This window comes from Staphylococcus sp. HMSC13A10 (assembly GCF_001808005.1).
Lineage (GTDB): Bacteria > Bacillota > Bacilli > Staphylococcales > Staphylococcaceae > Staphylococcus > Staphylococcus pasteuri.
In genome coordinates, this window is sequence record NZ_KV791856.1 from 164,611 (window position 1) to 278,610 (window position 114,000).

General features: G+C 31.7%; 141 protein-coding genes, 1 tRNA gene, 1 other RNA gene and 2 pseudogenes (1 of these 145 only partly in view). 37 read left to right on the forward strand and 108 right to left on the reverse strand.

Annotated elements, in window-relative coordinates; genetic code table 11:
- Window positions 1–275: 275 nt before the first annotated feature.
- Both gcvH and HMPREF3125_RS05245 read right to left on the reverse strand, forming a co-directional pair.
- Entirely contained in the window at window positions 276–656 is a 381-nt protein-coding gene (gene gcvH, locus HMPREF3125_RS05240) for a glycine cleavage system protein GcvH (RefSeq protein ID WP_017637479.1), read from the reverse strand.
- Window positions 657–830: 174 nt separating this feature from the next.
- Window positions 831–1,184: an arsenate reductase family protein gene (locus HMPREF3125_RS05245; RefSeq protein WP_070452383.1), complete on the reverse strand. Its 354-nt coding sequence runs from the start codon at window positions 1,182–1,184 to the stop codon at window positions 831–833.
- Between the two features lie 141 nt (window positions 1,185–1,325).
- On the opposite strand from HMPREF3125_RS05245, the gene HMPREF3125_RS05250 reads away from it, so the two are divergent.
- The gene (locus tag HMPREF3125_RS05250; protein ID WP_017637481.1) at window positions 1,326–1,649 is read left to right on the forward strand and encodes a thioredoxin family protein; all 324 of its coding nucleotides are present in this window, start codon (window positions 1,326–1,328) and stop codon (window positions 1,647–1,649) included.
- Between the two features lie 108 nt (window positions 1,650–1,757).
- Here HMPREF3125_RS05250 and HMPREF3125_RS05255 read toward each other — a convergent pair whose 3' ends face one another.
- Window positions 1,758–2,297 carry a nitroreductase family protein gene (locus HMPREF3125_RS05255; RefSeq protein ID WP_017637482.1) on the reverse strand — a complete coding sequence of 180 codons (540 nt, stop codon included), beginning with the start codon at window positions 2,295–2,297 and terminating at the stop codon, window positions 1,758–1,760.
- 78 nt (window positions 2,298–2,375) lie between these two features.
- Window positions 2,376–3,092 carry a type I 3-dehydroquinate dehydratase gene (aroD, locus tag HMPREF3125_RS05260; RefSeq protein WP_070452386.1) on the reverse strand — a complete coding sequence of 239 codons (717 nt, stop codon included), beginning with the start codon at window positions 3,090–3,092 and terminating at the stop codon, window positions 2,376–2,378.
- Window positions 3,093–3,275: 183 nt separating this feature from the next.
- Here aroD and HMPREF3125_RS05265 point away from each other — a divergent pair, with 183 nt between their 5' ends.
- Together HMPREF3125_RS05265 and HMPREF3125_RS05270 are read left to right on the forward strand one after the other, a co-directional pair.
- Complete coding sequence (locus HMPREF3125_RS05265) at window positions 3,276–3,698, forward strand: organic hydroperoxide resistance protein (RefSeq protein ID WP_017637484.1); 423 nt, start codon at window positions 3,276–3,278, stop codon at window positions 3,696–3,698.
- A 283-nt stretch (window positions 3,699–3,981) separates the two neighbouring features.
- Complete coding sequence (locus HMPREF3125_RS05270; RefSeq protein ID WP_017637485.1) at window positions 3,982–4,473, forward strand: GNAT family N-acetyltransferase; 492 nt, start codon at window positions 3,982–3,984, stop codon at window positions 4,471–4,473.
- A gap of 158 nt (window positions 4,474–4,631) precedes the next feature.
- Here HMPREF3125_RS05270 and HMPREF3125_RS05275 read toward each other — a convergent pair whose 3' ends face one another.
- Entirely contained in the window at window positions 4,632–5,219 is a 588-nt protein-coding gene (locus tag HMPREF3125_RS05275) for a histidine phosphatase family protein (protein WP_017637486.1), read from the reverse strand.
- A 171-nt stretch (window positions 5,220–5,390) separates the two neighbouring features.
- Here HMPREF3125_RS05275 and HMPREF3125_RS05280 point away from each other — a divergent pair, with 171 nt between their 5' ends.
- Entirely contained in the window at window positions 5,391–5,615 is a 225-nt protein-coding gene (locus HMPREF3125_RS05280) for a hypothetical protein (RefSeq protein WP_017637487.1), read from the forward strand.
- Here the strand turns inward: HMPREF3125_RS05280 and HMPREF3125_RS05285 are convergent, their stop codons facing one another.
- Window positions 5,616–5,819 (reverse strand): sterile alpha motif-like domain-containing protein, encoded by a 204-nt coding sequence (locus HMPREF3125_RS05285; RefSeq protein ID WP_029055617.1) that lies wholly within the window; start codon window positions 5,817–5,819, stop codon window positions 5,616–5,618. It lies immediately after the preceding gene.
- A gap of 298 nt (window positions 5,820–6,117) precedes the next feature.
- On the opposite strand from HMPREF3125_RS05285, the gene tsaA reads away from it, so the two are divergent.
- The 3 genes from tsaA (at window position 6,118) to lnsA (ending at window position 7,257) form a co-directional block, all read left to right on the forward strand.
- A complete protein-coding gene (tsaA, locus tag HMPREF3125_RS13005; protein ID WP_072291797.1) occupies window positions 6,118–6,375 on the forward strand; it encodes a type II toxin-antitoxin system antitoxin TsaA in 258 nt (85 codons plus the stop codon).
- A gap of 18 nt (window positions 6,376–6,393) precedes the next feature.
- Window positions 6,394–6,579: a type II toxin-antitoxin system toxin TsaT gene (tsaT, locus tag HMPREF3125_RS05290; protein WP_029055618.1), complete on the forward strand. Its 186-nt coding sequence runs from the start codon at window positions 6,394–6,396 to the stop codon at window positions 6,577–6,579.
- Between the two features lie 105 nt (window positions 6,580–6,684).
- Window positions 6,685–7,257: a lipoprotein N-acylation protein LnsA gene (gene lnsA / locus HMPREF3125_RS05295; protein WP_371106438.1), complete on the forward strand. Its 573-nt coding sequence runs from the start codon at window positions 6,685–6,687 to the stop codon at window positions 7,255–7,257.
- A gap of 59 nt (window positions 7,258–7,316) precedes the next feature.
- Here the strand turns inward: lnsA and HMPREF3125_RS05300 are convergent, their stop codons facing one another.
- The gene (locus tag HMPREF3125_RS05300; protein ID WP_070452389.1) at window positions 7,317–7,550 is read right to left on the reverse strand and encodes a hypothetical protein; all 234 of its coding nucleotides are present in this window, start codon (window positions 7,548–7,550) and stop codon (window positions 7,317–7,319) included.
- A 237-nt stretch (window positions 7,551–7,787) separates the two neighbouring features.
- Here HMPREF3125_RS05300 and HMPREF3125_RS05305 point away from each other — a divergent pair, with 237 nt between their 5' ends.
- From HMPREF3125_RS05305 to HMPREF3125_RS05320, 5 genes and pseudogenes are all read left to right on the forward strand, one after another.
- The gene (locus tag HMPREF3125_RS05305; protein ID WP_070452392.1) at window positions 7,788–8,537 is read left to right on the forward strand and encodes a poly-gamma-glutamate hydrolase family protein; all 750 of its coding nucleotides are present in this window, start codon (window positions 7,788–7,790) and stop codon (window positions 8,535–8,537) included.
- Window positions 8,538–8,625: 88 nt separating this feature from the next.
- Entirely contained in the window at window positions 8,626–8,910 is a 285-nt protein-coding gene (locus HMPREF3125_RS05310) for a hypothetical protein (protein WP_070452395.1), read from the forward strand.
- A 76-nt stretch (window positions 8,911–8,986) separates the two neighbouring features.
- Window positions 8,987–9,201 (forward strand): annotated as a pseudogene (locus HMPREF3125_RS13010) (hypothetical protein).
- Between the two features lie 483 nt (window positions 9,202–9,684).
- Window positions 9,685–9,918 carry a hypothetical protein gene (locus HMPREF3125_RS05315; protein WP_017637830.1) on the forward strand — a complete coding sequence of 78 codons (234 nt, stop codon included), beginning with the start codon at window positions 9,685–9,687 and terminating at the stop codon, window positions 9,916–9,918.
- Between the two features lie 224 nt (window positions 9,919–10,142).
- Window positions 10,143–10,376 carry a hypothetical protein gene (locus HMPREF3125_RS05320; RefSeq protein ID WP_029056555.1) on the forward strand — a complete coding sequence of 78 codons (234 nt, stop codon included), beginning with the start codon at window positions 10,143–10,145 and terminating at the stop codon, window positions 10,374–10,376.
- Window positions 10,377–10,594: 218 nt separating this feature from the next.
- Here HMPREF3125_RS05320 and HMPREF3125_RS05325 read toward each other — a convergent pair whose 3' ends face one another.
- The 4 genes from HMPREF3125_RS05325 to HMPREF3125_RS05340 form a co-directional block, all read right to left on the reverse strand.
- Window positions 10,595–10,795: a cold-shock protein gene (locus tag HMPREF3125_RS05325; protein ID WP_002450876.1), complete on the reverse strand. Its 201-nt coding sequence runs from the start codon at window positions 10,793–10,795 to the stop codon at window positions 10,595–10,597.
- 271 nt (window positions 10,796–11,066) lie between these two features.
- The gene (locus HMPREF3125_RS05330; protein ID WP_070452398.1) at window positions 11,067–11,819 is read right to left on the reverse strand and encodes an amidohydrolase family protein; all 753 of its coding nucleotides are present in this window, start codon (window positions 11,817–11,819) and stop codon (window positions 11,067–11,069) included.
- A 118-nt stretch (window positions 11,820–11,937) separates the two neighbouring features.
- Window positions 11,938–13,302, reverse strand: a complete 1,365-nt coding sequence (locus HMPREF3125_RS05335) for an MFS transporter (RefSeq protein ID WP_070452402.1) — start codon at window positions 13,300–13,302, stop codon at window positions 11,938–11,940.
- A gap of 20 nt (window positions 13,303–13,322) precedes the next feature.
- Window positions 13,323–13,880, reverse strand: a complete 558-nt coding sequence (locus HMPREF3125_RS05340) for a cysteine hydrolase family protein (protein WP_017637834.1) — start codon at window positions 13,878–13,880, stop codon at window positions 13,323–13,325.
- 341 nt (window positions 13,881–14,221) lie between these two features.
- Here HMPREF3125_RS05340 and HMPREF3125_RS05345 point away from each other — a divergent pair, with 341 nt between their 5' ends.
- The 4 genes from HMPREF3125_RS05345 to HMPREF3125_RS05360 all read left to right on the forward strand — a co-directional run bounded on the left by HMPREF3125_RS05345 (window position 14,222) and on the right by HMPREF3125_RS05360 (window position 17,483).
- Window positions 14,222–15,262, forward strand: coding sequence for a DUF4352 domain-containing protein (locus tag HMPREF3125_RS05345; protein WP_070452405.1), 1,041 nt, complete (start codon window positions 14,222–14,224; stop codon window positions 15,260–15,262).
- 46 nt (window positions 15,263–15,308) lie between these two features.
- The gene (locus HMPREF3125_RS05350) at window positions 15,309–15,914 is read left to right on the forward strand and encodes a hypothetical protein (RefSeq protein ID WP_017637836.1); all 606 of its coding nucleotides are present in this window, start codon (window positions 15,309–15,311) and stop codon (window positions 15,912–15,914) included.
- Window positions 15,915–16,222: 308 nt separating this feature from the next.
- Window positions 16,223–16,678, forward strand: coding sequence for a DUF6978 family protein (locus HMPREF3125_RS05355; protein WP_046466479.1), 456 nt, complete (start codon window positions 16,223–16,225; stop codon window positions 16,676–16,678).
- A 13-nt stretch (window positions 16,679–16,691) separates the two neighbouring features.
- Window positions 16,692–17,483 (forward strand): DUF1829 domain-containing protein, encoded by a 792-nt coding sequence (locus HMPREF3125_RS05360; RefSeq protein WP_070452408.1) that lies wholly within the window; start codon window positions 16,692–16,694, stop codon window positions 17,481–17,483.
- 41 nt (window positions 17,484–17,524) lie between these two features.
- Here the strand turns inward: HMPREF3125_RS05360 and HMPREF3125_RS05365 are convergent, their stop codons facing one another.
- Together HMPREF3125_RS05365 and HMPREF3125_RS13015 are read right to left on the reverse strand one after the other, a co-directional pair.
- Window positions 17,525–18,547: a Fic family protein gene (locus HMPREF3125_RS05365; RefSeq protein ID WP_256278070.1), complete on the reverse strand. Its 1,023-nt coding sequence runs from the start codon at window positions 18,545–18,547 to the stop codon at window positions 17,525–17,527.
- A 69-nt stretch (window positions 18,548–18,616) separates the two neighbouring features.
- Window positions 18,617–18,754 carry a hypothetical protein gene (locus HMPREF3125_RS13015; protein WP_256278071.1) on the reverse strand — a complete coding sequence of 46 codons (138 nt, stop codon included), beginning with the start codon at window positions 18,752–18,754 and terminating at the stop codon, window positions 18,617–18,619.
- 350 nt (window positions 18,755–19,104) lie between these two features.
- On the opposite strand from HMPREF3125_RS13015, the gene HMPREF3125_RS05370 reads away from it, so the two are divergent.
- Window positions 19,105–19,944 carry a DegV family protein gene (locus HMPREF3125_RS05370; RefSeq protein WP_070452411.1) on the forward strand — a complete coding sequence of 280 codons (840 nt, stop codon included), beginning with the start codon at window positions 19,105–19,107 and terminating at the stop codon, window positions 19,942–19,944.
- A 341-nt stretch (window positions 19,945–20,285) separates the two neighbouring features.
- Here HMPREF3125_RS05370 and HMPREF3125_RS05375 read toward each other — a convergent pair whose 3' ends face one another.
- Window positions 20,286–20,723, reverse strand: a complete 438-nt coding sequence (locus HMPREF3125_RS05375; protein WP_070452414.1) for a GNAT family N-acetyltransferase — start codon at window positions 20,721–20,723, stop codon at window positions 20,286–20,288.
- A 19-nt stretch (window positions 20,724–20,742) separates the two neighbouring features.
- Window positions 20,743–20,913, reverse strand: coding sequence for a VraH family peptide resistance protein (locus tag HMPREF3125_RS12665; protein WP_046466475.1), 171 nt, complete (start codon window positions 20,911–20,913; stop codon window positions 20,743–20,745).
- Between the two features lie 446 nt (window positions 20,914–21,359).
- Between HMPREF3125_RS12665 and HMPREF3125_RS05385 the strand changes: the two genes are divergently transcribed.
- Window positions 21,360–21,959, forward strand: a complete 600-nt coding sequence (locus tag HMPREF3125_RS05385) for a hypothetical protein (protein ID WP_046466473.1) — start codon at window positions 21,360–21,362, stop codon at window positions 21,957–21,959.
- 260 nt (window positions 21,960–22,219) lie between these two features.
- On the opposite strand, the gene ssrA is transcribed toward HMPREF3125_RS05385, so the two are convergent.
- From ssrA to HMPREF3125_RS05445, 12 genes are all read right to left on the reverse strand, one after another.
- Window positions 22,220–22,581: a transfer-messenger RNA gene (gene ssrA / locus HMPREF3125_RS05390) on the reverse strand.
- 177 nt (window positions 22,582–22,758) lie between these two features.
- Window positions 22,759–23,223: an SsrA-binding protein SmpB gene (gene smpB, locus HMPREF3125_RS05395; protein WP_017636860.1), complete on the reverse strand. Its 465-nt coding sequence runs from the start codon at window positions 23,221–23,223 to the stop codon at window positions 22,759–22,761.
- A gap of 21 nt (window positions 23,224–23,244) precedes the next feature.
- Window positions 23,245–25,620, reverse strand: coding sequence for a ribonuclease R (gene rnr / locus HMPREF3125_RS05400; protein WP_070452417.1), 2,376 nt, complete (start codon window positions 25,618–25,620; stop codon window positions 23,245–23,247).
- 34 nt (window positions 25,621–25,654) lie between these two features.
- Window positions 25,655–26,395, reverse strand: a complete 741-nt coding sequence (locus HMPREF3125_RS05405) for an alpha/beta hydrolase (RefSeq protein ID WP_017636862.1) — start codon at window positions 26,393–26,395, stop codon at window positions 25,655–25,657.
- Window positions 26,396–26,568: 173 nt separating this feature from the next.
- On the reverse strand, window positions 26,569–26,802 hold the full coding sequence (gene secG, locus HMPREF3125_RS05410; RefSeq protein WP_017636863.1) for a preprotein translocase subunit SecG: 234 nt from the start codon (window positions 26,800–26,802) through the stop codon (window positions 26,569–26,571).
- A gap of 68 nt (window positions 26,803–26,870) precedes the next feature.
- Window positions 26,871–27,329: a hypothetical protein gene (locus tag HMPREF3125_RS05415; protein WP_029056544.1), complete on the reverse strand. Its 459-nt coding sequence runs from the start codon at window positions 27,327–27,329 to the stop codon at window positions 26,871–26,873.
- 217 nt (window positions 27,330–27,546) lie between these two features.
- On the reverse strand, window positions 27,547–28,851 hold the full coding sequence (eno, locus tag HMPREF3125_RS05420; protein ID WP_017636865.1) for a surface-displayed alpha-enolase: 1,305 nt from the start codon (window positions 28,849–28,851) through the stop codon (window positions 27,547–27,549).
- 140 nt (window positions 28,852–28,991) lie between these two features.
- Complete coding sequence (gene gpmI, locus HMPREF3125_RS05425; protein WP_070452420.1) at window positions 28,992–30,509, reverse strand: 2,3-bisphosphoglycerate-independent phosphoglycerate mutase; 1,518 nt, start codon at window positions 30,507–30,509, stop codon at window positions 28,992–28,994.
- Between the two features lie 2 nt (window positions 30,510–30,511).
- Window positions 30,512–31,273, reverse strand: a complete 762-nt coding sequence (gene tpiA / locus HMPREF3125_RS05430; protein WP_017636867.1) for a triose-phosphate isomerase — start codon at window positions 31,271–31,273, stop codon at window positions 30,512–30,514.
- A gap of 104 nt (window positions 31,274–31,377) precedes the next feature.
- On the reverse strand, window positions 31,378–32,568 hold the full coding sequence (gene pgk, locus HMPREF3125_RS05435; RefSeq protein WP_029056542.1) for a phosphoglycerate kinase: 1,191 nt from the start codon (window positions 32,566–32,568) through the stop codon (window positions 31,378–31,380).
- A 134-nt stretch (window positions 32,569–32,702) separates the two neighbouring features.
- Entirely contained in the window at window positions 32,703–33,710 is a 1,008-nt protein-coding gene (gap, locus tag HMPREF3125_RS05440; RefSeq protein WP_070452423.1) for a type I glyceraldehyde-3-phosphate dehydrogenase, read from the reverse strand.
- Between the two features lie 51 nt (window positions 33,711–33,761).
- The gene (locus HMPREF3125_RS05445) at window positions 33,762–34,775 is read right to left on the reverse strand and encodes a sugar-binding transcriptional regulator (RefSeq protein WP_029056541.1); all 1,014 of its coding nucleotides are present in this window, start codon (window positions 34,773–34,775) and stop codon (window positions 33,762–33,764) included.
- Window positions 34,776–35,206: 431 nt separating this feature from the next.
- Here HMPREF3125_RS05445 and HMPREF3125_RS05450 point away from each other — a divergent pair, with 431 nt between their 5' ends.
- Window positions 35,207–35,428 carry a hypothetical protein gene (locus HMPREF3125_RS05450; RefSeq protein ID WP_017636871.1) on the forward strand — a complete coding sequence of 74 codons (222 nt, stop codon included), beginning with the start codon at window positions 35,207–35,209 and terminating at the stop codon, window positions 35,426–35,428.
- A 107-nt stretch (window positions 35,429–35,535) separates the two neighbouring features.
- Here HMPREF3125_RS05450 and HMPREF3125_RS05455 read toward each other — a convergent pair whose 3' ends face one another.
- Entirely contained in the window at window positions 35,536–36,222 is a 687-nt protein-coding gene (locus HMPREF3125_RS05455) for a DUF4887 domain-containing protein (RefSeq protein WP_017636872.1), read from the reverse strand.
- Window positions 36,223–36,998: 776 nt separating this feature from the next.
- Between HMPREF3125_RS05455 and HMPREF3125_RS05465 the strand changes: the two genes are divergently transcribed.
- Complete coding sequence (locus tag HMPREF3125_RS05465) at window positions 36,999–37,898, forward strand: TIGR01777 family oxidoreductase (protein ID WP_070452429.1); 900 nt, start codon at window positions 36,999–37,001, stop codon at window positions 37,896–37,898.
- 16 nt (window positions 37,899–37,914) lie between these two features.
- Window positions 37,915–38,133, forward strand: a complete 219-nt coding sequence (locus tag HMPREF3125_RS05470; protein WP_017636875.1) for a hypothetical protein — start codon at window positions 37,915–37,917, stop codon at window positions 38,131–38,133.
- A 125-nt stretch (window positions 38,134–38,258) separates the two neighbouring features.
- Here the strand turns inward: HMPREF3125_RS05470 and clpP are convergent, their stop codons facing one another.
- The gene (gene clpP / locus HMPREF3125_RS05475; RefSeq protein ID WP_017636876.1) at window positions 38,259–38,849 is read right to left on the reverse strand and encodes an ATP-dependent Clp endopeptidase proteolytic subunit ClpP; all 591 of its coding nucleotides are present in this window, start codon (window positions 38,847–38,849) and stop codon (window positions 38,259–38,261) included.
- A gap of 189 nt (window positions 38,850–39,038) precedes the next feature.
- On the opposite strand from clpP, the gene HMPREF3125_RS05480 reads away from it, so the two are divergent.
- A tRNA-Arg gene (locus HMPREF3125_RS05480) sits at window positions 39,039–39,110 on the forward strand.
- 1,173 nt (window positions 39,111–40,283) lie between these two features.
- On the opposite strand, the gene HMPREF3125_RS05485 is transcribed toward HMPREF3125_RS05480, so the two are convergent.
- The 47 genes and pseudogenes from HMPREF3125_RS05485 to HMPREF3125_RS05680 form a co-directional block, all read right to left on the reverse strand.
- Window positions 40,284–40,481, reverse strand: a complete 198-nt coding sequence (locus HMPREF3125_RS05485; RefSeq protein ID WP_017636877.1) for a hypothetical protein — start codon at window positions 40,479–40,481, stop codon at window positions 40,284–40,286.
- A gap of 189 nt (window positions 40,482–40,670) precedes the next feature.
- Complete coding sequence (locus HMPREF3125_RS13020; protein WP_017636879.1) at window positions 40,671–40,802, reverse strand: hypothetical protein; 132 nt, start codon at window positions 40,800–40,802, stop codon at window positions 40,671–40,673.
- A 219-nt stretch (window positions 40,803–41,021) separates the two neighbouring features.
- Entirely contained in the window at window positions 41,022–42,434 is a 1,413-nt protein-coding gene (locus tag HMPREF3125_RS05490; protein WP_017636880.1) for an N-acetylmuramoyl-L-alanine amidase, read from the reverse strand.
- Window positions 42,435–42,445: 11 nt separating this feature from the next.
- Window positions 42,446–42,697, reverse strand: a complete 252-nt coding sequence (locus HMPREF3125_RS05495; protein WP_017636881.1) for a phage holin — start codon at window positions 42,695–42,697, stop codon at window positions 42,446–42,448.
- Between the two features lie 51 nt (window positions 42,698–42,748).
- Window positions 42,749–43,150: a hypothetical protein gene (locus HMPREF3125_RS05500; RefSeq protein WP_017636882.1), complete on the reverse strand. Its 402-nt coding sequence runs from the start codon at window positions 43,148–43,150 to the stop codon at window positions 42,749–42,751.
- Window positions 43,137–43,553, reverse strand: a complete 417-nt coding sequence (locus tag HMPREF3125_RS05505) for a hypothetical protein (RefSeq protein ID WP_017636883.1) — start codon at window positions 43,551–43,553, stop codon at window positions 43,137–43,139. Before HMPREF3125_RS05505 ends, HMPREF3125_RS05500 begins: the two co-directional genes overlap by 14 nt.
- A gap of 38 nt (window positions 43,554–43,591) precedes the next feature.
- Window positions 43,592–43,879, reverse strand: a complete 288-nt coding sequence (locus HMPREF3125_RS05510; RefSeq protein ID WP_017636884.1) for a hypothetical protein — start codon at window positions 43,877–43,879, stop codon at window positions 43,592–43,594.
- A 43-nt stretch (window positions 43,880–43,922) separates the two neighbouring features.
- Entirely contained in the window at window positions 43,923–44,069 is a 147-nt protein-coding gene (locus tag HMPREF3125_RS12805; RefSeq protein WP_017636885.1) for a hypothetical protein, read from the reverse strand.
- Complete coding sequence (locus HMPREF3125_RS05515; RefSeq protein WP_017636886.1) at window positions 44,059–47,589, reverse strand: phage tail spike protein; 3,531 nt, start codon at window positions 47,587–47,589, stop codon at window positions 44,059–44,061. The genes HMPREF3125_RS12805 and HMPREF3125_RS05515 overlap by 11 nt, the downstream gene beginning before the upstream one ends.
- A 12-nt stretch (window positions 47,590–47,601) precedes the next feature.
- On the reverse strand, window positions 47,602–49,092 hold the full coding sequence (locus tag HMPREF3125_RS05520) for a phage distal tail protein (protein WP_070452434.1): 1,491 nt from the start codon (window positions 49,090–49,092) through the stop codon (window positions 47,602–47,604).
- Complete coding sequence (locus tag HMPREF3125_RS05525) at window positions 49,092–50,642, reverse strand: peptidoglycan DD-metalloendopeptidase family protein (protein WP_070452437.1); 1,551 nt, start codon at window positions 50,640–50,642, stop codon at window positions 49,092–49,094. The genes HMPREF3125_RS05520 and HMPREF3125_RS05525 overlap by 1 nt, the downstream gene beginning before the upstream one ends.
- On the reverse strand, window positions 50,611–55,617 hold the full coding sequence (locus HMPREF3125_RS05530; protein ID WP_070452440.1) for a phage tail tape measure protein: 5,007 nt from the start codon (window positions 55,615–55,617) through the stop codon (window positions 50,611–50,613). Before HMPREF3125_RS05530 ends, HMPREF3125_RS05525 begins: the two co-directional genes overlap by 32 nt.
- Window positions 55,618–55,677: 60 nt before the next feature.
- Window positions 55,678–55,845 (reverse strand): phage tail assembly chaperone GT, encoded by a 168-nt coding sequence (gene gpGT / locus HMPREF3125_RS12810; protein WP_017636889.1) that lies wholly within the window; start codon window positions 55,843–55,845, stop codon window positions 55,678–55,680.
- A gap of 35 nt (window positions 55,846–55,880) precedes the next feature.
- Window positions 55,881–56,240, reverse strand: a complete 360-nt coding sequence (gene gpG / locus HMPREF3125_RS05535) for a phage tail assembly chaperone G (protein WP_017636890.1) — start codon at window positions 56,238–56,240, stop codon at window positions 55,881–55,883.
- A gap of 13 nt (window positions 56,241–56,253) precedes the next feature.
- Window positions 56,254–56,421: a hypothetical protein gene (locus tag HMPREF3125_RS12815; RefSeq protein WP_017636891.1), complete on the reverse strand. Its 168-nt coding sequence runs from the start codon at window positions 56,419–56,421 to the stop codon at window positions 56,254–56,256.
- 73 nt (window positions 56,422–56,494) lie between these two features.
- On the reverse strand, window positions 56,495–57,109 hold the full coding sequence (locus HMPREF3125_RS05540; protein WP_051009442.1) for a major tail protein: 615 nt from the start codon (window positions 57,107–57,109) through the stop codon (window positions 56,495–56,497).
- Window positions 57,109–57,516 (reverse strand): hypothetical protein, encoded by a 408-nt coding sequence (locus HMPREF3125_RS05545; RefSeq protein WP_070452443.1) that lies wholly within the window; start codon window positions 57,514–57,516, stop codon window positions 57,109–57,111. The genes HMPREF3125_RS05540 and HMPREF3125_RS05545 overlap by 1 nt, the downstream gene beginning before the upstream one ends.
- Window positions 57,513–57,914, reverse strand: coding sequence for a hypothetical protein (locus tag HMPREF3125_RS05550; RefSeq protein ID WP_017636894.1), 402 nt, complete (start codon window positions 57,912–57,914; stop codon window positions 57,513–57,515). Before HMPREF3125_RS05550 ends, HMPREF3125_RS05545 begins: the two co-directional genes overlap by 4 nt.
- Window positions 57,911–58,276, reverse strand: coding sequence for a hypothetical protein (locus tag HMPREF3125_RS05555; protein WP_017636895.1), 366 nt, complete (start codon window positions 58,274–58,276; stop codon window positions 57,911–57,913). Before HMPREF3125_RS05555 ends, HMPREF3125_RS05550 begins: the two co-directional genes overlap by 4 nt.
- On the reverse strand, window positions 58,260–58,556 hold the full coding sequence (locus HMPREF3125_RS05560; protein ID WP_017636896.1) for a hypothetical protein: 297 nt from the start codon (window positions 58,554–58,556) through the stop codon (window positions 58,260–58,262). Before HMPREF3125_RS05560 ends, HMPREF3125_RS05555 begins: the two co-directional genes overlap by 17 nt.
- A gap of 17 nt (window positions 58,557–58,573) precedes the next feature.
- The gene (locus HMPREF3125_RS05565; RefSeq protein ID WP_083279975.1) at window positions 58,574–59,764 is read right to left on the reverse strand and encodes a phage major capsid protein; all 1,191 of its coding nucleotides are present in this window, start codon (window positions 59,762–59,764) and stop codon (window positions 58,574–58,576) included.
- A 63-nt stretch (window positions 59,765–59,827) separates the two neighbouring features.
- Window positions 59,828–60,697, reverse strand: a complete 870-nt coding sequence (locus HMPREF3125_RS05570) for a head maturation protease, ClpP-related (protein WP_017636898.1) — start codon at window positions 60,695–60,697, stop codon at window positions 59,828–59,830.
- A complete protein-coding gene (locus HMPREF3125_RS05575; protein ID WP_070452448.1) occupies window positions 60,678–61,844 on the reverse strand; it encodes a phage portal protein in 1,167 nt (388 codons plus the stop codon). The genes HMPREF3125_RS05570 and HMPREF3125_RS05575 overlap by 20 nt, the downstream gene beginning before the upstream one ends.
- A 20-nt stretch (window positions 61,845–61,864) precedes the next feature.
- A pseudogene (locus HMPREF3125_RS05580) lies at window positions 61,865–63,527 on the reverse strand (terminase TerL endonuclease subunit).
- On the reverse strand, window positions 63,524–63,883 hold the full coding sequence (locus HMPREF3125_RS05585) for a hypothetical protein (protein WP_017636900.1): 360 nt from the start codon (window positions 63,881–63,883) through the stop codon (window positions 63,524–63,526). Before HMPREF3125_RS05585 ends, HMPREF3125_RS05580 begins: the two are co-directional and overlap by 4 nt.
- 199 nt (window positions 63,884–64,082) lie before the next feature.
- Window positions 64,083–64,406 (reverse strand): HNH endonuclease, encoded by a 324-nt coding sequence (locus tag HMPREF3125_RS05590; RefSeq protein WP_017636901.1) that lies wholly within the window; start codon window positions 64,404–64,406, stop codon window positions 64,083–64,085.
- Window positions 64,407–64,535: 129 nt separating this feature from the next.
- Window positions 64,536–64,967 (reverse strand): hypothetical protein, encoded by a 432-nt coding sequence (locus tag HMPREF3125_RS05595; protein WP_017636902.1) that lies wholly within the window; start codon window positions 64,965–64,967, stop codon window positions 64,536–64,538.
- Window positions 64,968–65,075: 108 nt separating this feature from the next.
- Window positions 65,076–65,450, reverse strand: coding sequence for an SA1788 family PVL leukocidin-associated protein (locus HMPREF3125_RS05600; RefSeq protein ID WP_017636903.1), 375 nt, complete (start codon window positions 65,448–65,450; stop codon window positions 65,076–65,078).
- An 85-nt stretch (window positions 65,451–65,535) separates the two neighbouring features.
- Window positions 65,536–65,739, reverse strand: a complete 204-nt coding sequence (locus HMPREF3125_RS05605) for a DUF1514 family protein (protein WP_017636904.1) — start codon at window positions 65,737–65,739, stop codon at window positions 65,536–65,538.
- Window positions 65,739–65,912, reverse strand: a complete 174-nt coding sequence (rinB, locus tag HMPREF3125_RS12670) for a transcriptional activator RinB (RefSeq protein ID WP_017636905.1) — start codon at window positions 65,910–65,912, stop codon at window positions 65,739–65,741. The genes HMPREF3125_RS05605 and rinB overlap by 1 nt, the downstream gene beginning before the upstream one ends.
- Window positions 65,905–66,057 carry a DUF1381 domain-containing protein gene (locus tag HMPREF3125_RS12490; RefSeq protein WP_017636906.1) on the reverse strand — a complete coding sequence of 51 codons (153 nt, stop codon included), beginning with the start codon at window positions 66,055–66,057 and terminating at the stop codon, window positions 65,905–65,907. The genes rinB and HMPREF3125_RS12490 overlap by 8 nt, the downstream gene beginning before the upstream one ends.
- Window positions 66,057–66,263 (reverse strand): DUF7448 domain-containing protein, encoded by a 207-nt coding sequence (locus tag HMPREF3125_RS12890; protein WP_017636907.1) that lies wholly within the window; start codon window positions 66,261–66,263, stop codon window positions 66,057–66,059. Before HMPREF3125_RS12890 ends, HMPREF3125_RS12490 begins: the two co-directional genes overlap by 1 nt.
- Window positions 66,264–66,464: 201 nt before the next feature.
- A complete protein-coding gene (locus HMPREF3125_RS05615) occupies window positions 66,465–66,722 on the reverse strand; it encodes a hypothetical protein (protein ID WP_017636908.1) in 258 nt (85 codons plus the stop codon).
- Window positions 66,723–66,758: 36 nt separating this feature from the next.
- Window positions 66,759–67,079 (reverse strand): MazG-like family protein, encoded by a 321-nt coding sequence (locus tag HMPREF3125_RS05620; protein WP_017636909.1) that lies wholly within the window; start codon window positions 67,077–67,079, stop codon window positions 66,759–66,761.
- A gap of 21 nt (window positions 67,080–67,100) precedes the next feature.
- Window positions 67,101–67,457, reverse strand: a complete 357-nt coding sequence (locus HMPREF3125_RS05625; protein ID WP_017636910.1) for a thermonuclease family protein — start codon at window positions 67,455–67,457, stop codon at window positions 67,101–67,103.
- A complete protein-coding gene (locus tag HMPREF3125_RS05630; protein ID WP_017636911.1) occupies window positions 67,454–67,654 on the reverse strand; it encodes a hypothetical protein in 201 nt (66 codons plus the stop codon). Before HMPREF3125_RS05630 ends, HMPREF3125_RS05625 begins: the two co-directional genes overlap by 4 nt.
- The gene (locus tag HMPREF3125_RS05635; protein WP_029056515.1) at window positions 67,651–68,331 is read right to left on the reverse strand and encodes a hypothetical protein; all 681 of its coding nucleotides are present in this window, start codon (window positions 68,329–68,331) and stop codon (window positions 67,651–67,653) included. The genes HMPREF3125_RS05630 and HMPREF3125_RS05635 overlap by 4 nt, the downstream gene beginning before the upstream one ends.
- Window positions 68,332–68,337: 6 nt before the next feature.
- Entirely contained in the window at window positions 68,338–68,772 is a 435-nt protein-coding gene (locus HMPREF3125_RS05640; RefSeq protein WP_017636913.1) for a DUF3310 domain-containing protein, read from the reverse strand.
- 4 nt (window positions 68,773–68,776) lie between these two features.
- On the reverse strand, window positions 68,777–69,034 hold the full coding sequence (locus tag HMPREF3125_RS05645) for a hypothetical protein (protein ID WP_017636914.1): 258 nt from the start codon (window positions 69,032–69,034) through the stop codon (window positions 68,777–68,779).
- Window position 69,035: 1 nt separating this feature from the next.
- Window positions 69,036–69,386 carry a helix-turn-helix domain-containing protein gene (locus tag HMPREF3125_RS05650; protein WP_017636915.1) on the reverse strand — a complete coding sequence of 117 codons (351 nt, stop codon included), beginning with the start codon at window positions 69,384–69,386 and terminating at the stop codon, window positions 69,036–69,038.
- Between the two features lie 11 nt (window positions 69,387–69,397).
- Complete coding sequence (locus tag HMPREF3125_RS12820) at window positions 69,398–69,556, reverse strand: hypothetical protein (protein WP_017636916.1); 159 nt, start codon at window positions 69,554–69,556, stop codon at window positions 69,398–69,400.
- Complete coding sequence (locus HMPREF3125_RS05655; RefSeq protein WP_017636917.1) at window positions 69,557–69,964, reverse strand: RusA family crossover junction endodeoxyribonuclease; 408 nt, start codon at window positions 69,962–69,964, stop codon at window positions 69,557–69,559.
- A 9-nt stretch (window positions 69,965–69,973) separates the two neighbouring features.
- Window positions 69,974–70,201, reverse strand: coding sequence for a DUF3269 family protein (locus HMPREF3125_RS05660; protein WP_017636918.1), 228 nt, complete (start codon window positions 70,199–70,201; stop codon window positions 69,974–69,976).
- A complete protein-coding gene (locus HMPREF3125_RS05665; protein ID WP_017636919.1) occupies window positions 70,170–70,400 on the reverse strand; it encodes a hypothetical protein in 231 nt (76 codons plus the stop codon). Before HMPREF3125_RS05665 ends, HMPREF3125_RS05660 begins: the two co-directional genes overlap by 32 nt.
- On the reverse strand, window positions 70,397–71,644 hold the full coding sequence (locus HMPREF3125_RS05670) for a DnaB helicase C-terminal domain-containing protein (protein WP_017636920.1): 1,248 nt from the start codon (window positions 71,642–71,644) through the stop codon (window positions 70,397–70,399). Before HMPREF3125_RS05670 ends, HMPREF3125_RS05665 begins: the two co-directional genes overlap by 4 nt.
- Window positions 71,634–71,987, reverse strand: coding sequence for a hypothetical protein (locus tag HMPREF3125_RS05675; RefSeq protein WP_017636921.1), 354 nt, complete (start codon window positions 71,985–71,987; stop codon window positions 71,634–71,636). Before HMPREF3125_RS05675 ends, HMPREF3125_RS05670 begins: the two co-directional genes overlap by 11 nt.
- Window positions 71,988–71,992: 5 nt before the next feature.
- Complete coding sequence (locus tag HMPREF3125_RS05680; RefSeq protein WP_026083463.1) at window positions 71,993–72,739, reverse strand: DnaD domain protein; 747 nt, start codon at window positions 72,737–72,739, stop codon at window positions 71,993–71,995.
- A 44-nt stretch (window positions 72,740–72,783) separates the two neighbouring features.
- On the opposite strand from HMPREF3125_RS05680, the gene HMPREF3125_RS05685 reads away from it, so the two are divergent.
- Window positions 72,784–73,266, forward strand: a complete 483-nt coding sequence (locus HMPREF3125_RS05685) for a hypothetical protein (protein ID WP_017636923.1) — start codon at window positions 72,784–72,786, stop codon at window positions 73,264–73,266.
- A gap of 23 nt (window positions 73,267–73,289) precedes the next feature.
- Here the strand turns inward: HMPREF3125_RS05685 and HMPREF3125_RS05690 are convergent, their stop codons facing one another.
- The 6 genes from HMPREF3125_RS05690 to HMPREF3125_RS12825 form a co-directional block, all read right to left on the reverse strand.
- Complete coding sequence (locus HMPREF3125_RS05690) at window positions 73,290–73,955, reverse strand: putative HNHc nuclease (RefSeq protein WP_070452451.1); 666 nt, start codon at window positions 73,953–73,955, stop codon at window positions 73,290–73,292.
- A gap of 13 nt (window positions 73,956–73,968) precedes the next feature.
- Complete coding sequence (locus tag HMPREF3125_RS05695) at window positions 73,969–74,382, reverse strand: single-stranded DNA-binding protein (RefSeq protein ID WP_017636925.1); 414 nt, start codon at window positions 74,380–74,382, stop codon at window positions 73,969–73,971.
- Window positions 74,382–75,005, reverse strand: a complete 624-nt coding sequence (locus HMPREF3125_RS05700; RefSeq protein WP_017636926.1) for a Sak single strand annealing protein — start codon at window positions 75,003–75,005, stop codon at window positions 74,382–74,384. Before HMPREF3125_RS05700 ends, HMPREF3125_RS05695 begins: the two co-directional genes overlap by 1 nt.
- The gene (locus tag HMPREF3125_RS05705; RefSeq protein WP_017636927.1) at window positions 74,998–75,225 is read right to left on the reverse strand and encodes a DUF2483 family protein; all 228 of its coding nucleotides are present in this window, start codon (window positions 75,223–75,225) and stop codon (window positions 74,998–75,000) included. The genes HMPREF3125_RS05700 and HMPREF3125_RS05705 overlap by 8 nt, the downstream gene beginning before the upstream one ends.
- Window positions 75,197–75,415, reverse strand: a complete 219-nt coding sequence (locus tag HMPREF3125_RS05710) for a hypothetical protein (RefSeq protein WP_017636928.1) — start codon at window positions 75,413–75,415, stop codon at window positions 75,197–75,199. Before HMPREF3125_RS05710 ends, HMPREF3125_RS05705 begins: the two co-directional genes overlap by 29 nt.
- 75 nt (window positions 75,416–75,490) lie before the next feature.
- Complete coding sequence (locus tag HMPREF3125_RS12825; protein ID WP_017636929.1) at window positions 75,491–75,664, reverse strand: hypothetical protein; 174 nt, start codon at window positions 75,662–75,664, stop codon at window positions 75,491–75,493.
- 110 nt (window positions 75,665–75,774) lie between these two features.
- Between HMPREF3125_RS12825 and HMPREF3125_RS05715 the strand changes: the two genes are divergently transcribed.
- Window positions 75,775–76,089, forward strand: coding sequence for a hypothetical protein (locus HMPREF3125_RS05715; protein ID WP_017636930.1), 315 nt, complete (start codon window positions 75,775–75,777; stop codon window positions 76,087–76,089).
- A gap of 126 nt (window positions 76,090–76,215) precedes the next feature.
- Here HMPREF3125_RS05715 and HMPREF3125_RS05720 read toward each other — a convergent pair whose 3' ends face one another.
- Complete coding sequence (locus HMPREF3125_RS05720; RefSeq protein WP_017636932.1) at window positions 76,216–76,533, reverse strand: DUF771 domain-containing protein; 318 nt, start codon at window positions 76,531–76,533, stop codon at window positions 76,216–76,218.
- 58 nt (window positions 76,534–76,591) lie between these two features.
- On the opposite strand from HMPREF3125_RS05720, the gene HMPREF3125_RS13025 reads away from it, so the two are divergent.
- Window positions 76,592–76,714, forward strand: a complete 123-nt coding sequence (locus HMPREF3125_RS13025; protein ID WP_017636933.1) for a hypothetical protein — start codon at window positions 76,592–76,594, stop codon at window positions 76,712–76,714.
- On the opposite strand, the gene HMPREF3125_RS05725 is transcribed toward HMPREF3125_RS13025, so the two are convergent.
- From HMPREF3125_RS05725 to HMPREF3125_RS05740, 4 genes are all read right to left on the reverse strand, one after another.
- Entirely contained in the window at window positions 76,704–76,937 is a 234-nt protein-coding gene (locus HMPREF3125_RS05725; RefSeq protein WP_017636934.1) for a hypothetical protein, read from the reverse strand. The two genes, HMPREF3125_RS13025 and HMPREF3125_RS05725, sit on opposite strands and share 11 nt — an antisense overlap.
- Window positions 76,938–77,226: 289 nt before the next feature.
- Window positions 77,227–77,445, reverse strand: coding sequence for a type II toxin-antitoxin system antitoxin TscA (gene tscA, locus HMPREF3125_RS05730; RefSeq protein ID WP_017636936.1), 219 nt, complete (start codon window positions 77,443–77,445; stop codon window positions 77,227–77,229).
- Window positions 77,446–77,456: 11 nt separating this feature from the next.
- Window positions 77,457–78,248, reverse strand: coding sequence for an antA/AntB antirepressor family protein (locus tag HMPREF3125_RS05735; protein WP_070452454.1), 792 nt, complete (start codon window positions 78,246–78,248; stop codon window positions 77,457–77,459).
- Entirely contained in the window at window positions 78,248–78,442 is a 195-nt protein-coding gene (locus HMPREF3125_RS05740; RefSeq protein ID WP_009382133.1) for a helix-turn-helix domain-containing protein, read from the reverse strand. The genes HMPREF3125_RS05735 and HMPREF3125_RS05740 overlap by 1 nt, the downstream gene beginning before the upstream one ends.
- A 263-nt stretch (window positions 78,443–78,705) precedes the next feature.
- On the opposite strand from HMPREF3125_RS05740, the gene HMPREF3125_RS05745 reads away from it, so the two are divergent.
- The 7 genes from HMPREF3125_RS05745 (at window position 78,706) to HMPREF3125_RS05775 (ending at window position 83,885) form a co-directional block, all read left to right on the forward strand.
- Window positions 78,706–79,044, forward strand: coding sequence for a helix-turn-helix domain-containing protein (locus HMPREF3125_RS05745; RefSeq protein ID WP_017636938.1), 339 nt, complete (start codon window positions 78,706–78,708; stop codon window positions 79,042–79,044).
- 13 nt (window positions 79,045–79,057) lie between these two features.
- Entirely contained in the window at window positions 79,058–79,729 is a 672-nt protein-coding gene (locus HMPREF3125_RS05750) for an ImmA/IrrE family metallo-endopeptidase (RefSeq protein WP_017636939.1), read from the forward strand.
- A gap of 760 nt (window positions 79,730–80,489) precedes the next feature.
- Entirely contained in the window at window positions 80,490–80,891 is a 402-nt protein-coding gene (locus HMPREF3125_RS05760; RefSeq protein WP_017636942.1) for a sporulation protein, read from the forward strand.
- On the forward strand, window positions 80,866–81,138 hold the full coding sequence (locus HMPREF3125_RS13215; protein ID WP_371106433.1) for a hypothetical protein: 273 nt from the start codon (window positions 80,866–80,868) through the stop codon (window positions 81,136–81,138). The genes HMPREF3125_RS05760 and HMPREF3125_RS13215 overlap by 26 nt, the downstream gene beginning before the upstream one ends.
- Window positions 81,139–81,200: 62 nt before the next feature.
- Entirely contained in the window at window positions 81,201–81,350 is a 150-nt protein-coding gene (locus HMPREF3125_RS13220; protein WP_371106434.1) for a hypothetical protein, read from the forward strand.
- A 173-nt stretch (window positions 81,351–81,523) separates the two neighbouring features.
- Window positions 81,524–81,784, forward strand: a complete 261-nt coding sequence (locus HMPREF3125_RS05770; RefSeq protein ID WP_017636944.1) for a transcriptional regulator — start codon at window positions 81,524–81,526, stop codon at window positions 81,782–81,784.
- 1,063 nt (window positions 81,785–82,847) lie between these two features.
- Window positions 82,848–83,885, forward strand: coding sequence for a tyrosine-type recombinase/integrase (locus tag HMPREF3125_RS05775; protein ID WP_017636947.1), 1,038 nt, complete (start codon window positions 82,848–82,850; stop codon window positions 83,883–83,885).
- Window positions 83,886–84,019: 134 nt separating this feature from the next.
- On the opposite strand, the gene whiA is transcribed toward HMPREF3125_RS05775, so the two are convergent.
- The 19 genes from whiA to fakB1 form a co-directional block, all read right to left on the reverse strand.
- A complete protein-coding gene (gene whiA, locus HMPREF3125_RS05780; RefSeq protein WP_017636948.1) occupies window positions 84,020–84,964 on the reverse strand; it encodes a DNA-binding protein WhiA in 945 nt (314 codons plus the stop codon).
- A gap of 152 nt (window positions 84,965–85,116) precedes the next feature.
- Entirely contained in the window at window positions 85,117–86,112 is a 996-nt protein-coding gene (gene yvcK, locus HMPREF3125_RS05785; protein ID WP_070452457.1) for a gluconeogenesis factor YvcK family protein, read from the reverse strand.
- Entirely contained in the window at window positions 86,109–87,020 is a 912-nt protein-coding gene (rapZ, locus tag HMPREF3125_RS05790) for an RNase adapter RapZ (protein ID WP_017636950.1), read from the reverse strand. The genes yvcK and rapZ overlap by 4 nt, the downstream gene beginning before the upstream one ends.
- Window positions 87,021–87,195: 175 nt before the next feature.
- The gene (trxB, locus tag HMPREF3125_RS05795; RefSeq protein ID WP_029056494.1) at window positions 87,196–88,137 is read right to left on the reverse strand and encodes a thioredoxin-disulfide reductase; all 942 of its coding nucleotides are present in this window, start codon (window positions 88,135–88,137) and stop codon (window positions 87,196–87,198) included.
- A 64-nt stretch (window positions 88,138–88,201) separates the two neighbouring features.
- Complete coding sequence (locus tag HMPREF3125_RS05800; RefSeq protein WP_070452460.1) at window positions 88,202–89,641, reverse strand: tetratricopeptide repeat protein; 1,440 nt, start codon at window positions 89,639–89,641, stop codon at window positions 88,202–88,204.
- Between the two features lie 18 nt (window positions 89,642–89,659).
- A complete protein-coding gene (locus HMPREF3125_RS05805; RefSeq protein ID WP_017638170.1) occupies window positions 89,660–90,142 on the reverse strand; it encodes an acyltransferase in 483 nt (160 codons plus the stop codon).
- A gap of 7 nt (window positions 90,143–90,149) precedes the next feature.
- Entirely contained in the window at window positions 90,150–90,986 is an 837-nt protein-coding gene (lgt, locus tag HMPREF3125_RS05810; protein WP_070452463.1) for a prolipoprotein diacylglyceryl transferase, read from the reverse strand.
- A 7-nt stretch (window positions 90,987–90,993) separates the two neighbouring features.
- The gene (hprK, locus tag HMPREF3125_RS05815) at window positions 90,994–91,926 is read right to left on the reverse strand and encodes an HPr(Ser) kinase/phosphatase (RefSeq protein WP_070452466.1); all 933 of its coding nucleotides are present in this window, start codon (window positions 91,924–91,926) and stop codon (window positions 90,994–90,996) included.
- 272 nt (window positions 91,927–92,198) lie between these two features.
- Window positions 92,199–95,039, reverse strand: a complete 2,841-nt coding sequence (gene uvrA, locus HMPREF3125_RS05820) for an excinuclease ABC subunit UvrA (RefSeq protein ID WP_070452469.1) — start codon at window positions 95,037–95,039, stop codon at window positions 92,199–92,201.
- A 7-nt stretch (window positions 95,040–95,046) separates the two neighbouring features.
- Window positions 95,047–97,032, reverse strand: coding sequence for an excinuclease ABC subunit UvrB (uvrB, locus tag HMPREF3125_RS05825; protein ID WP_029056489.1), 1,986 nt, complete (start codon window positions 97,030–97,032; stop codon window positions 95,047–95,049).
- A 339-nt stretch (window positions 97,033–97,371) separates the two neighbouring features.
- A complete protein-coding gene (locus HMPREF3125_RS05830; RefSeq protein WP_017638175.1) occupies window positions 97,372–97,599 on the reverse strand; it encodes a CsbA family protein in 228 nt (75 codons plus the stop codon).
- Between the two features lie 5 nt (window positions 97,600–97,604).
- Entirely contained in the window at window positions 97,605–98,246 is a 642-nt protein-coding gene (locus tag HMPREF3125_RS05835; RefSeq protein WP_017638176.1) for a YfbR-like 5'-deoxynucleotidase, read from the reverse strand.
- A gap of 202 nt (window positions 98,247–98,448) precedes the next feature.
- On the reverse strand, window positions 98,449–99,246 hold the full coding sequence (locus HMPREF3125_RS05840; RefSeq protein ID WP_070452471.1) for a COG3942 and LysM peptidoglycan-binding domain-containing protein: 798 nt from the start codon (window positions 99,244–99,246) through the stop codon (window positions 98,449–98,451).
- Window positions 99,247–99,648: 402 nt separating this feature from the next.
- A protein-coding gene (gene prfB, locus HMPREF3125_RS05845) for a peptide chain release factor 2 (RefSeq protein WP_141738047.1) occupies window positions 99,649–100,756 on the reverse strand; the annotation gives its coding sequence in 2 pieces (ribosomal slippage) (window positions 99,649–100,683 and window positions 100,685–100,756; 1,107 coding nt in all).
- 286 nt (window positions 100,757–101,042) lie between these two features.
- Window positions 101,043–103,577, reverse strand: a complete 2,535-nt coding sequence (secA, locus tag HMPREF3125_RS05850) for a preprotein translocase subunit SecA (RefSeq protein ID WP_029056486.1) — start codon at window positions 103,575–103,577, stop codon at window positions 101,043–101,045.
- A gap of 571 nt (window positions 103,578–104,148) precedes the next feature.
- The gene (hpf, locus tag HMPREF3125_RS05855; RefSeq protein ID WP_017638181.1) at window positions 104,149–104,724 is read right to left on the reverse strand and encodes a ribosome hibernation-promoting factor, HPF/YfiA family; all 576 of its coding nucleotides are present in this window, start codon (window positions 104,722–104,724) and stop codon (window positions 104,149–104,151) included.
- A 62-nt stretch (window positions 104,725–104,786) separates the two neighbouring features.
- Window positions 104,787–105,461 (reverse strand): ComF family protein, encoded by a 675-nt coding sequence (locus HMPREF3125_RS05860; RefSeq protein WP_070452474.1) that lies wholly within the window; start codon window positions 105,459–105,461, stop codon window positions 104,787–104,789.
- The gene (locus tag HMPREF3125_RS05865; RefSeq protein WP_256278072.1) at window positions 105,462–106,766 is read right to left on the reverse strand and encodes a DEAD/DEAH box helicase family protein; all 1,305 of its coding nucleotides are present in this window, start codon (window positions 106,764–106,766) and stop codon (window positions 105,462–105,464) included.
- 55 nt (window positions 106,767–106,821) lie between these two features.
- On the reverse strand, window positions 106,822–107,688 hold the full coding sequence (gene fakB1, locus HMPREF3125_RS05870) for a fatty acid kinase binding subunit FakB1 (protein ID WP_017638184.1): 867 nt from the start codon (window positions 107,686–107,688) through the stop codon (window positions 106,822–106,824).
- 138 nt (window positions 107,689–107,826) lie between these two features.
- On the opposite strand from fakB1, the gene HMPREF3125_RS05875 reads away from it, so the two are divergent.
- Window positions 107,827–108,468 (forward strand): YigZ family protein, encoded by a 642-nt coding sequence (locus tag HMPREF3125_RS05875; protein WP_017638185.1) that lies wholly within the window; start codon window positions 107,827–107,829, stop codon window positions 108,466–108,468.
- Between the two features lie 77 nt (window positions 108,469–108,545).
- Here the strand turns inward: HMPREF3125_RS05875 and HMPREF3125_RS05880 are convergent, their stop codons facing one another.
- Window positions 108,546–109,625, reverse strand: coding sequence for a glycosyltransferase family 4 protein (locus HMPREF3125_RS05880; RefSeq protein WP_017638186.1), 1,080 nt, complete (start codon window positions 109,623–109,625; stop codon window positions 108,546–108,548).
- Between the two features lie 454 nt (window positions 109,626–110,079).
- On the opposite strand from HMPREF3125_RS05880, the gene HMPREF3125_RS05885 reads away from it, so the two are divergent.
- From HMPREF3125_RS05885 to pepT, 4 genes are all read left to right on the forward strand, one after another.
- The gene (locus tag HMPREF3125_RS05885; protein WP_029056481.1) at window positions 110,080–111,150 is read left to right on the forward strand and encodes a GGDEF domain-containing protein GdpS; all 1,071 of its coding nucleotides are present in this window, start codon (window positions 110,080–110,082) and stop codon (window positions 111,148–111,150) included.
- Between the two features lie 226 nt (window positions 111,151–111,376).
- Window positions 111,377–112,138, forward strand: coding sequence for a threonine/serine exporter family protein (locus HMPREF3125_RS05890; RefSeq protein ID WP_017636809.1), 762 nt, complete (start codon window positions 111,377–111,379; stop codon window positions 112,136–112,138).
- Between the two features lie 15 nt (window positions 112,139–112,153).
- Entirely contained in the window at window positions 112,154–112,648 is a 495-nt protein-coding gene (locus HMPREF3125_RS05895; RefSeq protein ID WP_017636808.1) for a threonine/serine exporter family protein, read from the forward strand.
- A 13-nt stretch (window positions 112,649–112,661) separates the two neighbouring features.
- Window positions 112,662–113,891: a peptidase T gene (gene pepT / locus HMPREF3125_RS05900; RefSeq protein ID WP_017636807.1), complete on the forward strand. Its 1,230-nt coding sequence runs from the start codon at window positions 112,662–112,664 to the stop codon at window positions 113,889–113,891.
- 68 nt (window positions 113,892–113,959) lie between these two features.
- On the opposite strand, the gene HMPREF3125_RS05905 is transcribed toward pepT, so the two are convergent.
- Window positions 113,960–114,000, reverse strand: partial view of a glycerate kinase gene (locus tag HMPREF3125_RS05905; protein WP_070452476.1) — the final stretch only. 1,084 nt of this gene lie beyond the right edge of the window; 41 of the gene's 1,125 nt are visible here — the last part of the coding sequence; its start codon lies beyond the right edge, outside the window; the stop codon is at window positions 113,960–113,962.

Here is a 114,000-nt window from a genome sequence, read left to right on the forward strand (position 1 = left end):
AGTGCATAAGTGCTTCTAAAATCTAAAGATTTTTCTTTTTTCGGTTCGCACTAGCTTTTGCTAGTGCATAAGTTCCACTAATCTAATTGAAAATTAGAAGTGGATTGCGGATCGCCCTAGCTTTCACTAGTGCATAAGTTCCACTAATCTAATTGAAAATTAGAAGTGGATTGCGGATCGCCCTAGCTTTCACTAGTGCATAAGTGCTTCTAAAATCTAAAGATTTAAGAAGCACTAAAAAACTCCTTGATACGAGATCGAGGAGTTCATTGTTATTATTCACCAATCATTTCTGAGTATTGGTCTGCTGATAATAATTCATCAAGTTGACTTTCGTCGCTGATTTCAACTTTAACCATCCATGCTTTTTCGTATGGTGATTCATTTACAAATTCAGGACTGTCTTCTAATTCTTCATTTACTTCTAATACTTTACCATTAATTGGAGCGTATAATTCAGATACAGTTTTTACAGATTCAACACTACCGAAAGTGTCGCCTTCATTTAATTCATCATCAGTTTCAGGTAATTCAACGAATACGATATCGCCTAATTCGTTTTGTGCATATTCAGTAATACCGATTGTTGCAACGTTTCCTTCAACTTTAACCCATTCATGTTCTTTAGAGTATTTAAATTCGTTTGGTACTGCCACGATAAATCCCCTCCTAATTTTTAAGTACATTTTAATGATGCCATACCCACTATTATCAATCAACTATTATATAAAAATTTTAAACCTTTTAAAATTCGGCTTTAAATATGTAATTAATATTTTTTAGTCTTTGATAATTATGAATGTTCACTTTCTATAAACTTCAAAAAAGTGTTACAACCAAGTGTTTTTATATTCTTCTTCTTTAAAACCTAATGTGATTTTATTTCCAGATATAGCTAATGGACGTTTAACTAACATACCGTCTGATGAAAGTAATTCAAAACGTTCATCATCTGTTAGGTCGTCTAATTTATTTTTTAAATCTAATTCACGGTATTTAGCACCATGTGTATTAAATAATTTTTTAGTATCAACACCTGTTTTTTCAACAATTTCTTTAAACTCGTTTTTTGTAGGTGTATGTTGAACGATATCGATTGGTTCATAACTAACACCATACTCATCTAAGAATTTTGTTGCTTTTTTACAAGTAGTACAATTTGCATATTGATAAAATTTAATCATAGAGTTTTGCCTCCTTTGTCTCTTATCACAAATATATCATGTTATTTTATAAAACGCTCTACTTTTTAAGCTTATTTTTTTATTTAAGAAATTTCATCCGTTATAATAAATTTACTAATTAAATGAAAAGGGGCTTTTGTAATGGAAAGTATTAATACTACAGAACAATTTAATAACACAGTTCAAAATGACAAACCTGTCATCGTTAAATTCGAAGCTGGTTGGTGTCCAGATTGTAAAGCTATGGATATGTGGATTGACCCAATCGTCGAAAAATATAAAGATTATGATTGGTATACAGTTAACCGTGATGAATTAGAAGACGTTACTGCTGAAAATGACGTAATGGGAATTCCAAGTATTTTAGTATTTAAAAATGGTGATAAATTAGCACATTTACATTCAGCTAATGCTAAATCACCAGAACAAGTTGAATCATTTTTAGACGAAACATTTAGCAAATAATATTAAAAGGTCGAGATACAAGTAAAGAAATTTGAGTACCATTCAATGGCTTATTTCTTATTTGTTACCTCGACCTTATTTAATATCTTTCATTTTGTGATTAATTATTTAGTATTCTGAGATAAGATGTCTATTCTTACGTTTGGCTTTTGTCATTGGCTCTTCTAAATCAGTTAAATATAAGAAACCTGCTAAAATTTCATCATCTTCAATGTTTAAAGCTTTTCGTATTTTAGGTTCAAAAATATATGCTGGAGATTTCCAACATGAACCTATACCTGCTTCATATAATAACAACATTAAATTTTGCGCGAATGCGCCAAATGCAAAGTAATTTTCTCTATTTTGACGTTGTCTTGGATCAGCTTTTAAAACTAATACTAACATGCCACCTAGTTTAGTAACTTTATCATAATGATCTGCTCGCTTTTCAGGACTATCTGGAAAAGCAAATCGTGTAATATCTTCGCTCATATTTCCTAATCTATCTTTAGCAACATGGACAACTCTCCATGGTTCTCTCATGCCATGGTTAGGAGCATCTGTAGCTTTTTCAATAGCTTCATATAAAGCTTTATCATCAATTGTCATATCGTGCTTAAACTTTTTAACACTTCTTCTATTCGAGATTGCTTCTTGTAGTTCCAATCCTATCGCTCCCTTTATTATTCGTTGATAATCTTTATCAATTATAAGACACAATCTACTATTGTTCAAACCTTCTAATCATTTCTCATAAAAGTCAATTTGCTTTTTTAATTCTTCGACATGAATTTGACCAGGTGCTTGGGGTTCACCTAAACATCCATAAGATACTACACCACCAAAAACACCTTGTGCCGTGCGACTAATGACCCCTATTTTAGACATCGAAATTCCAATCACTTTTTGATTTAATGAATTAGCTGATTCATTCATTGCTTCTAATAAATGCAATACATCTTTTATATCATGGGGCATAACTGCTAGCTTTATATAATTCGAGTTAAATTGACTCATTTTATAATAAGTGAATTTCATTTCTTCAAACGTAGGTGTTTCATCAAAATTGTGATGTGATAATACTACTTCTAATCCTTTTTGTTGAGCTAAATTGATTAAATTTAAATAATCATCTTTATTCTTTTGCTCATCCCATTCAATATCTAACATATTATATCCGTCTGTATTAATTAGATGTTCTATCACATTCAGATATTCGGATTCATTCACATTACGTTTACCACCTTGAGAAGCAGATCGAAATGTAATTAAAATTTTAAAATCAAACGTTAACTGATTTAATTCTTCAATGACTTGATTGAGCCTATCTAATTTATCCCACTGATCTACTCTAAGCTCTATAATATCAATACTATCTTGATAGAACTCTATGTCTTTAAATAAATCATCTGCTATCGTGTTTTCAGGTGCAATCGTAACAGCTATATTTACATTTGACATACTATCCCTCTTTCCTGTCTCTTTTTGAACTATATACGTGTATATTTTCTTTTATTTTAAACTAAAATATACATTACTACCAATCGCCTTTATTGAATCAATAGCCAAAAAATTATTATGAATGATTGAACTAAAAATTTACGGGTACACTTTATATATATGATTAATTAGGAGGTAATAATTATGGCAGTTCAATATGAAACTAAAGCGACAAACGTAGGTGGACGTAAAGGACACGTTCAAACTGACGATAAAGCAATCAATGTAGATGTATTACCACCACAACAAGCGGACGGAAATGCTACTAATCCTGAACAATTATTCGCAGCAGGATATGCTTCATGTTTTAATGGTGCATTTGATTTAATTTTAAAACAAAACAAAGTTAGAGATGCTGAACCAGAAGTAACTTTAACAGTACGTCTTGAAGATGATCCAGACGCTGAAAGTCCAAAATTAAGCGTAGATATCGATGCTAAAGTGAAAAATGTATTATCTCAAGAAGACGCTGAAAAATATTTACAAGATGCACATGACTTCTGTCCATACTCTAAAGCAACTAGAGGAAACATTGATGTTAAATTAAATGTTGAAGTTGTTGACTAAGTTATAAATACAATATTATATATTTATATGACCCATTCTCTATTGAATGGGTCTCTTTTTTTGTTCACATAATTACCTCATATTTCCGACCTTTAAAATCGAGTTTCTGTTATAATGTATATGAAGAGTTATTATATACATACAATTAAATATATATTTTAACTATTTTTTCAAAAACGTTTTTGCTTATTATTAAATAATCATTGATTATTTTTATTAAATATTTTAATATGTATTTACCCAGCAACGACACACAATTAATGATTTGAATTAGGAGGTCACTATGAACAACATCCGTTTATTAACTCTAGATGATTTAGAAATTTACAAATCACTATTATCAGGGGAACATCATACTTATTCGTGGGATCGTTATTATTTAGACCACGTTTCTGATGACATTTTGACAAAACTTTTATCTTCCGAATTCCCTTTCATCAATGTATATGGTGCCTTTGAAAATGACGTTCTAGTAGCTACTGCAACCTTAAGTCAAATGAGACAAGTAGGTAAACAACATAAAGCTGTCATCAACAATAACTTTGTTAAAGATAATGATGAAGTGATAAATCGTGAATTAATCAATTATATTATTGAAATTGCTAGCCAGAAAGATTTAGAAACCATTCTCACTTCTGTCACTTCAAATAATATTAGTGCAAAAGTATTCTTCACTTCTCTAGGTTTTGAAAATCTAGGTTTCGAGAAAAATGCTACTAAAATCGGTGAAGATTATTTTGATGAACATTGGTTAACTTATAATTTAAAAAATTAAGTTATTATCATATTTAAGTTAGAAAAAAATGGATTAAGATTACATCCAAAGTAATTTTATATATTTCATTAACATCTGACCTCTAATTCAATTTAACGATAAAGCTAATATAATGATAAAAGCTCAACCTTGTATTTATAGCAAGGTTGAGCTTTCTTTTACATAGGGTCAATTAATTCTATGAAAGTAAATTTCCCTTTGTCGTAACTAAATTTTAGTATATTACAATTTCCAATATTAAATGTACTACCCTCTTCATAGCCTAAGCAGTATCTAATAAATAAACCAATTGTACTTCCATGGCTTACAGCTAGTGTTGTATGACGACTATAATTTTCCATAATATCAGTTAATGTTTCTACCATTCTATTTTCTACATCTTCACGTGATTCTCCCCCAAAAGGTACAACATAATCACCGTAAAGCGTTTTAGGTTGTTTAATTTGTTTAAGTAATTCAATACTTTCGCCTTCAAACAAACCAAAACGCCACTCTTTTAATCCTTTTGAGCGAATATATCTATTTTGATGGTTTGGTACTGCATTTTCTAGAGTATCACACGCTCTTTCTTGAGAAGAAGAAAACAAACTATCAAATTCAATTTGATTATGTTCAAAATATCGAGCTGCAGCTTTTGCTTGTTCTACACCTAATAATGTTAAAGGCGAATCACTAGCGCCCTGAATTTTGCCTTTTAAATTAAAAACTGTTTGTCCGTGTCTCATTAAATATAAAGTTTTTGCCATATTTCCACCTCTATTACTTATATAAAGCTCATAACTAACATTAAATCATTAGACATAGTAATAGTAAATCAACAAATCAATGAAAAATAATATAAACAGATGATTAATATATTGTCTTAGTGGGTATAACTTAACACTAAGTTTACATTTGTTAAAGGAGTGTTAATCAATATGGAATCTCATGATCACAGTTATGTGAATCCGAATAATGTAACACTTGAATGGGAATGCTTTGTTGTAAGTAAAAGCGATATGTTATTAGATGGCGTACCAAATGAGTTAATCAATACTTGGTTAGACAAAGATATTATAAAGCCATTTAGTGTTAAAAATAATGATATTAATTTTAGAACAAAAGATGTATGGTATGCGTTGAATCAACAAAATTGGTACTAACTAAGTTAGTTGATATAAACTAATGGCTCTATTGGCACTTTCAATGAGTTGAGAATCATCATAATTCGATAAAACATAAGTACGAATTACAAACTTATTCTTTTCATTTTTTGGGAATTTATGATCTTTATTGATGTAATTAGCTAAATTTCCAAACGGTGTATCGTCATTTATAAAACCTATTATAAAATCATAAAATGTCATCACAATATTCCCCTTATATTTTATCTTTATTTAAGTTGTAATTAATCTTATCAGAAAACTCGAGATTGTAAATGTGCAAAGTGTAAATTTTGCACATTTTTATTGTATTTTTTTAAATTTATTCACAATTTTATTTACTTATTCAAAAAAATGGGATGTTCGCTTAAAATGTCGTTTCTTTTTATTCACAATTTATAGCTATATACTTCTATTTAATTATTTACCAAGTGATAATAAATGATATGATATACATAAGGATTTTTTTACTAAAGAAGCATTTTCCAGAGGTGAATCACCTATGAAATTATATTTTCTACACGTAATTAATATTTTATTAACGATATTGTTTGTAATTTTTAATATCGTCATTACAAATAACACCAACCTAGATGACACCTTATGGTTAGTGCCCGGATTAATAGTATGTGGTTTGATTATTATTATAAGCTTATTTATAGCTATTTCTAATAAGGATTTATTAAGTGAAATTCTCTTTTTTATTAATATCATTCTTACCCTATATTACATTTATCCAATTTTTTACGATTTTCTTTAAAAGATGGGAGGTTAAAAAATGAGCTTACATTTCACTATTCTTTTTTGGTTATCAATTATATTTTTAATTGCAGGTACAATCGTTCTTGTTACTATGCTTAAAACTAAAAAAGAATCTAAAAAAGAATCTTATCTTGGCTTCACAATTGTATTCTTTATATTTGGTTTAGCCATGTTAATTTATACATTAATATTCGGTTTGTAACACATCACAAATACGTTCAGTTGCTTTAGTAGCTGAACGTTTTATTTTAATACTTATATTTATGCTTCTTACATTATTTAAAGGAGTTTTTGATAATTGCGTAAAATTTTATTATACATATTAATAACTATTATGTTCTTTATGATAAGTACTTGTATATTCCCTCCCAACCATTTAAACGCAGAGTCACAGGAACATACATATTCAGCATCTAATAAAGATTTCCAATTACAACCTGGAGATATCATTATTACGAAAGGACCAGTTTTATATGGTTTTTTTGGTCATTCTAGTATTGCCATTGATCATAATACTGTTTTACAAATTGAAGGACCTGGTGATAAACCAATCACAGAATCATTTGAATCATTCAAATCACGATTTGGAGAAGGCCAAGATGACTGGATTAAAATTTATCGCTGCGTAAAACCAGGAGCTGGTAAAAAGGCCGCACAGTGGACAAAAGAAAACTATGAAAATACAGACAATAGATATTTAGTGACTTTAAACTTAAAAAGTAAACGATTTACATACTGTACTAAAATTATCTACCAAGCATATAAGGAAGGCGTAAGCAAAAATGCTATAAGCGACCATGGATTATATATTATTTCACCTTATGCATTGAAAGATAATTTCACAAATGAATACCGTTTAAAACTTGTCAAAACTTATTAAACGCCCTACTTCATATAAGTCATATTTATTATGAATAGTAAGGCGTTTTTTAAATTTAATTATACTTCTTTAAAATAATTGATGTACTGATCGTTCTTATCTAATAGATCAAGGTAACTAATCGCATTAAACGGAATGATTCTTGTGCTATTTTTCATAGGATAAATAATAACTTCGTGTTCATAATCAACATGGATATCACTTTCTAAAATAATACGTTTATTCCCATAAATTACCCCTACTGCTTTAAAACCATCGTCATTTAAATATTTTCTTAATAATTCTTTATCCATATCATCACATCCCTTTAATTACATTTTACCAAAGTAATATTAAGGAATTATTAATTTGTAATATTTAAAGTGATTTTCTACTTTTTTATTTATACTCACCTTTTCAATCTAACCAAAACTTTTCATTTATTACTTATAATATTTTAAATTAATATACTAAATAAAAGGAAAATGCTTGTTGATAGTATTAATAAATTGATATGATTTATAGATAAAAAACACCTTTTAGGAGAATATATGAAAAAGCATGCAAGTCTGTATACAAAATTATATTATTTTTCAATTCTATTAATTGTTATTGCCATCATCATTGTGGCTTTAATTTTTTATAATACAAGAAAAAATATGAACCAATCAAATGACCGATATAATAATTTTCAAGAACTTAAAACAAATACTAAAGAAAATAAAGATTGGCGTGTTATTACAAAAAATCGCAATCACCATGATATTTTAGTAACAGCAATTCATGGCGGAGGTATTGAACCTGGTACGACTGAACTTGCTCGTCGTATTTCAAATATTGGAAAATATGATTTTTACACTTTTGAAGGTTTACGCTCTAAAAATAATGACCAACTTCACATTACATCTACCAATTACGACGAACCTAAGTTACGTAATATGCTTAAAACAACGAAAAAAACTATATCAATTCATGGTTTTTCAGGTGATGATCCTATTGTCTTTGTCGGAGGTAAAGATAAAAAAATGTCAAAATCAATTGCTAAATCGCTACGTCGAAAAGGCTTTTCCGTTAAAGAAAGCCCAACAGAAATTGATGCTAAATCATCAAAAAACTTTGTTAATGATAACGAAAGCGACTCATGGGTGCAGTTGGAACTAACTACGCGATTGAGAAAACAATTTTTTAAAGGACGCCAATTTAATCAAAAAATCCGCTCAAATCCAGATAATTATACGAAAATGTTCTATAAATTTGCTAAAGCTGTACAAGAAGGTGTGAAAAATACTCAAAAGTCATAGTTTTGTCAGTAATTACTCTAATAAATTGTTTTGCAATTTAAAAATAAAGGGTAATACATATGTAATGTGAATTAGGGAGGAAAGTAAGATGGACGAATTAACTAAAGAACAAAAATATACCGTTGCTAAATTTTACAAATTATATATTGAAAGATCTAACGAAGGTCAATCAGAACAAGAAGCGAATGATTTCAAAGATTCTGTTACTACACAAGATGACTATTTTTGTGATCGTGAGTACGATGACTTTTTAGAAAATTTGAAAGTACTGATTAATAATGATTATATTAACGGTGATATTGAAGATGACAAAGTTAATCATATTAAATTAACTACTAAAGCATTTACAGAAATTGAAAAAAGCTTTGGTTAGAAATGATGAGCAATACCTTAAAACATTCCCCTTATATAGGAATGAATGTATTTAGCGCTTGGGAGGATTATTAATTATGGAAGATTGGAAAATCAATAATCATTCAAACGTCACTTTGCTATACAACGTAATGCTAATGAAATTTCAATAGTTGAACCACAAAACAATGGAAGTTTTAAAATACTAAGTGAACTAGACATTCAAAATAATAAGTCAGAGGTATACGATGATGATTTATATATTTCATTTGATGCAAATAATAAAGAATTAAATATCTTTGATAGATTATAACTTTTCAAAACCTTATGCTACTAGAGATTGTCATTTAAAATACTTGATATAGCGGATTATAAAGTATTTCAGCATTAAATGTTTTAAACTACTATATTTTTCATAACCAAAATTCTTGTTTATTTATTTTTCTTTCAACTATAAAAATAATTTAACTTAAACTTTAATTTTCATTTGCTAATTATCAATATAATAAAGTGGTAAAAAACTTAACTTTGTGGTACTCTGAATTTGTTAAACTTTGTGAGTGTTTAACATTACTTCTTGTTAGCGTCAACTTAACTTTAATTTTCGTCATTATTAAAGTTAATGTTGGCGCTTTTTTAATATCCCCCTCTTTTTACTTTTAACTACTTTTCTTTTTAAATTACTTTTACTTATTAATATTAATAAAAATATTCACAATTTTTAAAAAGAAATAGATGTAAAATAACATTTATATGTAGTAAACTTAAGATAATGACATATCTTAGGAGAGATAGAATGAAAAAAGTATTTTGGTTGATCTTATCTAGCTTTTTAGTTTTAGGTGCTTGTAGTCATAGTAGTGACGATTCAAAACAAAATGACAGTAAATCAACGCAAAAAGATTCTAAGAGTAATGACAATAAAACTGTCAAAAAAGTAAAAAATAGTGCTAAAAAGAAAGACAATCCTAAGTCACAAGATGACAAAGGAAATAAAGAACGTGTTGACGGCGACAAAGCCAATAAGTAATAAATAATGATTAACAGCTTAGATGTTTCTTACATTTAAGCTGTTTTTTCAAACAGTTAAGCAATATTCAACAAAATTTCGCTCAATTATATTAAACTCTATTTAATATCAAATTTACAAACTGATAGATAGACAATTGATATTTTGCGTTAACCATGTTGCAACATCTTTTTGATAACATTTTTATTTTTTATATACATATCAAATGAAAGGATGTGTGAAACATGAAAAACACAAAATTTAATGAAGAAGAATTAGAAACAATCAAACAATTTTATAATTCAAGAAGACGTTCTGTTTGTTGTTCAAACCCAAAACTAACATTCTTAGAAGATATCGTTCATATTCCAACAGCTGGAAATGAAACAAACGATCTTGAAGGTTTTGCTACTGTTTGTGAGAACTGTGGTCAAACTAAAGTGTTTAATTTAAATGTAATGCAAAACGCAAAATTTTAGTATCAATGTCTATTAGACAGTATTAATTTTTGATAGATTTATGTTTTATATACTATATATTATATTGATATTGCACATACGGATTCATATTGAATCTGTATGTGCTTTTTTTATGTATAAAATATTTAGAAATCTATTCCTTATCTATCTCATTTATCAAAATAAACTAAATTTAAGCATAAAAAAAAGCAACCATTAAGGTTGCTTTGAAAATGTTATTACATTTTTACGACATTAGCTGCTTGTTCTCCACGATCGCCTTCAACGATGTCGAATTCAACTTTTTGTCCTTCTTCTAATGATTTGTATCCTTCTTCAGCGATTGCTGAGAAATGTACGAATACGTCGCTTCCATCTTCTCTTTCGATGAAACCAAAACCTTTTTCTGAATTAAACCATTTAACTGTACCGTTATTCATATCGAATACCTCCGCGTGCTTTTGCACATAATATTTGTAACAAATCCATAAATCAAAGGGAGAATATTCTTAATAATAACTCGCAATTAACTTCACGTACTTGTTTACTTAAATACTACTATACGCTATATTTGAGAAAAGTAAACCCTTTTAGCCAAATTCTTTCAAATTTATTATAATTAACAAAATAAAATTTTCAACTTTTATTGAAATCACCTTTAAAATATCTATTAAATGTAATTATCATAAAAATATACATTATAAATATAGATTAATTGTCTTGAATCCTATACCAATTCATAGCATTTTTATAAAATATCTTTTCACATTCTGTCTCATCAAAATGTTGTTCTATTATTTTAATATCGTCTTTAGTAAATCTTTGAGGCGCTCTTGTAGATGGTAAGTCAGTACCAAACATCAAAGCATTAGGATTTAGTTGATATATTTCTTTCAATGTTTTTGCAATATCTAAATTGCCTCTACTAAACCCTGTAGCTTTAACTCGAACATTTCTATCTACTAATTCTAATAAACCAGATAATCCTTCTTGCGATAAACCTAAATGATCAATAGATACTGCAGGTAATTTTTTAATTGTAGTTGAGATTTCAGGTAAATTTTTCGAATCTATATATAATTCAGTATGCCATCCAACTACTTCATATACTCTTTTAGCCAAATATTCTAGTTTAGATAAATCTTCAGAACCACCACGTTTTACATTGAACCTTAAACCTCTGACACCGCAGTTATTCAACCTAATTAATTCATCATCTTTTACAGTATAAGGAAGTTGTGTAACACCTACAAACTTACCATCTAATTTGTCTAGAGCATCAATTAAATAGTTTTGATCATATCCTTGAAATGATCCGGACACAATGGCACCACCTAATACATCTAATTCTTTTACTTCTTTTTGATAATCCTCAATACCGTATGATGGTGGTAAGTAACCATTATTTTCTTTTATTTCAAAATCATAGTTGATAATATGCAAATGCGAATCAAACATTTTCATATCAATGTCCCCTTTGTTTAATGATTATTGTTATAAATATTTTCAAATTCATTTTAACTTTTTCTAATGTTAATACCAATATGCAATAGATATAATGTTTTTTTAACATAACTATTGGTTACTTTTCTGATAAAGTTTTACCACCTGTCATTGTTAGCAATAAAATAACAATAGCTATAATTGTTGCTGCAAAACCAAGTTCATGCACTGCTGTAGTTAAATCAGAACCTTTAAATAATATTCCAATCAGTGTTGAAGAAACAATTGCACCTAAATATCCTGCAGTTCTTAATAAACCAGAAGACATTCCTATCATTGATTTTGGAGTTTGATGATATAGCGCATTTTGATTTGCAAGATTCAATAATCCTTGTGGCAATCCAAATATGGCTGATAAGACGATTAAATAATAAATTGATGTGTCACTTGAAATCATTTGAAATCCTATCATTGTGATTAAGGCACCAATTGTTCCAATATATAACTTAGTTCTTATATTTAATCGTGGTCCCATTAACTGCGCAGAAAAGATACCCACAATAAACTGTGGTAACATTATCATTCCTGCATGCATGGGTGATAAACCTTTCACCTCTTCTAACCACTGCACATAACCATATAGCACACTGTAAGAAATAAGCATTGATAAAAAAGTACGTAGATACGTATTATTCATCGATATATTATGACTCAAAATTTTCAAATCTATAAATGGTTTAGCAGATTTTAATTCATATAAAATAAATGTGATTAAACTTATAAGCCCAATTAAAAATAAATACCAATATGATGGTTTGGCTTCTATAAAGAAAATCATCCAAGAACTTAAACTTATCGAAAATAATATAATTCCTACAAAATCAACTCGTTTTTTTAATAACTGTAATTTATATTTAGTGGCTGTCTTAGGAAAATATAAATAACCAAAGATAAATGCCAAGATAGACATTGGTAAATTAACTATAAAAATGGATTGCCAACCACCATTAGCGACTAAAATTCCACCTAAAGTCGGCCCAATAACTGCAATAACTTGATTGCTAATAGATAGAATTGTCAATATTTTACTCGGACTATCTTCACCTGTACGTTCAGCTTCATAATTAATTAAATACATTGCCGAAGGGTATCCGGCACATGTTCCAATACCTATTAAAAATCTGGCTAAAATTAATCCATAAAACGACGGTGTCACTAACGCAATCATACTCGCTAATCCAACTAAACTCGTGGCAAATAAAAATAAACCTCTTGGACCAAAAATATCAATTAACTTTCCTATTACCGGTTGACCAATACTTGTAGCCAAATATAAAGACGACACAAGCCAAGCAGTTTGATAAAAAGGCACACCAAATGCCTGAGCAATTGGGACAAGCGCTACAGCCAACATTGAAGAATTAATTGGATTTAAAATCGAACCTAAAATCATAGGTGTATATAATTTTTTATTAAAAGTATTGCTAATAGCTTTTTTCGACATAAATGTCACCCTTGACTATTCTATTGTTTTTGCCAGTCTGCAACTGTTAATACATCTCCATATCTAGTTAAAATATGATTTGTTAAAAATTCGTGCGTCTCAGAGGATCTATCAGCCATTGCATCTTGTAAAAATGTTAATTTAAAATCTTTATCAAAAGCTTCTACTCCTGTTGATAGGACAACGCCACTTGTGGCTATCCCCGTTAAAACTAAGTGATCAATTTGTAAACTTCTTAACAATACTTCTAAATTACTCCCAGTAAATGCGCTAATTCGTTGTTTAGTAACTAATAAGTCATCATCATCCATATGAAGCTCATCTATAATTTGAGTCGATTTATCCTTAACTGTCATTGGTTGTCCACTTTCTTTGATTCTACTAAACATCTTGTTATTAGATGAAATTTCCATAAAATTTTTCGAAAAAGCAACTCTTACAAAGATAATGGGTAGTTCCATTTGTCTAGCTGTAGTAATTGCTTCATTTGTTTTATCAATTAAATCTTTTGTATCAGATAATGAGCTAATAATCCCATTTTGCATATCCATTACTAATAACGCTTTATTATCATTCATATTTATACCTACTTCCAATTTAGTTTTTTACATTCAAAAATCGTACCACATCAAGGTTCTTATTCATAATGATTGGTTTATCAATACTTCATTGGATAAAATTTACAATTTTTATTTAATGATCTTTTATTTAATAATCTTTAACCGCAAGAATAAAGTTAAAATCATGCTAAACTATATTTTATTTTGAATTTTTAGTTGTATGACAATTTGTTTTTAAAATAACTTTTATAAATTTCATTTTAATTATCATTATTGATAACATAATATGATTACTCATTAGCCTGGCACCACAGTATTATTAATATATATGTAAATTACATTTAAAGGAGATATGTTTAATGGAAGAAAACTTTAATGAGGAACAACAAAGGAAACAATGGGAGCAATTTCAAGAATTTCAAAGACAACAAGCCAAACAAGAACAAGCAAAATCTAATCAATCTAATACTAAGAAATGGTGGCTTTGGGGCTGTAGCAGCTGTTTAGTGTTTTTTATCTTATTTATTATTGGCATTATAGCCCTATCCATGATTTTTAATGGTGGTATCAAAGATAATTTCAAAAGTCATTCTAATGGTACTAAAAACTATAAAATCGGAGATACGATCAAAAATGGAGATTTAGAAGTAAAAGTTAAATCTGTTGAAAATACAACATCAGTTGGCCCGTCTATCGCACCTACAAATGCTAAAGACACTTATGTCGTAGCAGACGTTTCTGTAAAAAATAAAGGCAACAAATCATTAACTATCGACACCCAAATGTTTAAACTTAAATCTGGTAATAAATCATTTGATGCCGATGCTACTGGATCTCTATCTGCTAACCAAAGTGATGATGGCAGTGTTACAAACTCATTCTTTTTAGAACAAATTAATCCCGATAGTACTGCAGAAGGAAAAATTGTATTCGATGTTTCTGAAAAAGTAGCAAATACTAAAGATAAAAAATTAGAAATTACATCAAGCTTGTTTAGCGTAAAAAGTATTACTGTAGATTTATCTGATGCTAAAACTTCTGATAAAGATGATGACGAATCAGATAGTGATGATAGTGAATCCTCTACTGACACAAGTTCAAGTGGTTCAACAACACCATCTAATAATGAAAGTACATCTTCTTCAAGTTCAAATGCATCAAATAATTCGAGCCATAGTACTAATAGTAATGGTAATAGTAGTTCAAGTAACAATTTTAGCAATGATTCACAAGCTGAAAAAGCAGACAAATCACCAACTACTACACCAAAAGAAAGTGAACCACAAGAAACGAAGCTAGAAGTAACTAACAATGATAATGCCGCTAAACCAGCTGAAAGTACATCATCAAGTAGCACATCTTCAAATTCATCAAGTGATAGCAGTAATGCAGAAAAATAGAAATTAGATATATATATAATTAATAATTATACGGGAGTTTATACAAATGAAAATCAAATTATTAGGAACAATTTTATTATCATCTGCTCTAATATTAACAGCGTGTGGGCAAAATGATGATAATTCTAAAAAGACAGACGATAAAAAGTCAGAAAGTAAATCTGACAAAAAATCCAATGATTCTAAAAAAGATAAAAAATCAGAAGATAAGAAGAAAAAAGAAAAAGAAAATAACAAACAATCTAACGAAGATAATCAACAAACTGCACAAAATAATGGACAAAATACTAATACACAACAAAGTACAGAACAACAAAATCAGCAGAATATAAATAATCAAAAACAAGAAAAGCCTGGAACTGATGCTGGTTTGATTAACCCTAAAGATGTTAGTGACGAATCTCAATCTAATGATGATCAATCAACAACAAAAGATGTTAATTCAGAAATTAATGCTGCACAAACGGAAGATGAATACTATAATGCATTACGCAAAAAATATCATGGCGGTCTTTCATCAGCCGAATTACAAACTAAAACTGCAATCGAAAAAGGGTATTACGATGGCAATAATGCGGATCAAGTTTATCAAAAGATTCAAAATGAAGAACAAAAAATCCAAAACGGCGAGTATGACCAATATAAAAATTAATTAAGTATTATTTCTTAACAACAACTGCATTATTATTTTAATTGCTACTAAATCTATTTTGTTTTCATTTTAGATTTAGTAGTTTTTTTATCCACTTAAGATCCTAACCCTCCCTCTAAATGCACTTTATTTATATTATAACTAGATTTTTCCGCCATACATTTCGAGATTTATAGTTAAAAAAATAATTTTAATTCACCATTCTAAAAGTGTAACTTATACATAAAAATGTATAATATAATTTATATATCTTTTATTAATAGAAATAATTTATAGAAGAAATAAATTTTATAATAAGGAGAACAATATTGAACAAATTTGATTTAAACGATTTGGATGACGGACAAGTTAAAGAACTAATAAATGAATTAAAATATACAGACTCTTATATAAATGAAAGTGAATTAAAGACATTAATTGCTACAAAAATTAAACAAAGACAAAAAGTAATAAGTTTTAAATTAGGGGTAAAATACATTGTTATTATAAATAGAGGTAATGTAGAAATTGATAGGTTTTCTATTTCTATAATTTTTGAAGAAACCTACCATACTTTAGTTAGAATTGATATTAGAGGTGGCATTCATTTTAATCCAGATGGATCATCAGCTCCAAATAGCCATATTCATATTTATAATAATGCATATGAGAAAAAAGATAGATTTGCTTATGAAATCAATTTAAAAGATTTTCCAATTCTTAATGATATATACAGTGTTTATAAATCATTTTTAGCTTATAATAATATTAGTGAAACAAAATAAAGGAGGGATAAGTATGACTATATTAGACGCAGAGAAGTTAAAAAATGAATATTTAGATTGGTATAAACAAGAATTAACCTTTTCTAATCTCAGTAAGAATATAGTAAGAATAGACTTTCCCTTTAAAGATAGTTCGTTAGATAATTTAATTATATACGCATTATATAATCAAATTGATGACATTATTACTCTAACTGATGATGGATATACAATATTTGGTCTAGAAAATAATGGCATCTTTATAAATCAATCAAAAAAACGTAAGAATATGTTTGAAGAACACCTTGCTGCATATGGTATTAAATACAATGATAAAACAGGTGAAATTTATATAAAAACTAATTTCGCAAATTTTAATAAATCCAAACATAATCTATTGCAATGTTTAATTTTCATCAATGATATGTATGTTCTTTCAAAACCAAAAGTCCAAAATATATTTTCTGATGATGTAGCTACCAAACTAGATGAACATAATATTTCATATGGTAGAGATTTACCTATTGTGGGTTCAAGCGGTGTAGTTCATAATTTTGATTTTTTTATTAGTGCTAAAAAAAATCAAAAAGAAAAGTTTATTAATGCCATATCAAACCCTAACAATGCGATGATTATAAAATCTAAATTAACAGATGTTATACAAGCTAAAAAAATTAAAAGACAGCGTCCTAATGAATTTATATTCATTTTAAATGATAGAAACAAAGAGATTAATATTCAAAATAAAACTTTTCTTCAAGAAAATGATATTAATACGATTGAATATAGTAACATAGAAAATCGAATAGAGTTACTAACTTTATAAAAATAAGGGTAGATTAATACCCTTATTTTTATTTAGATTAGTTATCCCCTCATCAAATCACTAATGAATTCATCTTTAACTTCATATACTGTTGGTCTTTGCTTAATTTTATGTAATTTATCTTCATGTTTCTTGATAATACTATCTAATTTTTTTCGTCCAAAAGGCAAGAATTCAACTAATTCTCGAAGACTAATTCTTGTATATTCATTACCAAATACTTTATCTTGGAGCAATATAAACAACACATTTTTTTCATGCTCTTTCAAGTTTAAATTCTCTAGTCTTCCATACAACGTTTCAATCATCGCAATATTTTCTTTAAATTGTTCAATTGCAGTTTTTTGACCCTCAATGATTAAATCCAACATGACATCTATAAAGTAAGTCATTTCTCCTTTATTAAGAAAATGAGAAGTACTAGCAAATGCTTTATCGTATTTATTTTTATTTCTATTCACAGCATAAGAAAAAGTTAATGCAGTAACATGTTCTAAATTATCTTTCAAAAGTTTTGCTATAATATAACGTCCTAATCTTCCATTACCATCATAAAAAGGATGTAAATACTCAAACATAAAATGACTAGCTAATATTTTCAGAAGTATTGGTGCTTCATAGTGACTAATAAAATTTAACATTTTATTTAAAAAATCAACAATTTCATATTCAGAATACTCATTTCTATGTACCCATTTTTCTTTAGAAGTATCACGAACGCCTACACCTTGTTTTCTAAACATTAACCCATCTGGTAAATCTTCATCTGCTATTTCGTTAGATAACAATAAATCATAAGCCTTTCTAAAATCAGATATTTCATTTAATGTAAAATCTTCATCACTAAGTAATAAACTATATTGATAAACTAATCCTCTAAATCTTTTATTACTTTTTAAATTATTATTATTTAACGCATCTGCTAATTCTTTTTTAGTACTCCTTACATTTTCTTTTTCATTTGTACTTTGCATTTCGTTAATTAGTAACTTTTTTAGATATGAAGTTGTAGCGACTATTGGTTGGCTGTTAATCAATTTATTAATTTCACTTGAATTGATCAATATCTTTTCCGCTTTAATAATTATGGTTTTAGTTGGACAAAAAAATAAAGGGAACATCATACTTTTAATTTATGTCTGCTTTCTAATTGGATTTATTTCAATATCTGTGACATAAGTAGTGAAATTATTTAATCGTTGTTGGTACTCTTTTTCAAAGTTTTGTTCATCACTCATGTGAAAAATTGTTTTTAACGTTTTATAAGTCATCTATGAAATCACCTCTTATTATCCTTTTCTTCCATTTTGGCGTTTAATCATATTTAATGTGTATTATTATACTATAAAATTATTAAATTAAGAAATTAAAAATAAACTTTATATTTTAGTGTTAATGCTTCTTCTTATTACATAATTCAAAATATCTAGTGATACTATATCTTTGATGTGACGCAAAAATGTTTCATTGAATGTATTAGTGACATAGTGATACAAATAATTTATAGTTTATTTTAAATAATGACCATTGCGTTTTGCTTAATTTAATTGACTATAATATAACTTTTAGGGTACATAGTATAATAATTAAATAAATTTTGCATTTTTAAGGGGGAGATCATTTGAATAAAATTGCATTTATTACTGATAGTTCATCTGGTATCGGTTTACATGAGTATTCAGATGTCTACGTAGTACCTATGGGAACAAGAATTAATAATAAAGATTATACAGATATGGTTGATATCAGCTCACAAGAATTTTTTGAATTATTAAAGCAATATGAAAATGGCGCAACTACATTTCAACCTACACCACAATCATTTATAGATACTTATCAAAAAGTCATCGATGATGGTTATACTCACGTTATAGCTATTCATGCAACGAGTGCATTAACTGGTGCGTGTGAACAATCAAAATCTGTAAGCCGTTATTTTGATATTGAATCAACTATTATAGATTCTATGACTGGAGATTACCCGCTCCGAAGAATGGTTGAAGAAGGTATCAAAGCCAAAAATAATAATGAAAGTTATCAAGCCATTATTGATAAAGTGAACGATTTACAAAACGCTTCCACTTTAATTTTTTATCCTAAAAATTTAAATCAGGTTAAAAATAGTGGCCGTTTAAGTCGTTCAAAAGCACTTATTGCGGGAATTCTCAACATACAAATTATTATTGAATTTCAAAAAGGAAAAATTGTATTAGCTGATAAATTACGTACTAAAAAGAAAGCCTTTAATTATTTAATTAATAAACTAAAAGATGAAATTACAAGAGATAATCCATCAAAAGTTGGTGTTTCATACACAGGAGAACACGAAACTGCTGATTCAATTATTAAGTTTTTAAAAGAGAAATTTCCAAATAAAATTATTGAAAAAAATCCACTTATAAATGTTGGAGCAGTTCATACAGGATATGGCACAGTTGCAATAGGATGGATTAATGTATAAATTTTAAAGACACTCTAATAAAGGGTGTCTTTTTATGTTTTGAGGCATATCTGTGATAACAATAACGAAAAGCCCACAACCAAATGAGTTGCAGGCTTACAAAGCAGAAAATAGAATTCCAATAAAATATTTATGATTATCTTTTACAATAACTGTTATAACAAAACGTATATACTGTATTGCATAATGTATCCAATTAGATGTTAATTATCGTTCTTTTTCTTAAATAATTTCTTAACATCATCAAATAATGAACTACTACCTAACCAATTTGAAACAGTTTCCATTGTGAAATTTATGATCTTACCTAATAATTCCATATGTTCGTCCTCCATACATATTTAATTAGATAACTTAAGATGTAAAATAGGATAGTCTCTTCCTTGTCCATCCTGTTCAGATTCATCGTATTTTATAAATCCATTCTTCTTATAAAATTGAATAGCATTTTCATTGTCTTTGTTAACATCAACGTATTGTATTTTCTTGTCTTTAATAAGGGTCTGTACAATTTGTGTACCATAACCTTTATTAAAATATTGAGGGTCTATAAATAACATTTCTAAATTTTGATCATTTGTTCCCGAAAAACCTATCACTTCAATGTCATTCCACCATAAATATCCTTCTACATATTTAAAGTAAGTTGGAATTTCATGTTTTAACGCTATTCTATCTTCATCTTTAAGAAAATCGTGTGTTTCTATTACAGATCTTTCCCAAATTTTTAAAGCTTTATCATAATCTTTTTCATTTAATTTAGTTTTCTTTAATATCATAATATTCTCCTAAGTTAACTCAATCAAAATCATCAGCCATTAAAAATAAATATGCAATAACACCGATAGGAACTCCTAATATGGGTGTAGTAAATATACTTCCTAAAAATATGAATAAAGCTAAAAATATTATATCTTCAATATTCCACTTTTTGTTTAATAAATAGTTCCATATTTGTTTTAAGCTCATATAATATAGTCCTTTCAAAAAATTCTATTACAGAATAACAAAAGCTATAACTAATAAAATGATAGAGATAATTAACGTTATAGTTCCTATAGGTGAATACTTATTAACCATTTTTTCGTATTCATGATCAGCCGCATTTCTTTTCTTTAGATTTCTAATTTTAATCAAAAGATAAAATGTTTCAAATAGCGAAATAATCAGTAATATAGATAGTAAAATAATCATATAATTCTCCTTTTTTACCTACTATACGTATATCATATTTTAATGTTTTGTAAACATAGCAACTAAGTGTAAAAGCAATCATTTTTAAATATACTTTTAATTATAGATATATTTTTTACAATAACAAAACATTATAGCTATCAATAAACTATAGTTAATATTAATAATTAAAATTTAAATGTATTATTAAATTAAATTGTATATTAAGGAGCCAAATCGAAATGAAATTCAAATTATTAGGAACGGCAATATTATCATCAGCGTTAGTTTTAACTGCATGTGGTCAAAGTGAAGACCATTCTAAAAAGGACGATGACAAAAAATCTGAAAGTAAATCAGATAAGAAATCAAACGATCCAAAGAAAAATAAAGATAAAAAGTCAGAGGAGAATAAAAAGAAAGACAATAACAAGGACAAACAACAATCAAGTAAAGATAATCAGCAAAATGAACAGTCTAATGAACAAAATAACGAACAACAAACACAACAAAACAATACACAGAATAATTCAAATCAGAACAATCAACAAGCTCAACAGCCTCAACAACAAACTGCTCAAAACCAACAAGCAAATACTCAGCAAAACAATGGCGCCTTAAATCAAGAACAAATGGAAGCTAATGCCAAAGTTGCTAAACAAAATGGTTATACAGGCATACCAAATGGTGATGTTGGTGGTGTTCCTAGTTCAAATAAACCTTTGAGCGAGCAAGAAATACAAAGTGAAATAGATAAAAAAGCCAACACTGAAGAAGGAGCAGAAGTAATTAGACGTTTAGGAGAACAAGGAATTAAAGTTGAGCCTCCAGGTGCTGAATAGTTAATCAAGAGGAAGTTTATAATAGTTATTAATACAAAAAATGTTATCCTTGGTATCATTACATGAACATTTACTAGATTAACCATATAGTGACAAAGTATATAAACGATGAGTACAATTGTACTCTAGTACTAAAAAAGAAATAATTGAATATTTATAAGTCACTACCTACTTAAATTGGTAGTGTCTTTTTTTTGTGTTGTGGCACATCTGTGGCAACATAAACAAAAAACCCACAACCACATGGGTTGCAGGCTTGATAATGGAGACGGCGGGATTTGAACCCGCGTCCAGAGGTCCTGATACAAATTTTTCTACGTGTGTAGTTTATCATTGAGTTTCGCATAATGAGAGGTGATAAACAACCAACATTATGCTAGTTTGATTAAGTTTCATCTAAACAGACTTCAAACGGCAGTGTTTAGCATATCCTATTAAGGTTGAATCGCGTTAACAGCACATAGGAAATGCTGTTAGGCGATGCAGAGTGCTATTACGCAGCTACTGCGAAATTATTGTTTGATTTGCCAGTTATTATAAACTGAGTGTGTTAGTGACGGAGACAACCCTCCGACACGCTTAATAAGCTCTGGGGACCCCTGTCGAATCCATAAACGTCCCCGTAATAAAAGTGTACTTTGTAGAATTTAAACACATCCTTCAGTCCATAACATCTCGACCTCAAACAACATCAAGTCATTCAAGTCGCGAACCAATTTTATGAACTAAAATCAATGCGCTTTTCTAACAAAGCACTTATTAATATATCAAATGTAGCCCGTGTAAGCAATAGTATTGCTTAATAACGGGCTTTTACAGCTCGATCCATATCACGTTTAACTGCTTTTTCTTTTAAAGCTTGTCGTTTATCATATTTTTTCTTACCGCGAGCAATGCCTAGTAATACTTTACATTGACCATGCTTCAAATATAATTTTAACGGAATGATAGAATAACCAATTTCACGTGTACGGTCACCTAATTTTAAAATTTCACGTTTATGCAATAGCAACTTACGAGAACGTAATGGATCATGATTGAAACGGTTACCTTCTTCATAAGGTGCAATATGCATATTATTTAAATAGATTTCGCCACGTTTAACTTGAGCATAGCTATCTTTTAAATTGGCACTACCTCTACGTATAGATTTAATTTCTGTACCTTGTAACACAATACCCGCTTCAATCGTATCTTCAATATTATAATCATGTCTTGCTTTGCGATTTTCAGCTAGTGTGCCCGGTGATTTTTTCTTAGCCATTCTGTCTCACCTCTTTGCTGCTTATTTTTTCTTTTTACGTGATTTTTTCTTTACACTTTTGTCTTTGTAAAATGGTTTATGCTTTGTATTTCCTTTTTTATCTTGTTGACGCGCATTTTTACCTTTACGTTGTTTACGTTTATTCTTACCGTTACCTTTATCATCAGTTTTTGATTTATCTAATGATTTACCACGTGTCTTCGCTTGGATTGTTTTACCACGTGCTGGTCTTTGACTTCTATCATTTTTAGGTAATGGCATACCAACGATTTGGAAATCAATCATGCGTTCATCTACATCAACATGAGTGACTTTTACTTTAACAGCATCACCAATACGGAATACTTTAGCTTGACGTTCACCAATTAAAGCCATTTGTCGTTCATCAAAACGATAATAATCATCTGTCATATTAGACATATGAACCATACCTTCAATCGTGTTTGGTAATTCTACAAACATGCCGAAGTTAGCTACTGAACTAATGATACCCTCAAATTCTTCACCAATATGTTGTACCATGTATTCAGATTTTTTCAGATCATCTGTATCACGTTCTGCTTCGATAGCACGACGTTCACGTTGAGACGTATGCTCTGCAAGTTCTGGAAGTTTATCTTCCCATTTGCGTTGTTCTTTCTTATCCATTGAATGTTCAATTAGATACTTACGAATTAAACGGTGAACAGTTAAATCCGGATAACGACGAATTGGTGATGTAAAATGAGTATAGTACTCTGCTGATAAACCAAAGTGACCTAAGTTCACATCATCATAATGTGCTTGTTGCATAGAACGAAGCATCATTGTAGAAATAACCATTTGTTCTGGACGACCTTCAACTTCTTCTTGAATACTTTGAAGCGTTGTTGGATGGATGTCTTCTCCAGTACCTTTAATCATAATGCCAAAGTTCGTAATAAAGTCAAAGAACTGTCTTAATCGGTCTGATTTAGGTTGTTCATGGACACGATATATAAATGGTACTTCCAACTTGTTAAAGTGCTCAGCAACTGTTTCATTAGCTGCTAACATGAATGATTCTATTAGTCGTTCACCTTCACCACGTTCACGAATTTGAACGTCAGTTGGAATACCTTCATTATTAACTAAAACTTTGGCTTCGCTAATATCAAAGTCTATTTCTCCACGACGTCTACGCATATTTACTAAACGGTTAGATAAATCTTGAGCTAAATCTAACATTTCAGTAATTTCACTGTACTGACGACGTACATCTGGATTTTGATCAGTGATGATTTGATTGACCGCATCATAAGTCATTCTGTAATTAGAATGGATAACACTGTCGAAAATTTCATGATTGACTACTTCACCACGAGCGTTGATTTCCATACGACAACTTAGCGTTAAACGATCAACTTCTGGATTTAAAGAACAAATACCGTTACTTAATCTATGCGGTATCATTGGAATGACTCTGTCTACTAAGTACACACTTGTTGCTCTGTCATATGCTTCTTTATCTAATGCAGAATCTTCCGTCACATAATAACTGACATCTGCAATACTTACAGTAAGTTCAGTATTACCGTTTTTTAACTTTTTAACACTGATAGCATCATCTAAATCTTTAGCATCTGCACCATCAATTGTAATTGTTAATTCATCTCTTAAATCATGTCGGCCTTCTATTTCTGAAGGCTTAATTTCTTCGGGAACATTTTCAGCTTCTTTAAGTACGTTGTCAGGAAATTCTATTTCTATACCATGTTGATAGATGATTGATAGAATATCTACGCCTGGATCATTTTTATGACCTAAGATAGCTGAAATATGTCCTTCTGGATTATCTGAACCATCTGCATATTTTGTAATTTGGACTAATACTTTATGCCCATCAACTGCACCTAAACTTTGACCTTTAGGAATAAAAATATCTTGCATGATACGTTTATCATCTGGAATCACAAAACCAAAATGTTTCGCTTCACTATAAGTTCCTACGACTTGAGTGACAGAATGTTTTTCAATAGATTTTACTTCACCTTCTGTTTTACCTTTAAAGTCGCCTCTACCTTTATGAACTTCTACGATAACTGTATCGCCATCTAATGCTCTATTAATTTTTGTTGGTGGAATAAAGATGTCATCTACACCTTCTTCTTCCGGTCTAAGAAAAGCAAATCCTTTTTTATTCTGGCTTAATGTTCCTCTTACCAATTTTGAATTTGTTTTATTAGATTGCTTTCTTTGATATCTATCTGTCTTAGTACGTTCTATTAAACCAGTTTGCTCTAGTTCAACAAGCACCTTTATTAAATCTCTGAATGAGTCGGCACTATTTAAACCTAATGCATCTTGAAAATCTGATACTGACATGGGTTCATAATCAGGTTGTTTAATCATTTCTTCGATGGATTGTTTTAAATTCATTATGCCCCTCCTTTCTATCTATCTTGTTTATTTTTTATTCTGACCAATCTAATGATTCTAAAAAATCGTATATATCTTCAAAGACTTGTTCTTTTTCTTTATCAATCGTAATCACATGTCCTGAATTCGCATACCATTTGATATCTTTATCATCAGATTCTACAGTTTCATATATATAATTTGCTGACTGAGGATCAATCATTTTATCTTGTTCTGCTTGGACAACAAATATTGGGTCCATCACTTCATCAACTTGATTTTTGACACCTTTCATCGTAGCACTTAATTCTTCAAGTGTTTCTGTAGGATGAAAATGTTCCATTTCATAATCAATCGTTGCTTGGTCTTTACCCTCATATTTCTTGAAATTTCTAGCGTATTCTAAAAATCCTTCATAAATCGTGCTTGATGATTTATCATCCATTGGCGCACACATTGTTATAATACCCTTAACATCTCTGTTTAAGCTTAATTTTAATGCAAAAACACCACCTAATGATAAACCAGCAACTGCTATTTCGTCATATCCTTGGTCTACTAAATATTCATATCCATCTAAAACATCTTTAAACCATACATAAGGACTCGATTTCAAAATTTCTTCTGGTGGCGCAGCATGTCCTTCATATTGTGGCGCATAAGACGTATAGCCTTTTTTCTGTAAGAAACGACCTAATTGTCTTACATCTGAAGAATTACCAGTAAAACCATGTAATAACAATACTGCACGTTTACCTTCTTCAAAAAAGAAAGGCTTAGGTAGTTTGATTTGCATTATGTTCATCCCTCTTCCAAAAATTTATAAGATTTATTTAAATATGAGTTTTAAATTACATTAAGTATTATTTTGAACTCTAAGTGTATTATTTGAACTTCATTGCTTTTTATATCATTTATTTTGCAAGTTTAATTATAAATAAAAAAGCCCGACATGAACATCGTCGGACCTTATATACCAAGATAACTTATGCCAATCATAAGTAAAAAGAATATTACAGATAAAATTATTGTTAATCTATGCAAGAATAAATCGACGCCACGTTGTTTTTGTTTACCAAATAACTGTTCTGCGCCGCCACTGATAGCACCTGAAAGTCCATTACTTTTTCCTTCTTGGAGTAATACAACAGTCACTAATGCAATACAATCTATTATTAATAACACGATGAAAAATGTATGCATAAAAATTGTCCTCCATTCATTATATACGAAACGAATTATAACACATCTTCGTATTAATTATCAATCTTCTATCGATTGAATGTACTTTTGCGTTTAATTGAAACGATTAACATATAAGTAGCTAAAATAAGTGACCCAATTACTACAATTAAAATTGGAAATGCAGCAATGACATTTTTAGCTTCTAATATACCTTGTACGACCATATAGAGGTTAACAAGAGTGAAAAATGCATTAGAAATATAAACAGCAAACATAAACCACCATAAGTAAGGATGGCGATTCCAATAAGCAATAACGCCTGCTAAATATGCTAATAAATACATAATACCATCAAATCTAAAACTATTTAATACTTGATTCACAGAGTGTGTTGTTGTCTTCTGACCTGCTAATGATAATAGTGATTTCACAGTCGTTGTATCTAACACGAAAAAGTTATGAATGATTAACAGGATAAAAAATATAAGTGAACTGATAGCAATTACATTACCTGTAACAACTTCTCGTCTCGTAGTTTCAGCCATTTTAGTTCTCCTTTTGAAATTGAATACTTCTATTATTATACCAGTTTCAATGTATAAGTTAAATCATGCTAATTTAAATGACATTCTAATATTAAATGTATTTTTAAATATAAAAAACCCGTTACAGCCTCAACTCTGTAACGGGTTATCATCTAGGATGCGCTTCCTAGATATTTAGCGTGAACTTTATTGCGTGAACTCAACATTTAAGTCAAACTTATTTGTCTAAATTGTAGAATGATTTGATTCCATCAAATTTAGCTGTTTCATATAATTCATCTTCAATACGTAATAATTGATTGTATTTAGCAATACGGTCAGTTCTTGATAATGAACCAGTTTTGATTTGACCAGCATTAGTTGCTACAGCAATATCAGAGATTGTAGTATCTTCTGTTTCACCTGAACGGTGAGAAACTACTGCAGTGTAACCAGCTTTTTGAGCCATTTCGATAGCATCAAATGTTTCAGTTAATGTACCGATTTGGTTAACTTTAATTAAGATTGAGTTACCGATACCTTGTTCGATACCTTTATTTAGAATTTCAGTGTTAGTTACGAATAAATCGTCACCTACTAATTGTACTTTATCGCCGATACGATCTGTAAGTTGTTTCCAACCGTCCCAGTCGTTTTCGTCCATACCATCTTCAATTGTGATGATTGGATATTTGTTAATTAATTGTTCTAAGTAGTCAACTTGTTCAGCTGCACTACGTTTAGCACCATGTTCACCTTCGAATTTAGTATAGTCATATACGCCATCTTCGTAGAATTCTGATGAAGCACAGTCAAATCCTAAGAATACTTCTTCGCCTGGTTTATATCCAGCAGCTTCAATAGCTTGAATGATAGTTTCTACAGCATCTTCTGTACCTTCAAATTTAGGAGCGAAACCACCTTCGTCACCTACTGCAGTTTCTAATCCACGTTTACTTAAAATTGATTTTAAGTTGTGGAAGATTTCAGCGCCCCAACGTAATGATTCTTTAAATGATTCAGCACCTACTGGTAAAATCATGAATTCTTGGAATGCGATTGGTGCATCTGAGTGTGAACCACCATTAACGATGTTCATCATAGGTACTGGTAATTGTTTACCATTAAATCCGCCTAAATATTTGTATAAAGGTTGACCTAATAAGTCAGCAGCTGCTCTAGCTACAGCGATTGATACACCTAAAATAGCGTTAGCACCTAATTTACCTTTATTTGAAGTACCGTCTAATTGAATCATCATTTTGTCGATAGATACTTGATCTAATACTGAAAATTCACCTTCAACGATTTCTGGTGCGATAATTTCATTTACGTTTTCAACAGCTTTAGTAACACCTTTACCTAAGTAACGTGATTTATCACCGTCACGTAATTCTACTGCTTCGTGTTCACCTGTAGAAGCACCTGATGGTACTAATGCACGGCCGAAAGCGCCACTTTCAGTTAATACTTCTACCTCAACTGTTGGGTTACCACGTGAGTCTAAGACTTCGCGAGCGTAAACATCTGTAATAATTGGCATGTTTAATTTCTCCTTTAAATATATGATTTAAAGCTATTATAGCTTTATTTATTTGATTAATAAAATAATAATACATGTCGTTAATGAAAAGTTAACAAATAAGGAGTGTTTTCCCCTTATTTGTAACAACTTTCCTAACATTAATGATTAATTAAAGATTCTCCAGTCATATCTTCTGGTTGTTGAACATTTAATAAATCTAATAATGTTGGAGCTAAATCTCCTAAACGTCCTGTTTCTCTTAATGTTACGCCTTCTTTAGTAACAATAACTGGAACTGGGTTAGTTGTATGAGTTGTCATAGGTTGATCATCATCTGTTAGGACTTGGTCAGAGTTGCCATGGTCTGCAGTGATAATCGCATGACCACCCATATCGATAATTTTATCTACAACTTCACCTAAACATTCGTCAACTGCTTCAATCGCTTTGATTGTTGGTTCTAACATACCACTGTGACCAACCATATCAGGATTAGCAAAGTTTAATAAGATTAAATCTAAATCACCTTTGTCTAATTCTTCTAATAAAGCATCTTTGACTTCATATGCACTCATTTCTGGTTTCAAGTCATAAGTTGCAACTTTAGGTGAATCAATTAGTCGTCTACGTTCACCTTCGAATTCAGCATTACGACCCCCACTCATGAAATAAGTAACATGTGGGAATTTTTCAGTTTCAGCTATACGTAATTGTTTAAGATTATTGTCTTGAGCTACTTCACCGATAGTGTTTTTAAGGTCTACTTTTTCAAATACAACTTCTGCATCAACATCATCATTGTATTTTGTGAATGTAGCATAGAATAAATCATTTACACGTTCTACTTCGAAACCTTCGAATGCTTTATTAGTGAATATTTCAGATAGTTGAGCTGCTCTATCAGGACGGAAGTTATAGAAAATAACTGCATCTCCGTCATTAACACCTTCATTTTGTCCTTCAACAATAAATGGCTCAACAAATTCGTCAGTTAAGTCTTTAGCATAGTTAGCTTCTACACCTTCTTTAGCTGTAGAGAACGTTGGACCTTCAAAATTACGAATGGCATTATAAGCTTTTTGCTCACGATCCCAACGTTTGTCACGGTCCATTGCATAATAACGACCTGAAACAGAAGCGAATTGACCAACACCTAGTTCTTTAAATTTAGCTTCAGTGTCTTCGATATATTTAATTGCAGATTTTTGATCAACGTCACGTCCATCTAAAAATGCATGTACATATACTTTTTCAAGACCTTGTTTTTTAGCTAATTCTAAAATAGCGAACAAGTGTTGATAATGACTGTGAACACCGCCATCAGAAAGTAAACCAAAAACATGTAATGCTGAGTTATTATCTTTAACATGTTTAACTGCGTTATTTAACACATCATTTTCAAAGAAATCTCCATCTTCAATTGATTTGTTAATACGAGTTAAACTTTGATAAACAACACGTCCAGCACCGATGTTCATATGACCTACTTCTGAGTTACCCATTTGGCCTTCAGGAAGACCTACATCTAAACCACTAGCTTCGATTTGTGTAGTTGGATATTTACTATAATAACGATCGAAATTAGGTTTATTAGCTAATTTCACAGCGTTACCGTGTTCACTTTCACGATTTGCAAAACCATCTAAAATGATTAGGGCAGTTGGTTGTTTTGCCATAATTATTTTGCACCTTCTAACAATTGTTCAAAATCTTCTACTTTTAATGAAGCGCCGCCTACTAATGCGCCATCGATGTCTGATTGAGCCATGTATTCTTTAATGTTGTTAGGTTTAACACTACCACCATATTGAATACGAGTTGCATCAGCTACATCTTGACTTGAAACGTCTGCAAGTGTTTTACGTACGTGTGCACACATTTCATTAGCATCTTCAGATGTAGATGATTTTCCTGTACCGATAGCCCAAATTGGTTCATATGCGATAACAACTTGTTTAAGTTGTTCGTCTGATAAACCTTCAACAGCTTTCTTAACTTGGTTACCTACAACTTCATTTGCTTTTCCACTTTCACGTTCTTCATCTGATTCACCAACACAAATGATTGGTGTCATACCATGATTGAAGATAGCATGTGCTTTTTTGTTAACTTCTTCGTCAGTTTCGTGGAATAAATCACGACGTTCAGAGTGTCCGATAACAACATATTTTACGCCTAAATCAGCTAATGCTACAGGAGATGTTTCACCTGTGAAAGCACCATTATCTTCAAAATATGCATTTTGAGCACCGATTTGTAAGCCTTTAGCTTTACCATCTTTCACTGCTGTAATTAATGCGTCTAATTGGATTGTTGGTGCACAAATTACTGATTCAACTTCTTTTGGATCAGGTAATGTTGATAATTCGTTAACGAAATCTTTAGCTTCTTGAACTGTTTTGTTCATTTTCCAGTTACCTGCGATAATTGGTGTTCTCATTCATTACACTCCTTAATAATTTAATGTTTATTAAAATTCTTAAAATGTCTTTCGTGTTTTATTTTCCCAAATATATTCGAGAAAAACACAGAGTTACATTTATATTATTTATCATTGATTGCTTTAATACCTGGTAATTCTTTACCTTCTAGGTATTCTAATGATGCACCGCCACCTGTAGAGATGTGAGAGAAGTCATCTTCGAATCCAAGTGAGATTGCTGCAGCTGCAGAATCACCACCACCGATAATTGTTACAGCATCTTGTAAGTTAGCGATTGATTTACATACACCAATAGTACCTTTAGCAAAATTACTAAATTCGAATACACCCATAGGTCCATTCCATACTACTGTATGCGCACCTTGTAATTCTTTGTTGAATAATTCAACTGTTTTAGGACCAATATCCATTGATTCTTGATCTTTTGGAATTTCATCAATTGATACTTCAGTAATTTCTGCATCATTTGAAAATTCTTTAGCTACTTTAGCATCAATAGGTAATACGATTTGGTCTCCATTGCTTTCTAATAATTCTTTAGCAAAGTCAATTTTATCTTCTTCTAATAGAGATAAACCAATTTCTTTACCTTGTGCTTTAAGGAAAGTATAAGCCATTCCACCACCGATAAGAATTTTATCAGCAATATTTAATAAGTTTTTGATTACACCAATTTTATCAGATACTTTAGCACCACCAAGGATTGCTACTACTGGTTTGTGTGGATCATTAACTACGCCACCGATGAATTTAATTTCTTTTTCCATTAAGAAACCTGCTGCAGTTTCTAAATGAGTAGAAATACCTACGTTAGAAGCATGTTCACGGTGAGCAGTACCGAAAGCATCATTGACAAATACGTCACCTAATGAAGCCCAATATTTACCTAATTCTGGGTCATTTTTAGATTCTTTTTTACCATCTAAATCTTCAAAACGAGTGTTTTGTACTAATAAAACATCGCCAGCTTTTAAATCTTTAATTGAAGATTCTAATTTTTCTCCACGAGTTTCAGGTACGAATACTACGTCTTTGTTTAATTTTTTAGATAAATCATCAGCAACAGGTTTTAAAGTTAATGATTCTTTGTCGCTTTCTTCTTTCACTTTACCTAAGTGTGAAAATAATACTACTTTACCACCTTGTTCGATGATGTATTTGATTGTTGGTAATGCTTGAACAATACGGTTGTCGTTTGTAATTTCACCATCTTTTAAAGGTACGTTAAAGTCAGCACGAACTAATACCGTTTTGTCTTTAAGTTCTAAATCAGAAACTATTTTTTTAGCCATTTTCATTTCCTCCTTTAATTAGGAAAACATATATTAAAAAATAAGCGGAGAAGCGTTTGTGCTCCCCGCTTACTCATAAGCTTTATTATAAATTTTAACAGTTAAGAGCACTAGTTAAATTAACTATGCTTTAATTATTTAGATAACTCAGCTAATTTGTTTAAAGTACGTACTAATTGAGAAGTGTAAGACATTTCATTGTCATACCAAGCAGCTACTTTAACTAATTGACGATCGCCAACTGTCATTACACGAGTTTGAGTTGCATCGAATAATGAACCGTAAGTCATACCTACAACGTCAGAAGAAACGATTTCATCTTCAGTGTAACCGAATGATTCGTCAGAAGCTTGTTTCATAGCTTTGTTAACGTCTTCTACTGATACGTCTTTTTCTAATACTACTGTTAATTCAGTTAATGAACCAGTTGCAACTGGAACACGTTGTGCACCACCGTCTAATTTTCCGTCGATTTCAGGAATAACTTTACCGATTGCTTTTGCAGCACCAGTTGAGTTAGGGATGATGTTTTCTGCTGCAGCACGAGCACGACGTTTGTCGCCTTTTCTGTGTGGAGCATCTTGAGTATTTTGGTCACCAGTGTATGCGTGGATAGTTGTCATTAAACCTTCAACTAAACCAAATTCATCATTTAATACTTTAGCTACTGGAGCTAATGAGTTTGTAGTACATGAAGCACCAGAAACTACTGTTTCAGAACCGTCTAATTCTTGGTGGTTAGTGTTGTAAACGATTGTTTTTAAATCGCCTGTAGCTGGAGCTGAGATTAATACTTTTTTAGCACCTGCGTCAACGTGAGCTTGTGCTTTATCTTTATCAGTATAGAAACCAGTACATTCTAATACTACGTCGATATCTAAGTCTTTCCAAGGTAATTTGCTTGCATCTGGTTCGTCGAATGATTTAACTTCTTTACCGTTAACGCGGAATCCACCGTCGATAACTTCTACTTCACCAGTGAAACGTCCTTGCATAGTATCATATTTTAATAAATGAGCTAACATATCGTCATCAGTTAAGTCGTTTACTGCTACTACTTCTAAACCTTCAACGTCTTGAATTCTTCTAAATGCTAAACGACCAATTCTTCCAAAACCATTAATTGCTACTTTTACTGCCATTATAATGGCCTCCTTTAAAATGATATTTAAAAAGCTTTGAACTTTTTATTCCTAATTTAATATTACTTTCGCCGCAGCTTCGTCAGTGATTAACACTGTATTCTCAGGTGCAATTGAAAGATAAGCTTTAATTGCTTCTCCTTTAGATTGACCACCTGCTACTGCAAATATAAAGTCTTTGGACTCAAGATCTTCTAATTGTAATCCAATCGTTTTCACTTTATGAACTACATTGCCTTGAGCATCAAAATAATATCCAAATGCTTCACCTACGGCGTGGTGATGTTGAAGTTTTTCTATCACATCTGTATGTGATTGTCGTCGATACGCCATCTTCAGCGCATCACCGATACCGTGTATGGTTACATTTGCTTGTTTTATTTTATCGAGTGTGTGACTAACTGAAGGTTCTAACATTAATGTATTATATGTAGATTCGCTTACGTTATCTGGTACATACAATGTTGTGTAGTAACCACCTGCTTGTTGCGCCATGCTTGATGCGATAGTGTTTGCTTGATAAACCATGTTCTCACCAAGTCCGCCTCTAGCAGGTACAAAGAATACATTAAATGGTAATAAATGAATGGATTCACTTACATAAGCCATTGTAGAACCACCTGTTACAGAAACAATTGCATCTTCATACAATATGCTTTCTAATAACTGACCAGCTTGTCTCCCCATTTCTCTCTTAACTGTTTGTTTCTCGTCAGAATCACCAGGGACAACATGTACTTCTTTTATGTTGTACTTTTCTTTAATAGCTATTGCCATTTTATGGTCATCTGAATAGTGGTTGAAGTAGTCATTCAATTGTTTGATTACTTCTTTACCCTTTTCAGTGATTTCCATACCTGTTGATTTAACATTGATTAGTTCTTGTTTTTTTAATAAATCTGTTTCAGAACGTAGAACTCTTTCCGTCAAATCCATATGTTCACTTAAGCTGCGTCGTCCAACTGGCTCATTTTGAGAAATAGTAGTTAAGATTGAAAAACGACGATACATCTTTTCGACCAAATCTGGAATAAGTTGTTGTTGAGTTTCGATCAAATCTTTCACTACTCGTTCCTCCTCAATATATTTCTAAAGGATGAGTCAATTTTGTTGAATCATAGAGGGTTGACGTTTAAAGTCCCACGTGGGACAAAATCTAACCTCTTTACAATTGCAATAGTACTATTATGCGAATTAAAATGCAAGTAAATCCGCTCAAAATTTTCCAAATATTGTGTAAAGCGATTTCATTCGTTGTACCTACAGTTACGTGAATTTAATCACTTGGTTACAATAATTTATCCTTTTTTGAAAGTTTGTTATGTCATCCAATGAATTTACTTTAATAAACAATATATTTATAATATTACCCTTTATATTGTGTACTAACCATTCGGTGATATTCTACGATATTCGACATTCATTTCTATTTCTAACACTTTAATTTATAATCTAATTAAATCAATTTCTAAACTAGGAAGAAGGCTTGTTCCATAATGAACAATAATGAAGAAAATAATGTTGAGGTCATCGACCCAACTGACCCTCGTTATAAAGATGAAGAACATTTTCATCAAAATATACAAGATGACTCTAAAAAAAGATATCAAACATATTCATATGGATGTACACACACAGGTTGTGGTTGCACAATGGGTTGTGGTACATTAATGTTTATTTCTTTTATTATTACAATGATAATTTATTGGCTATTTTAATAAGTTTGGTAATTTTCCTAATAGTATTTGTTAATAGAAAAAAACCGATTAAGTCATAGAGTTGTTTACATATAGTAAATGCTCTACATACTTAATCGGCTTTTTATTTAATCGTCTGATTCACTTTTAGATGAACTGCTTTGACTTTGTGAACTTTGAGAATTACTAGATTGTTGTGTGTTACTACGTTGCGTATTATTGCTTGAATTATTACTCTGTGATGATTGTTGTGTGCTAGGTTTAGCTTGAGTACTTTGTTTCTCTTGCGTACTTGGCTTTTCTTGGGTACTTGGTTTTTCCTGAGTACTTGGCTTTTCTTCAGTACTTTGTTTCTCTTGCGTACTTGGCTTCTCTTCTGTACTTTGTTTTTCTTGTGTGCTTTGTTTTTCTTTTGTTTTATTATCTACTTTTGATTTTTGTTGCGTTTTTTGCTGTTGCGTTCTTTGTTGAGTTGAAGGTTGTTGTGTTGTTTGTTGACGTGTATTTTGTTGAGTTTGCTGAGTTTGTTGAGTCTGTTGTTGAGTATTTTGATTTTCTTTAGACTTATCGTCAGAAGATTTTTCTTTTTTATCTTTATCGTCTTTGTCTTTTTTGTCTTTTTTGTCTTTCTGCTCTTGCTTTGTCTCGTTATTAAGGCGCTCATTTGCTTTTTTAGAATGATCTACAAATGAAAATATAGCAAATGCTAGTCCAAATAATAGTAATAAAACAATAATAATACTTATTATTTTAGCGATTCCGCTCATACCTTTTTTGCCTCGATTTTCATAATCATTAAAATCTTGCTTTGACATATTCTCCCTCACTTTAAACATGGAATATTCTATAATATTAAATAAATCTTTATCTTAAGTTGATGAATTGATTCAATCGTTAAAAACATAAGTTAAAATGTTCATTAAGTTTAGCAAATAAATTTATACTTAAACTTATCTTACTTATGATAACATCATAATGAATAAGAAACATCAATTTTAACCATTTTAATATAAATTTAATAAGAACGGTTTGTGATAATAATGAAGAAAATACTTGATGATTCACTGGAATTTGATAAAGAAGAAAAACAAAAAATAACATTAAAAAAGATGCTCATATCAAATGATAATAATCAAGATCATGTTCCTAAACTACGTGAAAGCTTTTTTTATATCATTATCCTGTTGCTATTATTTAGCTTTATATGGATTTTTAATTAGTAATTTCAAAATGTCTTTTTATATTGCATAATATATTTTTCGTTTTTAAGTTAATTTCTGTAAAAAGATGTAATTATCATTTAGAATAGGATTGAAGGTAGAAAAAGACCCATACGCTGCTCGCATGGGCCACTACTAAAGGGAGTCAAAATTTACCTTCGCTAGTATATTATGGGGTATACTCATACTAATTAAGAGATGTTTAATTAATTTCCGAAGGTACAAATTTATTATAACTTAACATAAAAATTTTTAAATACGATTATAAAAAAGTCTTTGACATATTGTTGGCTAAAAAATGGATAAATTTTGAATAACTAGAATCACTTTAAGTAATTTATGAATTACAATTTTCAAGTTGAGGTGAAATAATGAAAAATTATTTAATAACTGGCGGAACTGGTATGGTTGGTTCGCATTTAGTAAACGAAATTAAAAAGTCAAATGCCCATATAACAATTTTAACTAGACATGATGAACAATCTAATGATACTAAGGTTTCTTATGTAAATTGGGCTAAAGAAGGTTGGGTAAATAACGTTCCCGATGTAGATATTGTCATTAACTTAGCAGGCGCTACACTTAATAAACGATGGACTGAAGATTATAAACAGACTTTGATGTTAAGTAGAATTCAATCTACTCAAGCGCTAGTTGATTTGTTTAAAGAAAGAAAACATAAACCAGAAGTATTATTTAACGCGAGTGCAATGGGTTATTACCCTCCTGACTATCATCATAGTTATACTGAATTATTTAAAACGCTACCTTTCGACTTTTTATCAGATATCGTCTATCAATGGGAAAGATTTGCTCAACAATTTGAATCCTTTGGAACTAGAGTTGTATTAGGTCGATTTGGTATGATTTTATCTAATGATGGTGGTGCACTTCAAACTATGAAATTACCCTATCAGTTCTATGTAGGCGGTAAACTTGGTTCTGGATATCAATGGTATTCTTGGATTCATATCGATGATTTAACACGTGCTATTCTATTTACTATTGGTAATGAAAAAGCATATGGACCATTTAATTTAACTGCCCCAATTCCTGAACGTCAAAATCTATTTGGCTATACATTAGGTCGAGCTATGCACAAACCTCATGAAACATGGGTGCCAGGTTTTGCTATGAGATTAGTTTTAGGTGAAATGTCAACTGTAGTATTAGATACACAAAAGGTATTACCAAATAAACTACAAGCACTAGGTTTTAATTTCATGTATAATAATCTTAAAAGTGCACTTGATGATTTAGTTAGTAAATAAGATAAGAGGTACATCTATGAAGAACTCTCAAAACAATCGATTAACATATATTTTACTCATTATAGCAGGCGTTATTTGTATAATTAACGGCGTACTTGCGTTTGACCATTCGATTATTATGATATCACTCTCTTTACTTTTTATGATTATAGGTATAGGTGTTTTATATTTTTCAATTCGTGGATTGAAAAATGAAACAAAGAAATCCAACAACAAAGCACGTTATAATAAATAAAATTGACACTCAATCAAAGTCGCACTTTGATTGAGTATTTTTTAATTAAAAAAGGTGTCAGAACAATTGAATTTGTCCTGACACCTTTTAGATTATCATTTGTTAAAAAGTTATTGTGTAATGAATTATTGTTTACCTTCTGGTTCCATTACTTCATCAACTAAACCATATTCTTTAGCTTCTTCTGCAGTTAAGAAGTTATCACGATCTGTATCTTGTTGAATTTTTTCAATAGATTGACCAGTTCTTTCAGCTAAAATACGGTTTAATTTTTCACGTGTTTTTAAGATATGGTTAGCAGCGATTTCAATTTCAGTTGCTTGACCTTGTGCGCCACCTAATGGTTGGTGAATCATTACTTCAGCGTTAGGTAAAGCAAAACGTTTACCTTTAGCACCTGCAGCTAATAGGAATGAACCCATTGATGCAGCCATACCAATACAAATAGTTTGTACATCTGGTTTGATGTGTTGGATTGTATCATAAATCGCAAAACCAGCTGTTACACTACCACCTGGTGAATTGATATATAAGTAAATATCTTTCTCTGAGTCTTGTGCTTGTAAGAATAATAATTGTGACACGATAGAGTTTGCTACATTATCATCAATTTGTGATCCTAACATAATAATTCGGTCTTTTAATAAACGTGAATAAATATCATACGCACGTTCACCGCGGTTTGTTGTTTCAATAACTGTAGGAATTAAATTCATTTATATTTCCTCCTTGTAATAACTGTTAATCCTAATTTTAAACTAAAAGTCAAAAATGGTCAAAAATAAAGCTCTTTAGCTTAACTTGTTCATTGACGTTAAGTTAAATACTTTTGTACACTAGAAATAACTATTTTTGATTGTACTTATTTTAATTGATTTAGTACAGAAATAAGCTTTATATCTTTACCCCTCGTAGTGTAATGGATAACACATAAGATTCCGGTTCTTAGAATAGGGGTTCGATTCCCTTCGAGGGGGCTAATAACGAAAAATTAAACACTTTTTGAAAATAAGAATCCCGTAATGACGGGGTTCTTATTATTTTGCCGTCTAATAACACACTATATAAAACAGATTTTTAGGGACTTTTTAGGGACCCAAGTTCCAAATAAAAAAACCACACCCAAAAAGGGTATGGTTAAAATAAATTAAACAGAAGATCTATTGTGAGAGATGGAGTATTGAAACTCCGAAAATAATTATAACACATTGAGAATAAAAAAACATTTATAATTTAACTAGAAATAGAATATAGTAATCTAAAATTAATGTATATAATTGAATATAAAAAAGAGCAGTCCCTTGGACTGCATCTTTAAACGAACAGAATTTTATGAGAACACTTTAAAGTCGAACACTACAATTACATTGGAATGTTCAAATATTAATATACACGATATTTTTACTTTTGACAATACATTATAAAAATACTGTTTTTTGGTAATTAATTCGCAAAATAAAATACTCGCACCTTAAAGGCTACGAGTATTTCGCAAATTTTGCATTACTAAAATGCATGGAAAATAACACTCAGTGACATGCTTGAGTTTTACAAAGGGATTATCGTAAGGCTAAGTTCTTTGCATGTAAAAAAATAATAACATAAAAAAAAGAGATAATTAAAACAATTATCTCTTTAATGCAAAGTATATGAGGTTATAAATGCATATTATATAATACAACAATTAATAATATAATGCAAAAAAACAACACGAAGTATATTAGTTGGTTGTTTATACAGTTATATATTCTAAAGAAAACACTATTCCAATATATCACACAATATTTTTTATGTACACATTAAATTTATGTATAAAAAATAAGGCGGTCTATTGACCACCTTAAATGCAAATTGAAATAATCCCTACACTCATTATAGCTTGTTTTTGAATACGTACAATAAAAAAGGTAGCCTTTCGGGCTACCCAGCATAAAGAAAAGATAATAATCGTTTAAAATGGTGATTTTATGAGTGTGGATAATTGGGGAATTATACCACAAATTAAATGTATCACTTATTTAACAGTGAAGAAACCCTAAATTGTCTTTTTTTCGATTAAATTCATAAAAAAACCACATTCATTTAGAATGTGGCAATAGAATATAGTACCGTCATAAAGACGTTATCGTTATTAGTTATATTATAGCATATTACTGATTATTTTCCTCTATTTTAATTTGATATTCGTATAGCTTTTCAGTAGTGTTTAAGGTTAAATTATCTACATCACGTTTGCCTTGCCTTAATTGTGATAGTACATATTGTGATACACCAGTAGCTTTATATATTTTATATCCTGTTATATCACTTTCAATCAATTCAATTATTTTTTTCTTGTATTCTGACAAGTTCTTCACCTTCATATCTATACCCTAATTTTTTCATATGTTGGATTCTTGCAAACTTAATTATCTCGGGCAATAATAAAATAAATATTAAAAGCATTACTTTAAAAATGATATTCATTTGAATTCATCACCTATCTGTAATATAATAACCATGAAAAGAGGTAGGGGCTTTTGCCCCTGTTGGATTAATCATTTTTTCTGATTATCTTTCTTGGCTTTAAGATAATCTAGATGCCATTTTCTTAGTTGTTTTATAATTGCTGGTGTTCTTTGTACTGTAGCAAGTACGATGAGCATCAGCATTTTTATGATGTCGTCCAAATCAACCACCTCCTCTCATGGTGGTTTGTAAGTCATTAACTAACTTACAAATACAATTATACTGCACAGTTGTTTATGTTACAAGTGTTTTATTTAAATTTTTACATAAAAAAATAGGGCAGTCGCTAGGACTACCCTTGATTGAAAGGAAATGTGTTAAATTACTTTTAAAGTTCTTTGTGATTATATTAATCAGAACTATATATTTATATTAACATATTATTTCCAGTTTATGGAACCCCAATACTTCTCATTTTTAATTTTTTCTTGTTTGTCTGTTATTTTACATAACGCACAATAGAAATATCCTGATGATGGATTAGTAGGATATTTGAACTTCGCCCACCAATAACCGTCTTTTTTAGTAATACTCACAAAGTCTACCCATTGATTGGATAACAACCAATCAGAACTAGGTACGACAGAACCTTTCACGCTTGGACTACGTCTTACTTTGATTGTTGTATTAGTAGTAAATCTACCTTTCCAATTCCATGTGATCTGTTTTTCTTTCTTTTTCTCTTTCGATTTCTTGAGTAATTTAGATTCTGTTTTCTTTTTACTAAATTTAGGACGTATAAACCACATTTGCGTGTCGTATTCGTGTTTACGACGTGTGACCGTTTCCCAACCGGTTCCATTATTGATTGGTCCACTTGTCCAACCACCACCGAGCCAGTTTTGTTCAAGTACAACGATGTAATCAAGCGTTGCTTCAACGACCCAAGCAACGTGACCCCAACCATTGCCCATTTGTTCTCCCCAAACGACTAAATCACCTGGTTTAGCTAAAAAGCTAGGCGTGTTTTTGAATACTGTAGCCTCACTTTTAAATTTATCTTTATTGTAAGCATTAAAAGGAATGTCTTTCGCTCCATTACCTTTAAGTCCATGACCAAATAATTTATCCCAACCTACATTTGCGTAATCGACACATTGAAAAGCTGCGTATAAATCATAATCATATTGTTTATCTACTGTAGATTTTAACCATTTTACGAATTCATCACGTGTAAATGATGTCGCACCTTTTTCTACTTTCACTGGTGTAGCTTTAACCTTTACATTTTGTTTGTAGTATTTAGCGACTAACTTATCAAGATTTGATGTATTTCTGCCATAACCAGACGCTTCTAATGCGTTTCCTGGATCTTGTTTATCTGCTTGAATATCTTGATGTCCTGGCATTCTAGTTTTGTAATCAATATGCCAATACTCTGCAAGATATGCTAATACTCTAGCACCATTGTCTAACGCTTTTCTACTACGTTCTCTATCACTGAAATAACATATTTCAACACCTATCGCTACATCATTAGCGTCTCTGTTGTACCAAATGTTATCTGTAGGCGCGTCATAGAGTACATGCCAAGCTTTCTCTGTTGTTGGTATACAAATGATACATTCTTTATCGTCAACGAATATATGAGCACTAGCTACGTTATTCCAAGGTATATTATAAGTATTCTCATAGTAAGTTACATTTGATTGTGCAGTTGTGTTGATATTACCTGTATCATGCGCAACGATGAATTGCGGTTTACCACCGTCCATTTTTTCACCATAACGTCGCGTGCCTTTTGTTAGTAATTGATATCTTACTTTAACACCTTTCCAATTCTCTGTAGCCATTAATAACACTCCTATTTTAAATTATTTTCTTTTAAATATTCTTCTTGTGCTTTTGAATGCGAGTGAATTACATACGTGTTTTTATAGACACCGTATACTGCAATTACAAAAGGCACTATTGACGTAGCGAAATTTTGCCATGCGTCTAACTTTTCGGGCATTAAAAAAGGAACCTCGATACCACTTGCTTTTAATGCAAGGTATAAAGCCCCTAACATACCACCAAATAATCCAATATATTGTTTTAATTTATCTGCAGTCATTTATTTATGCTCCTTTTGTGTAAAATAAAAAGCCAACGCATTGCGACGACTTTACTTAAATAATATAGGTGCTAGTCCAACGGCAGCAGATAATAAACCAAATATACCTGTTACAATTGCAGTAGCTATACCTACATTAAAAGTTTGTTTTTTAGTCAATATTTGACTGAAACTTTTTATTTGTTCATCGTGACCTTTAACTTCATACCTCAAGTCATTAACTTCTGATACGAAATCTGTCATTTTATCACTAATCTTTTCTAAATGACTTTCTTGTTTCTTCTGTGATTCATAGGTTTGTTTTTGTATTAATGTTTGTTTATCTACTTTGTTATTTAAGCTACTAATTGCCTCTGTGTGTTTTCTGTCGTTCTCGTTGATTCTTTCATATATCTTACCTGTATTACGCTCCCACTCATGACGTAATACATACTTTTCATTATTTTCGGACAATACCAATCACTCCAAGTACAGAAACCATAATGTTTACCACTGCCAATGTGGAAAATTGCAGTGGTGTAAGCCAATTAATAGCATGAAATATACTTGCCGATGTCATTAAAAAGTAAAACAAACCATTACCTGCACCGCCAATTAAAATTAAATAATTAAATACATTATTCATTTCTCTTTTAGGTAAGAAGAAAGGAGCGATGATCAACATTAAACTAAATACCATACCAAGAATCCCCCATACCCAAATAGGCATGATGTTATGAAGTGCTATATAGAATTGCGAATCATCAAGCACATCTTCCTGTTCTTTTGCCCAAAAGAAGCCTCTTTCGAACATAAGTATTCCAAACCCCATATACAGAATCACTTTGTGGATATAATCAAAATATGTTTTTTTCAATCTAGCACCTCATTTTATTCAATATAAAACCACAAGTATTAAACTTGTGGTTCCTCTGTATAAGTAACGTCAACAACTTGCTTTGCTACTTTAATAGTTAACAACTCTTTTGCGATACCAAATTCATAATTCAATTCATTTAAACTATTAAGACGTTGAGCGAGCTTTTCTGCTTTCTCTTGCTCATCAAGTTTATATGCTGCTGATGTGTTAGTGCTTGGGAAGAATTGCCCACGATAATCAATACTGAGTGCATTCTCCACACCTTCACTATCTACTTGTACTAAAATATAATTTTCTTTTTTATTTACTACTTCGTTTGTCATGATCGATTCCTCCTATATTTGTGTATAAAAATAGTGCCAAAGATTACTCTTCTTCGGCACTTTCTGAATTTTGTTCTTGTATGATTGCTTTTAACATTGCATTTTCTTGTGTAAGTTTTGCTACTTCCTGTGTAAGATAATTAATTGTAAGTTGTGGATTAGCTTGTAATCCTTGATTATTATTTTCCATTGATTTGTTCCTCCAATGTTTTAATTTTATTTTCTAAACTTTCGTTCTTTTCTATTAATTCTTTTACTGCTTTTAATGTCGTATACATTATCTCATCATTTTTTACTGAATTTTTACTATCTGAAACAAACAAATCTGGTGTTTCTCGTTCGATTACTACACCGTGTTGCAAAGTTTTATCTTCATCATATTTATAGTTAAAACTGTATAATTCAGTTTCTTTTAAAGCAGCTATAGCATTGAAATTCCATCTTTCAATATTTTCTTTATATTTTTCAGATGATTTTTTCTCCCAACCTTTAGTGTAATATACAGTACCTTCTGAAATAACATCATAACAATGAACATCTTTATATCCTATATTTCCACCGTTATAAAGTAAGTTATTCGTTACTCGTAATTCATTGGTGGAAACGCCAATATAGAAATTACCACTAACTGTGCGAATAGATCCTGCTCTAATTTCGTTTGCTGCAAGTCCTTTTAAATTATAGTTTCCGTTATTATATCCAAGTTTGTCAGTAATTCTAACTTCATTATCTACTTTTGCATAACAGTTATCGCCTTTAGCAAACCAATCTCCTAATAAATTACGACCATAAAAGTCACCAGTACCAATGTTACCGTCTTTATCAGTCGCATATACGTAGTTAGATTTTGGTGACTTATCAAAACGTATACCTGAACCAAAATCATAAGGACTGTTATTTGTACCCGTAATTAAACCGTACGATAAAACACCGTCGGTATCTGCGCCTGTATCATTATTTTTAACCCAAAATCTAAATTCGTTTGTACCTGTTCGGTTATCTTTCATCGGTCTGATATAAACTGAACTTGTTTGACTTTCTATGTTAACAGTTAAGTTTGAATCTAAAATAACACGACTGTTATCACTCGCTAATGCAACCGCACCATATGTGGAATGTAATGTCACACCACGTGAAGTTTCATTGTATCGTTGTGAATGGAATTCTAATGTACCGGCAGTTTCATCTCCAGCACCTGCTAACATAGTAGAGAGGCCTTTTTCTGTTAGATATAGATTATATCCAGTATTGATATTAGACACTTGTATCGTACCTTTATTCATACCTAGTTTAAGTTTTGCGGTATCCGTGATATTTGCCCATGTTCGAGTAAATGAGCCGTAAGAAAGAATCGACGTATTACGAATATCTATATATTCTGAACTGTTACCACCACGTATGCCCATGTTGTTTACATTGATATCTAAACCTTCATTAGAAAGGTTTAATCGGTTAACAACCTCGTCTTTACCAACTTTATTATTTAAATTCTGCGTGACAACTTTAAAATCTTTGTTAACTGTGATGTCGACTTTATCGCCTTTTAAATTAATACCGTTTGGACCAATAGTACTTGACTGGATATTACCGTTATCGTCATAAGAAAGAGTAATACCTGATGTTGTATTGTTAATGATTTGTGAAACAACACTATTTAAAGTTTTGCTACTTTCATCAAATACATCTTTAGAAACACGTTGAGATATTTGTTCACTTTCAGTTAATGTTTCAGCTTTAGTAGTTGATAATCTTTTAGTTGTTTCGTTGTCGTATTCTTCTTTTGTGACTCTATCTAAAATTTGATTACTTAATTGTTTTCTTTCCGTTTCTGATGTATCCAAACGTTCTACAATGCCTTCTTGGTCACTTTCGTAATCAATACTTCTCACATAAGACTTTAACTGTTCTTGTGTATCTTCACGTGCTGCTTGAATGGCTTGTTCAACTGCATTTGGTGTTCCGACTAATTGATTATTTTCATTAACAACTAATCCGAATTTATCAGCTACATTAAGCAATGCATTTTTAAATTTCTCATCAGTATATTGAGATTGTAGTAATTGTAATCGTTTATCTGCCGAAACTTGAGCGTCACGCATAGCTTTATATAAATCTTGTAATTGTTCACGATAATCAAGAAATAATGCTTGTGTATCAATCAAATTACCTATAGTTGCTGTTTCAGCAGTCATACCATCAAGGTTTGATTTAATATGTTGATATACATTTATAACGGCATTAGATTTAATATCTAACTGACTTTTTAAATCCTCATCAGTTAAATATTCATTGTTTTGTAATGCAGACACATTTTCGATTAACTGGGCATGTTGAATACTTAAATTTTGGAATGTATTAGTCAACGCATTATATAACGTTTCTTCTCTACTCATTCCACCTAATTGTTTTACATTTTGTGCCGTTTCATTAATCCATTCACCATTCCAGTATCTTCTTAATACTGCAACATTAGGATTGCTTGTGTCATACCAAAGCATATCATTGACTGGATTATCGGGAGATGTAGCACCTTTAAATATCTTACGTTCAAAATATTCTAATTGACCTGCAACAACATCATTAACAATCGTATTAACGTTATTCACATTGTCGTTCATTTTCTTACTAATATCTGCAAGTTTTTTAGTGAATATATCTCTTAAATTGCTTTCGTCATATTCAACCACATTACCAAATTTATAAGTGCTTTCATCTTGTAATAAGTCATAATCAACACCAATAACTTCTGCTTCAATATAAAGTGGTGGTCTGAAATCTCTATCCTTAATACGTACTGTGTCGTACAGGGATACAACCATTTCTGGATAGTGTTTGTGTATATCTGTAGAAGTTATTTCATAACTGATTGCCGATTTATTACGTTTGTTGAGTTCCGTTTTAGCGAGTGTAGTTAAACGTTCATCAGTCATATTGCTATCGTCTGATTCAGGTTCATACACACTCCATAAGTAACGCCCAGGCAATCCAAACTGTGCCTGAGCGTCGTCATCTGTAACTATTTTTTCTAATCTTTGTCCAGTGTCGCTTTCGGGACCAATGGCATATAATGCAGTCCGTACTTCTGACATATCAACGGTACGTGTCATACCAGTTAAGTCTTTACCTTTAGTAATCTCTTTACCTTTAAATAAGCTAACTGGTTTCTTAAGTGTTACATATCTATGTTCAACTGTATGTGAGCCGAGTTCTATTGAATAATCTGCAACCATACTATACGTTGTGCATAACATGTTAATAACTTCATACGGCGTTGAATAAGCAGTCCATGATGTTGTTCTCATACCACCATGTTCAGTGTCATCTGACATTTCCCAACCAGTGTTACGTAATGTCTCATTCAAGGCTTGAGATGTGCTATAAGCACTATATTTACCAGGTTTTATAGGTCGTGATTTATCGATATCTTCTAAATATGATGCATTACTTTCTACATCAGTTGTACCATCAAAGTTATCCACCACATGAGAAATAATGAACTCACGATAAACACCATTATTATCTTGTGCAATAATACGATTACGTTCACGCAAATGTTCAGCACGTTCATTTAACATTGTGAAATCGAATGTTTCTGATTTTTCTTCAGCGTTGGTACTCATCACTGCATTTAATAATGCGCCGTCATCACGACTAATATAATCAATGACTTTGTCATTGAAGTCTAAAATATGAACGCCTGTATGTTTCAACTCGTCACCTCCTTATAAGTATCTATCTTGCCAATAAACAGTAGTGTCAAAAGTTTTTTCTGGATAAATAATACATTCATTATAACCACTATTGATATTAAAGAAATCACTACCAAACGTTTTTAAATCAAGTGACGGATCTTCATTAATTGTTACTGTTTTGTCTTGCATATTGATGTTTATCACATCGCCTTTTTTAATAATCATGTCACGTGCTTTAGGTGGTTTAGGTAACTTTTCATGAGTGTAGCTACCTAAAATGTAAGTTGGCATGTGGTAGTTCGTACCATTCTTTGCAGTATATACACTAACTGCTGCAATAGGACGTTGGTAGAACTTGCCACTGTCTTCCCATTGTTTCTCATGCACATCAACCGGAATGACACGTTTAGGATACTCAACTTCTTTATATTTCCAAGTTTTAATTTTAAATGTTGTACCTGAACGTTCTAAACGGATATACAATACTAAATCATCCCACTTATAGAACATAGGTAAATTACCATATTCATAAATCTTCTTTTGTTGTCCTAATTGGTCGAATAATGTAATTACAATGCTACCAATTGCTTGACTAGAACGAGTATTCCGATAGCCAATGCTTGCGATTAAGCGATTATCTGTATCGTATAAATACTGCGCACAATGTGTTGAACCTTTTTTCTTTTGATTCACATGCAATTTAATGGTAGAAACAAAATCTTGTGCCGATTTACCGAAACTGTGTTTATATTCTGCACCGTTCCAACCTGATGTGGCAGTGATTGTATCTTGTTTCAATACAAATGAATCTTTAGAACTTGCAAGCTCCATACCTCCACCCGTTGTGCCTCCTGTATATCCATCTATATTTGTACCTGCTGTTTGTTTTGTCCAACCTGTAAAATTACGCATTTCATTATCCCAAAGCGTTGGCGTGTAATCTTCGACTGGTTTATCCAAGTCATCATCACCAATCATGAAGTAATCTTCATCATTTTTAGTGATCATATAGTAACTTGCATTTTGTAATGCAGTTGCTTGCACGATAACTGGGCTATCTGCAGTGCCTGTACTAACCACACTGACTTGGTCTGATATAGCAGTATTTTTCGTACCTTCTACTGCATATTTGTATGGGTCTGCTAAGACAACAGAAATGGTAAAAGAATAAAATCCATATTTGTCTTTTTTTAATTCTATAGGGCCTTCAAAATATGCATTCCAGTACCAATCTTGTGAAGTAAATTGCAGTGGAACTGATTCTTCATAATTAAAAAATCGAACTAATTCATTTAACACATCATCATGTGTTTTAACCCCACCATGAGATAAATAGTCATTATGAACGATTAAAGGCAAATCAAATTTAATTTCTTTTAAGTTTCTATTCTTAACAATACTTCCTGGACGACCTGCAACTTCTTCGGTTTCTAATGCAAAATTAAAAGAGGGTATCTTAAACCCTCTTTCAACTATTAACCATGGAAGTTTTTTGTTATTTACTTTGATTGTATCAAGCATTATCTAACCTCCCCTGGTTTAAATCTTGATTTTCTTTGTTTCTGTCTTTTGTATTTATCAATAGAGCTGAATACTTGTTGTTCATGAGTAAACTGGTCAATCGTAGGCTCAAAATCCTTATCTGCAATAGTTTGATTGCTAGTAACTAACTGTGTAAGTAATGCTATTTGTTCTTGCTGTTGTGCAACCATTTGCATAAGTATAGAGCTATCATCACTACTACTATTAATATTAGGTAGTTGGTTAGGACGTTTATTACTACTTGTGTTAGAACGACCTCTTTGAATATCTTGAGCGGCTAAAGCCAACATCTTCATTGCGTCTCCACGTCGTGATGGGTCTGTTGGAATTATCCATTCAGGATAGCCACCTTCTGCGATGTTATACCAACCTGCATTTTTGATTAATCCGCCTGTAGCAAATCTACGATGTCCACTAGGACCCCAACCTGAACGTCCGTAAGGTAAATCTCTACGCCAATTTGAGTTATTGAAGAATGCTAATAATTGATCGTAACCATTTTTGATATTTTTATGACCTCTTACTGCATAACTTCTGAATGTACTAGGCACATACTGAAGTAACCCTTGTGCAGGCGTACCACGCAAGTTGTTTATATCTCCGATGTTACCTTGTGTAACCCCTGCATTACCGTTTGACTCACGTTGAATTTGAGCGATGATACCATTCAATTCTCTTCCTGAAAGGTTTACTTTCATGCGTTTAGCGGCACGTCGAATATCACCTCTCCATTTGGAAGCAGCCTTATTTTGACCTCCACCGCCGCCCCCATTATGTTTTTTCAACCAACTTGTAGGGTCTTTTGCTACTCCACCCCATTGCATTTCATAGTGTAAATGAAGTCCAGTAGAGCTACCTGCACCTTGTCCGTCTTCACCAGGGTCACCACCAGAAATACCTAAGAATGTTCCTGGATGTACTTTTTTACTACCTGTAAATGCTAGTTTGTGCAAGTGACCATAGATAGACTTAACATTACCATTGGTTACTTCCATATGATTACCAAAACCACCACTCCAACCTTTGAAGGCTCGAGCAGTACCTGACATCGTCGAATAAACTTTGTCGTGTTTATAGTTAATATCTAAACCGTGATGCGGTCGAGGGAATGGATAACCTGCTCTTGCAGCTTCAGCAGCAGTTCTTGCAAATCCAAAGTTGATACCTTTGGATAAGTCAATGTAACCACCGTCGCCCCCACCACTATCTTCTAGCCATTCTCCAATTTTTTTAGTAGCAGCTTCTTTAAGTTTTTTAAACATACCAGTCATCATATTGTATGGTAGTTCGGCGGCCTTACTTATACCGAAACTATCCTTACTAATACCAAAACCTTGAAGGACTTTATTAAGTAATTTCCCTGGATGTTCAATGTAGTCCAACACATCACCAACAGATTTTTTAAGCCAATCTTTACCTTTACCTGCAGTTTCTAGTGTTTTATCTACAATAGCTTTCCCGCTTTTAACAACCTTACCTGTGATCGCACTGGCTTGTTTACCAACGTTTCCTGCAGTTTTTTTTAGCATTTCCTATAACATCGCCGACAACACTATCGCCGTGTTTATGTTTTTTAGGTTTCTTACCTCCACCAAGCAAATTAAAACCAGTACCACCTGCAAATCTAGGTAATGATCCTTTAGAAAATTGAGGATTACTATTTAAAATACTATGTGTTTGAGCACCATTTAAAACTGATGATCCTTTAGGTAAGAAAGCTGTTGTATCTCTATTAGGTGTGATAGCAGTTTTTCCATTAGGGTAACGAATCATTTCATGTCTGAAACCACCTGGACCATTTCCTCGACCTTTATCTCCAACTGTAGCAAATGTATCACGATTAATTTTTCCATTAGTTACAACATTTTGAGTATGAGTAGATTCAGTACCAGTGTGTAATTTAATGTATGGCAATTTATCCATACTTAATTTACCGGCTACCCAGTTAACACCTTTGATTAATTTGTTTAATCCGCCTTTAACTCCACTAACCATGCCACCAATATGACCTTTGATTCTACCAATCAATGTTTTTAATCCACTGGCCATATTTCTAAATGTATTTCTAACACTGCTCCATAAACTTTTTGCAAGACCAGTTACAGAATTTTTTATACCTTTCCATTTAGAAATGGTATCACTTTTTACTCTACCGAATATGCTACTTGTACCGCTTTTTAAACGGTTCCATGTATTTTTAACGCCACTCCAAAGGTTTTTAGCGTAATTTATTACAGAATTTTTGATATTTTTCCAAGTTTTAGTAAGCCAACCACGTAATTTACCAAATACCGTTTTAGTATTGTTCCATAAATTATTATAGTATCTTTTTACACCGTTAAATAAACCTTTTGCAAAATTAACAACTTTATTTTTTATATAACCCCATACTTTAACAGAAAAGTTTTTTATATTATTAAATACACGCTTTACAAAGTTCCATGTACCAGTAAAAGCACGTTTTACACCATTATAAAGGCCTTTTGCTAAAGCAATAACCTTATTCTTAATATAAGTCCATACTTTGATTGTAAAATTACGGATAGCACCAAATATCTTTTTAATTGTTCCCCAAAGATTATTAAACGCACGTTTTACACCAGTACTTAAAGCTTTGGCTAAAGCAATGACTTTGTTTTTGATGTAGTTCCAAACCGAAACAATCCAACCGCGTAAAGTGGTAATAATTTTACGTACTCCGTTAGATAAACCTCGTATAGCTCCAACAACACCGTTTTTAATTGCATTCCAAACGCGAATAGAAACTGCTTTAATGAAATTCCAAGCACTAACGATAAAAGATCTTAATCCACCTATTACACGCTTACCAATAGCAATCATTAATCGTATTATACCAACTATTGCATTTTTGATTCCGTTCCAAATTACTATACTGACAGTTTTAATACCATTCCATATAGCTACAAATGAGTTGCGCAATCCACCCATGAGTGCTTTAGCTACGTTAACAGAAATTCGAACTGAACTAATAATTACATTTTTAATTACATTCCAAACAGTGCGTACTGCGTTGATGAATAACAGACCTATTGTTCTTAAGAATATAAGTAGATTGCCAAATGTCATTCGAACTAATCCACCAATTGCCATTAATGCGCCACTGAATATTTGTTTAATACCTTGCCACATTAAACCAAAATCGCCAGTGAAAATACCTTTGAACAGTTTAATGACACCACTAATAGCAGTTAAGCTACCTTGTACAATCATTCTAATACCAGTAAACACATTGATAACAATGGCTTTGATGCCACCGAACACAATACTGAACGCGCTTCTAATACCATTAAGTATAGGTTTGATAACCACATTGAATAATGTGCTCAATACTAAACCTACTGCACTTTTAACTGCGTTAAATGCATTTATAATTGTCGAACCATTCTCTTGCCAAAAAGCTCTGAAGAACGAACCAATAGCTACTGCAGTAGAACGAACAAATGAAATAAATTGTGTGTACGCACCTCGCAACATCACGAGAGTAGACGTAAATTGTCTTGCCGCTTCTTCAGGTAGTATTTTTTTAAGAATGTTAAAGCCACCTGCAGTGTCGCCACTAAAGACTGATTTAATAGCACTACCGAACTGTTTAATGACATTCCATAAAGCGATAAAGCCATTCTTTACAGGTGTGATGACAGCGTTAACTATGTTTCTAAAGGTCTCAGATTTCTTGTAAGCTACATAAAACGCCGCTCCAACGGCTGCAATAGCCCCTGCAATTAATGCATAAGGTCCTAATGACGCCCATGCAGCAACTGCTTGAGCTCTTAATAAACCAATCATTGTTCTTATTGGTCCTAAAGCTTTAGATATGCCATTTCTGAAGCCTGCCATGATACCTTCGCCTGCACCTAGTTCATTCAGTAATGTCATAGCTCCTGCTATTCCTGTAATTCCATTAGCAACCGCACCAGTCATTATAAGCAACGGTCCTATTGCTGCAACCAATCCCGCAAAAACTGTGATAACTTGTATCACAGGTCCAGGTAATTTAGTAATGGCACCAATTATACCAGTCAATACATGTATCAAACCTGTTAAAGGTCCGCCATTACTTTGAGTGATCTTAATTGCTAATGATTCAAACGCACCACCAAGTTGTTCAACGGCACCTTTAAGTGTATTGTTCATCTTGTCTGCTGCTTCTTTACTTGCACCGTCTGAATTCTTAAGTGATTTACTATACTTTCCTATTTTATCAGGACCTGCATCAATCATTGCTAAGAAACCACTAGCCGATTCAGTACCAACAATTTGAGACACTGCTGCAAGTTTTTGTTCTTTCGTCATACCTTGCAATCCTTTTTGGAATTGTCCTACTAAAGCAGGCATACCAACAAACTTACCTTTAGAATCTGTAAGGGAAATACCTAGTTCGTCCATTGCTTTTTGTGACGCTTTGGTAGGTTTAGCTAATCGAATTAATGAAGCTCGTAATGTTGTACCTGCTTGCTCACCTTTTAAACCTGCATTGCTCATTGCCATAATAGCACTAGATGTATCTTCAAGACTCATGCCTAATGAATGAGCAGGAGTTCCTGCATATTTCAATGCTTCTCCCATGTAGCTTACATCTGCGGCAGATTTATTCGCACTCATAGCTAATACATCGGCGATATGACCCGATTTAGACGCTTCTAAACCAAATGAGTTCATTGTAGACGCCATAATAGTTGCAGTAGTAGACATGTCTGCACCACTTGCTGCTGCTGCATCAATAACACCTGGAATCGCAGACATTGTTTGTTTAGCGTTAAAGCCCAATGCTGATAATTCTTTCATACCATTACCAACTTCAGACGCACTAAATACAGACTTAGCACCTAAGTCAATAGCTTGATCAGTCATTGCTTTTAATTGACCCTTACTTGCTCCTGCAATAGCACCAACCTTAGCCATTTGAGATTCAAAGTCCATGCCTTTTTTAATTGCAGCACCAAATCCTGCAACCACTGGTAAAGAAATATACATTGACATATTAGAGCCTATATTTCTCATAGCCATTCCTGCACTGTTAATTGAATCTCTATATTTGTTGACACTTTGTATTGATCTACCAAAACCACTTGCACTTAAAGCCTGTGCATTACGTTGCTTTTGCGATAACTCATTATAAGCTTGTCCTGTTTGACGTATCTCAGATTCAAGTTCATTCATTTTCACTTTTTGTTGGACAATTGCACTTGCAAGTTCACGTGCCTCTTGACTGTTTTTACCTTGAGCATTTGCTACAAAATTGTATTGAGCGGTTAATTCTCTTAAAACTGTCTTTTGTTGTGTCATGTTGTTCTTTAACGTAATCAAATGATTTTTATAACTATTTACACTTTCTCCTGCTTTAGAAAAATTACTTCTAGATAAAGTTAAAGTGTTATTCAAATCTGTCATTTTATTACGAATTTGAGACATGGAAGAAATACCTTGTTGTTGTTCCATTTTCAAACGTCTATGAGCTTGAGTTGTACTATTTAATTCAACACCTAAGTTTTTAAGTTTAAGTCTCTCTTCACTTAATTGAACACCTAGCTCTTGAGCCTCTTTACTTGTTGCACCATACTGATGCTTAGCGTAATCATATTGTTTCGCTAAATTCTGAACAATGAGTTGTTGTTGTTTCATGCCATTATTTAGCGATTCAATTTTCGCTTTATAGGCACTTGCCGTTTGGCCTGACAACTTAAAATTATTAGCACTAATACGTAAAGATTGTGCTACTTGTGTAATCTTTTGTCTAATTTGAGTCATAGACATCGTTGCAGACTTTTGTTCCATTGCAAACCGTTGTGCTTGAGCTGAAGTTTGACGGTATTGTCCCTCTAAAGTGTCTAAGGATTGCTTTTCTTGAAGTATCTTTTGTCTTAACTGTAAAGCCTCTTGGCTATTCACACCTTGTTGTCTTGCTACATTACGATATCTTGTTTCAAGCGTTTGGATTGTACGTTTATGCTTTTCTATTACGACATTTAAGCTGTTTAAATAGCTTTCGTAGCCTTTTGTAGACTTCTCTCCGCGTTCAAAAGCCATATTTGTAATATTTAATTGACGTCTCATCGTACCCAAAACATTATCTATCTTCTCCATAGAAAATACAGTTCGTTTTGTTGATTGACCGAACTGATTTAATTCTGTTTCTGTTTGATTTAACTGTCTTTGATACATATTTAAGGCTCTATTTTGACGACTATACTCCAATCTTAACTTTTCCGCTTCTACACTTGAACGTTGTTCTTCTGTAGACATTTTTTTCAATTGATTGGCAATGTCTTTCATACTGTTTTCAGTAACATCAATATCTTTTCTTAACTCTTTAGTTCTAGTATTTAAGTTACTCATTGAACGTTCAGTATTTTTAAAATCTGCATTAGATCTTGTCATCTCACTACTTAATGTTTTGAATTGAGCTTTGATTTGTTTGAGAGAACGCTCAACCCCAACATCTTTCATATTCATTAATATGGATAAACCTTTAATATCTGCCACTCATTGTCCCCCTTTCTTAAAATAGGATAAAAAAATAAAGCCCTAGCAATTATGCTAAGGCTAGAAATTTGCAAATATTGCATCTGCTTTAGCATCGGAAGTGACTTTATTAGTGTTACGTTCATCTAGTATTTGTAATACATAGTGATAAGGCATCTTTAACACTTTATTAACATCTTTTCCTTCCTTTACTAAATCTCTGACAACAATATCTAAATGATTTAACATACTTGAGTAAGTTAAATCATCTTCATCTAATTGGTTTAACTGATGCTCTGAATAAACTTTTTTGTTTCTTCGTCTTGTTGTCCATTTGCGATGAATTCAACTTGTCTTTGTAAAGCAGTTACTGCATCTGGTGCATGTAATCGAGCTTTTACGTCTTTTGCAGTGAATTGACCACCGTAAATTTTAACAACAACATCGATTAATTTATCTAATTGTTCTTTAAAACTCATTTCAACTTCTCCTGATTCCACACGTTCTAACTCTGCCATGATGTCTGTTGCTTCATAAAGCACATCCATTGGAATAAAGTGTGGTGTTAAGAAAGTCTCCATTTTAATTTCTTCAGCTTTTGGGTTTTCTACTAATTGAATGTAGTTACGTTTTAATTTAGCCATTTTATTTCTCTCCTTATTTGTTATCTAATCTTTCAAAAAATGGTGTTTCATGTCCTGCTTTTTCTAAACGCTTTTCAAAATCATTAATTTCTTTTACTGTTGCTTCTACTTCTTCATTTTGTTTGTATAATCTGTCCGTTCTTTTATCTTTACAATCAGATAAAACTTTAAATTTGGCCATTTAATCACTCCTCAAGAGTTTTATTTTTGTATACAAAAATAGGCGACCTTTGACAGTCGCCTTAAATCATTAATTATGCAGTTGGTGTTGATACTTCTGTTTTAGAATCATAAGCACCTAGTAATAAACGTTTGAAGAATTCTGACTCATCATCATCTTTAGACTTAGAATCAAAAATGATTTTACGTTTGTCGTCGCCGATACGATGCATTGCAGTACCTTCAACTTCTTCTTGAGAGAATTCCCATTTATCTTCTGCAGTTTGACCTTCCATTTTCGGTTCAGAGAACATAACTTTAGTTAAACCGACACGTTGGAATGAACCATCACGACGTTCACGTTTAAACCAAACAGCAACATAGTTACTTTGTTTACCTTTTAATTCTTCATAGATACCATTTTCGTCGTAAACTTCATTGAAGATAATTTCTCTAATTTCTTGTGGGAATGCATGCATAGTTAAGTTAATTGAAGCTTCACCATCAGTTGTACCTGATTCAATGATACCGCCGTCTGCATAAGCGTTAACGATTTCTCCACCAGATTCAACAGAAACTTCTTGTAAACCTCTTGTTTGAGTTACTTTTTCGTAAACCATATTATCTACTTCATCTGTAGTTAATACTGCGAACCCTAAATCCTTAATATTAATATATGAACGTGGCGTTTTTGCTTGTTTGACCATAATTAATTTTCCTCCTTATAAAAAATAGCCTCATATCGTCTCGTTGAACGATACAGGCTAAATTCCTTATTATATTCATTGCCTAAGTTTGTTACTTGGCTAGCTTTTAATTCTTTCCATAATAAATCACTAATCAATTGCGATATTTCGTTTCTTCTTAGTCTTGCATTGTAATTATCAGAGTATTTGACAAACACATCGATTTGAACGATATAGCTATAAGCATATCTGTCTCCATCAATATACGTTTCAGGTATAGGGTCGTCAAAGTCATCTAACACAATATAGGGCTTTATGATGTCTTGTACATCAGGGTAATCATTAAACTTAATGTTATCTTTATCTACAAGTCGCATCAAAGCGTCATTACTAATTAGCTTTTCATATATAACATTTAGTATATCAATCATAACGCTTTTTCCACCTCTTCTTGAATGACTTTGTAAAAAGTGTTTCTTGCACTTCTGATAGCCTTATCTATCGCTCCCATACCTTTCGGCTTAATAAACTTGCCACTTTTATTGTGAAAACCTTTTTCGTTTAAATGAACAATAGCATATCTGTGTTTTTCACCTTCCCAATACAAGCGAATGGATCGTGTACCATTTTCCCACATTGGTTTAGATAGTTTTACTTCACCATACTCAGCACCTGTATCTCTAAAATAACGAATATTAGCTTTAACCGCTTCAAGTATCACTTTACCTGCTGCAATTAAAGCCTCATCGTATATCTTTCGCATTCTCGTCTTATTGAACTTTTTCTCAAGTTCTTTCATCACTACTTTTTCATCAAATTTTATACTCATGATGTTGTCACACCACCCAAAATCATTAAGAAATCTTCATTCTCAACATCGGGTTGTACTAATTTAATGTTTAAGTCTTGCGTAATGTAAGGCGATTCCACATTAATATAGTGCCTTTCTGATGGTATATATTGTCCATGAGTGTCTCTTATAAATACTTTTACGTCATGCTCTGTGCCATTAGCAATAGCATTTTGTAACTCTGTCATCTTCCATTGTGGGACGTATGCCCAACAACTGTATAAAATTTTCTTACGTTTAACGCCTGCCTCTGGACCTTTATTTGCTTGATACTCATAAAAATGAACTCTAGTATTTAACTTTTTAGTTGTTATGAATGGCTTCTTAAATGGTGTTCTCATGTGTACCACTTCCAGTCACATTATTCAAACCAAAGTTAATCAAATCATCTTGGTAATTATCATTGAAATACTCAAGCAAATCTTCATATGCATAACGTGATCTTGCAAAGACTAGGTCTTGGCCTTCTAAATTCTCATAGATGTTAAACTCACCAAATCTCGACACAAGATTACTGTATGACTTCTTCAAAAGATTTTTTAAATACTCGTCTTCTGTGTCATGTGAGATTTTGGTATAGTCTTTAAACTCATCTAACAAATCATCTGTGATGCGCTCCATTTACATCACCTCAATCCTTATGCAGTTGGCGTTTTACCGTCAGTTGTACCACCTGCTGCTGTTTGTGATTTAGGTCCAGTAGCGATATTTAAATCATAAACTGCAGAAGCTTTATTATCTGCTGGTTGACCATACGCAAATGTTTTAGCAGTGAATAATACTGCGTCTTCTAAAGCTAAAGTTTCATTAAATTTCTTAACTGTTAATCCGCCACCGCGAACTGCATCGTAACGATCAGTTACAAAAGCGACTAATTTTTTCTCAGGAACAAATTCAGACGCAACAACAGAAACATTATAAGGTAACACAGTGACAAAACCACCATTAGCAGTTAAGTATGTGTAACGTGCTTGAATATCCCATTCATCTTGAGGATTTACAACTAATGTTACTTTACCGTCAATTTTTAATTTCTTGCCTCTTGCGTCTACTGATAAGTTCTTCAATACATCTTTAAGTTCTAATACAGTTGTATCTGCATCAGCAAATGTTAAAGTACCTAACGATTGTTTATCAGTTACTGCACCATTATCTGAGTTAATATCTTTCATTAAACCAACAGGTTGTAATTTAGAGGCACCCCCACCATTGATAACTGCTGCTTCTAATGCTACTGAGATAGCTTCTTGAATTTGCGTACGTACGAAACGTTCAATCCAGTTAGGACCAAAGATTGATAAATCATCTGGTAATACTACAAAGCAAGTTAATTTGTATTGTGTGAAATCTTCTTCACGGAATGCAGCGTCTAATTGACCTTTAATTTCGCCAAAGATTTTACCCCATACCGCTTGAGCTGCTGGGTCTGCTTTGATTACACGAGTTTTAATACCTGCATTTTGGAAATTAATTTTAGATAATAACGGATGTTCTTTTTGTAAATCATCAAACACACGTTCAACAACAGTCTCTGGTAAGATTTTGTCATCTGTATAGCCTACTTCATAATTAATTTCGTTAAAGAATTTACGTTCTTCAGAAGTTAATGGGTCTTGAGAACGTTTCGCTAAAATACCATTGTCAACAACACGGTTGTTAACTCTATCCTCGATTTCTTCTTGTAAGTCATTTGATAAAGCGTCAAACATAGCACCAAATGCTTTTGATTGTTCTTCATCACTTGCACCATTTTGCACTAAGTTAGCAAATTTTTGCTTGTGCTCATGATAATTTTTGAGCTTTTGCTCATTTTGTTTCATATCAGCCATATTTTTATTTCCTCCTTAATTTTGAACATTAAAAATAGCCTCCCGTTACTCACGAGAAGCTAGTTAAAATGTGAAACGATTGAATTTTTTATTTTGTGGTTGTTCTGGTGGCTTAGGTGGATTATCTTCATGTTCTTGTTTTGAATCATCCTTAACCACACTTTTAGCAACATCTTTTAACAAAGTAAAGATGTCATCTAACTTATCATTTACAACTTTTAAATCAATATCTTTTTCTTCAGGTTTCTTTTCTTCTTGTGGCGGTGTGTCTTGTTCTTGCGGTAAGTTGTCCGCGTTGTAATGTTTAAATTTATTTGGCATGTTCTTAAACTGCGCCTCCATTTCCGGTGAGATTTTTGCTGCTATAGGTGTTGCATTCTGAATTTCATCAATAAGTCCTAAGTTTTTACATTCTTCGGCGCTTAACCATGTTTCTTCGTCTAACATCTTTTGAAGAAGCGCATGATCAATATCAGGGTTTTTAGCAACATAGCTATTAAATACTGTACTATTAATTTTATCCAAATCATCGGCTTGTTTTCTTAAGTCATTTGCATTGCCCATCGCAATAGTCCATGCATTATGAATCATCATCATACTATTAGATGGCATAACAACTTTATCTGCTCCCATAGCAATAACTGTCGCTATACTTGCAGCTAAGCCTTGTACATTTGCCGTAATATGTGACTTATGGCTTTTAATCATATTGTAAATAGCTATTCCGCTAAATACTGAACCACCTGGAGAATTAATATTTAAAGTAATATTCTCTACATCTCCTAAGTCTTTTAAAGCTTGATTAAACGATGTGGCACTTGTTTCAATATCGTTCATACGTTCATCTACAATTTCGCCATACATATCTATGCTAGCTGATGTAGGTGACGTTTTTTTAACATTGAAAAAGCCTTTACTCTTGTCCACTTGCATTAGTCTCACCTCCTTTAAATGCATCTGCAGTTTGAAGGTTTTTCGTGATGATAAATTTATCTAATTCTGGGTCATCGGCAGGGTCTTCGCCCGTCATGATTCGTACTTGATTTCGAGTAAATGTACCAGATGAAACTAACTTATCAATAGATTCTGACATTTGTAGTGGGTCTCGCTTATCGATACCTACGACTTTAATATGTTTATCTTCATTTAAATATTCTTGTTCATAGAAAAATTTTGAATTTAATTCAGATTCGATTTTTCGTAATAAAGGATTAATACAAAACTTCAAATATGAATCAATTTGTTTTTCTAGGTCTGCCATTTCGCCAATGACTAACGATGGTGGTACGCCTATCATTCTTGCTATATCTGTAAGTATAGTGCGCTTTAATTCTTCTAGCTCTTTAAACTCTTGAGTACCTTGTGAAGCGCCTTTACTAGAATGTTCTTCATATTCTAGGCCTTTTGTTAATGGTGCTATAGCTATAGAGTTGTTTTTAAATGCCTCAAACATCATATCTATATAGCCTTGTAGTTTTGCTCTTCCATCTTCAGCCTTAAATTGAGTGGTATCTATGTTTAAGACGCCTCTAACTTGATTATTCATCAGTTGCAAGTCAATCATGCGACCAAATATCTCGCCATAATCCTCAAATAAGCCTATCGAAAAGTCCTCAAGTTTTTGATTACTATAAGTTAAATAAATAACATCATCCATTGAAAAGAAACGTTTAAATTCAAAGTTGTTAACCATAACATTTATGAATTTGTGAGGGTATAGCCCCATATCATCATCTTTTACAAAATCATCAGCAACAAAAAAGTACCCGTCATCATTTTTTACGACAAGTACCTCATTATCTATGATTAATTTGTAAATAAACTTTTGCCAAAAATCGACTGCATTTTGATTTTTGTTCGGTTGTACATTTAATTTATAATGCAAGTCGTCTTTTTCTCGCTTATTACCTGTCATTACACGAAACTCACTTTGAGATATAGTTCTTGCAACCATTTCAATAACCGTATTTAAAGCAATTTGTTTTAAATAAGCTTTTTTACTTTTATCTTGAAGAAACTCAAGATCATACATCCACGACAATTCAGAATGCCGTTTAAATACAGTATCAAATAATCCCATTTAATTTGGACCTCCCTTCTTTAGAACCTTAAACCACGTAACAAGTCTATCTCATCATCTAAGTTAGAATCTTTTAACTCATCTGCTCTATATAACGCATGTATAAGCGCTTGAAAACCATCAGTTTTACGTCGGATAGGCTCTTTCTTTTCATACTCTTTGTTGCCGTCTTTACGAATCTTAACGGCAACATTCTGTGTATACCAACGCATGAGAGGATTATCTCCAAATATTAAATGACGTTGTGCAAACATGTCCTCAACACGTGGTGCTAACAACGACTGAATCGCTCTAGTATTTTTTAATTACTTCATATTCAATACCTGCATCTTCAAATAAGGGTCTTAATAAATCCATTCTGAAGTTATCAGCTATTACTTTTTTTAGCCCATAGTTTCTTTGTGCTTCACTAAACCAATCAATAATATGTTTAGGGCTTATTGTTGGCTCATCTACAATTGTTAATAAGCCTCTTTCTTCCCATTCTTTAATAGGTGGCTTTAACTTATAAGTATCTAAAAATTCTTTTCTTGCAAATGAGTGAGTCTTCCAAATGTAATCTTCGCCTGAACGGAACAATAATCCAACTGCTGCAAAGTCTTTTAAACTTGCATAGTCTAAACCACCGATACATTCATTATTTTCTAAGGGCGGTATAGGTCGATTAGTCGCCATGATGTCGTCCCAAGGTGCTACAACACTTTGTGAATCAGTTTCAGGCATATTCATACGCTTTGTCATAAACTCTGGTCTATTAGATGGATTAAACTTAAGTCCTAAATACTGTTGATGTACTTCTTTGAAAAGTTGTTTACCGTAATCACTTGTAGGCTCTTCGAACATGGGATTCGCTTTTTCCCATTTTTCAGGTTGATCAAGTTCATCCTTATCATCAATCTTACAAATGAATGGGAATAATCTATCTTCAGGGCTAATACCTTTCAATACATTATCTGCACGTTCTTTCAATCTATCTAAAAAGCCTTCTCGAACATATCCATCTGTACCGATATAGAACGTTCTAGGATGCGCAACCTTACCTAAACCACTTCGTTTAATATTGATAACAGAATCTTTCTCATACCCATGAATCTCATCAAAGAAAATGCAACCCTCACGTGCACCGTCTTTTGTTTTTTCATTAGAAGTATCAAAAAGAAATTGCGATTTAGTTGATAGCCCTTCTACATAGACCTTACTTAAGTAAAAAGGGTTATTAGGTCTTTCAGCAGTTACATATAAATCATTGCCCTCAATCATTTCATATATTTCTCTAAAGCTAACCTGTGCTTGCTTTTCACTATTAGCAACCACTGACATATTGTATTTAGGTATGCCATGTAAAGGTGTCATAAAAAAAGCACCTAATGTGCTAATATAACCATTTTTACCTCCACCACGTGCCATTGAAATAAAGAACTCAGAGAAGTAAGGTGTCATTGTATCTTCTTCATACAAAAATACAAAACATGATATAAATTTTTGAAAATCTTGTAGTGGGAAAAACCATTTTTCACTAAACTTGATGTAGTCTTCAATTCGTTGTGTGTCAAAGTAAAGATCGTCACGTTGCAAAATGTTATCTTCTAAAAAAGATATTAACTTATGACGTTCTTTATTAAATAAAGCTTTACCTAATTTACCTTTTTCTATATAGTCTGTAACGTATTTAGGTATCTTCATGTTAAATCAGGTCCTTTCGCAGCTTCTTCTAATCGTTTTTGCTCTGCCTTCTTATCTAATTGGAATGATTTTTCCAATGCAAGTAATGAGCCACTGACTTTATTCTTCTCTGCAATAGCAGGGTTAGCCTTAACAAATTCTTGACTTGCGTTTTTAACAATTGTAATTGGACCTGACTGTTCAATATATACATCTAATGCATAGAAAAGTTTTAATAAGTTGATATAACGTTCTACTTTTTCGACTTCAACATTATTATTGGTGTCAATTTGTGACATTAGAAAGTCTTCTGAGTTATTTATCTTTTTAATTTGATTAGGTGTTAACTTATCTTTTAAATATTCGTCATTTTTCATTTGCCCTCCCCCTTTCATATTTATTTGAATTAGATAATATTTTTAATTGTCAATCCCCTAATGTATCTATTAAAGCTTTAAACTCGGATAATTGACCCAAGCGCCGGTTTCCGACAAATCCTTTAGGTATGGGATTCTTGAAACCGGGGGGGATTTTACAATTTTATTTGTATTGTATAATTTAATTATATAAATGTTTTTACCATTGTTCGTCATTAAATTTTATTTCTTTTCTGTTTGGATTAAATTCAAATCTACCATGTTTTTTATTATGATGATATTTGCATAAGGTTTGTAAGTTATCTAATTCATAAGCAAGTTCTGGATGAGTTTCTAATTCAAGAATATGGTCAACTTCTAATGACTGATGTTGATTGATTGTTAGCTTACCTTTTTCTTTACATCTCACGCATTCATAATGATCTCGTGCCAATACTTGCTGTCTTGTCTTTCTCCATTTGGCTCTCATGTAGAACTTACGGTTATTGTTCCTTATATCTATATACTCACTAAACTTGCTCACTATAATCACCTTGTGCATAACAAAAGACACACCACTATGTGATGTGCCTCTTATATTCTTATCGTATGACTATATTATAATGTTATTAATATAACTAATGCACATAACCTTCGATGTCTTCTATCTCTTCTATCTCTTCGATGTCTTCTCATCATAGTGTCCACGTTGTGCATCCATATACACACTGACTATCTCATTGATACATGCATAGAACTTAGAGTCACTATTAATCTCCATTAAGTCCTTAATAGTCTTATGCTTAACTCCTAGCTTTAGCATCTGTAATATGTGATAGTTCTTTTCATCTGTGATGTAGTCCTCATACTTATCTATGAACTCCATCTTCTGTAGTATCTTAATGTTACGTCGATACTCTCTATTCCTATCTAACACTTTGACTAATACCTTATCACCTGTACCACCTTTAGCTTTAGGCATTACTGCTTCTATACCATACTGTGCAGTAGATGTACTATCTGCATCATATACCTGTGCTTCAATAATATTACGCATCCACTTATAATTGTCTATCATGTTTCTTACTTCGTCACGTGTATACATCTACTACCTCCGTTACCTACATTTAGTACCAGGTACTAATAATAGTATAAATTATAAAGGTACTAGAGTAAATTAGTACCTTTACCTTAAATATATATATAATTAATTTTAAACTCTTTGCATTCTTCCATAGCAATCCTTTTTCAGTTTGACAAAAGAATTGTTATCCATTTGACTTTGTACATACTCTGAACGCCCATGTAATTGTCTTACTTTATATAGCCATGGTTTCTTTAGAGTATTTCGTGTGTCGTTACTTTTATCATTTTTATTAGCAATTTCTAAATTTTTTAAAGATTTATACTCAGCATATTGAGTACGGCTCATACCTTTAGGTACGTTAAACACTTCTTCTTCAGTCCAATTATCCCTTATTCTGTTACTAACAATACCATGATCTAAAGCATTATCTTGCATCTTTTGTAGTTCCAAGTTAGTTAGCTCTCTTTTTTCATTTTTAACTTTAATGGTAGTCTTTAACATTTAAAACATCTCCAGATTGTTTGTATAGTGTTTTTCATTTTATATCAAATCATGGTATTGAGCTACCCTACTTTTTAAAAAATTATTAATTTTTATTAAACTTGTTAGCTACCTTTTCCATTTCCTCTTGTAACTCTCTAATCCCTTCTTCACCATTATCTTTAACAAAACGAGTAAATAAGTATACGTTAGTGTATCTCAAACCGTTGTTTTCATTACGTAACATACCATTATTTCCAACAAGGAATAATATAATAACTGCAAGTATGATTGATATGATTATCCACATTAGTTACTCACCTCAGCGTTTAAATGGATATGATCATGTTGGTTAAAGTCTTGTGGTGGTTTATCAACTTCATCTTCTCTATATCTGTAGTGTTCAATTACTGCATTAGTAACGTACTTACCTAGCTCATACATTGCTAATGTGAATAGTAATTTTAAAATATGTTTAATCATTGTCTGCCTCCTCATATTTTTTCAACGCCTCTTCCTTACTCTCTGCCTCAACCACCGTAAATGTTTGATTATCTCTCGACTGTGTAACGTGGTTGTGTTTGCGTCCTGTTGAATCTGTGAATGTTGTGATTAGGTATTGTGTCATTAATGTTCAACCACTGGATAATGAACGTCTTTAATTTTTAATGAGCAAACACTGTAATAAAAGTCACCATTACCTGCATCCGCATAACATTCACCTTGTGCAATCGGATTTTGATTATGATACAGAACTACAGTAGCAAGACTTTCACTTTCTTCATATGGATAATCCTCAATTTGAGGACGTGTAATTTCGTCTTCTATTTTCACGTTAGTAATAACTGCGTCTAGCTTTACATTCGTCCATGTTCCCCCAGCGTGTGCACAGCAGTCTTGTTCACTTTCAACTATTTCAATTACTGTTCCATCATCTAGCGTTAATGTTTCATCGGTCCAAGCAGTTACTTTTTTATATAATATTTGTTCTTTTATTTCTTAAAAGCTTTTGTAATTAATACCATACATTCCCACTCACTCCTTAAAATGTTTATCTAATTCTTTATTAACATGGGATATTACTCTTGATTGATTCATTTCTTTACGTTGTTCTTCCATTCTCTTATAAGCCATAGCTTCAAATTCACGGCGTTCTTTATTTACTTTATCTCTGAATTCTTCATACTCTTTTTTATTTTTGTTATATAACGCTAGAGCTACAATAATTGTTAATACATACAACACAGCGAATACACCTATCGCTAATAAACCTAATAAGAATAAGTCGTTCACTTCCCCAACACCTCCCGAATTTTAGTCAGAATATCTTTATCTTTCGATGTCTTCTGATTTGATGAAGCTCCCGTCTTTTGACATGACTCCTGTTCTGTCTTTAATCTCTCCATAAGCTTGTTCTAAACACTCCCGTAACGTCATATTATTTTGTTGGGCCAAAATCACTAAAGTAACAACAACGTCTCCTATACCGTCTCTGAGAGCGTCTGTGTTGTCTCTGCATAGTGCAGCAGCAACCTCACCCATTTCTTCGCTTGATTTAGCATACTGTGTAAAGCTATTACCTTTATCAAGTCCTTTATCGATACTCCACTCTTCTACTGCTTTTACTAATTGATCTAATTGATTAGTCATTATCGTTGTCCTCCGAATTGATTATTTTGATTCATTCCATTTCGAATTAGGTTTAATTAATTGATTAATGTGCAGATCATCATTCAACGAACGTATCTCATCACCTGTATCATAAAAGACATTGGCTAAATATCTGCCGAAAGCATCATCTTTATACGTCTGAACATATATTTTCTTATTCTCTACACATTGCTTAGTAAAGTTAGTAGCTTTACTATAATTTTCTTGACCTCTCTCTGGCGTATCAACATTGAGTAACCTGACACGCCTTTTAGCAAATGTTTCAAACCCTAAATCTAAATCAATGTCTAACGTGTCCCCGTCAACAACATTGGTACATGTTGCTTTAAATGTGTATAGTTGTTTTTTGATGTTCATCTCATACACTCCCTATTACTTTTAATGTGTTCTTCTAATACTTTCATCGTGACTTTACTTCCAGCCACCTTAACCACAAAACCTTGTACGCCTTTTTTACGCAATTCACTTTGTATCTGAGTTGGTGTCTTGCCTGCTGTATCGTATTTATAACGTTGGTTGATCGTTGATGAGAGTTCTAATGTGTTAGTTGTCATTGTGCTGCCTCTTTGTAATCAGTTACCCACATGAACATTAATCCATCTTCAACGTGGTTTCTATTACATTTCCTTGATACATTCGTTCTATCTAAATTCATATGCTTACTAGCCTCTCTAGTGCTTGAATACTCTTCAACAATGTTGTTATTAGAATCGATTAGATATACCGCTTTAGAACAACCTTTATTTATTCTGTACAATCTATATTTCTTGAATGACGTTGCAAATAAATTATCTGCGGTGATGTCGTTGTAAATTCTATTTTTAGGATACGCGTGCATACCATTCTGAATACCTGCAATAAAAGTTTTAAATACTATGTCGCTAGCTCGATGATGTTTATTTTTGTAAATGATGTTCAATGAACCTTTGTTGTTATTAGCAAATTTAAATTGTCCGTCTAATGTCTTAAATCTACCTAGATTACTTACATACAATTGATAATGTTCATTGAACTTCCAAACTTCATCACTTACTTTTATAAGCTCATTAATTTCTTGTTTCTTTTTTATACGTGGTAGTTTGTCTGTAAAGAAACAATTTAGTTTATAGTTAAACTGACCTTTGTGTTTCTGTTGGTATATTGTCATTTCTGGAATACCAGTAATATAACTTAAATGCTTAACAGTTGTTTTAGTGATAGTATGTGCAAATGGTTCATACATATAGATCATGATTAATCACTCCATTTTTTCAAGTAATCTTCCTGCATAGTCATACGCTTTTTTGATATCTTCTTTTTCATTGTCTTTTCTGCCACTACGCACAGGGTATTTAATCATATTGCCCTTCATATAGCCTTTGAATTCTTCAAATGAAAGTTGTTGATATAAGAATTCAATCACGTCTATCCCGTCACTACCTTGATAATGTTTCGGTGTTCTATTAGATACGCCCACTACTTCATCTAGCTTTTGTGTAAACGGTAAGTCTACCACAACAAAATCATCATTATCAGTTAGTCTGTAGGTTTGTCCATTATGCATAATCAAGTCGGTAAAATCCTCACCAGTCACTAAATTTTTGCAACGTTGAGTATACTTACCATATTGCGACTGTCCATTATCTCCTATAAATTGCACCCAATCTCCAGCATTTAAATCTTTTATCCTCATCTCTCTATCCTCTTTGCACTCTGCCGTATGAATCAGTTTTGATTGTTGCGATTAAATTATTTCTTTCTAGATTTCTAAAATAACTACTATCAACTCTGTTCTTTTTCAATAATTCCAATGAACGTTTGGCTCTAGCTAATCTTTCTTCTCTACGTTTACGTTTTAATTCTTTTTCGTGTCTCATCTCTGCTCTTTGGATTTCGTACAATTGCTTTGAATTCAACCCATCGCCTTTATAGAATTCTGGAACTTGTTCAATCATCTTAATTAACCACCTTTAAATTTATTTTTTTGCCACTAATTAACAATTCTTTACTACCTGTTTCAACTAATTCATTTATTTCTTTCTTAGTTAAAATCAATTCTGGGATTTGTTTGTAACCATTAGATTTATTTATTTCGACTTGTTCGAATAAATCGTCAAACTCTACTTTCAAATAATTTTGTATATTTCGTCTTACATTATCCGAGATATATCTTTCTCCGTTTACTAATCTAGATAGATAGGTTTGATCAATGTATATTTCACTTGCGAACTGTGTATATGTCATATTTCTTTCATTTAAAATCCTATCTAATTCTTCTCGCTTTATTGCACATTTGATTACTTTCATTTACTCCACTCCTAAAATTCTTCTATAGATACCCCAGTTACTCTGTGATAGCCCTGAAATACATCTGACGGACTATCTTTTATATCTTTGATTAATTGTTCTTTATTATTTGTTTCTTCTTGTATAATCACCTTGATTGTGACTTCCGCGTTTACTGTTTCTTCTGGCATTTAATCCACTTCCTTTATGACCATGACGATTTTCGATTCTTCGGCATACATCTTGTAACTATCTATATGCACTACTTGATTATCGTCTTGCCACACATGTTTATTTGCAGCGTCTAATACTGTCTTAATCAAATTATCTACATCTGGCTTAGTACGTTTATATGTGCCTATTGCAATTAACTTTCGTTTCTTGGACCAACTTTTCGGTGGTTCAAAATAAAAGTACAACGACACTTTCAAATTCTTATCTGTTAATAATTTCGGCATTTGTCCCTGTATATACGTCTTGTGCTTTGTGTATGATGTTGGCATATAAGTTTGAACAAATTTACCTGCATTACGAAACCTTGGGCGAGGTGATCCAATAGGTGCTTTATATGTTTCATTAAATTTAATTTCTATTTCCATGTGCCACCTCTACAAAAATTCAAATAAGTTTGCTTGTAACCCTAGTTCTTTTTCGTATCTGAGGTCATACACGCCCTTAAATCGTTTTAGCTCACTATCTGTCATGATTTTCTTTTCGTCGCTAAAATGAGCTCCTGTGAGCGAATAAACCTCATTTGTATCATCTTCATACTTGATGACTTTAATATCTTCCGTGCCATCTTCTCTATATAGGTAGTACCTTTCGATAATTCCCATCTTTATCTCTCCATTTCGTCTCGTTCATGATTAACTCCTGGACGTCTTCGTACTGATTAAATGGTGTTATTGTGCCAGCTTTTAACAATCTATCTAACGCCCACCCAACCTCTAATAGTGTTTTAGCGATGAGTGAGTCGTTTTGATAATCTTCTCGATACATAATGCCTAGTAATTTTTGATATTCGTATACTTTCATCCAATAAACCTCTGCGTTTTTTTATAAAATTCTATATGTGCCACGCCAGTTTCTCCGTCTTTATTTTTCGATATGATAAACTCAATATCAGACTTACCAGTATCCACATCAACTTGATCTTTATCGTAATAATCATCACGATAAAGAAAGAAAATCATGTTAGCGTCTTGTTCAATACCGCCTGCCTCTCGTAAATCAGACATCATAGGGCGTTTATCATTACGAGATTCAACACCACGACTTAACTGCGATAATGCGATGATGATACAACCTGTTTCTTTTGCGATGATTTTTAAATCACGAGATATCTTTTCGACTTCTAACCTTCTATCTCTTTGAGGTACGTCTGATTGCATAAGTGTTAGGTAATCAATAAAGATGACATGAGGTTTATCTGACTTTTGAGACGCTACTTCCCTAACGTCTTGTGGTGTCATTTGTGCTTGGTCTTCAATCTTTAATGACTTGCACTTCTTGATTTGGTCAATTGCTTTCATAACATTTGAAACTTCATTGTCATCAAGTCCATTACCTTGTTTAATTTTGGTAAGTGGTATGTTTGTAATAGACGCTACTAATCTCTCGACAATGTTGTTGCCACCTGTCTCTAAACTGAAAAACGTTGTTGGATAACCTCGTCTTGCAATATTCCACATCATTGTTAAAGCAAGTGCCGTTTTACCTAACGACGGTCTAGCACCTAACACATTGAGTTGACCTGGTTCAAAACCAATAATTTTATTGTCTATAGATGAAACCCCTGTTTTAATAAATTGTTTCGGTTCATCAGATAATATGTTTTCGACAACCTCAGCTAAAAAACTATCAGTAGCGTCAGCTTTTTTAATCGTCATGCCCTTTAATTTTTCTAATTCCTCGACCAAATAATTAAAATTATTCTTAGTTGGCATTGATTGATACTCTGAGACTTTCTCACGAGCCTGTGACAAGACGTATTCTTGTAATAGGTTCAATTGGTCATCCATAAAAAATACCTTGTCAGTTCCCTCTGAGTTGTATATTCGACCTAGTCTCTCAGTAGATATAAATTCGTTGTCATCACGACTTTTAAAATAAATTTGATTAACATCAACTTTGCCTTGTTCGAGTACATATTCCAGAAACCCTTTTAACTTCTTGTCAGTAAACATCTCTGGTTTTAATCTGAATTTGCCTAGTAACTCTGGGTTACGCATAAGATTAGAAATTATCGACTCTTCGGTGTTCAATACATCAATAGTCATCATCTAACCCCCAATCTTCTTTCATCTTTTGCCATTGTTCTCTTAACTGTTGTCGGTTCTTTCTGAATTCTTTATCATGCTGCATTCTATATTTATCAGTTTGTTCTTCTGGTATCACTGCACTTTCCATTTCTGGTGGTTTACGATCAATAATTTGTGCAATTGTAGGTTTATAACGGCTTTCCCTAATGTATTTCTTAGTTTTGTGTAAGGTTCTGTCGTAGTCGCCATAATTCATGATTTGTTCTAACCACAAGTCAAACTTGGTATCATTAAACTTCATATCGTAGACATTATTAACTAGCTCTATGATTTCGAATGCTTCAGCCTTAGTCATTGGCATAATGTCTAACCTCCTAATATTTCTTGTTTCTTCCTAGCTAAGTAATCATCTTCTTTAGGTTGTTTAGGTGTAACCTTAGCTATTGCTTTTTCTTTAGTATCGACACCGTCTTTATTCCAGTTCTCTAATACTTTGATAAGGTAGTTAATACCTTTGTTGTTTTCTTTACAGTAATCAGTAGCTACAGTAACGATGTCTAGTTTGTTATCTTTAAAGTCATTTATAGTCTCTTCTAGTTGTTGTGCTTTTAATGGACTTTGTATAATTTCTAAATTATTACTAATGTATTGAAATACATGTGACACGACGTCCTTGTCTCTCTCTGAAGAAGTCTCTGTGTAGTCTCTGGTATTGGTCGGGTCATTTTGACCCATTCCATCGTGCCAATTTGACCTCATCGTCGGGTCATTTTGTCCCGATGGTCGTTCCACTAGTTTGTTTAACGTTTCATAATTAACTGAATACCATTTTGTACGGTCAAAGCCAGCTTTGTTATAGTTGCCAACATGTAATAAATTTTGTTTTTCTAAACTTCCAAATGTACGCTTGATAGTCCTTTCACTCCAAAACGTAAATTGCTTTTGCCATTCAGGGTAAGAATTGTAAATCCATTTTTTACCATTATGATGGTGCTTGCTGGTATTTAACCAGTAATGAATTTGTTGTAATATGATTGCCTCGTTAAGTCCTATCTCAGTTGCTAACTTAGGCAGTACGAGTATTGGATAATCGTCAATCAACAAGTTGTTCATCCACTCAACTCCTTTTTGATATAATATTTTTGAGGTGTTAAAAAATGAATTGGATTTCTTTAATTGCGTTAATAGTTTCAATAATTTCTTTATGTTTAACAGCTTATAAGTACTGGCATGACTACAAAGAAAATCAATTGAAAATTTCAGTAGATTTAAAAAATCATTTTGTCTCTTATGAAAGGAATGTATTTGAATTGAATGTAATAAATGAAACTAAAAATCCAGTTTCTATCACTAAAATAGTCTTAATAGATGAAGATAAAAGCTCAAAATTTGAATGTATTCAAAACAAAGTGTTATTAACTAAAACTAAACACATTAGAAATGAAAGCAGTTTGTTACCAATTAACCTAAATGCCTATGCTTCTCATAAGATATTTATTGTTTTTGATTTAGAAAAAATTTTGAATGCTTACAATTTTGAAATTTACACTAGTAAAGGTGTTTATATTACTAAATACAAAGAGAAACAATTGAAAGAACAATCGCTATTAAACTTAGGATCAGTATCGATAGATAAATGATATGATCACGTTTTTTCATACATTCACCTTCCTTTAAGCATTCTATTGAGTCGTTCATCTACGTCCACCCAACTGTCATGTAATTTGTATTTCTCATTAAAACTGTCCATGCCTATGTTGTGCTGTTCTCGATGATGACTTGAACACAAAGCTAATACTTTGTTGTCTATATGATTAATCTTGCGTCTGTTACGTCCTCGTCCTACTGCTTGATAATGTGCAAGTTCTGCATGTGGTTTGCCACATATGACACAGTTACGATTGACCGTCGACCAGTAAAGAAATGATCTATCATTTTTTAGTAGGTCGCTTGTTTTATAGTTAAGTGGTATATCGTTGTGGAATATCCAGTCCAACGTTTCTTCTATAACTTGGCCTGCTTGTGTACGTGTACAGTCACTTAATGAAATGCGGTTGTCGTAGCCGTAGTAAGTCCTTACGTATTCGATGAATAAATGCCTCATGTAATCCATTGACGAGCCTGTATGAGCCTCTATGTCCTTTACAAGTGCAAATATCTTTCTACGTTGTTTACCAGTGATTTTGAACGGATCTACGACCTGCACATCGACCTCGACTTCTAAACCGTTATCGAGTAGTAACGTTTCTTTGTTTCCTAATTCAACACCAGAGATGACGACGGTTGTTGTGCCATCATCTTCAGTGATGTAATTTTTGATTAAAGCCATTTAATCAGTCCAATCAGAATGGTAAATCGTCATTATCTATATTTACGTTGTTGTCATTATTGAATGGATTATTACCACTTTGCTGTTGTGGTTGGTTGTTAGATTGATTGTTATTCTTTCGTTCAATAAAAGTTACGTTGTTAACTGCAACGTCTGTAGTGAACACTTTCTGACCCTGCTTATTCTCATAACTACCAGTTTGAATAGAACCAGTAACGCCGATTTTATTACCTTTTGTAAAGTTATTAGCGATAATTTCTGCAGTCTTACCAAACGCAACACAATTGATGAAGTCTGTTTCGTATTCATTCGTTTGTTTATTCTTAAATTGTCGTTGGACTGCAATTCTGAAATTAACCACATTACTGTTTTGACCTTTTAGTTCTGGATTAGCTACTATATTTCCGATTAGATTTACTGTGTTCATTATTCAGTCTCCTTTTTATCTAACTGTTTTAGTCCTGCATCTAATTTTTGATATACTTGTGCGATTTCTTTTTGATTCACTTTGTTTATGTTACTAATGCCTAGCCAACGCATTGTTTTATCTAATGTTGCGTCTCTACCTTTTTCTTGTGATAAAGTTACAAATTGATTTATTTTATCTTCTAACTCAGTAATTGCATTGTCGCTTGCACTTGGTACTTCTTCGCCGTTATAGATATAAAGACCTAATCCATGAAGTGCTGCAGCTTTCACGAAACAACGCTTTTGAGCTTTGTTTATATCAAATGTTGTTGCGTTACCTTTAGGTAGTGACTTATTTTTGAAGTCCAATACTGGTAACCACTCTGTTTCAGTCTGACCTTTAACAGTCACTGACACTTGTACAAAATAACCCTCTGGTGTAGCTAAATATGGTACAAAATAGTTTTCTAAAGGTATATCTGGGTGTGGGAATTCATGTGTTTTAACTGTGTAATTGCTATCTATTTTCTTTAGTTCTTGATGTGCATAAGACCACGCAAGATAAGTTAAACCGTTTTTCTTTTCTACATGTTCATTTACATCTTTACTGTTTAATTGATTGAATAATGTTTGTTCAGTCATACTCAACCTCCTCATATTCAGTTGTTTCTTTAACGATTTTTTTAATAGCTTTGTGTTTAGTCATGTCAATTACTGAGTTATCCATACCGTCGAAGTCTTTTGCGTCTCGTCTATTAGTTGAGTATTTGATATCTGGAAAGTTTTCACTAGGGCGATTAGTAATATATAATTCATCGTCAATGTCTTTACGTTTAATGAGATAAGTCACTGTTTCTTTCATCTGCACATTCTCCTTTTAAAATTTTGAATGCTCTTTTGTACATTTCTTTTTGTTCTTTATACATATTGATTTCTGATTGCATAATTCGTCGTTGACGCTCTAATTCTTCATCACGTTCAGCTAGTTGAGATTTAAGTCGCCATTCGTTCTGCCATGCGATTTTGAGTAATTCCAATAATTGCTCTTGCATAATACCTCTCCTAGTTTTATAATTTATTTGTGCCTTTTTTCTAAACTTTTACTTTTTTTACTGAATGCTATCCGACTAGCATTCAGTCTTTTTTTTGTTGTCGAAGTAGATGTATTCGAAGAATATAAACACTCCAATACTAATAACATTTGCAACTCCTACTGCAGTGATGAAGTTTATTCCTGCAAAAGTGAAGAACAGCGAGAACACTACCCATGCTAATAATGCGATTAAGAATGATTTGTTCATTGGTAACACTCCTTTCTGTTGTATACTTGTATATCTTTACTGCAATTAATTTTCGCTCCATATTTTCGTGCTATAATCCTTTTATCTAACGTGAAAGGATGGTGAGAAATATGGAGAACGAAGTAAAAATAGATTTAGTACGTCAATATCTATCGAATGCTTTAGATAACAATTTCAAAATGATGATTGTACTCGATGGTAATTTGGTTATTGGGAAACCTTATACTTCTGAAAATAAAGATGATAATTTTATAAGCCAACTCCAAAATTTAAGTGATGACGCACAAAATTATCATGATTTGGAAATTGGTTTTAACTTAAAAGAAGTAATGTTATATTCAGGTAATACTCAAATTAATTTGACTCATCTTTTTGTTTGTTACGAAAAGATTTCTGCGGTTAGTTTGGCACCCGAAGATCAATAACTCTTAATTTCGTTATTTCAGAATCTAAGTAATTTAATCTATTCTTAATTCTCTTAGCATTCCTAACTTCCTCTACCAAAATTGCTGTTAGGAGTGCTATTTTAATGAGTTGTAGTATCTTCATATTCATCTCCCCTTTCTGTGTATTTCTTCGAAATGTTCATCAATGAATTTATTCATCTTTCTTGCGTTGAATCTCCAACGATTTAAACTCTCATCTGGATAATGTGCGATTCCTTGTTGTTTAAGTAACTTTTCAAATTTAGGATTGAATAATAATCTGTCTTTGATAGTGTCATCAGATGACATTTTCAATTTGCGTTTTAACTCTTTTAAGTCCCAAACTGGATCAAGTGAGTAATTTAACAATTCATCGTATTCATCTTTTGCGATGAGTACATGTGTGTCGGGAATTGGGACGGTTACGCTAAGTGTTTGCGTCATCTTAGGTGCTCCTTTCGTGTATAATGTTGTTATCCCTTTGTGAAGGGAGGTGTTGCCTATGGCTAAGGATCATATGACCATCGAGACATCTTGTCCTAATTGTGGTAAACGTATGAAAATTACAACCAAGAAGAAACACAATAAATGTCCAAGATGTAAACTCGATTTTGTTAGAAAGTAGTCTCGAATGGTATACCTTCATCAATTAATTCATCAATCGTGTTTTTAGATTTTTCTAATTCTCTAATAGCTTTGTTTATTTTTAATTTTTTAATTTCTAAATCTTTTCCGTTAATGTTTAATTGATGAATAAGTTTAGGTCTTTTTCTATCAAGCACCTTTTTAGTAACTATTGCAGTAGTTGCTATTAAGAGTGCTTTTTTGATTAGATTTAAATATTTCATTCCATTTCCTCCTTTAAATTGTTTGTTCGATTGTTTGGTATAATCACCGTTGGTAGAAAAGCTTTCTGGAAAACGACTTTTAAAGTCTTAATCCCTTCTATAACAGGAGTATTTGGAATGCTTCTAGCACTATTAAAATTATTAGTAAGTAATTAAAGAAGTTTAGTTTTCTGTTAATATCAACTATTTCCCAACCAGTAATCTTGATGTGGTTGTCACTACATCGAGATTTTTTATTTTCTTCTCGCATTCCATTCACTCCTTTAAGTTGTTTGTTCGATTGTGGGTATTAATCATTTTTGGGTTCTGGTAATAGTTCGAAGTGTTTTTCTAATTCTTGTGCTGCCCAACGCATTACTTCTTCTAAGTGTTGTTCTCTGCTTACTTCTATTGTTTCTATCTTGCCTGCTTCTTCTATAGTGTGTTCGTATGTTTCTGATTCATCGTTACTATCCATTTGTAAGTAATAATGAACAATCGTAAGTATGTTTCTTTGTTCTGGTGTCATCATGATTCCTCCTATATTTCAATCGCAGATGGTCTAACATCTTTGATGAATTGAATTATTAGGTCTACGTCTTTACGTTTGATGTGGTTGTTAGGTGCGTTACCTTTCATACCAAGATTTTTTTTAGACTTAACTAATAATTTAGATTTAACTTTTCCTAATTGATGACGATACTCTTCTTTAGCTTTCCTGTTTGCTAATGCTTGTTCATATACATCTCCGATTAGGAATTCATCTATCGTTACTTGAATACCAGCTTTACCTAGAATTTGTTCAGCTTTAGACTTGATAGCAAATTTGATAGCGTCAATGTCTTGTGGCGTTACATATTCGCCTTCGAATTTTTCGTTTAATTCTTCTAATTTCTGATTACTTACTTTTCCTGTTGAAATTAAGTAATCGAGTTTGTCACTAACTAATTGTTCAATAAGTTGGTTCATATCATCTAATGAAGTAATTCCGTATGCACTCGCTAACTCATTATGTTGTCTTTCTACTTTGATGAAGTAACCTCTGATTTTTCTTCCAATTTCACTACGTTGTATCATTGAAATTTCTTTCGCCATGTCTAGTGTCATGATGTGGTTGAGTTGTTCATAAGTACGTAGTCTTTTTTGACTTTGTACTTTTACACTTTGAATGATATAGTCGATATTTTCTTCAAAACCGTATGCAATCATCCGTTCCATCCATTTATCATATTGAGTTCCGATTTCTAATCCTTTGTGTAATTCACGACCACTTACTGCAACTGTTCCATCTTCATTACGTTTTAAATTGAATAGCTGTTGAATTTCATTCATTAACTTTTCACCTCTTCTTTGATTTCTAAGATTTTCGCAATTCGTTTCTTTTGTTCAAATGCATCTCTACGTCCACGTAAGATATCTGATAAGTAAGCACTTGAAATACCTAACATATCTGCTAGTTGCTTATTCGTGATGTTACGTTTAAGTAATTCCATTCTTACTTTCATGCCGAATTCTGTTGTTGCCATGATTACACCTCCATTAACTTTTTTACTAAGCATATAAATTATCCATTGAATTAAAATAACTTTTGTGCTAATATTTAAGCATAGCTTAATAAACCTATAACAACGCAATTAAGCACTGTTAAATCGGTTGCTGTCACTCGTTCCCTAACGAATATTTGTTATTTGTTTAATGGCTAAATTTAAAGCTTAAATACAGTATAATAACTTATATGCTATTTGTCAAACTAAAATAACAAATAAGTTAACTGTGATAGGAGAATTTTATGAATTTAGTACAAAGAATACGCAACTTATGTAACTCACAAAGCTTGACTTTTGCTGAATTAGAGAGGATTTTAGGTTTTTCTAACGGACAAATAAGAAGATGGAAAAAAACTAAACCAGGAATTGATAAAATTCAAAAAGTAGCCGACTACTTCGACGTATCTGTTGACTACTTATTAGGAAGAGAAAAAGATGAATACGCTGGCGAGCAAGAAGATGAAGAAATTCGTATTATGCATCGTGGCGTAAAAAACATGACTAAAGAAGATAGAGAAAAAGCATTAAAAATGTTTGAAACTTTCTTCGATAATTGGGACGAATACACTAAAGACAAATAAAGGGGATTTTATTTTGCATTTTGTATATCAAAATTCATTTTTAAAAGCAGCACGAGCTGTAAGTGCATTAATTGAAACTAATTATATAGATAGATTCCCTTTACCTATTAAAGAAATAATAGAGAATGATAGTAATGTGGAATTATTTACGTTTGAAGATTTTTGTAATATGACTGGATACACTTTAAATGAATTACAAACATACGGTGGTTCTGATGAGGCTTTTCATATTAAAAAGGGAAATAAATTCGCCATTATTTATAACGACAATATATATAATAGAAGATTACGTTTTACTCTAGCTCATGAATATGGTCACTATATCATGGAACATGATGGTATGAGCTACGAGAAAACACCTATATTCCAAGATTCTCAACGTACTCATTTAGAGGAATATGAAGCTAACTCGTTTGCCTCATGCCTCCTATTCCCTCTTAATGTTAGATACAAATATCGTAATGTATTGAGTGTAGGTGATGCGGCAGATCTATTCAAAATTAGTTATCAAGCTGCAAAAGTTGCATTAGATATCTTTGATGAACACATGGACAGTGGATTAGAATATCATATTTCAATGTTTGAACATAGGCACATGGAAACTTATATGTCATTTCTTGAAGAAATGTTAGGAGAGCAGTTGGCAGAATATAATCACATAATGAGAACTGAATACGGTTATTAAAACTCACTACGGTAATTACTCTATTACGTTTGAGCCGTTGAAAGTGTACAAATTGCATAGAGTTGATTAACTCTGTCCTACTGACGCTATAATATAAATTTATAAAGGAGAAATATAATGAAAATAATTAATTATCAAGTTAAACTGAGGAAAATTTTTTATACCGTGAGAACTAACAGAGGTAATGTTTTTAGGAAGTCACGTCCTAAAAAGGAAAGTATTATAAAAACACGCAGAAAATTACAAAAATACGCCAGAGAAATTGATAAAAAAAGACAGTAAGTCCAAAGGAGGCGTAGATGATGACATTCGTTATTGAATGCCTATTAATTTTACTAATTGTAAATGTTATTTTGTTAATCATCAATATTTATAAACTTATAAAAGCGAACGAACAAATTTCTAAAAGAGCTTATACCATGTGGACGGTATTAACTATAGTTTTTATCTCTATTATCGTGATAATACTATATAATTTTATTTTTTTATAATTATATAATTCACATTTAGTTACTGCATATGATCAAGATGAAATAAACTTAATCTAAGGGGATGAATACATTGATCTATGTGATTATCGGTTTGTTTTTAATTAGTATTTTTTTATTTATTTTCAGTTTCTTTTTATCGCAGACGGAAGGGCTTACCTATAAAAGGACTTGCAGGACTATAGCCTTAGCTTTTTTGTTATTAGGTTTCTTTTCTTTCATAGGTCACTTGGTTATTTTATTATCTGAATAGATTTAAAGGAGGAAATATCATGTTCGAAAATTTATTAACTTCTATAGGTATTAATTCTCTTAAAGTAGACACTTTAGTCAAATCTGAATACATTTCACCTAACGATTCATTGTCAGGAATAATAAACTTATATGGTGGAAATACAACTCAAATTGTTAATAAAATTGAACTATCTTTAATAGAAAGGTATGACAACCCTGATGAACGCAGTCAGATACCTGTATTAGAAAACGAATTAGAAACCCTTATTTTACACAAAAACATAAATATTAATAAAGAGGAACAAAGAAGTGAAGAATTTAAATTCAATCTTCCTGAAGTTAGTTTTAAAAGAAATCAAGATTATTTAATTTTAAAAACACGAGTATACATTGCAAATTCTGTAGATGCTTACGATGAAGATAAGATATTTTTTAAATAAAGGTGATAATAAGAAGTCTGAAAGCAAATCAAACAAGAAACCTAATGATTCAAAGAAAGATAAAAAAGCAGATAGCAAAGAAAAATCAAACGACACTTTTAGCGACGATAAACAACAAGCTAGTTCAGATGATAGTTATAATGATACTCTAACAATGAATCTGAAAGCACATCTAAAAACGACAATGGCAAAACACAAGACAACAACGGTAATAATGAACGCACAGAAGGTAAACAAGCTCAAGTAACACAACAAAATAATCAGCAACAAAGTAACAACAATCAAAATCCACAAAACAATAAAGGTTATATGACACAAGCTGAAATTGATGAATGGAATAGAGCAAAACCTACTACGCATAACGAGTCACAAATGGAACAAGTGCCACAAAACCATTCTGGTGGTCACCCATCAGCGTTTGGTAAAAGTGATGTTCCAGTGGGTACACAAAAAAACTGATTCAAATGGAGATACTTATATAGACGCAACAGGCAAATAATTTATTGGGTACTTAGTACCCTTTTATTTTACTCTATTACGTTTGAGCCGTTAAGAGTATATGAACTACATCAAATTGATTAACAGCGTCCTAGCGGCGCTTTAATATAAATATAATAAAGGAGAAATATAAGATGAACACTTTATATAATTTACGTAAAAAGAATAATTTAGAAATCGATGAATTAACAAACAAACTCAATAAAATTTACGGTACTGATTATGAACCACATCATTTATGGGAGTGGGAAAATCATCAAAAAGACCCTAAAATGAAGGACGCACTAATTCTTGCTGATTTCTTTAATTCTTCATACGAAGAATTCTTAGATAGTAAAATGAGACAAAGATACAAAGAATTATATGATGTTGAAATAAGAGGGATTAATAAGTAAAGATAATGTAATGCTTCCAAAGGAAGTTGAGGGATGGAGAAAGAAAACTTGAAAGAGCGTTTATTACTTAAATGTCAAGAAGCATTTATCATGGGGATAGATAACATTAAAAAAGCAAATAAAAAAAAGATAACCCCAGGGTCATAGGAATTCTCAGCTTACGCCTACCCCCATTCGGGGACCCAGAGCTAATCCTTCTCGAGTTATCTTAAATATATTATAAGTTACATTGATTACTATTTCAAGAATAAATAACCGGGTAGTTCACCTACCCCTATTATTTATTCTGTATCTAGTGATGGTTTTATATATAAACAAAAGTAATTCAGTATAGCAGTATAGTTTCGAGGTGTAGAAATGACTCTAGTTATAAATTGGCTTTTTATTTTATGTGGTATATGTATACTATTATTTGTATACAATGCATATATGTTTCTTAAAATAAAAATGGGAATTTTAAAAAGAACTTACGCTATATGGACTATATTATATGCATTGTGCATCTTTATTATTGCAATTATGCTTTATGACTTTTTGTACTAAATTAAGATTCTATTGGTAAGGAGACTAATTTTGAAAATTTTAAATTGTAAAATAAAATTAAGTGAAGTAATTTATGAAGTACAAACAAATAAAAATAAATATTTTAAATACGCTTTACCTAAAAATATTTCTAATTATAAAGTACGAAAAGTGCTTAAAAATGTCGAAAGTAAATTAGATCATAACTCAAATAATTGATACATTAAAGAGATGTAAATCACAACAACGACAAAATCAACAACAGCTAATATTTCTTATGTGAGAAAGGACTATTTCTTATTATGTTTTATTTCCTTTTTAGTACTATCATCATAATCGTTATGTTGTTTTTACATTCTTTTTATCTAATTCTACGTATTCAAGAAAAGAAAATGACAATAAAAGGGTATTTAATATACATATTAATTTATTTTGTAATTCTAATAATATTATTACTTATTTTTAAAGGTTTAATTTGAGAATATTTTAAAAGGGTAATATACTTACCCTTATTATTTTTACCTTTTTGAGGAGAGATAGTATGCAAACACGACGTTATGATGGTGAAAAGTGGCAATATGAGTTTAAATATGAAGGTAAACGATATCGCAAAAAAGGTTTTAGGACAAAACGAGAGGCAAATTCTGCAGGAATGGATAAACTTAATGAGTTGCGAAATGGCTTTAATACAGACCACAATATTACATTAAAAGCATACTTTGAGAACTGGATTAAAACATATAAACAACCAGTTGTTAATGAAAACACTTATCGTCATTATCGTTTTACTTTAAAGCATATTCAGGATCATAAAATTGGTAACACGGAATTATCAAAAATTAACAAACAAGTCTATCAAAAGTTTATAAATGACTTTTCTAAAGAACACGCTAAAGAAACGATAAGAAAAACAAACGGTGCTATTCGTTCTGCTTTAGAAGACGCAGTTTATGATGGGTTAATACACAAAAATCCAACTTACAAAGTGAATTATAAAGCTGGCAATCCGACTAAGCCAGAAAAAGAAAAATATATATCTTTAAACGATTATGAAAAGTTAAAAGCATATTTAAAAACTATAAATAGTAGATCAGCATTAGCTTTATTTATCATGATTTGTACTGGTTGTCGAATCAGCGGTGTTAGATATATGAAATTAGAATATATAAACCAGTTGAAAAATCAAATATATATTAACGAACATAAAACAGATACTTCTCCTAGATATGTAAGTGTAGCCAAATCAGATATGAAACATATTTTAGATATGATAAATAATTTAATCATCAGTTATGATGGTTACATTTTTAAAGATACTGGTAGTATTATTACTGTGAATGCAATAAACAAAACATTAAAAAAAGCATGTGAAGTAAATGAAATACCTATCATTACATCACATGCTATTAGACATACACATTGTTCATATTTATTAGCCAAAGGTATTTCTATTTACTATATTTCAAAACGGTTAGGTCATAAAAATATAGCAATTACTACATCTGTTTACTCACATTTATTAGAAGAAAAATACAGTGAAGAAGAAACAAAAACGACTAATATTTTAGAAAAGATGTAGTTTAGGGACTCTGTAGGGACTTCAAATGCTTTAATCACCATAGTTATAGCATTTATAAATCTCCTTCGAGGGGGCTAAAATAAGCAACTATTATATATTTACAAAAAAGAATCCCACGTTAATGGGGTTCTTTTTTACAATTCTATTTTCTCACCATTTCGAATTTTGTCAGCTAATTCATTTAATTTTCTTAAACGATGGTTCATACCTGATTTTGATATGGGGCCAGTTGATATCATTTCCCCTAATTCCTTTAAGGAAATTTCTTGGTGCTCAACTCTTAACTTGGCAACCTCTCTTAAACGATCTGGTAAATTATCTAAACCTATTTCTTGATCTATTAATTGAATGCTTTCAACCTGTTTCATTGCAGCGCTTACTGTTTTATTTAAATTTGCTGTTTCACAATTCACTAATCGGTTTACTGAATTTCTCATATCACGGACGATTCTTACATCTTCAAATTTCAACAGCGCTTGGTAACCACCAATTAAACTAAGGAAGTCAGAAATTTTTTCTGCTTCTTTTAAATAAACAATGCTACCTTTTTTACGCTCAAGATGTTTCGCATTTAATTCGTAACTATTCATCAACTTCGTTAAACCTTCAGAATGATTTTCAAATTGAGAAAATATTTCTAAATGGTATGATGACGTTTCTGGGTTATTGACTGATCCACCCGCTAAAAATGCGCCACGTAAATAACTACGTCTCATTTCATCGTCTTGAATCATATCTGGATCTATTTCATGTGTAAATACACCGTTTTTTAATATACCTAGCTCATCAAGAATTTCTCTTGCTCGCATTTTTGTACGACAAATATAAATATTATTTTTCTTTAATTTCATTTTTTTACGTACTAATATTTCTACTTCTACATTAAAAATACGTTTGATCAGGGAATATATCCTTCTTGCGGTAGTTGCATTCTCAGTTTGAACATTAATCACAAACTGTTGATTGGATAGACTTAATGCCCCATTCATACGAATTAATGCACTGAGCTCTGCTTTTGCATTAGCTTCATCTACATCTATACGAGTTAATTCATTTTTCATATCTGATGCAAAGCTCATAGAACATTCATTCCTTTCTAACATTACCCTTTAGATTTATAAGATAATAACTACATTTTTTAATTTTATTTCAAAATGGATTAAATATCTTCATCTCAATATTTTTTCTTTCAATAAAAAACAAGTTTCATCTGTATCCAATAACTAAAATATTATTTACGATTATCATTTGGATCAAATTGAATTGTACTAATAAGATCTAATGCTTTTTCATAAATTAATTTTGATAAAACTTTTGTATTATGTCTTACAAAATGTTCATCAGATATTTCGACTAGATTTGAAGCCGTAATGACTTCTATTCCATCTTGCTTTAATTCTTCAACATTTACATCAACAGGATCAGAATTTTTCTCTTTATATTTTCTTAAAACATTCTCATTGAATTGATCGGTACAGCAAATAACATAATCTACAAATGATTGACCTGTTTGGCGATGCAATGCATTAATATGTTCTTTCACGGTATAGCCGTCTGTTTCACCAGGTTGAGTCATAACATTAGCTACATATAATTTAGGTGCAGATGAATTAATTAAGGCTTTAGAAATCCCTTTGACACAAAGATTAGAAATAACACTCGTGTATAGTGATCCAGGACCTAATACAATCAAGTCAGCTTCTTCTAACGCTTCAACCGCTTCTTCCATAGGTTCTACATCATCTGGCTCTAAAAAGACTTTTTCTATTTTTTCTTGTTTCTTCGGAATTTTTGATTCGCCATATACGATTTCACCATTTTCCATAATAGCATTTAACTGAACGCTTGTATTGGTAGATGGAATTACTTTACCTTTAATATTTAAAACTTTACTTAGTTCTCTAATAGCATGTCCAAAGTCATTAGTAATATTTGTCATCCCCGCAATTAATAAATTTCCTAAAGAATGACCACTAATTTGATTTTCTTCAAATCTATATTGGAATAATTGAGTTAGTACAGACTCCGAGTCGCTCAGTGCAGCAATCACATTTCTTATATCCCCAGGTGCTGGAATATCCATTTCATTACGAATTTTACCCGTACTTCCACCATCATCAGCAACAGTAACTATGGCAGTAATATCTATAGGAAACTCTCTTAGACCCCTTGCCAATACAGATAAACCAGTCCCTCCGCCAATTAAAACTACTTTCATTCTTCTCATTGTTGTTCTCCACTTTCAATATGTGCATCTCTATGATGAACATATACTTTATAATCGAAAACGTCGTTAAGATATTCTCCTAAACGTTTAGTTAATGCTACTGAGCGATGTTGACCTCCAGTACAGCCAATTGCTATGACTAACTGTGACTTGCCTTCTTTTTTATAACCAGGAATCATAAATTTCAATAAGTCAGTTAATTTATCAAAGAAGATTTCGGTTTCTTTCCATTTCATAACGTACGTATAAACTTCTTCATCCATTCCTGTTAATGGACGTAGTTCTTCAACATAGTATGGGTTGGGTAAAAATCGAACATCAAATACTAAATCTGCATCCATTTGTATACCGTGTTTAAAACCAAAGCTAGTGACGTTTATTGTAAATGTTTCAAAGTTTTCATCTTCATAGTAATTAACTACTCTAGCTTTTAATTCTTTAGGTTTAAGTTGACTTGTGTCTATGACATAATTTGCAATACTTCTAATTCGTGAAAGATGTTGACGTTCTTCATTAATAGCATCAATAAGTGAACGTTGTCCCTTTTCATTTAAAGGATGTGCTCTTCTAGATTCTTTATATCTTGAAATTAATTTTTCAGTTGTTGCTTCTAAAAACATGACGTCTACAATAACGTCATTTCTACTTTTAATTAAATCAATTTCCTTAACCAATGATTTAAACAGTTCTTTACCTCTTAAGTCTATTGCAATAGCCACTTTTTGTAATGATGGATTACCTTGTTCCATCAATTCAACAAATTTAGGTAATAGTACGGGTGGTAAGTTATCTACACAAAAATAACCTATATCTTCTAGACTTTGAATCACTAAAGATTTTCCTGCACCAGATAATCCAGTGACAACAAGTAATTCACTTTTCCCAATTTCTTTTTCAGAATTTACCATTTTATCGGTTCACCGCCAGTTCAGTTGATATTCATATATTAATAGGTTCATCATACCACACTCATTTTCACAAAGGAATGTAATCAATACTTATAAAAAAGCTAGAACAACAAATGGATTATCATTGTTATAATCCTCCTATTGCTCTAGCTTTATTTCTTGTTATAAACGATATTTAAGCTTCTAATTTATCTTTAATACTTTCAATATAATCAGCCGCACTTTGTGCCGCAATACTACCATCACCTGTTGCTGTTACAATTTGACGTAAACCTTTATCTCTTACGTCGCCTGCAGCATAGATACCAGGTACATCTGTACTCATATCAGCTTGAGTTACAATATAACCATTTTCATTTGTAATACCTAAATCAGTGAATGGTGCAGTTAATGGTTTCATACCAATATAAATAAATACACCATCTGCATCGTATGTTACTTCTGAACCATCTTTAGTTGACTCTAAAGTTACTGATCCTACTTTGCCATCTTTGTCATTTATTGTTTTTAATGTATGGCTCCAAATAAAATCAACTTTATCATTTTTAAATGCACGATCTTGTAAAATACTTTGTGCGCGTAATTCGTCTCTTCTGTGGACAATCGTCACTTTATCAGCAAATTTTGTTAAGAATGTACCTTCTTCAACTGCTGAGTCACCACCGCCGATAACAAATAAACGTTTATTTTTGAAGAATGCACCATCACATACTGCACAATAACTTACGCCACGTCCGCCTAATTCTTGTTCACCTGGTACGCCTATTTTTTTATATTCAGCACCAGTTGAAATAATAACTGCATGTGCAGTAATTTCTTTGTTTCCTAAATTAACTACTTTATAGTCGCCTTTATCTTCTATTGATTTAATATCACCATATTGATAAGTAGCGCCAAATTTTTTCGCATGTTCAAACATTTTTGTAGATAAATCTGGTCCAGTAATCATTTCAAATCCTGGAAAGTTTTCTACCTCTTCTGTATTTGCCATTTGGCCACCTGGCATACCACGTTCAATCATAACAGTGTTTAAATTTGCACGTGATGCATAAACTGCAGCCGTCATACCAGCAGGGCCTGCACCTATAATTGCTACATCAAAATCTACTTCAGTCATTTACTTGCCCTCCTACTTAATAATCATTAAACGCATTATATATCAAAATAAGTATTTCATAAATTTATATGCTCAGAATATAAGTTATCGTTTTATCAAGTTTATAATTACTTATATCAAACCATTCTTTTATTTGCTTTTTAGTCAATTTTTGGTTGGTATGTTGATAATACAAATATAAGAACGCACCTAAATATCTATCTAATTCTGTTAAATCAGCTTGATCTGCAATAATTGATTCAGCTTGATCTATCCATTGAACAAATAAAGATGTATCATTTCTAAATTCATCAAATTGATATAATTTGACCATGCCACGATGTATGAAATCTAATTTATTTAGTGTCAAACCTTGAACTAAGTATGTTAAATATAGTTTCTCATAATCATTCATCGTTTCTAATACGGCCCAAATTTCTTCTGTAATCAATATTTCTTTACCATTCAATTGATTCAACAAGAATATACCATATAATCTATAATGACTATCGTCGTCCATTAATAAAGGTAAAATACGTTGATCAAATACATGTTTACTTTCTTCAATTACCCATGGTGGAAAACCTACATCAACTTTAGAAATTTGTAATAACTTGTTCCAAAATTGAATACTTTCATCTTTATTTCCTAGGTAATAATAATTGTAGCTTAAGGCATTAAACATTTGAATAGAAGCAAATTTCCCTTTTTTATATAAAGGAAGCAATAATTTTTGAGAAGCATGATATTGTTTCAAATAACTTAAGACAATACCTAATTTAAAACTTTCATCGTCATTCATTGGCATGACTTTGTTTAAAATATTTAAGTAACGCTTATATTTATCCATATCATTTGTATTGTAAAGTAGTAACGTATAATGACACAGTGCATGAACATCTGAATTATCTTCATTTAGTAACTCTTCAAACATGTCCTTTGCTATATCATATTCGCCTAAATATAAATAACACATCGCTAATAAATTTTTTATCACTCGATGATTTTGAATATCTTCATCTTGATTTAAAATATAAGTTCTCGCTTCTTCTAAACGTCCCTGTGAAAATAAAAATTGAAATAATAGTTGTACTGCAAATAGTTGTGCTTCGATTTCTATTTGATGTTCGTTTGAATACGACACATCGAATGTTTGTTCAAGCTCATCTCGGAAATCTTGATCATCTGTAATTAATACATAATTAATACCAAACAAGAATGCCTTGTTTGGTTCATTTAATTCAATGTTTAACTGACTCAACTCATAAAAACTATCTGCCTTACGTCTATCATTTATAATATTTTCATAAAATACCTTTTCAGCTTGGCTTCCAAAACCTAGTTTTACTAAACATTGAGCATAGTTTAATTGAATATCAAAATCCTCAGGTGACAATTCTAGCACTTTACCGTAATAATCGACTGCTTTTTTATAATCTTGTTGCTTCCACTTCTGATTAGCCATTTTACGATAAAACGGTTCATCAAAAGCCATTGAAATAATTTTATTATTTTTATCTGCCAAAGATTGTCACCTCCATCTTTAATTTATTTTTATAGGATTACCAATCGCATATGCGCAATCTGGCACATCTTTTGAGACAACTGTTCCTGCACCAATGGTGACATGACTTCCAATAGTTACTCCAGGAAGTATTGTCACATTAGCACCTATTAATGTATTATGACCTATTTGAACTTTACCATATTTAAATTCATCCACTAAAATTTCGTGCGTTAATATTGTAGTATTATAACCAATCACACTATTGTTGCCAACAGTTATTAATTCGGGATAAAACAAATCTGGTACTACTTTATATGCGAATACAGTTTGTTTGCCAATATTCATTTTTAAATACTTACGATAGATAACATTTTTTAATTTTAAATTTGGCATTACTCGACAAATTTCAATTATTAATGTTTGTTTAAACACTTTTGGAAAACGTATTAGTCGATATATTTGCCATAATGGATTAATCGATGATTTTTGATATCTATCATGTGTTTGGAGTTTTCTCATTGAAAATCTACACCTTTTGCTTTGGCCAACTTAATGGACCAGCATTTTTATAAACAGGTGGTTGAAATTTATATCGTCTATAAATAATTAAAATAATACTAATAATACTAAGTATAACCGATACTAATTGTGCCACTCTTATATGACTTGTCAACATCAAGCTGTCTGTTCTAAGTCCTTCAACAAAGAAACGACCTATTGAATACCAAATTAGATATAAGAAGAATGTTTCTCCTAGTTTCAAATGCTTTCTAATCGAAATTAATAAGATAAATCCTAACACATCCCATACCGATTCGTATAAAAATGTTGGATGATAATAATGACCATCAATATACATATTATTAATAATAAATCGAGGTATATGAAGTTGTTCCAAGAATGTTTTAGATACTATACCGCCGTGTGCTTCATGGTTCATGAAATTGCCCCATCGTCCGATACCTTGAGCTAAAATAATACTCGGTGCGACAATGTCTCCAATTTGGAATGGGTTTAAATTTTTTAATTTACATACGATAACTCCTGTAATAAAGCCACCTATTAATCCTCCATGGATAGCTATACCGCCATGCCATATTTTAGGTATTTCTCCTGGATTTTGCATGTAATATGGCCATTGGAATATTACAAAATATATACGAGCTACAATAAAACCAAATATGGCACAATAAAAGATAACATCTACTAATGTGTCTTTATGTAGACCAACTCTCTTCAAAGCTTCTTGTGCTACAAAATACCCTATTAAGATACCACAAGCAATTATAATTCCATACCATCGTATTTGTAATGGACCTAGGTGAAATGCGACAGGATCAATATAACTCAAAGTTAAATCCATAAACTAATTACTCCTCACTTTTATGACTGTTACGAACAATTTCATCATTAAGTCGTTCGCTAAATTCTTCTGCTGTATTTATTCCCATAATATTTAAACGATAGTTCATAGCAGCAACTTCAATAATAACTGCAACGTTTCGTCCAGGTCTTACAGGAATTGTTTTTTTCGTGATTTCAGTATCTAAAATACGTAAAGTCTCTTCGTTTAAGCCGACTCTATCGTATAACTTTTCTTTATCCCAGTTTTCTAAATTAATATTTAAACGGATTTGTTTTTCAGTTAAAATTGAGCCCGCCCCAAATAATGTCATCACATTAATGATTCCTAAACCACGTATTTCTAATAAATGTTCTATTAATTTTGGTGGTTTACCTATTAATTCATCTTTAGTAATTTCTCTTATCTCAACATTGTCATCAGCAACTAATCTATGTCCTCTTTTAACTAATTCTAATGCTGTTTCACTTTTACCGATACCAGAGTCACCAGTTATGAGAACACCTACACCATAAACATCAACTAGTACGCCATGTAATGATGTTGTTTTTGCTAGTTCATGTTCTAAAAATGTAGTTAATCTACTCATTAAACTTGTCGTTGCATCTTTAGCAACAATAAGTGGTGTATTTAATTCTTTTGCTGCTTCAACTAATTCTTCAGGAGGCTCTAATCCTCTTGTTACTATAATTGCAGGTGTATCTGGTCGACATAATTTTCTCATTCTTCCTTGACGTTCATCATCTGGAAGTAAATTATAAAATGATAACTCAGTCGTACCTAATAATTGTATTCTGTCTGAAGCGTAATGTGAGAAGTAACCAGCCATTTCTAAACCAGGTCTAGAGATATCTGTGTTTTTAATAGGTTTATTTAATCCTTCTTCCCCAGCTATTAATTCTAATTTTAATAATTCAACTAATCTTTCAGTTGTTAACATGTGTTCACCTCTATTTGAAATGTTACTACAATTTCGCTTTCTTTAATCATATCAAAAATCAAACTACTTTCTATATCAAAAAGTTACGCTTATTTAATATTTAGAAAATACGCTCTATAAATTAAGCCTTATTGAATACTTTATTATGTATATTGTTTTTGAAAAATGTGAATCCTTTTTAATTTGGATGATAAATATCTACATCTAAAAAAGATGATTCCAGTATACTCTGAAATCACCTTAATATAAATTATAACATCATTCTTTTATGATTAATCTTTATTTCTATCTCTTTCTAATACTGTTTTTAAATATTGTCCTGTATAAGAGTTTTCTACATTCGCAATGTCTTCAGGCGTACCAGTAGCAACGATTGTTCCACCACCATCGCCACCTTCTGGTCCTAAATCAATAATATGATCTGCAGTTTTAATGACATCTAAGTTATGTTCAATAATCACAACAGTATCACCATTTGCAACAAGACGATTTAATACCTTTAATAATCTGCTAATATCATCAACATGTAAACCAGTTGTTGGTTCGTCTAAAATGTAAATGGAACGTCCAGTAGAGCGTTTATGCAATTCTGATGCGAGTTTAACACGTTGTGCTTCACCACCAGATAAAGTTGTTGCTTGCTGTCCTAATGTGACATATCCTAAACCAACATCTACTAATGTTTGTAGTTTACGTTTAATCTTAGGGATATTTTCAAAGAAATGAGTTGCATCTTCAGCAGTCATTTCTAAAACATCAGCAATATTTTTACCTTTATATGTGACTTCAAGTGTTTCTCTATTATATCGTTTACCGTCACATACCTCACAAGGAACATAAACATCTGGTAAGAAATGCATTTCTATTTTAATAATACCGTCACCTTTACAAGCTTCACAACGTCCGCCTTTAACGTTAAAACTAAAACGACCTTTTTGATAGCCACGTATTTTAGCTTCATTGGTTTGAGCAAAAACATCTCTTATATCATCAAACACGCCTGTATAAGTTGCTGGATTTGAACGTGGTGTTCTACCAATCGGTGATTGATCAATATCGATAATTTTATCTAATTGATCTATGCCTTTAATAGAATCATATTCTCCAGGTTTCACTTTAGATTTATTAATTTTTTGTGCTAGAGATTTATATAACACTTCATTAACTAATGAACTTTTACCTGAGCCTGATACACCTGTCACTACAGTCATTACTGATAGAGGGAAATCAACATTTACATTTTTTAAGTTATTGCTTTTAGCACCTTTAATACTAATTTTCTTTTTCGTAACTTCCCGACGATATTCAGGTACATCAATTTTCTTCTTACCACTTAAATATTGTCCAGTTAATGAGTTTTTATCTTTCATCACTTGTTTTGGTGTACCTTGTGCAACAATTTCACCACCGTGACTACCAGCACCTGGACCTACATCCACTAAATAATCTGCAGAACGCATCGTATCATCATCATGTTCTACAACAATCAATGTATTTCCTAAATCCCGCATCTCTTTAAGTGTGTTAATTAGACGATCATTATCACGCTGATGTAAACCTATTGAAGGTTCGTCTAAAACATAAAGTACACCTGTTAAACGAGACCCAATTTGTGTTGCTAATCGAATTCGTTGTGCTTCACCACCAGATAATGTTCCAGAAGCACGGTTTAATGTAAGGTATTCAAGCCCAACATTATTTAAGAAAGCTAGACGTGAAATAATTTCCTTAAGAATTTGATTTGCTATTGCTTGGTCTTGTTCTGATAGTTCAATGTTTTGATAATATTTCAATGCTTCTTTAATCGAATCTTGAACAACTTCGCCTATATTATATCCACCAACATAAACAGACAATGCTTCTTTACTTAAACGCTTGCCATGACAAGTCTCACAAGGTAACTCGGTCATGTATCTACTCATCATTTCACGAGTATATTCTGATGGTGATTCATGATATCGACGATCAATATTATTAAGAACACCTTCAAAGACCATTTTTCTTTTACGTTTGCCGCCACCAAATCGTTGGTTAAATGTAAATTCAATTTCTTTATCGCCTGAGCCATGCATTAATATATTTTTCTGTCTATCGGTAAGTTTTTTATAAGGTTTATCCATATTAATTTTATAAACTTCACAGACACGTTTTAGTAAAGTTGGATAAAAATCTGAACTTGTTGGCTCCCATGGCTCAATGGCACCTTCGTTTAGTGTTTTGTTTGGGTCAGGTATAACTAAATCCATATCGACTGTTAATCTTTGACCTAACCCATCACAAGTAGGACAAGCACCAAATGGGCTGTTAAAACTAAACATTCGGGGTTCTAATTCGCCAATTGAGAATCCACAAATAGGACATGCATGATTTTCAGAGAACTTTAGGTCTTCTCCATCAATCACATCAACTGTTAAACTTCCTTCAGATAATTCAAGTGCTGTTTCTATAGAATCTGCTAGTCTTGTTTCAATTCCTTCTTTAATTACTAGTCTATCAACAACAACTTCTATAGTATGGTTTTTGTTTTTATCTAAATCTGGCACTTCATTAACATCAACAATTTCTCCGTCTACTCGTAAACGTACATAACCTTTTTTACCAATATCTTCGATTAGCTTTTCATGACTTCCTTTACGATGTGAAACCACAGGAGCTAACAATTGAATTTTTGTTCGCGTTTCTAATTCTAATATTCTATCTACCATTTGTTGAACAGTCTGTGACTCTATTTCAATATTATGGTTTGGACAATAAGGTTTACCCACTCGAGCATATAATAATCTGATATAATCGTAAATTTCAGTTACGGTTGCAACTGTAGATCGTGGGTTCTTACTTGTTGTCTTTTGATCAATAGAAATAGCCGGTGATAATCCTTCAATAGTATCTACATCTGGTTTATCCATTTGACCTAAAAATTGTCGTGCGTATGCACTTAATGATTCTACATATCTTCTTTGACCTTCTGCATAAATAGTGTCAAAGGCTAATGAAGACTTACCTGAACCTGAAATACCTGTCATTACAATTAATTTGTCTTTAGGTAATTCAATATCGACACCTTTTAAATTATGCGCTTTTGCACCTTTCACTACTATGGATGGTTCTCTCATTTAATTGTCACCCTTCTGATTTTAATTCAAATAACATATCTCTTAGTTCTGTTGCTTTTTCAAAGTCTAAATCTTTAGCTGCTTTTTTCATTTCTTTTTCTATATTTTCTATCGTTTTTTGTCGTTCTTTTTTAGTCATTTTCTTAGGTAGTTCAGTTTGTTTATTTTCATTTGTTTCGTCATTTTCAACAGTGGCACTAATAACATCATGAATTTTCTTATTAATTGTTTTAGGCGTAATACCATATTTTTCGTTATGCGCTGTTTGTATTTCACGACGTCTTTGTGTTTCATCAATGGCGTATCTCATAGAATCTGTAATTTTATCAGCATACATGATTACTTCGCCTCGATCATTACGTGCTGCTCGTCCAATTGTTTGAATTAATGAGCGATTAGAACGTAAAAATCCTTCTTTATCCGCATCTAAAATGACTACTAAAGAAACTTCAGGAATATCTATACCCTCTCTTAGTAAATTAATACCAACGATGGCATCATATGTACCCATTCTTAAATCTCGAATAATTTCTATTCTTTCAAGCGTTTTAATTTCTGAATGAAGATAATTTACTTTAATACCCGCTTCTTTCATATAGGTAGTTAAGTCCTCACTCATTTTTTTCGTCAACGTTGTAACAAGTACTCTTTCATTCTTATCAATTCTATCTTGAATTTCACTTAACAAATCATCAATTTGGTTTTCTGTTGGACGTACATCAATTTTCGGATCTAGTAATCCTGTAGGTCTAATAATTTGTTCGACCATTTCATCAGTATGTTCTAGTTCGTATGGTCCTGGCGTTGCTGATACATATACTAATTGATTTGTTTTTTCCTCAAATTCTTCAAATTTTAGTGGTCTGTTATCTAAAGCACTTGGCAATCTGAAACCATGATCAACTAAAACTTGTTTACGCGCTCTGTCACCATTATACATCCCTCTAACCTGAGGCAATGTTACGTGAGATTCATCAATCATAATTAACCAATCATCACCAAAGTAATCTAATAATGTATAAGGTGTAGAACCTAGTGGTCGTAATGTTAAATGAACTGAATAGTTTTCAATACCTGAACAGAAGCCCATTTCTCGCATCATTTCTAAATCATAATTTGTACGTTGTTCTAATCTTTGGGCTTCAAGTAATTTATTTTCATCTCTTAATTCTTTTAATCGTTCTTCCAATTCTTTTTCAATACGTTCGATTGCTACTTTCATTTTTTCTTCACGAGTAACGAAGTGAGATGCTGGGAATATAGCAAAATGCTCACGTTCTCTAATAACTTCGCCAGTTAAATAGTTAACCTCTCTAATTCGATCTACTTCATCTCCGAAAAATTCCACTCGAATACACATTTCTTCTCTAGATGCTGGGAAAATTTCTACCACATCACCGCGGACTCTAAATGTACCCCTTTGGAAATCTATATCATTTCTAGTATATTGTACATCTACTAATTTTCTTAGTAATTCGCTGCGTTCCATTTCCATACCAACGCGGACGCTAACAACTAAATCTTTATATTCTTCTGGGTTACCTAAACCATAAATACAACTTACACTAGCAATGATGATAACATCGTCTCTCTCAAACAATGCACTTGTCGCAGAGTGTCTTAATTGATCAATTTCATCATTAATAGAAGCATCTTTTTCTATAAAGGTATCCGTAGATGGTACATATGCTTCAGGTTGATAGTAATCATAATAACTAACGAAATATTCCACTCTATTTTCAGGGAAAAATTCTTTGAATTCACTATATAATTGGCCAGCTAATGTTTTGTTATGTGCGATTATCAATGTAGGTTTACCCACTTGTTGAATCACATTACTCATTGTAAATGTTTTACCCGTACCAGTTGCACCAAGTAATGTTTGATGTCTTTTACCTTCTTCAACACCCTTTACAATTTTCTTTATAGCTTCAGGTTGGTCACCTTGTGGATCAAACTCTGAATTTAATTTGAATGGATAATGTTCGACCATTACGACATACGCCTCCTATGTTGTTTACATCTAAAATCTATTACTTATTGTTAATTGAGTATCTTTGAAAGAGTGTTACTCCTACTATACGAATTTATTAATCTATTTCCCTTATTATTTATTAGTCATGCATCAGTCTGTTCTTATAAGTATACATGGGATTATTTATTCATAATTTATTATCTATTTTAACAAATTTTTACCACGAAATACAAACATTTGTTCGCTAAATTTTTTATATTATATGATAAACAAAAAACAAACATAGTTAACGAACTATGCTTGCTTTCTAAACTAATATTTATTTATCATGATGGTTAATTCAGTGTATTGTTTCTGTTATTCTTCTCTTTTGTGAAATTCTAATTGATCTATGATTAAATATCCGGCTAGCAATGATACAACATCTATAAAGATAATCCATTCATTGTGGAAAAAGCCTTTATAAATTGACGTAGCTATTAATATTAAAGTTACGGAAGTACCAATCCATTTATTTTTAGTAACTACACTAAAGAGAACGATTAATATACAAGGAAAAAATGCAGCACATGCATACCAAATCATTTATTTCACCTGTTTCTTTTATTAAGTATTGTCATTGTCGTTTCACGTAATTCTGTTCTTGGGATAAAGTTTTCAGTTAACATTTCAGGAATTACATTATCAATAAAATCTTGAACAGAAGCTAAATGATCGAATTGCATAATCGTTTCTAAACTCATTTCATATATTTCGAAAAATAATGGTTCGGGATTACGTTTTTGTATTTCTCCAAACGTTTCATAAAGTAAATCAATTTTATCTGCTACAGCTAGTATTTGACCTTCTATAGAGTCATCTTTACCTTCTTGTAGTCTCAATCTATAAATATCACGATATTGAGAAGGAATTTCCTCTTCGATAAAATTCTCTACCATTTCTTCTTCAACTTGAGAAAAAAGCATTTTCAACTCTCTACTAGCATATTTTACAGGGGTCTTGATATCTCCAGTAAACACTTCTGCAAAATCATGGTTCAAAGCTTTTTCATACAAACTTTTCCAGTCAATGACATTACCATTATATTCTTCTACAGTACCTAAATATTGTGCTATTTTAGTTACTTTAAATGAATGCGCAGCTACGTTATGTTCAAAATATTTAAATTTGCCAGGCAACCTAATAAGCTTTTCCAAATCAGATAATCTTTTATAATATTGATGAATGCCCATTGTGTGATGCCTCCTTTATATTTAATCATAGATGAAGACTTATTTTTTATTATACCAATCATCGTTATGATTAAAAGCAATATCCTAATATCGTTTTCAAAACCTTCACTTAGTACACAAAATATCGATAAAAAATGAGCAGCAATACAATAATTTTAAGTCATTGTATTACTGCTATTTTAATCCTATTAAATGTTAAAGATTAGTGTATATAATTATAACTTCCTGGATTTGTGATTGTTCTATATGATTTAACATTAAATCCACCGTTCCAGTTCATTTCAGAAACTGTAAGTGTACCATTACTATTTACCTTTTCAACAACACCTACATGCCCATATCCTCCAGCACCATTAGTACCTGGATTAGATTGGAATACTGCTCCTGCAACTGGAGTATTGTTTACTGTGAAACCTGCATTTCTAGCGCTGGTAGCCCAGTCAGCAGCATTACCCCAAAGGCTACCAATTGGTTTGCCTAATTCAGCACGTCTATTAAATGCATAATAAGTACAATTACCAAATGCATATAAGTTCCCAGAATTACTTATTGAATGTAAACCATTTGAACCTTCATACGATGGTTCTGCTGTATATTGTACTTGAGGTGCTGATACTTGTGGCACATTATTATATTGTGTACTTGCTGATGGAATTGGTTCTTCAGCTTCGAATTGATTAGAGCTATATGATGTATTTTGAACTTGGTTTGCTAATCCTGTTGGCGATACTACAATAATATCTCCAGGGAAAATTAATGGTGTTACTCCAGGATTAAGTTTATACAATTCGTCTAAAGTAATATCATGATCTAAAGCGATTTGATACAACGTATCACCTGATTTGACGATATATTGGCTCGTGCTGTCAGCTTCAACTGCTGCTACATTCTGAGATGCATTAACATTAGATATAGATGTTTGTTCTTGAGCGTCTGCAACATTACTTAATGCAATAAATGCAGCTGCTGATGATAATGATACTAAAAACGTCTTCTTCATTAATATGTCATTCCTTTGTTGTAAATTCTAATTTGATGAATTTAATATACCACAATATTATTTTAAAATGCGTAATGTTAAATTGATGTAATATAATATTTATACACAATAATATAAACTTGCCATATATATTTCATTACAAATTCATTAGTATCAGTCATCCCATTAATTTTTTAGGCTATTTTTACACCTAGTCAAAATATTACTGAGTAATATTACAAACTACTAATTGCATAGAGTTATTTAGTTATAGTCTTTTTCAAATATACGTATTTGCGTTATTAAAATGGATTTCAAAACATTTAACTACTACATACTTAAAAAATTATAAATTAAAAAGGCGCTTATCACGTAAGCACCTTTCAAAATATTATTCCAATTGTTGCCTATTTAACTTATAACTTATTTATCCATTTGCCATCTTAAATACGATTCAATAAATGGACCAATATCTCCATCCATTACAGCATCTACTTTACCAGTTTCTTCATTGGTACGATGATCTTTTACCATTGAATAAGGATGGAATACATATGAACGAATTTGACTTCCCCATCCTATTTCTTTTTGTTCTCCACGAATTTCTGCCATTTCTTGTGCTTGTTCCTCTAATTTAAGTTGATATAATTTTGATTTCAACATTTTCATAGCTGCTTCACGGTTTTTAATTTGTGAACGTTCATTTTGGTTATTAACAACAATACCAGTAGGATGGTGGGTAATTCTAATTGCTGATTCTGTTTTATTAATATGTTGTCCACCTGCACCAGATGCTCTAAATGTATCAACTGTAATGTCATCAGAATTAATTTCGATTTCAATTTCATCGTTATCAAAGTCTGGAATAACGTCACAAGATGCGAATGATGTATGACGTCGACCTGACGAATCAAAAGGTGAAATTCTAACTAACCTATGCACACCTTTTTCAGCTTTTAAATAACCATAAGCGTTATGACCTTTAATTAATAATGTCACACTTTTCACTCCTGCTTCATCACCAGGTAAATAGTCAACTGTTTCTACTTTGAAACCACTCTGTTCACAATAGCGTTGGTACATTCTTAATAACATACTCACCCAATCTTGTGATTCAGTGCCACCTGCGCCAGGATGTAGCTCTAAAATAGCATTATTCGCATCATATGGACCGTCTAACAGTAATTGTAATTCGAAACGATCAATATCTTCTTTAAATGCAACGACGTCATTTTCTAATTCTTGTTTCAAGTCTTCGTCATAATCTTCTTGTAAAAGTTCAACAGTTGCTGACATATCTTCAACAGCTTCGTCTAATTTATAATAACCATTAACGATAGATTTCAAAGCGTTATTTTTATCTATAATATCTTGTGCTTTATTTTGATTGTCCCAAAAATTAGGTTCAGTCATCATTTCTTCATATTCCTGTATATTAATCTCTTTATTTTCTAAGTCAAAGAGACCCCCTAATTTGACTTAAATTGTCTTGATACGAATCTATATTTCGTTTGATTTCTGATAATTCCATAATGTCTCTCCTATTTCACTTGTAGTTTGATTTATTGTTTTAACATAAATATTATTTTTAATTAATCTTAAATAAACAGATCCATCATTTTTATACATTTATATTCTATCATATTCAAGATTAAGTGCAGTGTATGATAAATAAACGTGTCATCAAAGAGATGAATGCTTGCTAACAGCATTTAACTCTTCTTTAAACTCCGTTTTTTTAAATTCTACAAAAAGTGAAAGCCTGAGACAATTATGCCCCAGGCTATCAAATATTATTGTCATTGTTTTACACAAAATTATGCTTGACCATGGCAATTTTTATATTTCTTGCCACTTCCACAAGGACAAGGGTCATTACGACCTATTTCTTCACCTTTAACTATAGGTTTTTGTTTAACTTTTTCTTTACCATCTTCAGCTGATGCATGTTTTGCTTCACCAAAATCAGTTGTTTTATCACGTTCAATGTCATCTTCAACTTGTACTACTGATTTCAAAATAAATTTACATGTATCTTCTTCGATATTTTGCATCATTATATCAAATAATTCATGTCCTTCATTTTGATAATCACGTAATGGATTTTGTTGTGCATATGAACGTAAATGAATACCTTGACGTAATTGATCCATTGTATCAATGTGATCTGTCCAATGACTGTCAATTGAACGTAATAAAATCATTCGTTCGAATTCGTTCATTTGATCGCCAAGTGTTTCTTTTTGTTCAGCATAAGCTTTTTCAATTTTAGCCCATACCACTTCGAAAATATCTTCAGAATCTTTACCTTTAATTTCTGATTCTTTTAATTCGCCTTCTTGTAAGAAAACATCATTTATATAGTTAATAAATGGTTGATAATCTAAGTTTTCTTCTTCTTCGTTAATATGATAGTTAATGCCTCGTTGTAATGTTGAACGTAACATTGCATCTACAACTTGTGAGCTATCTTCGTTATCAATGATATCGTTTCTTTCTTTATAAATAATCTCACGTTGTTTACGTAACACTTCATCATATTCTAGGATACGTTTACGTGCATCAAAGTTATTACCTTCAACACGTTTTTGTGCGGATTCTACAGCTCTTGAAACCATTTTAGATTCAATAGGTGTAGAATCATCCATACCTAGTCGGTTCATCATTTTTTGTAAACGTTCTGAACCAAAACGTACCATTAGTTCATCTTGTAGTGAAAGATAGAATCGGCTATCACCATTATCACCTTGACGACCAGAACGACCACGTAATTGGTCATCAATACGTCGTGATTCATGACGTTCTGTACCTATAACCGCTAAACCACCGATTTCTTCAACGCCGTCACCTAGTTTAATATCTGTACCACGACCTGCCATGTTTGTGGCAATCGTTACAGCGCCTTTTTGACCTGCTCCTGCTACGATTTCTGCTTCACGTTCATGGTTTTTAGCGTTTAAAACGTCGTGTCGAACGCCTCGTTTTTTCAATAAGTTTGAAATATATTCTGACGTTTCAACAGCTACAGTACCTAATAGAACTGGTTGACCTTTTTTGTGTTTTTCAACTACATCTTCTACAACTGCATCAAATTTACCTTTTTGACTAATATAAATTAAGTCTGATTTATCAACACGTTGAACTGGTTTATTAGTAGGAATTTGAGTTACTGTCATATTATATATATTTCTGAACTCTTCTTCTTCTGTTTTAGCTGTACCAGTCATACCAGCTAATTTATTGTACATTCTGAAATAGTTTTGGAATGTGATAGATGCCATTGTCTTAGATTCATTTTGAATTTGAACGCCTTCTTTAGCTTCTATCGCTTGGTGTAAACCTTCAGAGAAACGTCTACCAGGCATTGTACGACCTGTGAATTGGTCTACGATAAGTACTTCTCCATCAACAACCATATAGTCAACGTCACGTTGTAACGTAACATGAGCTCTTAATGCTGTTGTAATGTGACTAATAATATCTACGTTTTGTACATCATATAGATTATCAATTTTGAACATACGTTCAGCTTTGTCGGCACCCTGTTCTGTTAAGTTTACAGATTTAGTTTTTTCATCATATTTATAATCTTCATCCGCTTTAAGCATTTTGGCGAATACATTTGCTTGAGTATATAAAGATGTTGATTTTTCAGCTTCCCCAGAAATAATTAATGGTGTTCTTGCTTCATCAATTAAAATAGAATCGACCTCATCGATGATAGCAAAATGAAGTGGTCGCATTACACGTTCTTCAGCATAATTTACCATGTTATCTCTTAAATAATCAAAGCCTAATTCATTATTAGTACTATATGTGATGTCTTGAGCGTATGCTTCACGTTTTTCTGTCGTTGTTTTACTGTTTAAGTTTAAACCAACTGTTAAACCTAGGAACTCATACAATTCAGCCATTTCTTGACTTTGGAAACTAGATAAGTATTCATTGACAGTGATAACATGCACACCACGACCTGCTAATGCATTTAAATATGTAGGCATTGTTGCAGTTAATGTTTTACCTTCCCCAGTTCTCATTTCGGCAATATCACCATTATGAATCGCAATACCACCCATTACCTGAACTTTGTAAGGAATCATATTAAATACACGTTTTGAACCTTCTCTTACAAGCGCATATGCTTCAGGTAATATTTTATCTAAATAATCATTTTGTTTTTTTACATCTTCAATTTTAGAAAGTTCTTCTTGAAATTCTTTCGTTTTATTACGTATCTCTTCATCAGTTAAAATAGCTGTATCTTCTTCTAATGCGAGTACTTTGTCAGCTAATTTACCTAGTTTTTTCGTTTCTTTTTTATTGCCGTCAACAATTTTTGATAAAAATCCCATTCTGTTCGCTCCTTTAGCTAAAAAACTGTTTGGCTTTCAACAATTTATCTTACCATTTATACATTTAGAATTATACTTAAATACTCATTCGGATATCTAATTATCCTTTATCAATGACGTAAATATTTTTTGTCTTTAAGGCTTACATACTTTACGCTATTTTCTTCATAAATTCAAACATCTAAATTTTAGTTAGCATGATGCTATGTTTATGTTGAATCTAATGAATTGTCAACAAGTTAATTCTAACATGTTACTATGTATTATTTCTCGTCTCAAATAAATAAACTTCGCATAAATTACGAAATTTATTATACGGTATATGAAATTCGTTATTTTCAATAATGGTTAACGTTGTATGATATGCGAGACTATATATAAATAAGCTTTATTTACCCTCTATTAAACCATAAATTTTCATTCATTAATCTATCAAGTAGCTTTAAATATAAAAAGGAAGTGAGAAGGAATTCCTATATGAATCCCTAATCTCACTCCCCCATATCTATCTGTCCATTTAATTATAAAAACAAATTTGCTTATTTCAATTAAGATAAGCTTTATCTAAGTTTTATTGTTCAGATGTTTCGATTAAACCGTATTTTCCATCTTTTCTACGATATACAATACTAGTGCCATCTGTTTCACGATCAGTAAAGATATAGAAATCATGACCTAGTAAGTTCATTTGTAAAACTGCTTCTTCAGAATCCATTGGTTTTAAACTAAATTGTTTAGAACGGATGATTTCAATATCATTGTCTGTACTTTCTTCTGCGCCACTAATTTCTTCAGGTGGTGCTTCTTGAACTTCAGCAACAAATACTTCTTGATCACCACGATCACGGTGCTTACGATTTACACGAGTTTTATATTTTCTAACTTGACGTTCAAGTTTATTCGTAATTAAATCAACACCTGCATATAAATCATCGTGTCTTTCTTCAGCTCTTAAAGTAACATCTTTAAGAGGGATTGTTACTTCAACTTTAGTAGTTGAATTTGAATAAGTTTTAACTTTAACGTGTGCAACTGCATTTGGCACATTATTAAAGTAACGCTCTAACTTACCAATTTTTTCCTCAATATAGTTGCGAATTGCATCTGTGATAGTGAGGTTATCTCCATGAATTTCAAATCTAATCATAGTCAATCTCTCCTTTAACCTCTTATATTGGTAATGCTTAATTATATTTTACCACGTCGCACTTATCTTGCAAACGCAAACACATTGAATTTTCTGACATTTAATTCAGATAATTTACACATTGCATGGTTAATAGTTAATCCTGTTGTATAAATATCATCTATGAGTAATATTGCTTTATTAGTTAAATCAACTTCTTCATTAACATAAAATGGATTACTTTCCTTTATGCGTAATCTTTTATTTAAGTTTGCTTGTTTAGGTCTTAATTTCATTGACAATATATTATCGTAAGTCACATTTTTAGCTTTTAATACTTCTACAACTGGATTAAAAGTTCTCATTATATTACGTTCATGGGGAGATGGTATAGGAATGATATAATCATAATCCACTTTTGGTACGTTAATCATTTCAGCAATGACCTTACTTAAATATTGATCTTTCAAGAATTTATATTGATGTATCATATCTTTCATAATTCCTTCGTATTTATAATCACATATTAATTGGTAATCAATATTAAAATGTTGTTTTAAAAATAAGCAATCCTCACAATTTTGTTCATCTTTATCTAAAGCTTTTAAACAGCGGGTACACCTTTTAAATTCGTCTTTTAAACTTATTCTCTGCCACAATTCAGAACACTTTTCACATATAACACTTGGAGGTTTATAAAAATTAATAATCGTTATAGCTTCGTTGATTGGATTTAAACATTGTAAACATCGTTGCATTTATATATCTAGCCAGCCTTTCCTAATAGCTAATTTATTCATGTCTTTAATATCCTTCTTTGCTAAAATCATTGCCATTGTTACACCATTATGCAAATAAATTACTTTTCCTGTTGGCGCTTGTTTCTTTCTTCCTACACGACCTGCTATCTGAATCAATGCCTCCTTTGAAAATTGATCCGCTTCTGTAACGACTACATCTAATTTTTCCATGGTGAACCCTCTTTCGAGAATGGTTGTTGTGAAAACTATTGGATGCTTACCTTCTCTTAGGGAATTAACCTTTTCAAACCGCTCATCATCTTCGCTATGAATATAGATTAAATTTGGAATATGTGATTGATAGTGCTCATAGGCTTCAATCATGCTATTAATATGATTGAAAAATACTAATGTATAACGTTGGCATTGTATTTGTTCTATCAGAATATTTAATAACTTAAATTGAATTTTTCGAGAGTTGAATTTTAAATATTGGAAAATTGGAACTGGTAAAGGTTGTCTATGAAATCTTGCAGGCAGTTTAATTACATTGTCTTTTTCTATGGAAGATAATAGTTTTCTCGGTGGTGTTGCTGTCATGAAAATTTGACATGCTGAATGTTTAGAGGCTGAATGAATCACACTAATTAGATCATCGTCCATAGAAAGCGGAAAAGCATCTACTTCATCAATAATAATGATGTCAAAATGATTTTTAAATCTATATAATTGATGCACGGTTGAAATGATAAAATGTCCATCAAATTGTTGTGGTGAATTTTGGTGTAACACATCTATGTTTTCTTGAGAAAAAGCATCTTTAATACGTTGACTTATTTCTACAACTACATCAACTCGTGGTGATATAATGGCTATGTTATCACCTTTATTTCTAGCTACTTTTATACCTTCGAAAATCATTTCTGTCTTTCCTGCTCCGGTTACTGCATAAAGCAGTATCTTTCTTTTCTCTTTTATAGCATCTACAATTTGTTTTGAAGCATAGTTTTGTTGTTCAGAAAGATTGAAGTCTAATTGATAATTACATTCTGAAACTTTTTGTTTACTCTGCAATATTCTATAATCAGTCTGACTATCCATACGACCTAATTGAATACATTTTCTACAATAAACAATTTCCTTCTCATTATAATCAGAATAGTAACTATGAAAATATATTTGTTTATTCGTTTCACATTGAACACAATGCCATCGATTATTTTTCAATATGACGCCTTTACTTATATTTGCGATCTGTTCATTAGTTAATGTCACATCTGGTTGAATGATTTTTCCATATTGTAATATTTTATTTTCCTCCAAAATAAAAAGACATACTAGATTGTTGATGTACAATCCAATATGTCCTCTATAAATATTAATCAAGTCTTACTTTACGGGCAGTGTAACCTAAACCTAATCCACCTGAACCTAAATGGGCAGCGATTACCGGTCCGAATTCTGAATAAGCAACTTGACTATGTGATGGTGCATTTTCTTTAACAGAGTCTAGTAATGCTTTACCATCTTCAGTCTTATCACCATTAATCACAAATATCGTTACTTCATCAAAGTCCTTAACTTGGTTTAACACTTTTTCTTCTAATGCTTTAAGTGCTCTTTTTTTCGTACGTACCTTCTCTTCAGGGACTATCTTACCGTCATCAAATTTAAGTACTGGTTTCATTTTTAACAATGTACCTACCCAAGCTTGTGCACCTGTGATTCGTCCGCTTTTTTGTAGATTTTTTAAATCATCTACTATTAAATAAGCGCCTGTATGTTCTCTCATATCTGTTAATTCTGCTATGATATCATTTGGCTTATAACCTTGTTCCACCATTTCAATTGCACGTAATACGTAACAACCTTCCATCATAGCCGCAAGCTTACTATCAAATGCATATACATTAATGCCTTCTACTATTTCACCAGCTTGCTTACCAGATTGATAGCTCCCACTAATTCCACTAGATAAGAATACAACTATTACATCTGTATAGCCTTTATCTCTTAAGTTTTCATATCGTTGAATCCATTCACCTACAGCAGGTTGACTTGTAGTAGGTATTGTCGCAGACGTTGCCATTTTTTCATAAAAACGATCAATATCTACATCTGTACTTTCTGTATAGCTTACACCATCATCAAACGTCACACTTAATGGTGCAACTGGAATATCATATTTATCGATTAAATTTTGAGATAGATAGCTAGTAGAATCAGTCATTACAGCAATCTTCATAGTAGTCCTCCTCAATTATACTCATAGTAATAATACAATATTTTATCAAAAAAAGAAATTGCCATTTAAACATTTTATTTTAAGTATTTACAGAGTGTATAATACTAATATGAAAATTATAGATTTGGAAGTGAAACGATGTCAAAACCAATCATCACTGTAAAAAAAGAACATACATTTGAAAATGTTATTAATAAATCACGTTTTATTGCTCATATTAAACCGGTGACTTCTGAAGAAGAAGCTAAATCATTTATCAATGAAGTTAAAACTCAACATAAAGATGCAACGCATAATTGTTCAGCCTATACAGTAGGTCCTGAAATGAATATTCAAAAAGCAAACGACGACGGTGAACCAAGTGGCACAGCAGGTGTACCGATGTTAGAAATATTAAAAAAACTAGATATTCATGATGCTTGTGTTGTTGTCACTCGTTACTTTGGTGGAATTAAACTCGGTGGTGGCGGACTTATTAGAGCATATAGTGGTGCTGTCCGAGATGTGATTTACGACATTGGCCGTGTAGAATTGAGATCAGCTATACCAGTGACAGTCACTTTAAGTTACGATCAAACTGGCAAATTTGAATACGAATTAGAATCAACTACTTTTATGCTTAGAAATCAAAGCTATACTGACAAAGTAAGTTATGAAATAGATGTAGTTCAAACAGAGTACGATAAGTTTATCGAGTTCTTAAATAAAACAACCGCTGGGAATTATGAAATCCAAACTGAAGATAGCAAAATGCTACCTTTCGATATCTCTACAGACTAAAAAAAGCTATCAAAAAAACGACATGCATTTATTAATAGTAAATGCTCATATGTCATTTTTTGATAGCTTTATCTCGTTTAGTGATCATGTTTTTCTTCGTATTGATGTTGCGGACGATTATCTCTTTTAGTAATGAGTTTTAATATTGGTTTATAATTATCATCAATTAAACCAGTAAATTCAACAATAAGTTCAATAGTTAATAGAATTAAAATAAACATCATTAAAGCACCGAGTGGTTGTGATAGATAAAGTATAATACTTGATAAACTAAATAATATCGCAATTGAATAAATTAATAGTACAGTTTGGCGATGAGTATAACCAAGTTCTAATAATTTATGATGCAAATGGGATTTATCTGCTTGCATAATATGTTGACCTTTTTTCATTCGGCGTATCATAGCAAAAATTGTGTCTATAAACGGTACCGCTAAAATAACGATTGGGAAAAATAAAGCTATAAATGTAATATTTTTAAAACCTAACAATGATACAAATCCAATTATAAATCCTATCATCAGTGCCCCACTGTCACCTAAAAATATTTTAGCTGGGTGAGAATTATAGAATAAGAAACCTAATAATGATCCGATTAATACACAACAAATCATTATAATAAAAACATTCGCCTGTAAAATTGCAATAAATGCTATTGTCATCAAAGCAATCGCTGACACGCCAGATGCTAATCCGTCTAAACCATCGATTAAATTAATCGCATTAGTTATAGCTACAATCCAAATCACTGTTATAGGAATACTTAAAATACCGAAATGAATCGTTGGTCCCATTGGTAGTGAAATAAAATCGACTGTGACTCCATAAAACGCAACAACTAAAGCTGCTATGATTTGGCCAGCTAATTTTAAGTATGGTTTTAAATCATAAATATCATCAATTAATCCAACAACGTACATTAAAATAGCGCCAATGACTAATGGTTTTACTTCTCTTTCAATTGGATGTCCGAGCCACATTCCAACTAAAAATGAAAATAAAATAACCGTACCACCCATTACTGAAATTGGCTTTGTATGTACTTTACGAAAGTTGGGTTTATCTACTAAATTTAATTTCTTAGATATCGCAATAATAATGGGGGTTATTATTAAACTGACTATCATAGTAAATGCAATAAGTAATAATGTATACATCAGTTCACCTTCATCAAATTTAAGTTAGTTTCTATCATTAAAGAAAAATATTAAGAAATCCAACCATTTTACTTCCTTTATTTATTATAAATTAAAATATCCTTCGTATTTCTACATTTTCATTAAACGTTACCTTTTATACTTAAAAACGCTTATTTCTAATTATATATTATACACGTATTGTTGGAATCAGTATTCCATATAAACAATTCCCTTGTAAAAATAGTTATTAGACTTACAAAACATCCCATATAATAACAATATTAATACTATGTATTATCTACAATGAAACAAAAAATCTCTTACGACGAAACTCATTTTTTTCATCATATCACTTAAATTTATATTTTAACATTAATCTCTATTATGTATAGGAAAATTTTAGTCTGACTAATGACAAATTGTAAGTTTTCACTTACAATAACTATTGGTCAATAAAGGAGTCGGTAAAACTATGTTTGAAGCAATTATATATAATATTTCAGTCATGGTTGCAGGTATTTATTTATTTCATAGACTGCAATACTCTGAAAATAAAAGAATGGTCTTTTCAAAAGAATATGTCACTGTTTTAATGACGCTTGTAGCACTATTATTAGCTGCTTATCCTATACCATTCCGTTTAGAATACTTAGTACATTTAACATTTGTTCCTTTATTATTTTTAGGGCGTTATACCAATATGATTTATACACTTACTTCTGCTATTATTGTAGCACTAGTAGATGTACTTATTTTCGATAATTCAATTATCTATGGTATTACTCTAATTGTTATTGCTGGTGTCGTTAGTGCTGTAGGTCCATTTTTGAAACAAAACGACATCGTATCTTTACTTATTTTAAATACGATTAGTATTATCATCTTATTTATTTTAGCTTTATTTAGTCCGATATATGATTTGATTGAGATTGCTATCTTAATTCCTATTTCATTTATCATTACAATTGCCTCTGCAATTACTTTCGTAGACATATGGCATTTCTTCTCATTAGTTAATCGTTATGAAAACGAAGATAAATATGATTATTTAACTGGACTTGGAAATGTTAAAGAATTTGATAGACATTTAAATCAATTATCAAAATATACTGAAGAACATAAAGAAAGTTTAGGTTTATTACTTATTGATATTGATGGTTTTAAAGATGTTAATGATACATATACTCACCAAGCAGGTGACGCTGTATTAAAACAAATGTCTCAATTACTAAAAAATTATGTTCCCAAACAATTTTCAATTTTTAGAAATGGTGGAGAAGAATTTTCAGTTGTCATTAATGATTACACATTAGATCAAAGTGTAAAACTCGCTGAAAACATTAGACAAGGTGTAGAAAAATCGTCATTCCATTTACCTAATAAGGAAGTCATCAAACTTTCAGTCTCTATCGGTGTAGGATATTTAACGAGAGATGATCGTAAATCTCAAAGACGCGTATTTAAAGATGCAGATGACATGGTCCATGTCGCGAAAAGCGAAGGTAGAAATAAGGTAATGTTTAATCCAATTATCAAATTATAATGACCTATTTTTAAACGGTAGTCATAACCTAGGAAATAAATTCCAACATTAGAAGCAAAAAGAAGACAACTAAATTAAGTCTTCTTTTTGCTTTTATTTTTATTCTCCCCTTCTACTTTCTTCATTACATAATCTTTTCAATCTGCCTTCCTCTATTGAAAGTTGTTAGCGCAAGTTGTACACTTCAATTATTCATATCAATAAATTAACTAGGAGGTGGTTGTTCATGTCTGACTCAATCACTATCATTGATGAAAATAAAGTGATTGATGTTGTATTGATTGCTGGAAGAATATTACTTGAAGCGGGTGCTGAAACATACCGAGTTGAAGATACAATGAATAGAATTGCACATAGCTATGGCTTATATGATACATATAGTTTTGTAACTTCTACCGCTATCATTTTTTCATTAAATGATCGAACAAGTACAAGACTGATACGAATCAGAGAGAGAACGACAGATTTGGAAAAAATAGCTTTAACAAATAGCTTATCTCGTAAAATTTCTAACAATCAACTTACAATAGATGAAGCTAAGTCTGAATTAATCCACCTTAGAAGTGCTTCGTTGCAATATTCTTTTTTAATTAATTTATTTGCAGCAGCCATTGCATGCGGATTTTTCTTATTTATGTTTGGTGGTGTCGCATCAGATTGTTGGATAGCTGCGATAGCTGGAGGCGCTGCATTTTTAACCTTTAGTCTAGTTCAACGTTATATCCAAATTAAATTTTTCTCAGAATTTGTTGCTGCTTCAGTCGTTATATCAATAGCAGTTGCAAGTTCTAAAATTGGCTTAGCGACCAATCAAAATATTATTACTATTGCTAGTGTAATGCCTCTTGTGCCTGGTATTCTAATTACCAACGCAATTCGAGATTTGCTTGCAGGAGAACTATTAGCAGGTATGTCTAGAGGTGTTGAAGCAGCATTAACTGCATTTGCTATTGGTGCCGGTGTTGCAATTGTATTACTAATTTTTTAAGAGAGGCTGTTCATATTGTTATTTTATTTATTTCACTTTACAATCAGTTTCATTTCCACAGTCCTATTCTCCATCATTTTTAATGCGCCTCGTCGACTATTGTTAGCTTGTGGGTTTGTCGGTGCGGTAGCGTGGACTATTTATCAATTCACTGTAGACATGCAATTTGGTAAAGTAGGTGCTTCCTTTTTAGGTAGCTTAATATTAGGATTATTAAGCCATACGATGAGTAGACGTTACAAAAGACCTGTTATCATTTTCATTGTTCCTGGAATTATCCCACTTGTACCTGGTGGCGCAGCTTATGAAGCTACACGTTATTTAGTTTCAAATAATTATACAAATGCAGTAAATACTTTTTTAGAAGTTACACTAATATCTGGTGCGATTTCATTTGGTATTCTTGTTGCAGAAATTATCTATTATATCTACACACGTATCAAACAGTATTATGGTAAGATTAAAGGTAAATCTTATAAGAAATCTTATAATATGAATAACAGAGTTTAAGGGGATGTCTAACATGAAAGAACAAATAATTGATAGATTAACAAGATATGTAAAAATTGATACACAATCAGATCCAAATTCTAATGTTACGCCTTCTACAACTAAACAATGGGATTTACTAAATCTATTGGAGAAAGAATTAAAAGATTTGGGCCTTGAAACAGATATGGATGATCATGGTTATCTGTTTGCTACATTAGAAAGCAACATAGATGCGGACGTACCAACTGTTGGATTTTTAGCACATGTTGATACATCACCTGACTTTAATGCGACTGGTGTTAATCCGCAAATCATTGAAAAATATGATGGAAAACCAATTCAACTAGGACAAACAAACCGAATTTTAGATACTAAAGTCTTCCCTGAACTTAAACATGTCATCGGTGATACGCTAATGATTACTGATGGTACATCATTATTAGGTGCTGACGATAAAGCCGGTGTAGTTGAAATTATGGAAGGTCTAATATACCTTATTGAACATCCCGAAATTAAACATGGTAAAATCCGTGTTGGCTTTACTCCAGATGAAGAAATTGGTCGCGGTCCTCATCAATTTGATGTTGAACGTTTTAATGCTGATTTCGCATATACAATGGATGGTAGTCAACTTGGTGAGCTACAATACGAGAGCTTTAATGCTGCAGCAGCTACTATTACTTGTCATGGTGTGAACGTACATCCTGGTTCTGCCAAAAATGCTATGATTAATGCCATTTCACTTGGACAACAATTTAATAGTTTGTTACCTCCAAATGAAGTTCCTGAACGTACTGAAGGTTATCAAGGTTTCTATCATTTAATGAACTTTGAAGGTAACGTTGAAAAAGCAACATTACAATATATTATTCGAGATCATGATAAAAAGAAATTCGATTTACGTAAAAAACGACTTATGGAAATTCGTGACGATATTAACTCACATTTCGAAAATTATCCTGTTAAAGTCGATGTTGAAGATCAATACTATAATATGGCTGAAAAAATAAAACCACATCAACATATTATTGATATTCCAACTAAAGTATTCAATCAATTAGATATTAAACCAAATACCGATCCAATTCGCGGTGGTACAGATGGTTCACAACTTTCATTTATGGGCTTACCAACACCAAATATTTTTACAGGTTGTGGCAATTTCCATGGTCCTTATGAATATGCTTCTATTAATGTAATGGAAAAAGCTATCCACGTTATGGTAGGTATAGCTGAAGAAGTAGCCAATTCAAATAAATAAATACAATAATAAACACGCCTTGATTGTCTTATACAAAATGACAACCAAGGCGTGTTATTTAGTTTATTTTATTGATTAACATCAAATTGTGTTTTTAATAGTTTTAATG

Excerpts from the sequence above, each read along its gene's own strand:
- HMPREF3125_RS05245 (WP_070452383.1), bottom strand. The coding sequence starts at position 1,184 with ATGATTAAATTTTATCAATATGCAAATTGTACTACTTGTAAAAAAGCA.
- HMPREF3125_RS05250 (WP_017637481.1), top strand. The coding sequence starts at position 1,326 with ATGGAAAGTATTAATACTACAGAACAATTTAATAACACAGTTCAAAAT.
- aroD (WP_070452386.1), bottom strand. The coding sequence starts at position 3,092 with ATGTCAAATGTAAATATAGCTGTTACGATTGCACCTGAAAACACGATA.
- HMPREF3125_RS05265 (WP_017637484.1), top strand. The coding sequence starts at position 3,276 with ATGGCAGTTCAATATGAAACTAAAGCGACAAACGTAGGTGGACGTAAA.
- HMPREF3125_RS05270 (WP_017637485.1), top strand. The coding sequence starts at position 3,982 with ATGAACAACATCCGTTTATTAACTCTAGATGATTTAGAAATTTACAAA.
- HMPREF3125_RS05275 (WP_017637486.1), bottom strand. The coding sequence starts at position 5,219 with ATGGCAAAAACTTTATATTTAATGAGACACGGACAAACAGTTTTTAAT.
- HMPREF3125_RS05280 (WP_017637487.1), top strand. The coding sequence starts at position 5,391 with ATGGAATCTCATGATCACAGTTATGTGAATCCGAATAATGTAACACTT.
- HMPREF3125_RS05285 (WP_029055617.1), bottom strand. The coding sequence starts at position 5,819 with ATGACATTTTATGATTTTATAATAGGTTTTATAAATGACGATACACCG.
- tsaA (WP_072291797.1), top strand. The coding sequence starts at position 6,118 with ATGAAATTATATTTTCTACACGTAATTAATATTTTATTAACGATATTG.
- tsaT (WP_029055618.1), top strand. The coding sequence starts at position 6,394 with ATGAGCTTACATTTCACTATTCTTTTTTGGTTATCAATTATATTTTTA.
- HMPREF3125_RS05300 (WP_070452389.1), bottom strand. The coding sequence starts at position 7,550 with ATGGATAAAGAATTATTAAGAAAATATTTAAATGACGATGGTTTTAAA.
- HMPREF3125_RS05305 (WP_070452392.1), top strand. The coding sequence starts at position 7,788 with ATGAAAAAGCATGCAAGTCTGTATACAAAATTATATTATTTTTCAATT.
- HMPREF3125_RS05310 (WP_070452395.1), top strand. The coding sequence starts at position 8,626 with ATGGACGAATTAACTAAAGAACAAAAATATACCGTTGCTAAATTTTAC.
- HMPREF3125_RS05315 (WP_017637830.1), top strand. The coding sequence starts at position 9,685 with ATGAAAAAAGTATTTTGGTTGATCTTATCTAGCTTTTTAGTTTTAGGT.
- HMPREF3125_RS05320 (WP_029056555.1), top strand. The coding sequence starts at position 10,143 with ATGAAAAACACAAAATTTAATGAAGAAGAATTAGAAACAATCAAACAA.
- HMPREF3125_RS05325 (WP_002450876.1), bottom strand. The coding sequence starts at position 10,795 with ATGAATAACGGTACAGTTAAATGGTTTAATTCAGAAAAAGGTTTTGGT.
- HMPREF3125_RS05330 (WP_070452398.1), bottom strand. The coding sequence starts at position 11,819 with ATGAAAATGTTTGATTCGCATTTGCATATTATCAACTATGATTTTGAA.
- HMPREF3125_RS05335 (WP_070452402.1), bottom strand. The coding sequence starts at position 13,302 with ATGTCGAAAAAAGCTATTAGCAATACTTTTAATAAAAAATTATATACA.
- HMPREF3125_RS05340 (WP_017637834.1), bottom strand. The coding sequence starts at position 13,880 with ATGAATGATAATAAAGCGTTATTAGTAATGGATATGCAAAATGGGATT.
- HMPREF3125_RS05345 (WP_070452405.1), top strand. The coding sequence starts at position 14,222 with ATGGAAGAAAACTTTAATGAGGAACAACAAAGGAAACAATGGGAGCAA.
- HMPREF3125_RS05350 (WP_017637836.1), top strand. The coding sequence starts at position 15,309 with ATGAAAATCAAATTATTAGGAACAATTTTATTATCATCTGCTCTAATA.
- HMPREF3125_RS05360 (WP_070452408.1), top strand. The coding sequence starts at position 16,692 with ATGACTATATTAGACGCAGAGAAGTTAAAAAATGAATATTTAGATTGG.
- HMPREF3125_RS13015 (WP_256278071.1), bottom strand. The coding sequence starts at position 18,754 with ATGACTTATAAAACGTTAAAAACAATTTTTCACATGAGTGATGAACAA.
- HMPREF3125_RS05375 (WP_070452414.1), bottom strand. The coding sequence starts at position 20,723 with ATGATATTAAAGAAAACTAAATTAAATGAAAAAGATTATGATAAAGCT.
- HMPREF3125_RS12665 (WP_046466475.1), bottom strand. The coding sequence starts at position 20,913 with ATGAGCTTAAAACAAATATGGAACTATTTATTAAACAAAAAGTGGAAT.
- HMPREF3125_RS05385 (WP_046466473.1), top strand. The coding sequence starts at position 21,360 with ATGAAATTCAAATTATTAGGAACGGCAATATTATCATCAGCGTTAGTT.
- smpB (WP_017636860.1), bottom strand. The coding sequence starts at position 23,223 with ATGGCTAAGAAAAAATCACCGGGCACACTAGCTGAAAATCGCAAAGCA.
- rnr (WP_070452417.1), bottom strand. The coding sequence starts at position 25,620 with ATGAATTTAAAACAATCCATCGAAGAAATGATTAAACAACCTGATTAT.
- HMPREF3125_RS05405 (WP_017636862.1), bottom strand. The coding sequence starts at position 26,395 with ATGCAAATCAAACTACCTAAGCCTTTCTTTTTTGAAGAAGGTAAACGT.
- secG (WP_017636863.1), bottom strand. The coding sequence starts at position 26,802 with ATGCATACATTTTTCATCGTGTTATTAATAATAGATTGTATTGCATTA.
- HMPREF3125_RS05415 (WP_029056544.1), bottom strand. The coding sequence starts at position 27,329 with ATGGCTGAAACTACGAGACGAGAAGTTGTTACAGGTAATGTAATTGCT.
- eno (WP_017636865.1), bottom strand. The coding sequence starts at position 28,851 with ATGCCAATTATTACAGATGTTTACGCTCGCGAAGTCTTAGACTCACGT.
- gpmI (WP_070452420.1), bottom strand. The coding sequence starts at position 30,509 with ATGGCAAAACAACCAACTGCCCTAATCATTTTAGATGGTTTTGCAAAT.
- tpiA (WP_017636867.1), bottom strand. The coding sequence starts at position 31,273 with ATGAGAACACCAATTATCGCAGGTAACTGGAAAATGAACAAAACAGTT.
- pgk (WP_029056542.1), bottom strand. The coding sequence starts at position 32,568 with ATGGCTAAAAAAATAGTTTCTGATTTAGAACTTAAAGACAAAACGGTA.
- gap (WP_070452423.1), bottom strand. The coding sequence starts at position 33,710 with ATGGCAGTAAAAGTAGCAATTAATGGTTTTGGAAGAATTGGTCGTTTA.
- HMPREF3125_RS05450 (WP_017636871.1), top strand. The coding sequence starts at position 35,207 with ATGAACAATAATGAAGAAAATAATGTTGAGGTCATCGACCCAACTGAC.
- HMPREF3125_RS05455 (WP_017636872.1), bottom strand. The coding sequence starts at position 36,222 with ATGTCAAAGCAAGATTTTAATGATTATGAAAATCGAGGCAAAAAAGGT.
- HMPREF3125_RS05465 (WP_070452429.1), top strand. The coding sequence starts at position 36,999 with ATGAAAAATTATTTAATAACTGGCGGAACTGGTATGGTTGGTTCGCAT.
- HMPREF3125_RS05470 (WP_017636875.1), top strand. The coding sequence starts at position 37,915 with ATGAAGAACTCTCAAAACAATCGATTAACATATATTTTACTCATTATA.
- clpP (WP_017636876.1), bottom strand. The coding sequence starts at position 38,849 with ATGAATTTAATTCCTACAGTTATTGAAACAACAAACCGCGGTGAACGT.
- HMPREF3125_RS05490 (WP_017636880.1), bottom strand. The coding sequence starts at position 42,434 with ATGGCTACAGAGAATTGGAAAGGTGTTAAAGTAAGATATCAATTACTA.
- HMPREF3125_RS05495 (WP_017636881.1), bottom strand. The coding sequence starts at position 42,697 with ATGACTGCAGATAAATTAAAACAATATATTGGATTATTTGGTGGTATG.
- HMPREF3125_RS05510 (WP_017636884.1), bottom strand. The coding sequence starts at position 43,879 with ATGACAAACGAAGTAGTAAATAAAAAAGAAAATTATATTTTAGTACAA.
- HMPREF3125_RS12805 (WP_017636885.1), bottom strand. The coding sequence starts at position 44,069 with ATGGAAAATAATAATCAAGGATTACAAGCTAATCCACAACTTACAATT.
- HMPREF3125_RS05520 (WP_070452434.1), bottom strand. The coding sequence starts at position 49,092 with ATGCTTGATACAATCAAAGTAAATAACAAAAAACTTCCATGGTTAATA.
- HMPREF3125_RS05525 (WP_070452437.1), bottom strand. The coding sequence starts at position 50,642 with ATGCTAAAAAAAACTGCAGGAAACGTTGGTAAACAAGCCAGTGCGATC.
- gpGT (WP_017636889.1), bottom strand. The coding sequence starts at position 55,845 with ATGTTAAATCATTTAGATATTGTTGTCAGAGATTTAGTAAAGGAAGGA.
- gpG (WP_017636890.1), bottom strand. The coding sequence starts at position 56,240 with ATGGCTAAATTAAAACGTAACTACATTCAATTAGTAGAAAACCCAAAA.
- HMPREF3125_RS12815 (WP_017636891.1), bottom strand. The coding sequence starts at position 56,421 with ATGGCCAAATTTAAAGTTTTATCTGATTGTAAAGATAAAAGAACGGAC.
- HMPREF3125_RS05545 (WP_070452443.1), bottom strand. The coding sequence starts at position 57,516 with ATGATTGATATACTAAATGTTATATATGAAAAGCTAATTAGTAATGAC.
- HMPREF3125_RS05550 (WP_017636894.1), bottom strand. The coding sequence starts at position 57,914 with ATGAGTATAAAATTTGATGAAAAAGTAGTGATGAAAGAACTTGAGAAA.
- HMPREF3125_RS05555 (WP_017636895.1), bottom strand. The coding sequence starts at position 58,276 with ATGAGAACACCATTTAAGAAGCCATTCATAACAACTAAAAAGTTAAAT.
- HMPREF3125_RS05560 (WP_017636896.1), bottom strand. The coding sequence starts at position 58,556 with ATGGAGCGCATCACAGATGATTTGTTAGATGAGTTTAAAGACTATACC.
- HMPREF3125_RS05565 (WP_083279975.1), bottom strand. The coding sequence starts at position 59,764 with ATGGCTGATATGAAACAAAATGAGCAAAAGCTCAAAAATTATCATGAG.
- HMPREF3125_RS05570 (WP_017636898.1), bottom strand. The coding sequence starts at position 60,697 with ATGCAAGTGGACAAGAGTAAAGGCTTTTTCAATGTTAAAAAAACGTCA.
- HMPREF3125_RS05575 (WP_070452448.1), bottom strand. The coding sequence starts at position 61,844 with ATGGGATTATTTGATACTGTATTTAAACGGCATTCTGAATTGTCGTGG.
- HMPREF3125_RS05585 (WP_017636900.1), bottom strand. The coding sequence starts at position 63,883 with ATGAAAAATGACGAATATTTAAAAGATAAGTTAACACCTAATCAAATT.
- HMPREF3125_RS05595 (WP_017636902.1), bottom strand. The coding sequence starts at position 64,967 with ATGTATACACGTGACGAAGTAAGAAACATGATAGACAATTATAAGTGG.
- HMPREF3125_RS05600 (WP_017636903.1), bottom strand. The coding sequence starts at position 65,450 with ATGTTAAAGACTACCATTAAAGTTAAAAATGAAAAAAGAGAGCTAACT.
- HMPREF3125_RS05605 (WP_017636904.1), bottom strand. The coding sequence starts at position 65,739 with ATGTGGATAATCATATCAATCATACTTGCAGTTATTATATTATTCCTT.
- rinB (WP_017636905.1), bottom strand. The coding sequence starts at position 65,912 with ATGATTAAACATATTTTAAAATTACTATTCACATTAGCAATGTATGAG.
- HMPREF3125_RS12490 (WP_017636906.1), bottom strand. The coding sequence starts at position 66,057 with ATGACACAATACCTAATCACAACATTCACAGATTCAACAGGACGCAAA.
- HMPREF3125_RS05620 (WP_017636909.1), bottom strand. The coding sequence starts at position 67,079 with ATGACTAATCAATTAGATCAATTAGTAAAAGCAGTAGAAGAGTGGAGT.
- HMPREF3125_RS05625 (WP_017636910.1), bottom strand. The coding sequence starts at position 67,457 with ATGAACATCAAAAAACAACTATACACATTTAAAGCAACATGTACCAAT.
- HMPREF3125_RS05630 (WP_017636911.1), bottom strand. The coding sequence starts at position 67,654 with ATGACAACTAACACATTAGAACTCTCATCAACGATCAACCAACGTTAT.
- HMPREF3125_RS05635 (WP_029056515.1), bottom strand. The coding sequence starts at position 68,331 with ATGATCTATATGTATGAACCATTTGCACATACTATCACTAAAACAACT.
- HMPREF3125_RS05640 (WP_017636913.1), bottom strand. The coding sequence starts at position 68,772 with ATGAGGATAAAAGATTTAAATGCTGGAGATTGGGTGCAATTTATAGGA.
- HMPREF3125_RS05645 (WP_017636914.1), bottom strand. The coding sequence starts at position 69,034 with ATGATTGAACAAGTTCCAGAATTCTATAAAGGCGATGGGTTGAATTCA.
- HMPREF3125_RS05650 (WP_017636915.1), bottom strand. The coding sequence starts at position 69,386 with ATGAAAGTAATCAAATGTGCAATAAAGCGAGAAGAATTAGATAGGATT.
- HMPREF3125_RS12820 (WP_017636916.1), bottom strand. The coding sequence starts at position 69,556 with ATGCCAGAAGAAACAGTAAACGCGGAAGTCACAATCAAGGTGATTATA.
- HMPREF3125_RS05655 (WP_017636917.1), bottom strand. The coding sequence starts at position 69,964 with ATGGAAATAGAAATTAAATTTAATGAAACATATAAAGCACCTATTGGA.
- HMPREF3125_RS05660 (WP_017636918.1), bottom strand. The coding sequence starts at position 70,201 with ATGGGAATTATCGAAAGGTACTACCTATATAGAGAAGATGGCACGGAA.
- HMPREF3125_RS05665 (WP_017636919.1), bottom strand. The coding sequence starts at position 70,400 with ATGAAAGTATACGAATATCAAAAATTACTAGGCATTATGTATCGAGAA.
- HMPREF3125_RS05670 (WP_017636920.1), bottom strand. The coding sequence starts at position 71,644 with ATGACTATTGATGTATTGAACACCGAAGAGTCGATAATTTCTAATCTT.
- HMPREF3125_RS05675 (WP_017636921.1), bottom strand. The coding sequence starts at position 71,987 with ATGCCAATGACTAAGGCTGAAGCATTCGAAATCATAGAGCTAGTTAAT.
- HMPREF3125_RS05680 (WP_026083463.1), bottom strand. The coding sequence starts at position 72,739 with ATGAACAACTTGTTGATTGACGATTATCCAATACTCGTACTGCCTAAG.
- HMPREF3125_RS05685 (WP_017636923.1), top strand. The coding sequence starts at position 72,784 with ATGAATTGGATTTCTTTAATTGCGTTAATAGTTTCAATAATTTCTTTA.
- HMPREF3125_RS05690 (WP_070452451.1), bottom strand. The coding sequence starts at position 73,955 with ATGGCTTTAATCAAAAATTACATCACTGAAGATGATGGCACAACAACC.
- HMPREF3125_RS05695 (WP_017636925.1), bottom strand. The coding sequence starts at position 74,382 with ATGAACACAGTAAATCTAATCGGAAATATAGTAGCTAATCCAGAACTA.
- HMPREF3125_RS05700 (WP_017636926.1), bottom strand. The coding sequence starts at position 75,005 with ATGACTGAACAAACATTATTCAATCAATTAAACAGTAAAGATGTAAAT.
- HMPREF3125_RS05705 (WP_017636927.1), bottom strand. The coding sequence starts at position 75,225 with ATGAAAGAAACAGTGACTTATCTCATTAAACGTAAAGACATTGACGAT.
- HMPREF3125_RS05710 (WP_017636928.1), bottom strand. The coding sequence starts at position 75,415 with ATGCAAGAGCAATTATTGGAATTACTCAAAATCGCATGGCAGAACGAA.
- HMPREF3125_RS12825 (WP_017636929.1), bottom strand. The coding sequence starts at position 75,664 with ATGAACAAATCATTCTTAATCGCATTATTAGCATGGGTAGTGTTCTCG.
- HMPREF3125_RS05715 (WP_017636930.1), top strand. The coding sequence starts at position 75,775 with ATGGAGAACGAAGTAAAAATAGATTTAGTACGTCAATATCTATCGAAT.
- HMPREF3125_RS05720 (WP_017636932.1), bottom strand. The coding sequence starts at position 76,533 with ATGACGCAAACACTTAGCGTAACCGTCCCAATTCCCGACACACATGTA.
- HMPREF3125_RS13025 (WP_017636933.1), top strand. The coding sequence starts at position 76,592 with ATGGCTAAGGATCATATGACCATCGAGACATCTTGTCCTAATTGTGGT.
- HMPREF3125_RS05725 (WP_017636934.1), bottom strand. The coding sequence starts at position 76,937 with ATGAAATATTTAAATCTAATCAAAAAAGCACTCTTAATAGCAACTACT.
- tscA (WP_017636936.1), bottom strand. The coding sequence starts at position 77,445 with ATGACACCAGAACAAAGAAACATACTTACGATTGTTCATTATTACTTA.
- HMPREF3125_RS05735 (WP_070452454.1), bottom strand. The coding sequence starts at position 78,248 with ATGAATGAAATTCAACAGCTATTCAATTTAAAACGTAATGAAGATGGA.
- HMPREF3125_RS05740 (WP_009382133.1), bottom strand. The coding sequence starts at position 78,442 with ATGGCAACAACAGAATTCGGCATGAAAGTAAGAATGGAATTACTTAAA.
- HMPREF3125_RS05745 (WP_017636938.1), top strand. The coding sequence starts at position 78,706 with ATGAATTTAGTACAAAGAATACGCAACTTATGTAACTCACAAAGCTTG.
- HMPREF3125_RS05760 (WP_017636942.1), top strand. The coding sequence starts at position 80,490 with ATGTTCGAAAATTTATTAACTTCTATAGGTATTAATTCTCTTAAAGTA.
- HMPREF3125_RS13215 (WP_371106433.1), top strand. The coding sequence starts at position 80,866 with ATGAAGATAAGATATTTTTTAAATAAAGGTGATAATAAGAAGTCTGAA.
- HMPREF3125_RS13220 (WP_371106434.1), top strand. The coding sequence starts at position 81,201 with ATGACACAAGCTGAAATTGATGAATGGAATAGAGCAAAACCTACTACG.
- HMPREF3125_RS05770 (WP_017636944.1), top strand. The coding sequence starts at position 81,524 with ATGAACACTTTATATAATTTACGTAAAAAGAATAATTTAGAAATCGAT.
- HMPREF3125_RS05775 (WP_017636947.1), top strand. The coding sequence starts at position 82,848 with ATGCAAACACGACGTTATGATGGTGAAAAGTGGCAATATGAGTTTAAA.
- whiA (WP_017636948.1), bottom strand. The coding sequence starts at position 84,964 with ATGAGCTTTGCATCAGATATGAAAAATGAATTAACTCGTATAGATGTA.
- yvcK (WP_070452457.1), bottom strand. The coding sequence starts at position 86,112 with ATGAGAAGAATGAAAGTAGTTTTAATTGGCGGAGGGACTGGTTTATCT.
- rapZ (WP_017636950.1), bottom strand. The coding sequence starts at position 87,020 with ATGGTAAATTCTGAAAAAGAAATTGGGAAAAGTGAATTACTTGTTGTC.
- trxB (WP_029056494.1), bottom strand. The coding sequence starts at position 88,137 with ATGACTGAAGTAGATTTTGATGTAGCAATTATAGGTGCAGGCCCTGCT.
- HMPREF3125_RS05805 (WP_017638170.1), bottom strand. The coding sequence starts at position 90,142 with ATGAGAAAACTCCAAACACATGATAGATATCAAAAATCATCGATTAAT.
- lgt (WP_070452463.1), bottom strand. The coding sequence starts at position 90,986 with ATGGATTTAACTTTGAGTTATATTGATCCTGTCGCATTTCACCTAGGT.
- hprK (WP_070452466.1), bottom strand. The coding sequence starts at position 91,926 with ATGTTAACAACTGAAAGATTAGTTGAATTATTAAAATTAGAATTAATA.
- uvrA (WP_070452469.1), bottom strand. The coding sequence starts at position 95,039 with ATGAGAGAACCATCCATAGTAGTGAAAGGTGCAAAAGCGCATAATTTA.
- uvrB (WP_029056489.1), bottom strand. The coding sequence starts at position 97,032 with ATGGTCGAACATTATCCATTCAAATTAAATTCAGAGTTTGATCCACAA.
- HMPREF3125_RS05830 (WP_017638175.1), bottom strand. The coding sequence starts at position 97,599 with ATGATTTGGTATGCATGTGCTGCATTTTTTCCTTGTATATTAATCGTT.
- HMPREF3125_RS05835 (WP_017638176.1), bottom strand. The coding sequence starts at position 98,246 with ATGGGCATTCATCAATATTATAAAAGATTATCTGATTTGGAAAAGCTT.
- HMPREF3125_RS05840 (WP_070452471.1), bottom strand. The coding sequence starts at position 99,246 with ATGAAGAAGACGTTTTTAGTATCATTATCATCAGCAGCTGCATTTATT.
- secA (WP_029056486.1), bottom strand. The coding sequence starts at position 103,577 with ATGGGATTTTTATCAAAAATTGTTGACGGCAATAAAAAAGAAACGAAA.
- hpf (WP_017638181.1), bottom strand. The coding sequence starts at position 104,724 with ATGATTAGATTTGAAATTCATGGAGATAACCTCACTATCACAGATGCA.
- HMPREF3125_RS05860 (WP_070452474.1), bottom strand. The coding sequence starts at position 105,461 with ATGCAACGATGTTTACAATGTTTAAATCCAATCAACGAAGCTATAACG.
- fakB1 (WP_017638184.1), bottom strand. The coding sequence starts at position 107,688 with ATGAAGATTGCTGTAATGACTGATTCTACTAGCTATCTATCTCAAAAT.
- HMPREF3125_RS05875 (WP_017638185.1), top strand. The coding sequence starts at position 107,827 with ATGTCAAAACCAATCATCACTGTAAAAAAAGAACATACATTTGAAAAT.
- HMPREF3125_RS05880 (WP_017638186.1), bottom strand. The coding sequence starts at position 109,625 with ATGTATACATTATTACTTATTGCATTTACTATGATAGTCAGTTTAATA.
- HMPREF3125_RS05885 (WP_029056481.1), top strand. The coding sequence starts at position 110,080 with ATGTTTGAAGCAATTATATATAATATTTCAGTCATGGTTGCAGGTATT.
- HMPREF3125_RS05890 (WP_017636809.1), top strand. The coding sequence starts at position 111,377 with ATGTCTGACTCAATCACTATCATTGATGAAAATAAAGTGATTGATGTT.
- pepT (WP_017636807.1), top strand. The coding sequence starts at position 112,662 with ATGAAAGAACAAATAATTGATAGATTAACAAGATATGTAAAAATTGAT.